We start from the raw sequence: 115343 nt of genomic DNA on the forward strand, positions 1-115343 counted from the left end.
ACGGGTAATTAAGTATTCATTATTCTGGTTGATGAAATTCTGAATGGCAGCAATATCATCAACAATAATGTCAGAACCTGTAGCTAAAAAGCGCTCATATCTGCTCTTCATTATATTACCACCTACATAAGCCGAAATGTAAAACTCCGATGACAAGTCTTTATTAAACTGTAGCAAGGCCTGGAAGTTATTTTCCTTAGCCGATACGGTTTGCTCTTCTAGCGCACCAGATTCCCAAGTAGGCGTACTTTCTGAGTAGAAGTTACTGAACCTCATATTATAAAAATCTGTACCGGCTCTCACATTTAGACTCAACCAATCTGTGAAGTCATAATTAGCCTGAACGAAGCCCATCACTCTGTCTCTGGTAGATTCGTTGGTAATTTCATTGATAGACCAATAAGGGTTGATGCGATAAATGTTACCACCGTTCCAATCGTAGTAATTACCGTTTTCGTCTTTGTAATTTTCAGACAGCCATTTCTGGTTAAAGTTAGGAGCCAAGCCTATTAAGGCCAGCCCTACGTTATTGGCATTATCTGATAAAGCAGGTCTGTTGTTTACCTCTTCGTATACATAGTTTACTTTACCATTTACAGTTAACTTTTCACCCAGCTTTACTGAACCATTCAATAAAAAAGTATTTCTAGACATATCGCTATTAGGCACAATGTCTTTATTTCTCATATCGGAGACTGATAACCTCATGTTAGCAACCTCATTTCCACCCGTAAGCGCCACGGTATTGGTGAATGTTGATCCCGTTCTGAAGAAACTCAAAACATTGTCATCCACCGCACCGTAAGGTTTAATTTCTCCGTTATAAATAGGAATGCTTACGTTAGGGTCTAAATGTGCACCCCAAGCCACTTGAGTAGTTAAGCTTGCATCATTCTCATCTGGCAACTGACCATCGTAGCCCTGCCCATACGTAGTTTGGTAATCATCAAACTTAGAAAGCACACGCTCAAAAGTAGCGTTGCTAGTATATTCAACGCCTATTCCTTGCTGAGACTTTCCCTTTTTGGTGGTAATCAAAACCACACCGTTAGAAGCCCTGGAGCCATACAGTGCAGCTGCAGATGCTCCTTTTAATACAGATATGGATTCTACATCGTCAGAGTTTAAACTAGACAATCCATCGCCCAAATCATAACCACCCCATTTTCCTGCTGCACCCAACTGCGTATTCTCCATGGGTACACCATCTATAACATACAAAGGCTGATTATTTCCATCTAACTGCGAGTTACCCCGGATTACAACTCGGGAAGAGCCTGAAGGCCCTGAAGAAGGTAAAGAAACATCTACACCGGCTACTTTTCCAGAAAGTGAATTTATAACATTCACTTCCTTGGCCTGAGCCAACCTATCTCCATCAACCTGAGCCACAGCATAGCCCAGCGCCTTGGTCTCTCTCTTTATTCCTAATGCTGTAACTACTACTTCATCAAGCTCATGAATGTCTTGCTGTAGTCTTACTACAATTTTTGATTTCACCCCTACCGGCACTTCCTGAGTAGCAAAACCAATATATGAAAATACTAAAATATCATCAGGACCAGCTTCAATGCTATATTCACCATTACTATTAGTGCCGGTACCTGTGTTGGTGCCTTTTAATTGTACTGTTACTCCTGGTAAAGGAAAGTCATCTACTGCATCCATAACCACACCCGTAACTACAGTGGTTTGGGCACGAAGTTGCGTAATGGCAATTAAACACATGGCAGTGAAAATTAATACGCTTTTTATATTGAAAAATTTAGGGTAAAGCCAGGGAAATAATAAAGTACTGACTTTAACAGGGAGTAAATCCCTTAAGAGGTTAGGTTTTAACATGATTGTTTAAAGGTTGATTAAAATGTATAAGTATTAGTAAAATTTTGTACTTCTGAAGATTTTTTGAAAATCAATTTTTAAATGTAAACAAAACACTTAAAAACCAAATACAATTGTCAGCAAATCAGAAGGTTATCTTACCCTTTACTATAGAGGTCAATGTAGTGACGTAAGGTGAAAAATAAAAATATTTTTTACACTTGTGCGCGACAACGGAACTAATGTGTTCGCAACACATAAGTAAATTTTCCGGCTAAATCGTTTTCATAAAAATGTTTAAACACGAAATAATATTTTATGTTTTACTTTAACTGTGATTGATTATTTTTGATAGATAACCGATAACAAATGAGTAACAAAGGCAACATAAGAATTAAAGATATTGCAAAAATGGCGGGTGTTTCTGTCGGTACTGTAGATCGTGTATTACACAAGCGAGGTAGAGTATCAGAAGAAGCACGTAAACGCATAGAATCAGTATTAAAAAAAACCAACTACAAACCCAACTTAATAGCCCGAACACTTGGATCTAACAGGTCATTACAAATAGCTGTAATACTTCCTAATGCTTCTCAGGATGAATACTGGGCGCTATCACAATCGGGCATAACACAAGGCATAGAAGAATGGGCTCATTATGGAGTGGAAATTACCACTTTTGCATTCGACCTGTATGATGAAAACTCCTTCAAGTCAATAGGCATGGAAGCCCTAACGCAGCCCTTTGATGGTGTTTTAATGGCGCCTATATTTTACAGAGAGTCACAAGATGCCTTTAAAATATTAAAGAAAAAGGAAATACCTTTTCTGCTTTTCAACACCAACATTCCTGAAGCCAATCCTGTGAGTTTCATTGGTCAGGATTTATACCAAAGTGGGCGCGTAGCTGGTGAATTACTACACCTAGGACAAAAGAAAGACACCGAAAATATAGCTGTAATGCATATTTACGAAGATATTGACAACTCTGCTCACTTAAAAGCAAAAGAAAAAGGGCTTCGTGATTATTATGAAAACTCTAACAACACTATAGAAAGTCATCACCTTAATACTCCTGACCTGCTTAATTTAGAAAAGGAGTTAATAAGCATAGTAAAAAGGTCTTCAATTGATGCTATTTTTGTGTCTACATCTCAAAGCACGCACATTGTAGCCTCCATTTTAGAGTCTCATAATTTAGGGCATATACGTTTGGTTGGGTTTGACTTATTAGAGAAAAACGTAGAATATCTTAAAAACGGCAGCATTAATTTCTTACTTAACCAAAACCCAAAACGAATGGTAAAACTCGGCATTAGCCACCTTACCAACCATCTATTGTTTCATAAGGAGCTACCTCAGGAAGATTTATTTCCTTTGGAGGTAATTACCAAAGAGAATGTAGATTCGTATATAGACTCAAGAATACATTAATAAAACAGGGGCAACTACATGAATTGGGTACCGTCTAAAAATACGGTATACACTCGGGCATCAGCAGCGTAGGGTACTTTTTGCCCCTCTATTTTTATTTCTTTAACCTCTGCGTATGAACAGCAGTCTTTGGTTACTTTGTTGATACTAAGCACTAAATCATATGACTGATGCCCCACAAATAACTTCACACTACGGCTGGTTTCTTCATAATCTATACCATCGATAGTAATCTGATTGTTATTGATTTTATACTTACAGTTAACCGGAAGCGTATTTTTGTCTAAGCTAACCGTAGCCGCCTTTATAACACCTGAAGCCATTAGGTTATCTCCACTGTTAACATCCTTTAATTGAATAACTACTGGGTCAGCAGGTAGCGAGCAATCATTACACACATTATCATTAATACAACTTATCGAAATAAGTGGAAGTACAATGACAATATGTAAAAAGAGTCTCTTCATGAAGACAGGTTGCTATCTAATTTATAAGATAGCAAATCAAAAAATTAAAGAGAAATATTTTATGTTAATTAATGATGATCAAATACATGATTGTTGGTATAACCTCCTGCACTTAACTCCAAAATGTTAATTTTTAATCACCAGTACTTCTATTCTTCTATTGAGCGCTCTACCACCTTCATTGTCACTGCCATCGGGATTAGTATTTAGTGCCAAGGGTTTATTTTCTCCATAGCCTACAGCCTTAACTCTCATCGCATTAATGCCATGCTCTTCTAGATATCGTTTTACCTCATCAGCCCTATCTTGAGATAGTTTCTGATTAAAGCTCTCTTCCCCCTTACTGTCCGTATGCCCTGCAATTTCCACTTGCATATCAGGTGCAGCATTCATTATTTTCACTAGCATGTCTAATTGTTTGGCTGACATTTTACTGATGCTAGTTTTTCCAAATTCAAAGAAAACATTAGGAAGCCTAATTAAATCACCAGCTTTAGGTGCAGGAGTTAATCGTCCCAGTCGATCTATTTTAAACTGGTCAATGGCCATATTTTCTTCCTTATATTTTATCTCTGCCTCCTTTTCATCAATACTTACGGGCAGTTGGGTAGTAGTCTTAGAGGCTATCGGCTGCATGTCTTCTATAGCTTTATGTAACACAATAATTACACTATCTTTAAAATCATTGTTTTCATCAACAGCAGACACTATTTCAGCATTATACCCCTTCTTTTTGGCTATAATATTAAAAGGTTTATCTGCTCTATATTTTAGCTTAAACTGCCCATCTTCTGTAGGCTCTGGCATCCAGCTAACAGAATCTGGCACAAGCGACACACCTATTTCAGCATAAGGAATAGCCACCGAGTCAGTATTTACCACTATGCCTGGCAAGTTATAAATCAGTTTTTGATTAAAGTAATAAATATCATCACAACAATTTTGACCAAATGCAGAGGCAGCTCCATCTCTGTTAGACACGAGGGTTCCATTAGCACCACTTACCCTGTAAGAAAAATAAGTATCATCATAGCCAGAGTTAATAGCTGCACCTAAATTGGAAGGTCTTCTCCAGCTTTTTAAGCCTCCCGTAGAAGAAAACACATCGTACCCTCCCAAACCAGAATGCCCGTCTGAACTAAAAAACATAGTCTCATTATCAAAATCATAAAAAGGTGTAATCTCATTGCCTGCGGTATTAATACCACTACCACAATTTACCGGAGGTGCCCACCGCCCTACTCTGTCTTTTGCCGAATACCAAATATCTAGCCCTCCTTTTCCTCCTACTCTATCAGACACAAAATAGAGCACTTCTGCGGTGCTTCGCCTTCTTCTATACTCACCAAAAGTGGGCTGCGTACTAGTACTAGCTGCTTCATTTATTCCACTCTTTAATTTCTCTGGCTTAGACCAAGCATTATGTTTTTTATAACTGATATAAATAGCACATTTAATCTCATGGTTAGCATTTTCTTGACAGACACTAAATGCAAAACTCTTTTTGTCTTTAGAAAAATTGCCATTAGCCGTGTGCAAAAAATCATGATTATAATTAGCATCATGCTCAGGGGTGTTCCATCCTGCGGAAGACTTCCTGGCCCTATAAATATTATTTACGGGCATGAAATCACTATTTCTATCTACTACAAGGAGCGTATCTTCGTGCAGTGTAGTATAGAGTAGTTCGTTATCATTAACCCAAACGGGGCCAAAATCAGAGTAAGGAGTATTAACGCCTTCCTCCATTCTCTGTACTTCAAACTCCTTAAGGTACTGCTCACTCAATAAAAGCTCAGCATCTGTACATGACTTAATTTTAGCATTAGCTAACCTCTTCACCTGCCTAAAATTCTTATCCTGAGGGTGCATCCTCATTAATTCTAAGTAAACAATCTGCGCCTCTTTATACCGCTGTGTGGCCATAAGAGCATTGCCTCTATGGAGGTAGGTAATGTAATACTGATTTTTTAACTCTTTATCTTTAACTATTATGGAGTGAAAATGATCATACGCTTTTACCGCTTTTTTTAAATCTCTGGCCGCGTACAATGACTCTGCATATTTAAAGCTGGCTTCTATATTTTTAGGCGCAACTTTTAATATTTCTTCGTAGAGAACAATAGCTTGATAATAATTGGCCTTCTTAAAACTATCATTAGCCAACTTTAAGCTTACATCTTTTTGGGCATGGGCTGATAAAACCAAGCCATAACTAAGAATAAAAAATAATACTCGCTTCATTGACTTTAAAATATTCGGCACGGCACAGTATAGGTGCTAGCCTTGCTTTTCCTGATTCCTTTATAAATAAATGATAATTCAAAAACTCCCGGACGCGACAAATCCACGTTGGTTACTTCTGCAATCTCTTTTAAGCCCGATATTGAAAAATCGTAACTAACATGCACTTCAAAACCTTTATAATCTCCGCCTGCATATAAACTCACGTACTCGCTAAATTGAGTTAAAATACCTCCATCTAATTTAAAATTAACTTGCGGAGACACTAAATAATCTGCGACAACGCCTCCACTCAACTCTGTATCTTTTTGTTGAATATTCACCATCCACTTAGGCGAAAGCCCCAACTTGTCCGTTAGCTGATACCTTACACTGCCTGTTACCACTTTGTGATTCATATGGCTTGTATTCACACTGTCTGCAAAAAAGCCATTTGCAGGCTTAATCATGTTCAACCAACTTGCCCCTACAGAGGTACTCCACCGTTTGTTGATCAGAAACTTATAATTTAAGCCAAGCGTAGCATCATAATTAGAGAATTGATCATTAGAAAAAGACTCTCCATTAGGAATTTCAACATTGGAAGAAAAACCATCGAACTGACTTTCAAAAAGTAATTTACTGATATCTAAACTGTTATTAGAATAGTTAAACCCTGCTCCGGCTGAAAGTATATGCCTGCCCTGAAAATCTAAGCTATGATGGTAAGCTATAGTGGCTGCTACCTCCTGATGTTGAAGGATGTTTTGACCTAAATGATCGTCAAGCATATAAACGCCAATGCCCCAGCTATCTCCTGCACTAAAACCTCTATCGAACTTCCACTCTCCGGAGGCTCCAAAAGTGACAAACTCCGAATTAATAGCATTCCACTGCTTTCGATAAATACCAGATATCCTGTAATCTTCTTTCATGTTGGCAGTTACTGCAGCATTATAATAAACAGGAAAATTAAAAAACTGGGTAAACTTTACCTCTTGTATTTGCCCTTGTGCTGATAATGCAAATACTAATAAGCCAACTAATACAACAAACCTCATCTTAATAGTACCAGATTCTTTTTCATATTATATTTCTCTCCATATGCATCTTCAGCTTGCACATGGACTACATATGCACCCGCAGGCTGTGGTTTGCCATTGTACTTTCCATCCCAAATAGATTTAGGATTTCCGTTGCCATCAAATACAACCTGACCATGTCTGTTATAAATTTTATAAACCGGCACATCAGTTATACCTTGCTGAATCAACTTAAACTCATCGTTTTTATCATCTCCATTAGGGCTAAACGCGGTAGGAAAATCAATATATACATTTAAGTCAAGCTTCACTACTGCGGTATCTTTACAGCCATATTCGTTAGTCACAATATGAGTTAAAGGATATTTTTCAATCTGCGAATAGGTGTGAACAGGGTCCCGGTCATTTGATTGGTGACCATCTCCAAACTCCCAGTAATAATCTATTATATTACCTTCAGAAGCATCGTAAAACTGCATGGGTAAATAGGCCTGCACAAACTGCTCTGGAAGCTCTATTCTGGCATAAGGTGATGGTTGCACATAAACATATTGGGTAAGAGTATCTGTACAGCCTATTGTAGATGTAGCAACCAAACTCACAGGAAAATAACCAGAATTTTTATAGAAGAAAGCAGCATCTTTTGTAGTTTGACTACTGCCATCATGAAACAGCCATTGATATCCAGCGATTTCAGCATCACCTTTGGTGGTTTTATTCTCGAAAATCATTACAGATTTAGCGCAGATGGTATCGAAACTGAAGTCAATATGTGGTGGATACAATATATTAACGGTTTTCTCTTTTGTTTTTTCGCAACCACTAAATCTATTGATTACTGTAAACCTAACATTGTATGAGCCTCCTGTTTGAAAGGTATGAGTGGTCAAAGGCATAGGCATTGTACCTTCTATCAAGGCAGAGCCATCACCAAAATCCCAACGATAATCAGTAACATTCTCGAATGTATCAATAAAATCCTCTCTAAAAGCTAGTGGCTCTTTTGCGCATCCTTCCTCTGCTACAAAGTCTGGTATTACCACTTGATCAGACGTACCCACCAATGTTCTTGTGCTCACACAACCTAAATCGCTAGTAGCAGCCAAATCTATTTTGTAGGTAGATCTTAAAGGAAAACTGTAAGTGAAAGTATCATTTGTACTCTGAAAGGGAGGAGTGCTATTACGAACGTCAGTAATGGTCCACAGTACAGATGAAATAACGTCAGCTGAAGCGTAGCTAAATTCTGTAGGATCACCCTGACAGTATCTGTCAGGACCTTTCAATGTTAAATCTGGCAATGGTTTTACTAAAACATTGGTATCAAAATTAGCTTTACAATACTGCCCATCTCTAGTTAGGTCATTATTATTATATTCAATATTAAAGCCGATAGTATTATTGCCTTCCTTTTTAAATCTTTTATGTAATAGCTCATCGTTCCATGTAGTGTCTAGTTCATTGTAAACCCAGTACATAAAGTCTTGTTCACCTTTAAACTCGGGCATGATAAATGTTGCGGTATCATTTAAGCAAAATTCATTTAAAGCAGGGTTTATAGTTATATCTCCATGCAATGAAAATGCTTCTACAATCACACCGCTATAGTGGGTCATTGTATCAGTACACCCTATATCATCCTTAACTATAAATTCAATCTCAAACTCGTCCTCTTTAGAGAATTCATGTGACGGACTCTCTTCTGTAGAAGTATTATCACTAGACTCTGGATCTCCAAAATTCCAGCTATAGCTTGTGATCTCGCTATTCATAGAATACGACTTATTATAAAATTGTACAATATCTCCCTCTTCACAATAAGGGTCATATTCCATCCGTGCATTAAGTGGAAATCTAACAGAGATAGCATCTGAGGTGCGACACCCCAGTTCATCAGTAGCAAAGACCGTGTAATTTCCATCCTTATCAATGAACAAATCTTCGGTTTCTTCAAACCCAGGGTACCAGAAGTATTCAATTTCTCCCGTACCTCCTGACAAAATGTTGGTTTCGAGTAAGGTATCGGGATCATTGCAGACAAAATAATAGTCTTCTTGAAGAATTTGCACTAATGGAGAATCGTTGATATGGTGCATCCTTTTAACAGTATTGACACAACCATTTCGAGATACTGCCGTCACCTTAATTTCATAATCACCACCACTTTGGTACACATGTCTTGCCGTATAAAAAATAGAATCTGGTTCAGTAGTTACACCAAAACCATCTCCAAAACTGTAAGTAATCCTTATTAAATCATTACATAAGCCAACATCTTCAAAAACTGTAATGTCAAAGGCCATTAACGAGCAAATACCATTTAAATTAAAGTCAAATACTGGCGGCTCACAAATGGTGATTTTTCTTGTGGTTGTATTAGTACATGTAGGAGAACCATTATCAGTAACTGTAAACTTTACTACATAGGCTCCTGCCTGTGTATAAGTGTGAGTAGGATTTTCCAAGGTTGAAGTGGCTCCATCTCCAAAATCCCAATAATATTTTACTATCTCCTTATCGGAGTTCAACAACAGTGATTTATTAGTAAAGTCAACTTGCTCATTAATACAAAATGGTTTTAGAGGCACAAAATCGGCCATCAATTCATTATAAATAAGTGTAGAATCTAATGTGCTGCAGCCATTGCCATCTGTTACCTTAAGAAGATATTGTCCAATACCCGCATATAATGTTGGCGAAGTATCTCCTGAGTTCCATAAATATTGATAATTTCCGTCACCACCTTTTACTTTTGGGTCAAGCGTAAAGGCTTCATAACAAGCAGCAGACCTATCTTCTGGCAAGCTGTAAATGGGTGCTTGAAGTACATTAATTATAAATGTTTTTAATGTTACCCCCGGCTTAGGACAAGATAAATCTTTGGCCTCCATAATAATATAATGCACGCCAGCTTCTGAGTTATCAGGCACCCAAAAGATATTACCGCTTGGGTTAGTAGTACCATTTTGATTTATGCCTACCACGCTAGGACCATTCAACTGACGGAGTACTACATTCTCATTATCAGGGTCTGTAACCTCAAATGAAAGCCTTATTGTATCTCTGGCACAGAAAGCCAGTGAATCGGTGTTTTCTTTAATAAAATCAGTAAATACTGGCGCTTCGGTATTACATTCTTCGGCAGTGAATTGCATGGCACGCTTTACCCACCCTAGGCTCTGCTCCTCATCAAATTGCTCCACTTTAATATCAACAATACCATCTACTCCTAATGTGGGGGTAAAAGTAAGGTCGCCATTATTCTTATTTAGTTCGGCCTTACCTTGCATAGGCATAAAGTGCTCTTTATTATACCCAGAACTATATACCACGTTACTATTATAATTGACTTTAGGACTTTCAATAGTAAAATTGAGCTGATCTCCCTCTGGGTCATTAGCTGCTACGTTATAAACCTGCTCAATACCTGAACAAACATTTGCAGCAGCATAACTATTAAACACCGGAGAGGAATTACATTTACCATCTAAGTTATTAATGGAAGCTTCAATGAAGAAATCTTGCTGATCAGGAGCTACTATGGTTCCGATTCCTGAACTTCGAGAAGCCCTCCTCCAAAATAACCGCCAATCTTCACTTTCACCGTATTTACCTAGGTCTACTTGTCCCTGATAAATCACCTTTTTTACCCCACGTTCAGTGCCTCCATTACAGTTAGTAATAGCAGAGCTACAGTAAAGCTGTATTTCTGTAACAGACTTTTTGTAAATATTGACATTTAAGGGTTTAGATGCGTGAATATCCAGATCATTAGCATAAAACTGCAACGGATAATAATCTTCTAAGACTGCATACGAACTGCACTCTCTATAAATAACTAATGTAATATTGTACTTACCTCCTCCAATACAATCGTATGTAAGTTCACCGCCTATAATATGAGACGCTTTTACTTGAATTGAAGAAATAAATAGAAATAAAAAAAATACCGAAAAAAATAAATTCTTAGCCACTACATACAATTTTGAAACTGCAAATTAATAAAATTTAAATTGTATGTAAACCTGAAATTATTACTTTTAACTAATGTAGTAAGCTTAATTTAAAGCCTATGACCGCACAAAGTTTGTATAACCCGCACATAAAAAATTTAATATCAAGCATTTATATGCCAAAAAAGCAATCAACATGAGTTAATTACTTTTTGATCAATTTTTTACCCTACCGCCATATCGGAGGTCTAAAACCACCATTCTGATTTAAGAGCGAAATAATGTCCAAACCGTTTATGCCCAGAATCCACCAAATAAGGTGAATATTGATGCTGATATGCATATTTATTATACCATACAAATGAATACACAAACCTGAGGTGAGGCCTTGCATAAATTCCTTTTTCTCCTGAAGGAACCAATGTAGGGGCAATACTAAACTTAATGGCTTCGGCTTTAGGCTGAGTACCGTCTTTACGAACCTGATAACTCAACTCATTCATTAACATAAATCTAGGTTTTATAAACCAAGAAGTTCTAGCTCCAGTCACAAAGCTTTTCTTTTGATTATAAACAGAGTCTCCTGCTGCGTTCACACTTTTATTATCAAAAGATGACGCACCTCTACTCACTACTCCTATGGCATAAGTTTGCAAAAACAAGTTGGACCTCAACTTTGTCATAAACTCATTGGCACTATTCCATGAGTAAGCACCATTGAAAGTGGTATCTTTTTCATTATATGCTCCATAGGTGAGCCAAGTTCTTGAACTCGCCCCATCACCTCCATTGGCTATGCCTGTGCCGTACCTTACCGAAAAAGACAATTGAGAATCATCGTAATCTTTCTGAACTTTTGTGGTATACTTTGCCCCCAATACCCATCCATCATTAGACGGAAAAAGCAATTTATTGTCTTCCACTTGCTCAGCCTTTCCTATTCTATGAAACTCTCCTAATAACCTAACATTTGAGTTATCCGATAGCGCTACTTGATGTTGTAATGCAAGGATAAAACGCTGCCTCAGCGATGGTGCCAAAGATCCATCGACTAAATTATTATAAACATATGGAGGTAGATTTAATGTACTATCAGGGCTAGTAGCCAATAAAAATGAAGCCTCGGTATTTTTATATTTAACACCTACTCCCTGACCACTCAAGTCGTTAAAATAATAATAATCTGCTATATGAATATCATCCCCCCTGTTAAACTTGGCTCCCGCCCAAATATCCAGATCAGGCATAAATATATTAGTAGCTTCTACATAAACTTCAGGCAACACTAAAACCAAGTCGCTGATTGAATTGGTAGCGTTAAAACCTATAAATGTATTACTGCGCGAAAACATAGCCAACCTAGTTTGAACATAGATTTCGGGCTTTCTATCTGCAATTGAATCTAAATCAAATGGTAAATTATAACGCGTAGTTAATTCTACATAATCACCTTCTTCTAACCTTCCCCCTCTGCTACCCATACCATTCAGGTTAAAACTCCGACCGGGAGATCCGCCTTTTTCTGTAAAAAAGTCTACTCCCACCCTGCCGTACATGCCAAAAGTAAGGTTATCTCCTGTTAATACTTTTTGACTCTGCCCGGGTAGACTAACAAACAAAAGAGAAATACATAGAATTACCTGCAATGCCTTATAACGCTTCATCATATAGGTCCACTCAATCTTTAAAATCCTTAATTGAAATTAATGTAATAGGGTAAAAACTACATATTCCTCCTATTGTTTTGACCAATTGCGGTACTAGGCAAACCAACAAGTGCTAAGTATCTACTAGTAAATGTATTAGTGAGTAAAAAATTATAACTAAAAGAAATTTAAGATATAATTAAAAAAAATAGAGGTATTCAGATGCCAATTGAAAAAAATTATATATTTTACCAATGATTCAATGGTTACTTAAATTAGGACCATAGTATCTAGCTTTATTAATAATTAAACTTTTTTAACTTATGGAGTATTATGTATCTGTACTGAAAAACTATGCTAAATTTAATGGAAGAGCTCGCAGAAAAGAATATTGGATGTTTATTTTAATCAATTTTATTATAAGCCTGATTCTAAATTCACTAATTTATGTATCTAGCAGCCTTTCTTTTCTTAGCTCAATTTATTCTTTCATAATAATTGTGCCTTCTCTAGCAGTTGCCGTTAGAAGGATGCACGATGTGGGTAAAAGTGGTTGGTTCCTTCTTATCCCCATTTACAACCTAATATTAGCTTGTACAGAAGGTGATAGAGGTGACAATGATTATGGAAGTGATCCCAAGCAAGAAGACAATGAATTTGGCGATTCTAGTTTAGATGGCCATTTAGCAAAATAATAATAGAATTAGAAAAAAAAGCGAGCCGAGAGCTCGCTTTTTTTTTGCTTTAATAAGACTGATAATTATCACACCCCTCATAGTCAACCTGGTCTTGTTCCTCTAAATATTTAATAATTATTTCAGCAGTGGTAGACCCTATTAAATTAGCTCTGGCGTATGGGAAATAAGAATCAAATTGTGCAGGAATATAATCATTTACTGCCAAGGTTAATGAGTCTGCTTCAGGAAAAACATTGCCTTCATCATCAAGCAAGGCCAGCCCCCCATCAGCTGTACCAAAATGAGCCCCACTAATATAGTAACCTTCACCTGAGTTCATAAAAAATGTTTCCAATTCGCTAACTGCCATTTTAAAAATGGCGCATTGGTTACCAAATGGATCCATAGTAAACACTTCTCCATTAGTAATATCTCCTGCATTAAAGTTAGAGCGGATTCCTCCTACATTCTGAATGGCCAAATCGGTATTTAGATATGTTTTTAACGCATCAGTAAAAAAGCACCCCATTGCTCTGCTATTCATTGGTTCTTCAGTGTACCCTACCTTTTCACTAAAATCCATTTCCTTTTTATAAGCATCAACTTTAGCCTGAACAGTGGCATCATAACTTTCATATGCATTCAGGTCTATTTTTGTATCCGTGCTTTGAACTATTTCACCGTCTTTTATGAGCAGATCAAGCCTACCCAAATACACCAGATTACTAAGCGCTTGCACTACCGGAATATCATTAATAACTGTATCTACTTTAGCATGGGTGTGCCCTCCCACAATAAGATCGAAGAAATCTACATTTTGTGCTATGGCAAAATCAGAATAAGCACCTAAGTGACTCAGTAATATTGACAAATCAGCCTGAGTAGAGCCTTTAATATTGGTGAAATTATATATTCCCTGTTGAAATCGTGTAAATGAGATATCTGCAACTCGCCAAGGGTGAGTGGCCGGAATAATATCATCTTGCTTGCCATTGGTTTCTACAAACCCTGTTACAACCACCTTCAAGCCGTTTAATTCTTTAACTACATATGCTGACGGCTGAGGCAGTACCGAACCATTAGCATTAACATTTGCACAAATCCAATCAAACTTGCACTGTTGATATCGCTCTGCGAGTACGTCAAGGCCATAGTCAAATTCATGGTTGCCCAAAACTGCAACATCTACACCTATATCATTCATCAAATCAACTATAGGATAGCCTTTATCAGCATATTGATCTATCACAGGATTACCAGAAAAGATATCTCCTGCACAAAGGACCAAAGTATTTGTATTTTTCTTGATATGGTCAATGACATGTTTAACCTTTCCGAAATTATCGATTTTGCCATGAATATCATTCATGTAAATGATAGTTAAGGAATCAAAAGCCACGCTATCTGGCTGTTCTCCTGTAGGCACTTCTGGCAATGGTTCGGTAGGTGTATCCACTACTATTATGGAGGTATCATCCGAAGCACAGCGTTGATTAAGGAAAATACAAATCCCCACCAACCAAGCAATTTTAATATTCATTATCAAAAATATTTAATCTAACCACCCTTAATATAAATTAAATATTTTTGATAAAAAATTATCCTCTTTTATTCTGAGTAGATCCTTTAGGTGGATATTCAATAGAACTTTTTAATTGTTCGATGGCCTCAGGGCTAAAATTAGGAATTTCCATTTGGTCATGCTCTCTCCACTCAGCCACCTTTTGCTTTATTTCTTCCGCCTTTTCTGAAGAAACACCTTCATCTTTAGCCATATAAATTGTTTGAGAAGGAAAAGCAAACCCAGCACCACTCTCTTCCACAACATCCATTATTCTTAATAGTAAGTCTTCTTTTACTTCTAGAAACTCATTATAATCCACAGCATTTACATACGCAAAAATTTCTAAGGGGAGTGAATCGGCTCCTAAACCCGTAAACCTTACTCTGGCAGGATCAGGACTAACTTTAGGGTGCGCGTACAACACCTTCCTTATCTCTACCAGCAAATATCTCATTTGGTCGGGCGTAGTTTCATAACGCATACTCAGTACTGGGTGAAACCAAAATTGATCTCTATGCGCATAGTTCTCAATTTTAAGGCTAGAAAATTCACCATTAGGAATAGTTACAATAGTCCTTTCCAATGTTCTAATTTTAGTAGAGCGCATACCTATTTGCTCTACAGTGCCTGTGGTGTCTCCCACTTTACAAAAATCTCCTACTCTTATAGGACGATCTAGAACCAAAGTAACACTACCTACAAAATTTTCAACTGTTTTCTGAGCTCCCAATGCTATAGCTATACCACCTATACCTAATGCTGCTAACCAAGTAGTAATATCAAACCCCAAAGTATTGAGCCCCATTATAACTCCAAAGATCACAATGGAGATATATACGGCTCTTCTCAAAAACATGATGGCGCTGACACCTGCCAAATTGCCTCTTAGGCTCATTTTTCTTTCAGTAAAGCCAGCTATAAAATCGGTAATTCGCCAAAATAAAAGCAACAACGCGGCCCAAAATGCTATTACGGTAATGTAGCTAAACTGCTGTCTTACAATAGCCGATACTCCGATATACTGCGCCACCTTCAGGTAAATAAAAATCATGAAATACAAGCGCGCAGGCAAACTAAATGCTTCGATAATACCTGCTGTAGGCTCAGTATTAGCTTTTTTCCATACTTTTTTCAACCCATATTTTATTCCTTTGATCAACCAAATACATAGGAAATAAGCCATAGCTACTATGCCAAAAATAGCTAACCAATGCCCTATGGGCACTCCCATACGGTTGTTACGCAATAAGATTTGGGGTAATACTCTGTTAATTATTGGTTCTTTGAAATCTTCTTTAACAGCGGATATTCTCTGCAAAGTTTCAGTACTGAACAACCAGATAGGATATCCGCTTGCATCTGTCTTTTTCTGCAATAATATGTTAATGTTTTTACCGTTGGCACTGACTGTTCCCACCCTGTCAAAATCAGGCTTTAGCCCATCGTCTGCACTTCCCCCTTCTTCATTACTTATCCATGCGTTAGGGAATAACGTACCTCCCTGGTCTAGCATTAAAATAAGCGTTTTAACTAATTCAGCGGCCTCAGTAGCATCTGCCTGAAACCCCTCATTTAAGTCAAAATATTCCGTTGCATGCTTATATCTGTTTTTAGATACAGCGTCTATAAACCCATTTACTGTTCCTTGTGGCGTGCGCCTACCTAAAGAATCAGCAGGTATTTCTTGTTCGTTTTTTTCTTCTACCGTACCTGTATTTAGAAATTGAGCCATGATAGGCTGATTTCCTAGTATTATTACTATAGCGGTTATAGAGACTTTTAGCAAAGCCTGCTTAAAAATTGATGCCATGTGATACATTTTATTTCTTAAACAAAACTACGTATTTCGATTTTTCATAAAATGAAATGGCAAGAAATGTATTTCAAATAATTGCTTATATGAAATTTACTTTGAACAACACTCACTTACTAACCTTGGCAAAAAACACTTTAATAATGAGCATAAACAGATTTGAAAAGAGTCCCCCAACAAATAGATACCATAAAATCAATGTGGTCCACATGCCTATAGCTCCATTATAGAAAGTAGGATAAAAAACTGGCCAGTGTACAAAAATGAAATAATTATGTATGGTGCCCCACCCTACATTTGATATAGCCATATAATATGTGGACACTAACAAAAGAATGGAAAGTGCTACACTTATTGGAAATTGATATTTTGACAGTCCGCACATAAGCTGAGACAACCTACCTCAGGTTATTCTTCTTTATGAATTTATACAAATGACTTTCGTCAACAAACCCAAACTCTGCTGCTATTTGCTTCAGCGCCACATTACCATGTGCAAGCCTCTGCCTTATTAGCTGTTGTCTAAAAGCACTAACATAATCTCTAAGGCTACTACCCACTTTTTCTTTAAAAAGCATGCCTATATAATTAGTAGAATAGTTGAAATGAGCTGCCATAGCTTTCAACGTAAGTTTTGATGGGTTATAGATGTTCAGTTCTATGTATTCGATTAACTCTTGAGCCGTACCTGGCTGCACTGCATGATGCAAAGCCATAGGGCTAGATTCACTACTATTCCTTTTCAGCACCAGCATAATAATACTGAATATCTGAAAAATAATCTTATGGTTCAGCAACCTGGAACTGTAGTATTCATTCACCACCATTTCCATTAATCCATGTACCAATATTTTATCTTCTTTTAGCTTTAATAGGCTCCCGGTTTTTCTTTCGGGGTTATACAGCAAATGATCTACATCACGATTCCAATCTCCTGGCTGCGGTAATTCACCATGAGCATTAAAATACAGCTTAGTAAATTTAAAATATATAAAACGAGTAGTTTTCTTTACCACAAACTCGTGAGCATCATCTGGCCCAAGTAAAAATAAATCTCCTTTCTTATAACAAAAATCTATATCATTAAGGTAGTGCCTGCCACATCCTTTGGCTATAAATACTATTTCAAAATGATTATGAGTATGCCTGGGGTGTGGCCAAACATCTGCCTCAAAATCATCAATCAGTAAAGTTTCAAACTGCTTATACCTCTTCATCTTAATTAAGAATTAACTACCTTCACACTTCCTATCATGTAAATTTACATAAATGCCATAGATATTTACCTAAACGGAATTACTATATCAGCGTTTTAACAATGATATAAAGTTAACTACTTATGGCAAGCCTTACTTGTATGTATAAAATGGTGAAGTAGTGAGATCAATTGCGTAATCTTTAATAATAAATATATAGAATGAATAAAGCCTTATTTGCTTTGGCTATCGGAGGATTTGGCATAGGCATGACCGAATTCGTAATTATGGGCATATTGCCAGATGTAGCCAGCGCCTTACATATTACTATACCTCAGGCAGGACACTTTATTTCTGCTTATGCCCTTGGTGTAGTTGTAGGAGCGCCCACATTAACTACATTAGGCACCAAATGGCCTTCACACATTATGCTTATAGCACTCATGCTATGGTTTACAGTATTTAACACTTTATCAGCACTTGCTAATAGCTACGAAAGTCTAATGTTATTCAGGTTTTTATCCGGTCTTCCACATGGTGCTTTCTTTGGCATTGGTGCTGTAGTGGCAGGTAAAGTGGCCAAGCCTGGAAAAGAAGCCAGAGCCATAGCCACCATGTTTACAGGGTTAACGGTGGCCAATGTATTAGGTGTACCTTTTGGTACGTATATCGGCCATCACTTTTCTTGGAACATTTCATTTTATATGGTAGGTATAGTAGGTGTATTAGCCGTGCTATCCGTTAAATTTTGGATGCCCGAATTACCCAAGAACCCTGATCAAAACGTAAAAAGTGAATTAAAAATACTAAAAAGCGGACAGCTATGGATGGTATTTTTCCTTACTACCATAGGTACAGGAGGCTTTTTTGCATGGTATAGCTACATAGCCCCACTAATAACCGAAGTAGCTGGCCACCCAGAATACGTGGTAAGCTACGGAATGATCATAGCAGGCATAGGCATGGTGGTGGGCAACTTAATAGGAGCTAAAATGGCAGAGAAATTTTCGCCATTAAGGGCGGTAATCATTGCGCTAGCGCTAATGGTGATAGCACTTGTTGCCAACACTTACCTTTCTCATGATAAAACCATGGTTTTGATTACCACGTTTGCCATCGGGGCAATAGCTTTTGGACTCTCCACTCCTATTCAAATGGTAATGATCAAAACCTCAAAAGGATCTGAAATGCTAGGATCTTCATTGAACCAAAGCGCCTTCAACATGGGGAATGCCTCGGGAGCTTATTTAGCAGGTTTACCAATAGCTATGGGCTATGGCTTCACCTCCGCACAACTTGTGGGGGCTTCTATGGCCACTGTAGGTATAGGCATTGCCATAAGCATAGTTATCCAAAGGAGGAAAAATCAAAAATTAAGAGTTTCACCAGCAAACAATTAAAATTATGAAAAGCAGAAAATTAGGAAATACAGATTTATATACAGCTCCAATAGTATTTGGTGGCAATGTTTTTGGATGGACTTTAAATGAAAAAGAGTCATTTAAGATGTTGGATAATATCTTAAACTCTGGCTTTAACACCATTGATACGGCCGATGTTTATTCTCGCTGGGCCGATGGCAATACCGGAGGTGAATCCGAAACTATTATAGGAAAATGGCTGAAAGATAGAGGCATTAGAAATGAAGTAAATATCATTACAAAAGTGGGCGCAGACATGGGGCAGGGACACAAAGACTTGACCGAAAATTATATCATAAAAGCGGCAGAAGATTCATTAAAAAGACTCCAAATAGACCATATTGACTTATATCTAACACACTGGGATGATGACAGAACCCCTGTAGAAGAAACTTTGGGGGCTTATGAAAAACTAATAAAAGCTGGTAAAGTAAGGCACATTGGTGCTTCTAATTTAACTCCCGAAAGGTTAAAAGAATCATTAGAAGTCAGTAAAAAGCATGATTTACCTAGATACGAAGTTTTCCAACCAGAATATAACCTGTATGACCGCCAAGGTTTTGAAGAAGGCGTTGCTAATTTATGTAAAAGTGAAGGCTTAGGCGTTATCACATACTTTTCTTTAGCTAGTGGTTTTTTAAGTGGAAAATATCGTTCAAAAGAAGATTTTGAGGGCAAGGCTAGAGCTGGTTTTGCTGAGAAATACCTCAACCAAAGAGGGTTGGAGATACTTAATGCTTTAGACGATATAGCCGCAAAGCATAATATTTCTCAAGCCAGTGCTTCGCTGGCATGGCTACTCAGCAAGCCTACAGTAACAGCTCCTATTGCCAGTGCCACTAAAAGCAGTCATCTACAAGCTTTTGCTGAAGCTGCCAACACAGAGCTGACCAAAGAAGACATACAGCAACTGGATAATGCCAGCAGCTACAAAGAAACTGCCTAGTAGGTAAGTTATTTAAACATGTATTATTGACAATTGCCGGTTCTATTACCGGCAATTGTGCTTTCACAGCCTATAGAAACAATAAAACTGCAGGTAATATATACCTGATGAAAGAATCAATAGGAAAATAAATACACTTAATGATAGCAAGCAAAACCGTTACCAGTGCCAATAAATGTATAGCTACTTTACTGGCCTTTTTAATAGTGCCTTTATCAGGTTTAGTCACTGATATATATTTACCTTCTATGCCACACATGGCAGAAGACCTAGGTCTGGCTGAAAGCAAGATACAACTAACCATATCGTGCTTTTTAATTAGTTATGGCCTCACTCAATTTATTGCAGGTAGCGTAGTGGATGCCTTTGGCAGGTATAAAATTACCATGGCCTCGCTCCTTCTATTTGCCGGATCTAGCTTTGTAATAGCTACATCTGACAGCATTATAGTAATACTAGCCATGAGAATAGTACAAGGCATCTGTGCGGGGTTTGCCATAGTGAGCAAAAGGGTATTCTTCATTGATGTATACGAGGGAGAAAAGCAAAAGAGCTTACTCAGCACTATGACTATTGTATGGGCTGCAGCTCCTATAATAGCTCCTTTTGTAGGTGGCTACCTAGAGAATTACTTTGGCTGGCGCAGTAACTTCTACTTGCTCACGGCTTATGGCCTAATTATGTTTTTACTTGAATTTTTGTTTTCAGGAGAAACCATTCAGCAATACCACGATCTGAATTTAAAGGCTACATTAACTAAGTATAAAGAAATGTTCCAAGCGGCTGACTTCACCCTGGGAGTTGCCCTTACAGGCATCAGCTACGGCTTGGTAATGATGTACAGCATGTCAGGGCCTTTTATTATAGAGCATGAAATGCATTATTCACCTGTAATCACTGGGTATATATCTTTACTACTGGGGATAGGCTGGATGTGCGGTGGCTTTTTATCCAAAGCTATTATTAAAATAAAAGTAAGTAGAAAATCACCTACAGCCATCATCATCCAAGGATTAACCGCCTCTGTTATGATGGTCACAGCCTATTGGTATGGGCAAAGCTTATATAGCCTTTCAGCCACAGCTTTCATTATTCATGCGGCAGCAGGTTTTACATTCAATATATTTTTCACTCATGCACTAGCCCGTTTCCCTCAATATGCAGGCATAGCAAACGGTATAACAGGAGGAGGAACATTTTTCATCACTTCATTTCTCAGTTACTCCGCCATTGCTTTATTCAACCCGTTTTCTCAAAGTCAACTGGGAATGGGCTACTTAGCATTTGCTGCTTTAGCTTTAACTGCTCTATTTTGCTGGCTAGCATCATTAAAACATGGATAACACATAACATAACCACCTAAATCAAATTTATAGTTACAGATAATATCATTTTACACTAGTTAATATTTAAAAGAAATGGAATATAGAAAATTAGGAGAATCAGATTTAGATGTTTCAGTAATTACATTCGGTGCTTGGGCTGCCGGGGGCTGGATGTGGGGAAAAACTGAACGCAAAGATGCCATAGATGCCATAAAAGCTTCTTACAACGAGGGGGTAACTTCAATAGACACCGCTCCTATTTACGGGCAAGGTACTAGCGAAGAGATAGTGGGTGAAGCCATAAAAGGATACAGCAGAGACAAGGTGCAAATCTTAACCAAATTTGGTATGCGCTGGGATTTGGCTAAAGGCGATTTTGCTTTTCACAGTAAAGACAACAGTGGCAAAGAAATAGATATATATAAGTATGCTGGTAAAGAAAGCATCATTAAAGAATGTGAAGATAGCTTAAAGCGACTTGGCACAGACTATATTGACCTATATCAAATCCATTGGCCTGAAAGCACCACGCCTATCAGTGAAACTTTTGAAGCTGTAGAAAAGCTATTGAAAGATGGAAAAATAAGGTATGCTGGCGTATGTAATTACAATGCAGAACAAATGGCTGAAGCCGAAAAAACAGTAAAACTAGCTTCTAACCAAATACCATTTAGCATGGTAAACCGTGGCGTAGAAGATGAAACCGTTCCCTACTGTATAGAAAACAATAAATCGGTATTAGCGTATAGTCCATTAGAGAGAGGTTTACTAACGGGTAAAATAACTGCTGATTACAAATTTCCGGAAGGCGATCACAGAGCTAATCACCCGCACTTCCAAGCTGATTTCATCAAGAAAACCAATGCATTTTTAGATAAAATTAAACCTTTGGCTAATGAAAAAAATGCCACACTAGCACAGCTAGTACTTAGATGGACAGTAGAAAGACCAGGAATAACGATAGCCCTTGCGGGTGCTCGTAATGCCAACCAGGCCGTACAAAATGCGAAAGCAATGGATGTGAAACTTTCACAAGAAGAAATAAACTTTATTAGTAACGAAGTAGAAAAACTATAAAAGCCATATAAACACCCTTTTGAAAGAGCTGCCTTTTTAATGGGGTAGCTCTTACTTTTTATCAGGCCATAAGTTTTCTTTTCGTTTTCACTTATTTTATTAGAATAAATTTGACAAACAACACACTTTCAAAGCCATTACTTGTTTTAATGTCTGCAGGAACAGGACTAGTAGTGGCGAACAATTATTACAATCAGCCACTTTTGGGAGAAATAGCCCGCTCTTTTAATATAGCAGAGTCAGAGGTGAGTTTAATCCCCATGTTAACACAAATAGGATATGCAGTAGGTTTGTTTCTTATAGTGCCATTGGGCGATAAATTTGAACGTAAAAAACTTATTTTATTCGATTTCATATTTATTATCATGGCATTACTTTCTGCTGCTATAGCACCAAGTATCCAGGTTTTAATGGTAGCCAGCTTTTTAATAGGACTTACCTCTGTTATACCACAATTATTTGTGCCTATGGCTGCACAGTTGGCTTCTGATGAAAAAAGAGGTGCTGCCATTGGCTCAGTAATGACAGGCATGCTCATAGGTATACTCGGCTCCAGAACCATTAGCGGTTTTGTGGGCGCTCATTTAGGGTGGAGAGCCATGTTTTACATTGCAGCGGGCATTATGGTACTCTTATGGGTACTGCTAAAATTTAAACTTCCAGAACTACATCCTGAATTTAAAGGTAACTACAATCAACTTTTAAAATCAATTGTAGTACAGTTTAAAACCAGGCCAAAACTAAGGCTAGCAGCCTTACGCGGTTCTTTGGCCTTTGCCTGTTTCAGTATTTTCTGGACCACACTGGTCTTTTTACTAGAAGAAGAACCATTTAACATGGGCAGCGATGCCGCTGGTTCTTTTGGTTTTGTGGGTATGGCAGGTGCTATTGCAGCTTCTTATGTGGGTAGGCTGGCAGATAAATACAATAAAAACTTAATTACCATTATTTCTGTTTTGGTTATATTAATTTCATGGGCCATTCTGGGTTTTTCTCACGCCAGTATTATTGGTTTAATCATTGGTGCATTGCTGCTGGATCTTGGCATACAAGCTGTGCACATTGTTAACCAAACCATCATATTTGAAGGCAACCCACCAGAAAGAAATAGGATCAACACGGTGTATATGGTGCTGTACTTTGTAGGTGGTGCTACTGGCACATTTGTAGGAGGCTTGGCTTGGACGCATTTTAAATGGCAAGGTGTAGCCATTGCAGGAGCTGCTTTTGGCGCTTTAGTTTTAATTTTTCATTTACTTTTAAATAAAAAACAAAAACAGCCGGCTAGTTAAGCCGGCTCATACTAAAAAAGCTCTAAAATCCCCTTTTTGTTGGTGCCACTTTTTGATAAAAACTACCCCATGTCAAAATCAAAGATTCCCAGATTTCCATTAGAAACTTTTGCTGAAGAAAACTTCAAAATTCCTTTAATGGAAGTAGAGCATTACCCTTTAAATGCACAATACTTCAGTGTTCAAAACAGGGAAAACTACCCTGTTAAAGATTATATATCACCCAACAGAAGAGATTTTTACAAAATTTTTCATATTACCTCTGGCACAGGAGTATTGACCATTGGCTTACACCAATACGATCTAAAACCCGGAGATATTGCTTTCTTGCACCCCGATGAACTAATGTCATGGCAAATAACCTCCAAAGAAACAGGAGGACATTTTTGCCTTATACATCCGAATTATTTTACCCAGGCAGATCATGTTTTACAAACGTTTCGCCATTACCCCCTTTTCCAAGCCAATAGAGCTGTAGTTTCGTTACACCCAGAAGATTCTGAGAGGGTTGATTCCTATTTTCAACATATATTAAAAGAATATGAAAGTGAGCGAGAAGACAAGAAAGATGCTATATTGCTCCATCTTCAAATGATACTGTTACTGGCTAAAAGATCTGGCAAAAGTCTGCAAAATATAGCCGTATCAGAAAATTATAGCTATATCTATAACTTTCTCAACCTTTTAGAAAAAGCATTTCAGATACAGGACCAACAAACTACTTTGTCTATTAAAACCGCAACAGAATTTGCTGACCAACTGAACGTGCACCCTAATTATTTAAATACTCTTGTTAAAAAACAAACAGGAAAAACACTAAGAGATCATATTCAAGACAGAATGTTATATGAGGCAAAGTCATTATTATTACAAACCAATTGGGATATTCAGGCCATTGCCTACGTTTTAGGCTTTTCGGATCAGGCTGCATTTTCTTCGTTTTTCAGAAAAAAAGCCTCTATACCTCCTTCTCAATTCAGAAAAAACACATTCGCGCAAGATCATCTTTGAAAGTCACAAATTTGCCTACTGTTTAAACAAACACAACCCCATAGATTAACTGCTCTTTTGCACCATAAACAATTAGTATTATGGATAGCAAAAAGAAAACTTGGTTTATTACGGGCTGCTCACAAGGTTTAGGTTTAAGCCTAACTCAAACGTTATTAGAAAAAGGTTATCAGGTAGCAGCCACGGCCAGAAATTTGGATAAATTAAAATCAGCAGTAGGCAGTTCTTTAGAAAACTTCTTACCCTTAGAGGTAGATATTTTGAATGAAAACAGCGTTAAAACTGCTATTGAAACTACTATATCTACATTTAAAACTATAGATGTATTAGTAAACAACGCTGGCTATGGCCTTATTGGTGGAATAGAAGAATCATCTCATGCAGAAGTAAAGGCCAGTTTTGATGTCAATGTTTTTGGACTTTTGAATGTAACAAGAGCTATACTTCCCCACATGAGAGCTCAAAAAAGTGGCTATATACTGAACATATCTTCCGTTTTTGGTCTGATCGCTGGTGCTGGCTGGGGCATCTATTGCGGTACTAAATTCGCTGTAGAGGGTATTTCTGAGGCTTTGGCTCAGGAAGTAGCTCCTTTCGGCATCGATGTAACGGTAATAGAGCCAGGATACATAAGAACGAATTTCTTAAGCAGCAACTCTGCCATGACTCCCACAACACCTATAGCGGCCTATGAAGCTGTGCAAGAAGAAAAGCGCAAACACACCGAAGATATACCGGGTAACCAAATAGGTGATCCTCAAAAAATGGCCGAAGTAATGGTTAAACTTTTTGAAGGAGATGAAAAACCGTTACGTATTTTGTTAGGCTCTGATGCACTTCAGTTTGCCAATTACAAATTGCAAATGCTACAAGATGGAATAGAAACCAATAAAGACGTTACGTTATCTACTGATTTTTAAAAATAATGAACAGCTAAAAATCTGCTTGTAAGGCAGATTTTTAGCTGTTTTAGTAAAAGTTTATATAGTTTTACAACCGAAAAAAGCTATTCTTTAATAAATTTCACTTCTCCTTTTGCTGTCTTAATGTAGTATAATCCAGCCTTTAGATTCTCTACACTAATGCGGCTCAATTGAGCATCTTTAATTCTCTGCTTCAACACCAAATTACCGGTATAATCAAATACCTGCACCTCCATACCTGCTGCTAATCCTATAATCGTTAATTCCGTACTCACAGGGTTAGGGTAATATATTAATGGTTCAGAACTCATAGAATTTTCCTCAACAATAGCATGAGACATGCTATTTCCAATACCTGCATTCATAATGAAGGTAGCATCTCTCCTATCAAGATCCGAACTGATCTCCTCAGAGTAAAGCAACCCCTCTCTATGCCTAATAAACCTGCCTGAGTAGTTAAATGATTCGAAAGATACCCGTGAGGCATCTGCCAATCCATCTCTCATAAAAAAGGTAGCATCTTCTTTAAACAGCCTACCGCCATCATTAGCATCGAGATAAACAGCACCGTCTCTATGCCTTAAATATTTACCCGGAAAATTTACAGATTCAAACGAAACACCAGTTCCTGCTAAGCCCAAAACCATTCGCCAGTTACCATCATCTACCGGAGACACTGCACTACTTATTTTAGCTCTACTTTCTTGGTGTCTAATGACCTGTCCGGCCATATTGAAACTCTCCCATGACACCATCTGGCTGTTAGAAACAGGGATAAACGTAGCATCTTGTCTATCCAAATCGGAGTTAATTGCCGTGGTATATAACACAGATTCTCTATGCCTAATAAACCTTTCAGGAAAATTAAAACTCCTGAATGACACCTTCGAAGCATCAGCTAGTCCTGGTTCAACTATAAATGTTGCATCAGCAGCAAAGAGGCCACTACCATCATTATTATCTTGGTAAACTTGACCATCTCTGTGTCTTAAATAAGTATTGGGGTAGTTGTGAGATTGGAAAGAAACTCCCTGACCTGCTAGGCCTGGCACCATTTTCCAATAGAAATCTTGTATGGGTTCAGCTTGGAAATCAATTCGTGACAAACCTTGCTTATGCCTAATAAAATTACCTACGATATTGGAACTTTCCCATGCTACATACCCCATTGGAGGGTTCATTCTTATGGTCTCGCTTTCATAAGTGGATTTTAATGCAGCTTTAAGCCTGGCTTTATCTCCTTTAAAAACCTTTCTATCATAGGTATAATTTCCATTGATCTCACCTTCTACATCTGTCCATTGAGTATACACCGCGGCACTCATACCTCTCGAATCTCGTAGCGAGATATTCAAATTACAGTATTGAACAAATAAATCTGTAAACTCGCCATCACTGGCTACCACCTTAGCCCAATCAGACCAATAGTTAGGGTTCCACAGATGTCCTTTATTGAGCACTATTCCTCCGTATTCACCATTAACAATGGCCCTGTCGGGGTCTGGTCCTGGGGCATTTGGTGGAGAATAAAAATGATAATCTTTAATATGCCCACCTTCTGATCCACCGCCACAACATGCACTGTTTCCATTCACCATTCTGGAGGGGTCTAGTGCCATAGTGTTATTGGTCAATCTCACCTGATCATAAATACCCCATTGCTCATTCCAAACGACCCACATGATGATAGCAGGTGAATTCCATAGACTCTTCACCATTCGTTCTAATTCCAGCTCGTGCTGCGCTCGCTGAGCACTTGAGTTAATATTCCAACCATTGGGCATATCCTGCCATACTAAAAGCCCCAAACGATCTGCATGATAATACCATCGGGCAGGTTCAACCTTAATATGTTTCCTAACCATATTATAACCCAAGTCTTTTATGCCCTCTAAGTCAAAGACTATAGCTTCCTCTGATGGCGGTGTATACAATCCATCAGGCCAAAAGCCTTGATCCAGTGGCCCCATTTGGAAGACAAACTCATTGTTAAGAAACATTTTACGCACGCCATCTTCAACTCCCAATGAAATCTTCCTCATTCCAAAATAACTCTCTACTACGTCTAATATGGCATTTCCATCATATAGAGTAAGCTTCACATCGTATAAAAATGGATTTGATGGCGACCATAATTGTGGACTAGGTACTGATATCGAAAATGGAGCATTAACAGCCGAACGAACACTGTTTACCACATTTCCTCCAGCAGATATTTCTGCCAAAACAGACACCCCGGATTGCTCTCCTGCAGTATTTACAGTAAGCTGAACAGTACCATTATCAATATTGGGTACTGTTTTTATACTTTCAACATACGTTTGAGGTACAGCTTCCAACCAAACGGTTTGCCATATACCGCTAGAAGGCGTATACCAAATACCATCAGTAGTGTTAAAAGCACTATTTCTTTGTTTTCCTACCGGTTGAGAGCCGGCATCTGTAGGGTCGTAAACTCTTACTATTAACTCGTTGGCTCCGCCTTGGAGGTAATTAGTAAGATCCATAGTAAAAGGATCATAACCTCCCTTGTGAGTGCCTATGCTAGTTCCGTTGATAAAAACTTCTGCCTCCCAATCTACTGCTCCAAAATGAAGCAATACCTTTTCGTTGTGCCAATCTGATGGCAGTGCAAAAGTCTTTCGGTACCAAATACGTGACCATCTTTTTTTAATACCAGACAGCGCAGACTCTACAGGAAATGGAACTAATATATCATTGGTTAGCTTTTGACCAAAAGGTGCTCCTTCTCCTTGAAAACCTTCTTTACAACTCCATACGCCATTTAAATTGATCCAATTATTATTCCTGATCAACTGAGGTCTAGGGTATTCTTGCAAAATACCGTCAGTGGAATTAATTCCTTCTCCAAAAACAGTCATAATTCCGTTGGATGCTTTTGACCAACCGTGCCCATGGATATCTCCACTATAAGCTTCAAAAGTGGCACCTTCCTTATCGGCATCTGTTGTTATTGCAGCAATAAATAAAAGATCATCTGTGTGCTTAATAAATGCGCCCGGCATCTGATATGACTCAAATGACACTTTAGAATTATCTGCCAAGCCACGCCTTACATAAAACGTAGCAGAAGCATTAAATGAAGCATCTCCATTATTAGACTCTATCCATATTTCATCATTTACAGCATGTAAATACCTATCAGGATAATTTGACGCCCTGAAAGAAACCCCTGATGCATCGGCTAAGCCTGGCACCATTTGCCAATAGCCATCTTCAATAGGGCTAATGCCTGGCCCTGTATCCATGCGCACGCGACTATCTCGGTGCCTAATAAAATAACGATCGCTATCATGACTCTCCCAAGCTACTGTCACCTGAGCCAACAGTCCATTACTAAGAAGTAAAAAGCAGAGTAAAAGCAGCAGCCAATAATTGACGCCACTATTACTATCCACACATAGTTCACTACTATGCTTGCTGTTATATTTTGTGTTTAAATTCATTGATAATGTTTTATATACCCTGTGCATGAAGCACATTTATTCTATTAAATTTTAAGCATAGAAATACTATTCAACCCTTGAATAAAGGTTGGCAATGTTAATTTCTACTTAATTGACCGGCTCCTTTTTATAACTAAAAATAAAGCGGCTACTAAGAAGTTATAGGGTTCTAAGAATCAATGAGAGCGGGATAATAAAGTGAATTTTTCATTTTAGGTTTAGGTTTATGTTTGTGTAAAATATAATAAACGTAAAAATAACGATTGCGCGCAAGCGTATATACAGATATTATTCTAAATAAATGAACTAGCAATGTCGCATTGATGAGTAATTAGCTATGAAAAACGTGTATTATTAACAGGCAAGTAAGGGGGCTACATTTATCTTACGCATTTTCAGAAGTAGTGCCATCACTCTTTCGGCCTTCTCAGGATCAGCTAATAATTTACCCAGTACAAGTGGCACTATTTGCCATGACACTCCATATTTATCTTTGCACCACCCAGAAAATCCTTCTTCTCCACCATCTGCAGTAAGCTTACGCCAGTAGTAATCAATCTGCGCTTGAGTATCGCAAGAAATTACCATTGATACAGTATCGTTAAAATGACTTGCCTTTTCTCTACCATTAATGGTGAGCATTCGGTGGCCATCCAATCTAAAACTTACTGCATGGTGATTCAACCTGGTAATTCTAGAATTAGGAAATATAGAGCAATAAAATACTGCTGCTTCCTGAGCTTGATTTTCAAACCAAAGGCAAGGGTATAATCTAAGTGCCATGCAATAAACAGTAATATTTATAAATAGAGAACAGGTTAGTTCACACCAACCTGTTCTCAATAATTCTTTATAAAATAGTATTTTAATGATTTTGCGCCTGTCCTGCACCACGAGGAAAACGGATATCATCTACTATATCTTGAATTTCTGGAGGAGGTGGTGGCGTTAGCTGACATACTACAAAAGATATCACAAAATTGACAATCATCCCAATGGTGCCAAAACCTTCGGGAGAGATACCAAACCACCAGTGCTCCGATGATGTTTCACCACCAAGCCACTCCAGCTTATATTTCATCATATAAAAGAGCGTTAAGCCAAGGCCAGTTATCATACCGGCCACAGCTCCTTCTTTATTCATTCTTTTATAGAATATACCAAGAATTATTGCAGGAAAAAAACTAGCAGCTGCTAAACCAAAAGCTAAAGCCACTACTGCGGCTACAAAGCCCGGAGGGTGTATACCAAAATAGCCAGCTACTAATACGGCCAAAACTGCTGCTCCGCGAGCTATCCATAGCTCGGCTTTATCACTAATATCTGGAGCCAGCTGCTTTTTCACTAAATCATGAGATACGGAAGTAGATATTACTAGAAGAAGGCCCGCTGCGGTGGACAATGCAGCTGCTAAACCGCCTGCCGCCACTAATGCTATAACCCAGTCTGGAAGTTTAGCTATTTCAGGATTAGCAAGTACTATTATATCTCTATCTATAGTCAATTCATTTTTATCAGGATCAGCGACATATTGAATTTTACCATCTTCATTTTTGTCATCAAATGTAAGTAAACCTGTATTTTCCCAATTACTGAACCACGAAGGCATGCTCGAATACTCCTTATCGCTTACCGTTTCTATTAAATTAGTTCTGGCAAAAGCTGCTACTGCAGGGGCTGTAGTATATAAAATAGCGATAAAAACCAATGCATAGCCAGCCGACAAGCGGGCATCTTTTACTTTGGGTACTGTAAAAAACCTCACGATCACATGCGGAAGACCAGCGGTACCAATCATAAGTGCTGCCGTAATAAAAAACACATCAATAGTACTTTTGCTTCCACTGGTATATTCTGCAAAACCTAACTCTTGGTGTAAACCATTAAGTTTATCTAAAAGATAGGTATCAGTACCTGTCATGGTGCTACCAAATCCTATTTGAGGTAAAACATTATCAGTAAGCTGTATAGATATGAAAATGGCCGGCACCATAAAGGCAAATATTAAAATTACATACTGAGCCACCTGAGTGTATGTGATCCCTTTCATGCCACCTAACACAGCATAAATAAAAACGATAAACATTCCTATATAAACACCTGAGTTAATATCTACCTCCAAAAAGCGGCTAAACACCACTCCTACTCCTCGCATTTGACCTGCTACATAGGTAAAAGAAACAAACAAGGCACATATTACCGCCACAGTTCTGGCGGCATTAGAATAATACCTATCTCCTATAAAATCGGGCACAGTAAATTTTCCGAATTTTCGTAAATAAGGAGCCAGTAAAAGGGCCAATAGCACATAACCTCCCGTCCAGCCCATAAGGTACACCGCACCATCATACCCGGCAAAGGAAATAATGCCTGCCATAGATATAAATGATGCCGCGGACATCCAATCGGCAGCCGTAGCCATGCCATTAGCCAATGGAGGAACTCCTCCTCCTGCTACATAAAACTCTTTTGTAGACCCCACCCTAGACCAAAGGGCTATTCCAATATAAATTACGAAGGTTACCCCTACTATTACATAAGTCCATACTTGTACATCCATGATTAATCTTCTTTTTCGTCTACATCAAATTTTTTATCAAGCTTATTCATGAGTACCACATATATGAAAATCAAAACCACAAATACATATATTGAACCCTGCTGAGCGAACCAAAAGCCTAAAGGAAACCCTCCTAATTGAATGGTATTCATAGTGTCTACCATTAAAATGCCTGCCAAGTATGAGACCAAAAACCAGACAATGAGTAGAATAGTGAGGTAGCGCAGATTTGTACGCCAGTATTGTTTCATTTTTTGTTTATCCATAGTATTAAAGGTTGATTATAAGAAGATTTGGGTTTGTAATATGAGTCCATTCACTCTATCGGGCTTATCCCCCGAATAATTATAAAGTGTAGAGTTATATTCTAGGGTAATTTTAGCGTTATGCCCATTGAGGAAACTATTAAGTCCTATTTGCAAGGTATTTCCAGCATTCTCATAAGCCTCAAAGTCTCTAGTGCTATAAGCCAAGTATGGCATAAAACGTACTTTTTCGGAGAATTTAGGTAGTAAATAGCCGCCTTGAGCATAAATGGAAGAGCCGGTGCCATAGGTATAGCCAAGGGTGTAATTGTCTCCATAATTAAAGTTATAATATGCCGCATAGCCATTTAAAGCTCCTTGCCCTAATGGAGCATCATAATATGCATCAATTGCAAAATGGTTCACATCATTACCCGAAATATTGCCCGCATTGTCTACACTAACGGTGCCATTAGCATGACTATAAAAACCTGCTCCTATATTGAACACACGCTTGGTACCCATATAAGTACCTACTCTATACGGCAATTTATTTGACTCCTGATCAAAAAATTGATAATCAAAATACCCCTCTATAACCGTGGCAGCATCATTTCCTAATAACCGTCTTCCTGAATAGGTAATGGTATTGGGTTCAGGTGTGTCGCTAGAGCCTAATGCATTAGATATAGGGTCATTGATGGCCACTGTATAATTTAATTTTCCTAATCGACCTTTAGCATAAATACCTAAATGCCTAGCAAATTGATCGGTCAGCCCTAAAGATGCCCAGGCCTGACGGTAGTTATCGAGAGTCATAAAATTAAGGGTGCTGGCGCTGGTAAGCCTGCTGAGCCCATTCCAGTAATGTAATCCTCCACCCATATATAAGCTTTCATCAGATGTTACTTTAAATTCTGTCCAAGCTGCATGTAAAAATATCTGAGCACTATTGATGGTATTATCATTGGTAGCTCTATTACCAATGGGATCAGCCGTAGCACTGGTAAGAGAGTTGAGACCAAAATGTGTTAATATTAAAAATCGTGGTGAGATTTGCGCATAGGCCAACAATCGAGATCTTCTGATTCGCATAGAAAATCCTTGATCATCATTACTAAGATCTCCATCTTCGCCCCATATCTGATGCCAAGTGATAAAACGAATGTACTTTCTCCCAGAGGGGTCTAATTCTACTATTAGAGGTTTATAAGAATGGTCTATTTCATCTTTTTTCTCTTCTTGCCCATAGGCATCAATCATAACAAATGAGGCCCATAGGAAGATAATCGAGCATACCTTCTTCATTACTTAAGGGTTAGGTTAATATTAGTTATAAAGAAGACGCGTCAGACTTAATTGCAATCGATTGAAATATGATAAATTAATCCATGATAGGATAATTCTATGTATAGTTTTGGTAAGTGTATAGTTAAGAGGATTTAATACGCTGCCATTTGATGAGCATATATTTATCTCCAAGCTGTGTGAGTAATATTCCTGTAGACTTAAGGTCTCCCATATTACTTATATAATCTTGCAGTTCTTTAAAAGAGAGAATACTATAGGTAGGTTTGTAACCATATCTGTCGGGGGCCTTAATTCTATATTTTTTGACCCAGTTCATCACTGAAACATGGCTTACGCCTATCAACCTTTCTATTTCACGATAACTCACTCCTTCTAAGTAAAGTTGTAGGGCTTTAATCACATAATAATCATCGATTTGTTTGCCTAGTTTACTTACAGTGAAGTAATAATTGCATTTTTTACAAAAGTATCTTTGCCGGTTTTTAACAACACCGCTCTTAATCACCTGCGAGGCGCTACAACGTGGACATAGAGGTAAAGGCATAACTATAATAATTTAGCATAAATATATCTATTTAGCAAATTGTATAGTCAGTGCTGTGAAAATTTGATATAATGAATCATGTAGCTGAACATATCAGCTAAAGGCTTATATAAATTAAAGATGAAATATTAACTAGTGGGAAGTAAAAATAACCAGGGAGGATTGGCTAACAAGAGATCAAAAGTGTTTTCCCCCCTGGCAGACTGAAGTATATTAATTGTGATAGGCTTCTGAAAGATTCAACTCTTTCATTACATCAGCCAAAATTGAATAAGACTTTAACCTATCATTATGGTCATAAATGTGTGAAGCCACCATAAGCTCATCCACACCTGTATCTTTTAAAAATTGTTCCGTTTTAGTTTTCACAGAGTCATGGCTTCCAATAAATGCATATTTAAGCATTCTTTGAAATGCAGGAGCAGCCATCATTTCTCTAATTTCAGCAGAAGGATCTGTTGGTGGTTGTAAATAATCCAAATTATTGGTCATTACCCCTAGCATCATTCTTACCAGTGAGGTAGCTAATCTTTCTGCTTCAAAATCAGTATCTGCAGCTATAACATTAACACAAGCTATTGTATATGGAGCATCTAAATAGGCCGATGGCTTAAAGTTATTATAATATATATTAAGGGCATCAAACAAATGAGTAGGTGCAAAATGACTTGCAAAAGCATAAGGAAGACCTTTTTCTGCAGCCAAATAAGCGCTATCCGTACTTGATCCAAGAATGTAAATTGGAACATGAATACCCTCTGCCATAGTGGCGCGTACACTTGCTCCAGCATTGTCTGCTGAGAAATAACGTTGAATTTGCTCTACTTCATTAGGAAACTGGTGTACGGCATGCATTCTATCTGGCCTAATGGCATGTGCAGTAACTTGATCTGTCCCTGGAGCTCTCCCTAGCCCCAAATCTATCCTGTTTGGATAAAGCGCTCCTAAGGTTCCAAATTGTTCTGAAACTACCAAAGGAGAATGGTTGGGTAACATAATCCCGCCCGACCCCACTTTTATTTTACTAGTAGCATTGGCCACATGGCCTATCAATACCGATGTTGCTGCACTGGCTATGCTGATCATATTGTGATGCTCGGCTAGCCACATACGCGTAAAACCTAAATTTTCAGCATGCTGTGCTAAGCTCACACTATTGTCAAACGCATCTCTTGGGGTGCTTCCGGCAGAAACCGAAGCTAGCTCCAACACAGAATATTTAATATCTTTCTTATTACCCATGTTCATTTCCTTTATCACTTGTATGCTTCTTATACGAACAAACTCATCAATAGATTTAGATTTATCGATATTTTTAACAGAGCCATAAAAAAAGAGCCATTCGGTTTCCCAAACAGCTCTTTCAAAATATTAATCGGCAATTATTTTCTTATGAATAATTCTTCTTTTGATTTACGCACCTTTGGCAAAGCCGCTAACCAATCATTCTCAGCATCTCTATAACCTAAAGGCAATAAAGACACGCTTCTTAACCCTATTTTATCAAGGCCTAACAGCTGATCAAGACCCGCAGGATTAAAGCCTTCCATTGGAGTTGAGTCTACTTTTAGCTCTGCTGCAGCTGCTAAAGCCATACCCAAGGCTATATAAGTCTGGCGTGCTGCCCACGCAAAATTATTTTCAGGGGTGTCATTCACTAAATTTTTTAAATAACCTGCAACAGTAGCTAATGACTCCTTAGTAACCTTTCTTACATTAACATTCAAATCGATTAATGCATCTGCTCTTTCTTGGGTAATTTCATCCCATGCTGCGAACACTAATAAATGTGAACTGTCTACCATTTGTTGCTGGTTAAATGCAAGCGGTAAAATCTCTTTCTTCAATTCATGATCAGTAATTACAATAACCTTGAAAGGCTGTAATCCCATTGAAGTAGGTGCTAGCCTGATGGCTTCCAGTATTTTTTCTACTTTATCATCAGCTACCTTTTCTCCATTCATTTTTTTAGTAGCATAGCGCCACTCTAAATCTTCTAATAGTGCCATATTGCAATATTAATGTTTAAACTTTAAAGTTGAAATATTTTAGTGATTAACGACTTAACCTCCTAGTCATTATTACGGTTTACTTTAAACAATGGATAACTAAATTGTTTCTTTTTTAATGTTTAGATCAATGGTGAGGGCTACCTCCATTTTACTGTAATAAACCGCTCATTTTTCTTAAACCCGTCAGGTACTCCTGCAAGTATAGATTTTCTCAAATTAGTCAATAATAACTCTTTTGTAAAGCTATTATGCACCACAATACTTACCTCACGTGCCGGCTGCGGCTCAGAAAATCTCCTTACAAAATCAGTATCATATCTGGCATTTACGGCTAACTCGGGCATTAGAGTATAACCTCCATTGCTTTGAATCATATTTTTCAAAGTTTCGATAGACCCACTCTCAAAAGAAATTCTTTCGGCTCCTCCATTATATCTATCTTCATTGCAGATATTCAATACCTGATTTCTGAAACAGTGACCTTTATCAAGTAGCCATAGGCCCTTCTTTTTAATATCGTTAGGGTCTACCTCTGGCTTAGACAAAAGTTTATGATGTGCATGAGCATAAATCAAAAATGGCTCATAAAACAACGGAATTTCGCGAATATGACTTTCCTCTAGTGGGGTGACCATAATACCCAGATCCAATGTATTATTCTGAATGCCGGTAATAATATCTTCACTCTGTATTTCTTTAATTTCCAGAAATACATCAGGATGATCATCACTAAATTGCTTTATAAATAGAGGTAACAGATAAGGAGCAACTGTAGGTATAATACCTATTCTAAATTTCCCCTTCAGTTCGTTCCTTTCTTGATTAACCATTTCTTTAAGCCCATCAATTTCACGTAAAATTTGACGTGCCTTAATGATAAACCGCTCCCCCATTAAGGTTGGAACTATAGGCTGTGATGACCTATCAAAAATAGTTAGTCCTATTTCGTCTTCCAGTTTTTTTACCTGTAAGGTCAAAGTGGGTTGAGCCACAAAACAGCTATCCGCAGCCTTTACGAAATGCCGGTGGTTATCCAGCGCTATTACATATTGTAGTTGTTGCAGTGTCATTAAAATATGAGAGTATTTATCATTATAAAATCAATCCATTGCAAATAACATCATTAGTAAACTATGCCTACAAATTGGTTTAATCTATCCCCTATAGATAAATTCAATAATCTAATTAGACCTCAATCTCATTCAGTAAAAAACTGATAATCAAAAGATTTAAGAGCCCTACCATTATAGACTTACCAGTTATTTATTTTTTAAATAACATCATATAATTTATCAATTTGATAAATAAAACCAAACCTACAACATTTGTAGCATAAGCAAAATGATCAGTACCATTTTTTGCTTTAACACAGCTCCTTAACCACTAGGTAAATATCATATGAGTTAGGACTTTTAAACATTACCTGTTGATATGACAAAATTATTACGATATATAAGTATCTCTCATACTACGGCCAACTTACAGCAACGAGAAAGTTATCACATTTCAGATAATCGGGCTAGTGATCTAACTGAGCTGATAAAGGCTCATTATACTGATGTTTCTGGCTTAATGTTTCTGAGTACTTGCAACAGAATGGAAGTATACGTGGAGTCATCTACTACTAATGCCAGTGAGATTCGTGATTTTGTTATAAAAAATTTAACTCCCAATGTGCCCGTACAAGAAGCCGCGCCATTGTTCCACATCAATAATACAACCACGGACACTGCTCATCACTTATTAAAAGTAGCCAATGGTTTAAAGTCAGCCGTAGTAGGTGATCAGCAAATATTAAATCAAATAAAAAAAGCTTATCAACAAGCGGTACATGCAGGTCAACAAGGCTCCTTATTAGAGCGTACCTTACAAGCAGTATTTAAAAGTCATAAAAGGATATCTAATGAATCTGCATTTAGAAATGGAAGTCGCAGTACCGCTTACAGAGCATTAAAAATTATTGAAAACCAGTTTGGAAAATCGCATTTATCAGAAAAGCGACTACTTATAGTTGGAGCTGGTGACATTGCCACTGAAACTTTAAAATACCTGATCAAATTCAATTTTAAAGAAGTTTATATTAGTAATAGAACTCATGAAAAAGCCAATAACCTGGCTAAAGAATATGGTTTAAAAATTTACCCTTGGCAGCAAGTGGAAGCCAATGATTTAGCTCCATTTGATGCTATTATAACAGCAGTAAGTAATAGAAAACACCTCATCCACCAAGTGGCATCTGATAATAAAAAGGTGATCATAGACCTTAGCTTACCGTCTAATGTGGCGGACTCCGTTGGCAACGATGAAAATATTTCATTATACAACTTGGATCACGTAACCGAGCAGATTGAAATCACGGATAAAAAAAGGAAAAAAGCGATTTGGAAGGCAGAGTTAATCATTCTTGATGAAATGAAACAGCTTAAAGAATGGTTTGATAAAAGTAAAGTAAGGACTTTTTTAAACACCTACAAAGCCCAGACGGCAGCCACTATAGAAGAGGTGCTACAGCTCAACACCAATTTATCTGCTAGCGAAATCCTGAGCCTAACTGATGTAATAGCTCAAAAAATGGTAAAAAAACCAGCGGTAATGATGAATCATCCCCATTATGATGAACTGGCAGACAATCATATGGAATTAATTGAAAAGGCATTTACCTCTAAAACGTATTACTAATGAAGAAGCAAAAGACTGGCATTTTGGTAGTGAACCTTGGCACTCCCGACTCACCAAAAGTTAGAGATGTGAAAAAATACCTCACTGAATTTCTTACCGATGGCAGAGTGATAGATTTACCTGCTGTAAAAAGAAACCTGCTAGTGAGAGGCATAATAGTACCATTTAGAGCAAGGAAAGTAGCCAAAGAATACCAGAAACTATGGCTAAAAGATGGCTCACCACTATTGGTATATGGCAAAGAATTAGTAAGAAAATTGAAGTATAAATTCAATGATGATGTGATCGTGAAACTGGCTATGAGATATCAAAATCCATCCATCAAATTGGCTCTTACTGAACTACAACAGCAAGGAGTAGAAAATATTATTGTATTTCCGCTATTTCCTCAATATGCCTCTGCCACTACTGGCTCAGTGATTGAAGAAGTTATGAGAATCACTTCTCAATGGAATGTAATACCCTCCATTGACTTTATCAATTCATATCATCAAGACGATAGGTATATCAATGCCTTTGCTAATAAATTGAGAAAAGACATGGTTTCTTTTCAGCCCGATCATGTATTATTTAGCTACCATGGCTTACCAGAAAGACATTTGCTTAATATGCAAAAGGAAAATGAAAGCCAATGCGGCTGGCCCAATTGCGGTTGCGGACATAAGGCTGTAAATAAACCCTATTGCTATAGATCGGCATGCTTTAAAACCAGTGAGCTAATTGCCCAAAAAATAGGCATACCATTTACCAAATTCAGCACGTCATTTCAAAGTCGCCTAGGCAAAGATCCGTGGATAAAACCATATACTGATGATACTATTTTGCATTTAACAAAACTTGGCACTAAAAAACTACTTGTGGTATCACCCTCCTTTGTGGCAGACTGCCTTGAAACAACGTTAGAAATAGGCGAAGAATATAAGGACCTATTTTTAGAAAATGGAGGGCAAGAATTTAACTATACCGAAAGCTTGAATGCTGATGAACAGTGGGCTCAGGCTGTTTACGAAATCATTAATGACAAACTCATACACAATGAAAAAATTGGTACTGGCGCTAGCACTTTGCATAACTTCCACACTAACGTTTTCGCAGTCGGGAGTTAATATTTTTGATGCTTGCAGAATAGGGAATATCGATCAGGTGAAAGCACTGATTGCATTGAAAGCTGATACTATCAATTGTTTTGATCATAAAGGCTTTAGCCCTTTGCAACTGGCTATTTATAATCAAAAAATGGAAGTTGTTGATCTTTTAATTGCTAATGGAGTAGACACTAACTTTCAGGATAGTGAAGGAAATACCGCTACTATGGTAGCTACATTTAAGGGCTCTGAGCTGTTAGTAGATAAGTTAATAACCGCGGGCTCTCTATTAGACTTACAAAATAAAAACGGAGCTACGGCACTTACTTTAGCGGTAACTTTTGACCACGAAAAAATAGCTCAATTATTAATAGATAATGGAGCTAACCCGCAGCTTAAAGATATACATGGAAACTCTCCAATTGACTACGCTCAAATTGAGAGAAAATCAAAAATGTTAAGTATTTTATTGCCCCATCAATAAACCAACAATGGGTTGCCTCCTATAGGCAACCTGTTGTTTTCAATACCTTAACATGGAAGTAAAAATCAACGCATTAATTGAACTAATCCAACATAATACCAAATTATAATATCAATTTAAGGATAAGATCAACTATAAGTAGGTAATACCATAATAAAGTCTTAACTTAGTAAAATATCGGGGTAGAAAAAGCATTAATCACGCATATCACAACCACACTTTTTATCCTGATTCATAGTTCTTTATTTTATCAATTACCAGAATACTGTACAGTGTTCTACCATCAAATTATGCCAACTCAGTAACTTGAGTTAATGTGAACATAATATCTCACGTTCATAATTCCTGGCAACAATTCCCAAGTACAGCATTAAATAAATTTATAACTAAACAATAATATATGGGACGATCTCAAAATAGCTTTATTAAAAAACAGAAAGAAAAAAAGAAACAGAAGAAGAAAGAAGAAAAAATGCAGCGCAAAATGGAGCGCAGAGAAAACTCTACCGGTGGCGGGCTAGATGAAATGCTTGCATACGTTGATGAGTTTGGCAATATTGTAACTACTCCTCCATCTGAAATGGATGAAAAAATTGAGGATGAAGTAAAAAGTGAGGCTTAACCTTCAAAACCATCTGCGAAGTTTATCTTCGATGAGTAAATATAGCAGATGACCATTATGATGTATTATAAAATTAACCCGAGGGCATAAAGTATCCTATTTGATACATGTTATGCCCTTATTTATTTTCACACACTTTTTCAAATACAGTCTTACCCGCCTCAAAGCCCTCTGAAGTAGCCACAGCCAAATTGCTACAAGCCCTTTCTTTTTCTCCTATTTTATAATAAGCAACACCTTTTTGGTAATACGCTATAGCATAATCAGATTTGAATAATATGGCCAAATCATAATCGGCAATAGCATTTCTATACTCCCCCATTGCATACCTAACATTGCCCCTGTTTACATACGCCTTTTCATTTCCCGGCTCTAGATTAACAGCCTTTTCTATAGCCATTAGCGCAGCCTCATTTCTTTGTAATTTATAAAGCACAATACCTTTATTTAACCAAACACCAGCATCTAATGAATCATATCGAAGAGCATGATCAAAGTCTGATAACGCTAACTGCCACTGCTTATGTTTTAAATATTCATACCCTCTCTGCTTATATACCTCAAGTAAATCAGGGCTTTCGCCAAGGGCCTTTTCATAATACATTTTACTCTTTAATGTATCTCCTTTATGATGAGCCACGAGCGCCAGCTTAAAAAACACCTCTCCATCATCTCCTCCTTTAGTTATAACCTGATTATACAGCTTTTCGGCTCTTTCCAAACTGTCCATTTCATAGAAAAGATCTCCTTTATGCACCAAATAAGTTGAATTTAGACTGTCGAGCTGAAGGGCTTCATTAAAATACATTAAACTCAAATCAAATTTTGTCTGAGCAAGAGCACATCGACCCAAATAATCATAAATAGCAGCATTTTGATTTTTAGCAACTGTAAAAACCTTATCTACACCAGCACTACCTAGTCGGTAATAAATGGCTTTAGTCTCCTGCACAGGCAAATCCAAAATCCTCCAAAAATCTTTCTGCGCCTCTTCATACATCCCTAATTGAAACTCCAGTATGGCTTTCGAAAAAATAGCTTCACTATAGTTAGCCTTAAGTTTTACAGCCATGCTAAAATCCAACAGAGCAGCATGATTGTTTTTCATCTGATAATAAGACTGTCCTCTATAGTAATAAGCTTCCGATGAATTTCCTTTTTGCTTCAACAAGTCAGAGAAAAATTCTACGGAGCTATGATAATCACGCTGAGTAAATGCATCCATAGCCAAGTCATACACTTCTGCGGCTGTTGTAGGCGACTGCGCTTTCATAACCTTTATAAAAGCTAGTGTCAATAAAAAGATCAATAAGACTCTATTCATAATTAGATAACTCGGCAACAAGAAGAACAAAATGAAAGTTGCATTGAATAGGCACTTTGTCTTGAAAACCCTATTATTTCAATCCTCATTAGCACTCATCGCAAAAACGGCATCATTCATCGCATAGTCAACAGCTCTTATACAAATAGGATACACAAATGCGTATTTTCAGTAAATCCACAAATCAAATGAATTACCATGGAAAGAAAACAGTTTCTTAAAAGTTTAGGCGTAGCAGGTTTAATGATACCTTTTTTTACCAGATGTAGCGATGACGATCCTGTTGCTGGCGGAGACACTGGAGATAATGACTCTGGCTCCGATTCGGATTGTGCTGTTACCCCTAGCGAAACAGAAGGCCCATTCCCCACAAAAGACCCTGACTCACTAACCAGAATTGATATTACTAGTGACAGAACAGGCATAAGCATGGATATGGACATCCAAATTTTAGACGCCAATACTAACTGCGCGGCCTTAGAAGGTGCCATAGTAGATGTTTGGCATTGTGATAAAGACGGAAATTATTCTGAGTATGGAGGTACTCCTATGCAAAGCACTGATTACAGTGGAGTACACTTTCTTAGAGGGCGTCAAGTAACCAATAGCAGTGGCATGGTAGCTTTTAAAACCATATTTCCCGGCTGGTACATGAGCCGAGCCACACATATACACGTACATATTTATGATGCTACGGGAAAATCTCTCTTAGTAACACAAATTGCTTTTCCGGAAGGAGATGACAGCGCAGTTAATCAAGTTAACAATAGCAGCGAAAATGGATACACCAAAGGCATGAATGGTTATACTTATAACGCTAATGACAATGTATTTTCTGATGGCGTAGCACAAGAGCTAAGTAGTATATCGGGCAGTATAAATGATGGGTTTACATTATCTCACTCCATTATTGTAAGCGCATGATAGCTGAGAAAACATCTAGAATATACTTGGCTGCGCAAAGAGGACATTCTATAGAAAAAGGGTATGAAGCTTATCATACCCTCAACTATAAAAATTATGCTCAAGAAGGAAAAGGGCCTTTTTCAAGTTTAATGGCAGTTAACGATGTATTACTTTCTCCTCAGGAAGAATTAAATATCGAATCTCAATATTACAAAATTGTAATTCCACTAGCGGGGCACCTGCGTATAATAGAAAACAACGCCTTTATACTTAATGTTGAAGAGGTATTGCATTCTAACTCTTCAGTGTTGCACCTAAAAAACCCTTTTAATGAACATTACATTAATTTTTTAGTGTTAGAATCAGAAATATTTTGCGATACCACATCAACTTCATTTGACTTTAACATAAAGAATCAACTTCAAAATATCAGTGCCAATGATGAGCAAAAAGATGTGCAAATAGGCATTTATAATGGAAGACACGAAGGCTCATTAACCACTAAGAGCAATAATTTATTTATCTTAATTATAGAAGGAGCATTTGAAGTTGACAATAAGCTTTTAGAAAGAAGAGATTGCCTATCAATAAGTAATACTGAGACTTTAGAATTCGAAGCTTTATCAGATAATGCTATTATTCTTATTATGAATTTGTAGTATTAACCATGACAAAGAGAAATAAGCTCATCCTTATTCATATTTTGGGCAGCCTAGCGTTTTTAATTATTCCGCTACTCATCTACCCTCACCCTCCGGGAAATACGTTTTTATTCGGATCACGACCTCCTATCCGTGATTTCACGGGTAACTTCTTTATTCTTATGTTCTTTTATTTCAATTATTATTATCTCATCCCTCAGTATTTTTTCAATAAACATTATTATCAATATGCGCTTTTTATGCTTGTGGGCCTAGTGGTTATTTCCTTGCTCCCCTCTTGGCTTACGCATCATCTATCTCCTCCCCCGCCAATGCCCGAAAGGTCATTTTTCAGGCCTCACGATGAGCCCAATTTCATTGTAATGATCAACCATCACATTTTTATGTACATTACCGTAATGCTATTTTCTGTACTATTAAAAACCAGCGATAGACTAAGAATCACTGAAAACGCACACCATAATGCCGAATTGAACTCACTTAAAGCTCAAATCAATCCTCATTTTCTTTTTAATACACTGAATAACATCTATGCCTTGGCTCTTAAGGACAAATCTAACTCAACTGCTGACGCTCTACTGAAACTATCAGGCTTGATGAGATATGCCGTTACCGAGACCAAAGAAAAGCTTGTGCCATTACACAAAGAGATAGACAGCATTAATGACTATATTGAACTTCAGAAAATGCGCATAAATGAACACGTAGTAATTAATTATATCATTAGTGGCACCATAGAAAAGCAACAAATTGCTCCTCTTACTCTACTTCCATTTATTGAAAATGCATTTAAACATGGCGTAAACCCAGACGAAAAAAGTGTTATAATTATAGCCATTAGTATAATGCCCAATCAGTTAACTATGAATGTCACCAACAATAAAGTTGTAAAACACTTAGAAGAGTTTGAGAAAAGTAACACTGGCCTTGCAAATACCATTAGCCGATTAGAGTTAATCTATAAAGAAGATCATACTTTAACGATAGAAGATAAAGATGATTCGTTTAAAGTTGATTTAGCAATTAAATATTGATGATATGATGATAAAAGCTATCGCTCTGGACGATGAGCCTCTGCCGTTAGAAATAATACAGAACTACTGCGAAAGATCATCTCAAGTTCAACTGGTTAGGGTATTTAACAAAACACAGGAAGCCTTACAATTCCTTAGCACCGCCACAGACATAGACCTTTTGTTTTTAGACATACACATGCCATCCGTCTCGGGCATAGATTTTTATAAAAACTTAAAGGACAGCATCATGGTGGTTTTCACCACTGCTCATAGCGAGTATGCTATTGAGGGCTTTAACTTAAATGCTATAGATTATCTACTGAAGCCATACAGTTTTTCAAGATTCGAACAGGCCATGCAGAAAGCTAAAGATCAATTGCAGCTATCGAAGTCTAAGGAGAAGTTCATTATGATCAAGGCAGACTATAACCAGCATAAAATCTACCTTAACAACATATTATTTATCGAAAGCTTGGCTGACTACATTCGCATTCACCTTCATGTGGGTGCAGCCATCACTTCTCGCATGACTATGAAAAGTATTGAAGAAATACTAAGTACAGATTTCGTTAGAATTCACCGCTCTTATATAATTAATTTACAATATATAACAAGTACAAGCGTCAAATCAGTGACTATAAATGAACAGCTAATCCCCATCAGCAATTCTTACAAAAAGCTGTTTGAAGAAAGGACAAACAAAACACCCTAAAGAGAAAAGGTTACAAATTAAAAGTATGTAGTAAAGTGGTATTTTCAGCACGCTGATACCAATCATTATACACAAGCTCTATACATTTTACTTTTAACAATCCGAAATCAACATTTCGGTATTGCTCTAGCTTCTTCAATAATAATTGGCTGTTTTGTAAAGGTTTACAAAATCGAATAACTGTAGAATGTGCTGTAGTAATTTCGTAACGTTTATCTATGCTTTGCTGTAACGATAGCGATCTAAAATGTTGCCTTAGCCGATCTCTCAGCATATTCAACGTAGCATCAGGAAACCCCTGCAATAATACGCAAGATGAAGATGCAGTGACTCCATGCAATTCCACATCAAAGCTTTTTATACCTGATAAACATGCCTGCACTTCAGCAATATATTCATGAATATTGACATCATATAATTGAAATCCTTCATACGCTGAAATAATGGACATCACGGTTATATGAAAATCTGAGGAAGGGTAATAATATTGATCAGGCTCACTTTTAGCAATATCTTCCAGAAACGCATTGACCTTAGTCTTTTCTTCGCTTCCAAACCTGGCCAATAGTGTCAGCCCTCTTCTATTATCCTTTTCTGGGTGCGAAAGCAATGTATCCATCCCATACTCACCATTAGCTATTCTGTTTACTGCATTATCATACATGGAATTATAATGACCTGCAATGCTTCTATCCCTATTGTTCATTGTCTTTACTTTTCCAAACCTTTAAACATACTTTAAAAGGCTCGCCCACATACCGACAAAAATGACAATATTATTGTTTTTAACTCCTTACTGGACTTATGTTTTTCGACAAATATTCTAGAAATAAAACTGACAAATACTATATAGTTAATGCAGAGGGTATATTTTTGCTTAAAAAAAATGTTAAAAGCACTTCGACTAATCGCACTTCTGGAAGGACTCTCATTACTTATCTTACTGTTTATAGCCATGCCATTAAAATATTTCATGGATATGCCTATGGCCGTAAAGCATGTAGGAATGGCTCATGGCCTGCTATTCTTAGCCTACATCGGACTACTGCTCTACGTAGGCATCAGCTATAGCTGGAAATTTAAAACTCTTTTAATCGCAGGTATAGCCAGCGTAATACCTTTTGGCACTTTCTATGCCGATAAAAAATACTTTAAAAGCTGACATCAACACCATGATATTCCTTACTCTGAGGAATTAATTACACGGTTTAGCTTTAAAACAATGCATTAGGCGGCAGTAACCGACTAATATGAGGCATGGCAAAGTATTGGCACTTATATCTTATATCAATCAACCCAATAAAATATAAGTCCAATGAAAACATATTTACTCATAATATTCAGTATTATAATATTAAATCATAATACTACTGCACAGCAGCTCGCATATTTAGAAACGCGTGCCACAGGTATCGCTAGCATTCACAACTCAAGTTTTGAAAGTGAAGACGGTTACGAAATACGAGCCAAAGAGGCCAAACTAGAAAAAATAAGAAATTTTGTAGAAAACAATATTGAAAACATTTCTAAAAGCTACCTATATGTAGCCTGTAATGAAAACGACCGTTACTACAGCCGCGATACAATAAAAATGCACCAGATAGAGAGCAAGAACTATACATCGCTTCAATGTTGCAAATTCATAGAGTGGAATATGGTAGCCGATGCCCAATTTGTATGGTCAGACTTGTCACTTTGCAACGCAAAAACGAACAGATCATATTATACTATAACCAATCAGATGGAGGTAGTTGAAGTAAATGGTAGCATATTTATTAAAATCTTGAGAAATGGATTAAAAATAGATGCTTTTAAAGTTGTGGGTATTGATGAAGTACCATCGAGATACAAAAAAGGAAAAACCAATAAGATCTTAATATTAGTGCGAGAAGGAGCTAGAGAATCATAAAAAAAGGGATTCATTATAAATGAATCCCTTTCCTATTTTAAAGGATATAATCCGTACTTACAAAGTTTGATTCCCTGCTCTGCAGTAACTCTCTTAGAATCTCATTGTTGTACTCGTTGTCTTTAGAAGCTACAAAAGTACGTATAGAAAAAGAGCGCAATGCATCGTGCACACTCAAAGTGCTTACAGCAGAATCTTTACGCCCCGTGAAAGGGTAAACATCCGGACCTCTTTGGCATGAACTATTTAAGTTAACTCTACAAACGAGGTTAACAAGAGTATCAATAAGAGGCGCTATGGTTTTTATATCTTTACCAAATAGACTTACTTGCTGGCCATAATTCGAATCTGCCATATCATCTAATGGCTCTTCTATTTCTTTAAAGGTAAGCACAGGTATCACTGGGCCAAATTGCTCTTCTTCATAAACCCTCATATCCTTGCTCACAGGAAACAACACCGCAGGGAAAATATAATTTTCAGTTGTTTCACCACCTTTTTCATTAATCACTTTAGCTCCTTTCGCTATTGCATCATCTATAAGCCCCTGAATATATGCAGGCTTTTCAGGCTCTGGAAGTGGCGTCAGCTTCACTCCCGACTCCCACGGGTTACCAAATTTTAAAGCATCTACCCTTTTAGACAGGCGAGCATTAAATTCCTCAGCAATATCTTCGTGCACATATATGATTTTCAATGCAGTACAACGCTGTCCGTTAAAAGATAAGGTACCCGCCAAGCACTCCTCTATAGTAAGATCTAAATCTGCATCTGGCAATATAATAGCAGGGTTTTTAGCTTCTAAACCAAGCACCAATCTCAACCTATTTTTAAAAGGATGCTGGTCTTGCAAAGCTATAGCAGACTTACTATTACCAATAAGGGCAAGTACATCTACTTTACCCGTTTTCATTATTGGTGCAGCTACTTCTCTACCACGACCAAAAATAACGTTGACAACACCTTCAGGGAAACTATTTCTAAAAGCCTCTAGCAGGGGAGTTATCAAAAGTACTCCGTGCTTAGCAGGTTTAAAAATTGCCGTATTTCCCATAATCAATGCAGGAATTAACAAGGCAAAGGTTTCGTTTAGCGGGTAATTATAAGGTCCCAAACACAATACCACCCCTAAAGGGCCTCTTCTAATATGCGCATGCACGCCTTGGTGCTTATGAAATTTAGCGCTATCACGATCAAGTTGTTTATAGTCTTCAATTGTATCATAGATATAATCAACCGTTCTATCAAATTCTTTTTCTGAATCAGGCAAGCTCTTTCCGATCTCCCACATTAAGAGTTTTACCACCTCTTCACGCTTCTCTTTCATTTGCTCTGCAAACTTCTCCATGCATGCTATTCTGTCTGCCACGCGCATAGTCGGCCATGCTCCTTGTCCTTTATTATAAGCCTTGCATGCGGCCTCCAGAGATTCTAAGGCACTGGCTTCGTCCATATGCGGAATAGTACCCAAAAGCGTACGTGCATATTCTCCTTTTGAATTTACAGAGAATACCGGTGAATATATTTCTGAGGTTTTTCCATTCCAGGGCTTGAGTTCTCCTGCCACCAGATATTCTTTCTGGTGTATAAGTTCTTTTATCTGAAACTGAGAGGGAGTTTCATCTAGTTTGATTTCCATAACTATGTGATTAGGTTAATAATAGTTAATACTGTTGTTATAATGGTTTGGTTACAGTATAAACCCATTTTAGAGTTTACTAAATGAAGATATAAAATATATTCAAGAAATAAACGCTAACACATAATAACCTAACTTGATGCAAGCATTAAAACCAGTTTACATAACCTAGCCAATCTAACCCCACTACCATAGAAACTATTAAAGATAATGCTATTAAAAGCCTCGGAGCCCAAACTAATGCAAAGGGATCATCTATTAAAAAATCTTCTGGATCATTACGACTATAAAGGATAGGTATCTTATCCCCCTTTTTATATAGCGGAGGGTTACTCCCCTGTGACAACTTTTCCAAAAAAACATCATCATCAGAAGTAGTAAAATGCACTATAGGATAATATTTACCATTCTCAAATGTAAAATCGTGCACTATCGCATTAGTCTTTACCCCGTTTTTCAGCAAACGTTGGCTTCTTACTGAAAAGAATAGTCCACAAATAAAAATAAAGGCTCCGGCTGCTATTAAAACAAATACGATGGTCATAGTAATGCGCTTTAAGTGAATAATTTACTGGCTCCGCCCACTCCTCGTCCGTTTATCGTGTAAATACTGTTCTATAAAAACAATGCTTCTCCCCTACTGGTTCATTAAATAAGTAACCACTAAATAATATATGAGTGGTATAAATGTAAAAAATGATAATGACGAGATCAAACCCGCATAGTGAAGTGAGGGATTAGTGTACTAATTCCTTTTTAATATTTCTAGTCTCTAGTCAATTTTTTAATTATCAGTTCATGATCTGGATATTCTTGAACAAGTGCATTGGCTTTAGCCATTTCAAAATCCTGAAAATCGAACCCCGGAGATACAGTACACCCTACTAAAGCAAAATCACCACCATCACTCACCTCCGAAGCAAACCAAGCACCTGCAGGCACTACCAACTGGGGACTCTCTCCATGGCTGATATCCCTACCCAGCTTCAATATTTCTAATTTACCGTCAGTGTGAATAACATAAATATTTAATGCATCTCCATCATAAAAATGCCACATCTCGTCTGATTTTATCCTGTGAAAAGCAGAAAAATTACCCGCAGTAAGCATGAAATAAATCCCCGTGCTGATATTTCTCTCTCCTTCAAAGTCATCAAAACTATGCATTGTAGAAGCTCTGTATGTTTCTTTGTAAAACCCTCCTTCAGGATGGGGCTGCAAATTCAGGCGAGAAACATATTCATCAATAGTATTCTGTTTAGGTGTAGTCACAATATGATTTTTTTGATTAAAAGGTCAATAATTCATCCTTACGATGAATCAGTAACGTAAACATAAAAAGTAATTGTAAATGGATTTATAGATGATGAATGTTTCTCTTATAAATCCTAATTTTGAAATGAACCAACACTAATCACTGTAATTATGCTTGAGGACAATGATGATGCGGCCAGCAACCCTCAAAAGTTAGCAATATACCGAAAGGGTAAAGAGATACTGGAGATTACAGAAAAGATTACTGATCTGATATCGGAAGACAACCCCATGCTCACTAACTATAAAAGGTTTATGATGGAAGATGCTTCCACCTTAACCATACAAGTGGTGAGCGCTGAAATTGCTGACCTTTACGATTTACGCATGGAAAATGCCACTATGATCAGAAAAGCTGCCAGAGACCTAATGGCCCACTGTAGTGGATTAGAAACCTTCGGTTTCAAAGACATTCAATACTTAGCCTTAATACGAGAATCATTAGAAGAATATCGCCTGCTGTTTGTTCAATGGGTGAAAAATTTTGACAAAGACAACTTTATCATTGACCCTTGGGGCCTATTTAACCCTCCGGGCTATACTAATGATGAGTTTGACAACACAGAAGAATAACGATCATATATATGGAAATGCGCACTAACGATAAAACCAACAGCACCGAATATAAGGCAGCGGACCACCGCTATGATTCCATGACTTACAAAAGATGTGGTAATAGTGGAGTACTTTTACCCGCTATCTCATTAGGACTATGGCACAATTTCGGTTTTGTTGACAATATACAAAATGCCAGAAATATGCTTAAAACAGCATTTGACAACGGCATCACTCACTTCGACCTGGCTAACAATTATGGCCCTCCATATGGCTCTGCTGAAGAAAACTTTGGTACTATATTAAAAAAAGATTTCACACAATATAGAGATGAGTTATTTATCTCTTCAAAAGCCGGCTATGACATGTGGCCCGGCCCTTATGGCAACTTTGGCTCAAGAAAGTATTTAATGGCCAGCCTTGACCAAAGCCTAAAAAGAATGAATCTGGATTATGTAGATTTATTTTACCACCATAGACCTGATCCAGAAACGCCTTTGGAAGAAACAATGCTTGCATTAGCAGATATGGTAAGGCAGGGAAAGGCATTATATATTGGAATAAGCAACTATGGCCATGAAGAAACTGCTCAGGCAGCAAAATTATTGAAAGAGTATCAAGTACCTTTCATTATACATCAGGCACGCTACTCTATCCTTGACAGGTGGGTTGAAGAAGGGTTGCTTCACACTTTGGGTGAACACCAACTTGGGTGCATTGCTTTTTCTCCTTTGGCGCAAGGCATGCTAACAGACAAGTATGTAGATGGCATTCCTGAAAATAGCCGTGCGGCAAAAAACTTCACTTATCTGGACAAAGAAAGTGTGCTTAAAAATCAGGATAAAATAAAAGCGTTAGCATCTTTAGCCAAAGAAAGAGGGCAAAAGCTATCGCAAATGTCTATTGCATGGCTGTTAAACAGACCGCAAGTAGCTTCAGTATTAATTGGTGCTAGCTCTCCAGAACAACTATTGGAAAACATTGCATCATTAGAAAACCAAAAATTCACTGAAGATGAAATGAATTTAATAGATCAATATTCTGGATTCTAGAAATAAGCATTAAATTTAAATGAATGGAGGTGTGGTTTAGCTAAAGGATTTCTTACTTTCGCGCCTCCATTTTTTTTCACTCGTCTAACTGCAATGCAACAGTCTCCTATATTTGAAGATCATCCCAGTAACAAAGGGTTAAAAACCACCCTGACAGGCATAGTATTTAGTGGTTTTTTAGCCATTATTAAGGCGCTGGGAGGCATATATGGAAACTCTTACGCGCTAATAGCAGACGCCATAGAATCGGCAGGTGATGTATTTACTAGTACCCTGATGTGGTTTGGCCTAAAATGGTCAGTAAAGCCACCTGATGAAAACCATCCGTATGGCCATGGAAAAGCAGAAGCACTAATATCCATAGGTATATCATTAGCATTGGTTATTGCAGCCTTTATCATTATTAAAGATAGTATTTACCACATCATGGAGCCTCACAAAACACCGGCTCCTTATACTTTGATAATATTGGTAGTAGTAATTGTTACTAAAGAATTATTGTACCGCTACGTACTAAAAACAGGTTTAGAAATAGAAAGTGGTGCCGTTAAAGCAGATGCATTTCACCACAGAAGTGACGCCATCACTTCCGCTGCTGCATTTATCGGTATCTCTATTGCAATTATTGGTGGCAAAGGATACGAAACCGCAGATGATTATGCAGCACTGTTTGCTGCTGGCTTTATTTTAATTAATGCGTATCTTATTTTCAGACCTGCCATTGGCGAGCTGCTTGATGAGTCTCTAGATCCTGAACTTGAAATGGCTGTGCAACAAATAGCTGAGAGTTTTACTACCGTACATAAGGTAGAGAAATGTCATATTCGCAAGATGGGTGTTATGTACCACGCTGATCTACACATATGGGTAAATCCTGACATCTCTGTAGAAGAAGGTCACACTATAGCACACGAAGTAAAAGACAAAATACAATTGAAATTACCACAGGTTCTTGGAGTTATGATACATGTAGAGCCTAATGATACTAGCTCAAAAAAGTGAAAATAAAGTCAAAAAACTAACACAACTTACTCAAGTTAAGTTTATAGGATAGATTATTTCTATCTCCACAAGCCTTACCAACCTATTTTTTTCATATTGGCACAATAATTCGATGTAGCATTTAGAAACTACACCGAACAATGGAAAAATCTAAAGTAATATTATCTATCAACGATTCAGTAATGGCGTGCGAATCGTTAGCCAATAAAAGTGTGAGAAATGGACTATACAAAGATTGCGTTTCTTCAGCTATAGATTGTGCAGATGCAGGCATTATGCTAATTATGAAAATGCCACAAGATCATACACCACGTACTTTAATGAAGCAATATATCCATATCTGCAAAAAATTAGCACAAAAATGGAAAAATCATGAAGACAGAGAAGTACGCTCTATCATAAATAAGTGCGATGAAAGTGCCGAAATATGCTTAGCATACCTTCAGGAAGAAAAGCATAAAGATCATTATTTTCTATCTCCCATCACTAAATTAAGTGCATAGCTTATGAGCCAGCCCACTAACTTTCCTGAACAACAGCAAGCTACTCAGCCTGGTAAAGAAAGGTCTATGTACCCTAAGCCTGAAATCATTAAAAGTACCTATAAAGGAAGTCATAAGTTACAAAATAAACTTGCTTTAATTACCGGTGGCGACAGTGGCATTGGTAGGTCTGTAGCTGTTCATTATGCAAGAGAAGGCGCCATAGTGGCAATCATTTACCTCGAAGAAAATGACGATGCAAAAGAAACAACATCCTTAATAGAACAAGAAGGTGGCATTTGCTACATTTTCAGTGGAGATTTAAAAGACGGAAATTTTAGAAGAGAGGTGTTATCAAAGCTACTAGAAGACTTTAACACCATTGATATCTTAGTTAACAACGCAGCGGTTCAATACCCCGAAGATGAACTTACTGATATCACTGAAGAGCACCTTTTAAACACCTTTCACACCAATATTATATCTTTAATTCAGTTTACAAAAGAAGTATCAATCCATTTAAATAAATGCTCAAACATAATCAATACCACCTCTGTAACCGCATATAGAGGAAGTGCGCATTTAATGGATTATAGCAGCACCAAAGGAGCTATATTATCCTTCACCCGATCTTTGGCTAAAAACCTGGCCCCGAAAGGCATAAGAGTAAACGCTGTAGCTCCAGGCCCCATTTGGACTCCCTTAATACCCTCTACATTTGATGAACTTCACAACTTTGGCAAAAAAACTCCATTAGGAAGAGCCGGACAGCCTTCTGAGGTAGGTCCTGCTTATGTGTTTTTAGGTAGCCAAGATGCCAGTTATATTACTGGTCAGGTAATTCATGTAAATGGTGGTGAGGTAGTTGGAGGGTAACATTAATTTAGAAAGTCCGTTCAGATATATATTACCTAACCGACTTTCCCATGCGAGAACCTACATCAGAACTGACATTTGATCACCTTAACAGCTATGCTGAAAAACTTAAAAACTGCTCAATTAACTTAAGGTCTAAGCTTACTTCATTATTACTATACACTGAACAGGCAGAATTAAAGCAAGAAGAAGTAAGCTGCATACTTAATATCTGTGATATAATCACTAAAAAGAATAATGAGCTCATATTTACAGAGGAAAAATTGCAGCAGGTCATTCAACACTTATCCTCAAAAGAAAACACAAATGATACTGATGGCTACGCGCATTTCTAGTTCTTCTCTGGCAAGTACCTCCAGTACCTTTTAGGCACATGTTGTATGTGAAGCTTCATATTAGTTCTTTCTTTGATATGTGTGGAAGTAAAATAACTCTTCCATAAGGTAGTATAAAGATCTTCATTTTCATCCAACACCGAAGATTTAATCTTATTTCGCGATTGCCACTCTACATCGGCAAATTTCACCATCTGCACTATAGCCATATCATAATAAATACCGTATCCTCTTTTGGTATCATATATCAACCATTTTTGATCTTTATATCGGGCTTCAAAATGATTACCTATTAAAGGCATTACATCAAAATCAGGAGCTATAGTAGATGTAAAAATACTATCTTTTGTTTTTTGAAAACGTACAAAGGCATGCATTCTATGCACCTCTCGACCGATCATTTTCACCACCTGTTTCACTTTTAAAACAAAGGCATTTCTAAAATCAGTTTCTATATTTTGTTTTGCGGCTAAGGCGTATTTGATATACCCGTAAATCACCATTTCTATATCATCTATCTCACTTAAAAGGCATTTGTAAAGGTTGTTTACCCCTACTGAAGAAAGTCTGGCTTTAAGCCCCTTCAAAACCCTGGCAGAATGTGCCCCATCGGTTATTACATTCACCACTTTATCATGAAATAAAAATCCCTGGCTCTGGTTCTCTTTTATTATTTTATCGGGCTCTTCTTTCCGATCATATATTTGAAAAATCACCGATAACAATCCTTCAAACGAACCGTCATACAAATAGATCATATTAGAATAAACTCAATTGATTTTTTCCTTTAGTAAGGATATTATTCTTGATTAAACCTGGGTTTCCTATGGTTTTCAAAAGGGGCCGTCCGGGTACTTCAATGAAATGCTGCGCCCTATTCATGGCTATACCCATTTTACGCAAATGTTCAAACCGGACTAATCCGTGTTTACGACTTTGCAATATCATATGCACAGACTTTACCCCCACTCCGGGTATACGCAATAGCATTTCTTTATCCGCAAAATTGATATTTACAGGAAATAAGTGAATGTTTCTCAGTGCAAAAGCCAATTTAGGGTCGATATTTAAATCAAGATGAGTGTATTGTTCATTGACTATTTCATCTACATTGAAACCATAAAACCTGAGAAGCCAATCTGCTTGATACAATCTATTTTCTCTTTTTAGTGGAGCTGCAGTTAGCGCAGGCAAACGTGCATCATTACTGACAGGGATGTAACCTGAATAATACACCCTTCTAAGTTTTTGATCATTGTAAAGGTTATTGGCTAAATGCAATATGTCAAAATCATTTTCTGGAGAAGCCCCAACCACGAGCTGCGTGCTTTGCCCTCCAGGCACAAACGTCTTAACATTTTTAAAGCGTTTTTTCTCATCTTTATACACAGTAATACGCTCCTGAAGATAGTTCATTGGGCTATAAACCGAAATTAGAGATTTCTCGGGAGCAATTTTCTTCAAAGAACGTTCAGTGGGAATTTCCATATTTACACTCAAACGATCTGCATATAATCCTGCCTCATCTATCACATCCTGGCTGCAGCCCGGAATAATTTTCAGATGTATATACCCATTAAAGTTATGCTCTAACCGCAATGACTTAGCTATTCTGATAAGCCTTTCATTAGTATAATCTGCATTCTTAAAAATGCCTGAGCTTAAGAAAAGACCTTCTATGTAATTTCTTCGATAGAAATTAATAGTAAGATCTACGACCTCATTTACGGTAAAAGCCGCTCTTTGAATATCGTTACTAGACCGACTAACGCAATAGGCACAATCGTATATGCAATAATTAGTAAGTAATATCTTTAGCAAAGAAATACACCGCCCGTCTTCAGAATAGCTGTGACATATACCCATGCCTGTAGCATTACCAAGGCCATTATTCTTATTCTTTCTATTACTACCACTAGAGGCACAGCTTACGTCATATTTAGCAGCGTCTGCCAATATCTCAAGCTTCTCTTGTACTGACATTTTCATGACGCTAAAATACTAATTTTATTAGCAAAAACTATTTTTATTAATAGATTTAAACAAGGCTAATAATAAAGAAACACTTACTTTTGCGTTATGAAATTGGCAAAGCTGAACGGAAACGCTGAAATATTCTACAGCATTCAAGGTGAAGGGAAAAGCTTGGGCAAACCCAGCATATTTGTAAGAACATCATTATGTAACCTACATTGTATTTGGTGTGACACGGATTATACTTGGAACTGGAAAGGCACCCCTTTTGAGCATGTGCACGATCAACAAGAAGGTTATTCAAAATTTACCAAATCAGATTATATAGAGGAGTTAAGCATTGAAGAAGTGAGCGAAAGAATCCTTTCTCACTCCTGTTTAAATGTAATTTTGACTGGTGGTGAGCCTTTTCTTCAACAAACAGACCTTACCAAGTTGATGACCCACCTGAGAGCGATAAATAGCGATTTTTGGTTTGAAACAGAAACCAATGGAACACTGAAGCCTTCATCAAACTTTGATAGCCTTATTAACCAGTACAATGTTTCTGTAAAATTATCTAACTCTAACAATGATGAAAAGCTAAGGATTAAACCAGAGGCCATGACATTCTTTGCTAGCAGCGAAAAGGCTAATTTTAAATTTGTAATCAATGCTGAGGCAGACCTTTCAGAAGTTTTAGATTTAATAGAAACCTACCGAATTGCTTCAGGAAAAATTTATTTAATGCCACAGGGCACCTCGCCTGAAGACCTCAAAAGCAAACAACTGTGGCTAGTTGAAATCTGTAAAGAATACGGCTTCAACTACACCGACAGGCTGCATATTCATATTTATGGCAACAAGCGAGGGGTTTAATTTACATGTATAATTTAGGGATTAAAAAGGTGGCTATGCCCCAAAAAATCAAACATAAAACTCCTCCTACCTTTAAATAATCTACAAATTTATAATTCCCCGGACCATAAATCATGGCATTGGTCTGATAGCCCACGGGCGTGAGAAAGCTTGTATTAGCTCCAAATAAAATAGCAATTACCAATGGCTCCGGAGGCATAGAAAGGCTAGCCGCTACCTTTATAGCTATTGGCACTAATAATACTGCCGTAGCTTGATTAGAAACTATACCCGTAAAAAGAGTGGTAAAGATAAAGAGTACCGAAATGACCATAATAGGAGAATTACCCCAAGTCATATGTACTATAAGATCTGCAAGGTATTCATCAGCTTTAGTTTTAGTCATAGCTGTACCCAAAGGAATAAGTCCGGCTAGTAAAAAGAAGACTTTCCATTCTACATTTTCATAAGCTATTTTTAATGAGATGGAGCGGGTTAAAACCATAGCTACCACCCCTAACCAAGCGCTAATGAGAATAGGTAAAATATTGCTGACCGCTAGCCCTATTACACCTATAAGAATGAAAACCGATATTGCCAGCTTATCCCTTCGATACAGATTAGATTCAAGTTTCTCTTTGGCTATTTTTTGAATAGCCACCCAATCTTTTCTAGAGTACAGCGTATCTTTAGAAACATCTCCTTCCATAAGAAGAATGTCCCCTAACTTTAACTTATGATCCATCATTTTTTGCTGCCCCATAACACCTTTGTTACGAACAGCTAATGGATAGGCATTGTAGTACTTTTCAAAATTCACTGCCTTAATCTTCTGATCTATTAACCCTGAATTTGGAGTAATTAATGCTTCAAACAAGTCATAATTATTCTCCTTCTCCTCATCAAGTTTAATGGTTGGTCGTGATAAGAGTTGTACGTTTTCGTCTTTATTTAACCGAAGAACTTCCTTAATGTTTGTTTTAATTACTAAAACATCATTCTCCTGTAACTTATCTACCTGCAATGGCGGGTGTGTAGCATTCTCCCTTACCACCCTAAGCACCTTAAAATCATCAGATTGCTTAAGCAAAAGAGAATTTTCTAGTTTTTTTCCAATCAACGATGATTTCTCCTTTACTTCTACCTCTAAGATGTAATCTTTAATATCTGTTTCCTGATCATCTATCACGGCATGCCTACCGTTTTTAAGTAAAAACCGACCTATAAACAAAAAGAAAAGCGCTAGAGAAACAAAAAGTATCACTCCCATTAAGCTTAAATCAAATATTCTAAACTTTTCAAGCCCATTGGCTACACTTAGCGAATTAATCAAAAGATTAGTAGAGGTGCCTACCATAGTAGATGCACCGCCTATCATAGCTGAAAAAGACAGAGGCATCAGCAGCATAGAAACATGAATACCCGTAGCTCTGCTAATTCTAAAAACCACCGGAATAAACACTGCCACCACCGCAGTAGTATTAATAAAAGCAGAAGCAATTGCCGATATTAACATCACCACCAAAATGGTGACCCACTCGGTGCGTCCTGCTATTTTAGTCACCTTATCGCCCAGAAGGTCTACAGCTCCCGTAGTTTTGAGGCCTTCGCTAATTATTAATAAAGCCAAAACCGTTAACGTAGCAGGATTACTAAACCCTGAAACACCTTCCTCAGGAGTTAAAATGCCCGTTACCATTAAACCAACCATAACTATTATGGCTGTAACATCTACCGCCACCAGCCCAAATACAAACAGTATCAGAGCAACAACCAGTATTATAAATACCGTCAGTATTTCTATTGACATTATCTCCTCAAAATTTTCTTTTTAAACTTAAAATAACGCTTAGTGCCATACCCTGCCAACACTAAGCCTGCCAGCAAAACCACCACAGACATTACCGTAAACAGAACAGAAACATAGAATTTAAAAATAAAAGCACTAATACCCAGCAGTGCTAAAGATGCTCTGTAATAAGACATCAGCGTTCTTTCATTGGCCATCTGCGTTCTAATGCGCGCAAAGTGGTGTCTTCTATCTCTCATCGTTTCCATCGCTATTCTTTTTTATTTTGAATTATCTGTATATTCAATCCAGATATAGGTACTGAATCATATACTCCCGCTTATTTGATAAACAAATCTTAAGCAATGGAGGTTTACTACTCAAAATCTATAAATTCAAGATATAACTATGCACTAGTTCATTATGTTTACACAAATTACAGATGCATCAAAAATAGTTGTGCACAAACTTGAAGCATGGCTGGATAAGCTCATTATCATGCTTCCAAATATTGTAATTGCCATATTAGTAATGGTGGCGTTCTACCTGCTTTCTAAAATGGCAGTTAAGCTTTTAGGAAATATCATGCACAGGTTTATGCAAAATGAATCTGTGGTAAAGCTCATTCTCTCCATCACATCTTTCATTATTATATTAGTGGGTTTAATGATAGCTCTTGGGGTACTGAAATTAGACAAGACTGTCACTTCTGTACTGGCCGGTGTGGGGGTTGTTGGTTTAGCCCTAGGTTTTGCGTTTCAAGATGCCGCAGCCAACCTAATATCGGGCATTATAATGGCAGTACAAAGCCCCATTAATGTGGGCGATATTGTGGAATCTAACGACATATTCGGAACGGTGAAGAGCATAGGGCTAAGAGCCACTACCATTTACGACCCGCATGGGCAAGATGTGGTTATTCCCAACAGGCTCATATTTCAGAATCTATACCGCCACTACACCATTAATGGAAGGCGCAGAATTGATTTAAAATGTGGGATCTCTTACGGAGATGATTTGGATAAAGTAGAAAAAATAACTGTTGCAGCTATTGAAAGAATCCCTAATTTACTCCCCGATAGAAAAGTAGAATTCTTCTTTCTAGAATTTGGTGACAGCTCCATCAACTTTGTAGTGAGATATTGGGTGGCTTTCAGGCGCCAACCCGACTATCTGCACGCCCAAAGTGAAGGCATCAAAAACCTTAAAAAGGCATTTGATGCTAATGATATTACTATTCCATTCCCAATAAGAACCTTAGATTTTGGAATTAAAGGTGGTGAGAAGCTAAGTGAAGCATTGAGAAATAAGAGAGATTAATCTCTTATTTCTTTACAAATTTGGCGAAGTCTTTAAAGTTAATAGGATTAGAGGCTATGCCAATTTGAAAAACATCCAATGTCTTTTTGAAATGAATGTTATAATAATCCTGACCATGGTAGTATCTTACAAAAAAGGACATTTCGGCTAGCCATTTGGGATAATAAAAATAAGTACATTCGTTTATAAACCGCTTAGAGACATCAGTGGGTGCTATACCTCCCATATCACCCATAATCCAACCGGCATGCACCCTAAGTCTTGATCGTGCAAAAAAACTATCTTCTTGCGGTTTTCCAATGGGCAAACGATATATATTGAAGGTTCCATACAATCGGTAAAAGCCATATTCACCTTCCAACTCAGGAGAATACCATTTAGAAGGGTAAGCCCTGAATAACAGTTTTAGGTTGGTAATGTAGTTCATACCATTTTTATTACGACTCGTAAAAGTCGAAAAACCAGCTTCAAGATATTCTACTGAAAAGCTACCATTCTTTAAGTTAATCTGATTGGTATCATTGCCCGCACTGTCTTGCACATAAAAAGATTCCCCCTGACCATTAGAGTGATGACCTGCCGAAATTTCCCAATAAGCTTCATCATAAAAAAGCTTACTAAAAAAAGTATTCTTCCATGCAGGAAAATACCTATAGTAGGTTATTTCAGGATTATAAGATGGTGTATTGATGGGGAATGAATACTTATTTAACATTCTAAGCGTTAAATTTAAATTCAACTCTAAGGCCCAATTGACAGCACTTTTCTTTATAAAATAACTTCCAGAAAATCGAGCTTCAGTTAATATTGGATCTAGGTTACCCAAACCCTCGGTCACTGTAAAGTATGACAACTTTCTATCAGCATATATCAGCGGTAAAAAATTAGATCCTTGCGGATTATCATTAATAATGGAAGCGGTATCTGCTACTTCCAAAGTATCCTGAGCCTTTACTGAACCAACTATAAACATCAGTAAAAGCAAGGTTATTGCTTTTTGCATTAATTGTTTTGTTTTTTTGAAGTCAAAGAAAGAATTATTAATCCTAGAATAGCGGCTATAAAAGAAACCAACAAAATAGCTATTTTGGCTACATCTATAATTTCACCTTTATCAAATGCCAGGCCTGTAATGAATAATGACATGGTAAACCCTATACCTGCAAGGCAAGCAACTCCGGCCATGTGCGACCAGTTACAGTTTTTAGGTAAATTTCCCAAGCCCAACTTGGTGGCTAAAAAGGTAAAGCCAAATACACCGAGAAATTTACCCACAAGCAGGCCGATCATAATACCTAAGCCAGCACTGGCAGTAAACACTTCGGTCCATTGAGAGCCAAATTCTACGCCTGCATTGGCTAATGCAAATACCGGAATAATAAAAAAGGCATTGAACCCTGAAAGATTATTTTCTAATCTCAGAAGAGGTGAACGAGTTAATATGGTATAATCTCTAATTTCATGGATAATGTCTAACTGTCTCTTATCCTTCAGAGCACTTCTATGATCTAGATCAGTCTCCTCTAATTCTTTAAGCTTATCCTCTGCCTTATGTTTAAATTGTTTAGTACCCATTTTAACCTTAACAGGGATTGCAAAAGCCAAAATCACACCTGCAAGAGTAGAGTGTACACCACTCATAAAAAATGCCACCCATAGGCCAATTCCCAACAATAAATAAATGGGTATATTCCTCACTCCCATCAAGTTAATAAAGATAAGCACTGCCAAAATCCCACCTGCAAAGCCTAGACTTATCCAAGATATTTCAGAACTATAAAAGAAAGCGATTACCAGAATAGCGCCAATGTCATCAACAATAGCCAATGCGGTAAGGAATATTTTCAGCCCCGCAGGCACACGCTTGCCCACCAAAGCCAAAATACCTAATGAATAGGCAATGTCTGTAGCCATAGGCACTCCCCAACCATGAATATTTTCACCTCCCAAATTGAATAGTACATATATCAAGGCCGGGAAAGCCATCCCTCCTATTGCAGCTAATACGGGTACGCTTGAATTTTTTATGCTTGCCAACTCTCCTACCAGAAACTCTCTTTTCAACTCTAATCCTACCACAAAGAAGAATATGACCATTAAACCGTCATTTACCCAATGATGCAATGACCGGTTTATACCAAAGTCTTCATTAGCAATTACATATTTTTCATTCCAAAAATGCTCATAAGCTTCAGCGAAAGGACTATTCATCACCAATACTGCTACAATGGTAGCCAGTATTAATAACAGTCCGCCCACAGTTTCTCTATTGGCAAATTTCCTAGCTGTATCCTTTACATAATCTACAGGAGTATGACCTACGTGTTCTTCCATTAATTAATATAAACTTATTATTAAAACCCAATTCATTAAACATGCTTTTCTCGCCTGGTACGCTTCCAGATCACCCCTATTATCATTAATGCCACTGCCAAAGTCACTAGCACCACTATTAGCATCCCCACCTTAAAAGATCCTCGCATCGTATCATACGTGCTGTCCTGTTGCTTAACTTGCTCTGCTGATTCTGCCTTATGGTCGTCTAAGTATGCTTCATGTTTTTCAATCTCTTTCCCTCCGTTGCTCACCCCACTGGCATTTACTCCGGCTACACTACTTGCTGCCGAAGACTCTTGTTTGATATAAGCCAATATAGAAAGTATATCATCTTCTGATAGGTACTTAAAATCGGGCATCACGGTATTGCTATAACTTTTATATAGGTGCTGAGCATATTCATCACCAGATTGAATAACAGTTTGAGAGCTGGGAATAAAAGCTAATAACCAGCTCAATGGTCTTCTATCTGTTACACTGGATAAAGAAGGCCCGGTCTTTTGCTTACAAAACTCATGGCACTCTGCACACTGATTACTAAACAGCTTTTTCCCTCCTAGTATAGTTTCATTATCTGTGGGAATTTTAGCGTCCGAATGTGTTTTGTAATAATTTATGGGCTGCTTAGTTATATTGTCTTGAGCATTGGCATTAAAAGCACAAAGGATATATATACAAATGAAAATGCTTCCTAATTTTCTCATAACTCTTTCATTATAATTTACTTTTTTAGTAAGTATTATAATAAAAGTTGTGCCATGAGCATATGTGCCATTTATCGCGTAATCCGGCTACATATAAAACAAAATTGATGTGCAATGCCCTACCCTACCCGTGCATAATTATACACACTTAATATTTACCTCCCCATCCATAAGCTACAATGATGTGATGGCTTAAATATTGAAGTCAATTCATCAAACAAAAAAAAGCATGAGCTTAAAAATTAGCAATGAAGAAACCTTTTCTAAGGGTATAAATAGATTAATTAATGAGGAATTAACTGCTGCCTACGATTCCTTAGTTCGCATGCAGCCTCAAAAACATCATGAAGTAATACATGCCGTTAGAAAATCACTAAAAAAGCTAAGGGCCGTATTACGCTTAGTCCGTGAACCAATTGGAGAAGAAAATTACAAATACCACAATCACTTATACAGGAACTTAGGAAGAGAGATATCCACCATACGCGACAGCACTTCCATAATAAATGTAATAGAAGATTTAAAGCATCAATACGCTTCTGAACTAGAGAACGACACATTCAAAACGCCTGTGCAGTCTTTAAAATACTACAGAAAGCAACTCACCAGCAGGCATATTAACAAAGAAAAAAGGCTAGACAATATACATCAAGCTCTGAGTGAAAACCTCAAACAGGACAGATTAGAGCTTCCAAAAAAAATGAAATTTAAAGATATTGCTCCCGGCTTAAGGCGTGTCTACAAAAGAGGAAAAGAAGCCATGGCAAAAGCCGCTGAAAACAATACAACAGAAAACCTTCATGATTGGCGCAAAAGAGTAAAATACCTGAGGTATCAGGTTAGTATTATCTCGAGAATTTGGCCTAATGTTTTAAAAGCGTACAACAAAGAGCTACACACTTTATCTGACCTCCTAGGCACTGACCATGACTTGGCTATCTTAACCTCTACATTAGAAGAGCAGACTATTAAATTTAAAGATGATGCTGAAAAGGTTTTATTATTAGCCTTAATAAACCATCAAAGAAATACACTTCAACAACATGCATTTTTAATTGGAGCTAAGTTATATTTCTACAAAAGTGATGACTTTTTAGAGTGGCTATCAGCCTGCTGGAAAAACAATTACAAAAAGACAAAGCAAGTGAATTTACCCAAGCTCAATTCACTTAAATACTAAAGATTCATACAAGAACGAACATGGTATGGTTTTCGTTGTTATGATAACAAAGACACTCTAACAAAATTTTAAAATTATGATTATTGATATCAGAAGTCACTTCAAAAAAATACCACAACCTAGCAAGTATTTTTCAAGAAAAGAAATAGAGGAAAGAGTAGACAAGGTATTATCTTACATGAAACTAGAAACTACTGCACGTAAAATTGCCTTAAGCAAGGCCAAATAAGAGTTTTACTCTTATTTGGCTTCTAAATTCCTCTTTTCAAGAAAATAACAACACACCTCATCAGTAATATCTCTTTTACCTTTCGCTGATACTATATACCAATTTCACCTCTTCATTTTTGCTTCATTAATCGCTACTAAAGACTATTAGCTTTTGTATCCTCTTTCTTAAAGTCTCCATTTGTATAACATCTCCAGTCTCTATATTGCTATAACCTTCCGAATTTTGGAATTCAATATTGTAATTGATACCACTATAAAAGCAAACGGGCCGAAAAAAATTTCAGCCCGCCTTTCTAATATTGATTTATCAGTTTAAATATCACTCTAAGTTGATTACCCCACAGCCAATGCGCTTGCCTGCTGCACCAAAAGGCTGAGATTCAAAATCATCAGCCATGGCATGGATGATAATGGCTTTGTTTAATATATTAGTACTATCATTTCCCCCTATAGACCACCCCTTAACATTCATCACAAGACTGCCTGTACTATCTTCAGCAACACTTATATTATCAATATCGCCCGCATGAAATACACCTGCACCACTTCCTCTTTTACCATGGTCTACGTTAGTAGGATTCCAATGACTACCTGCCGTTTTAGCATCAGGTGCACTACAGTCTCCATACTGATGTATATTTATGGCATGATCTCCTGGCGCTGCATGTGCTAAAGACATAACAAAAGCCACGTCTCCATTATCAAGAGCAGTAAAAGTAGCTTCTCCACTTATCTTACTTCCGCTAGCACTCCCTATAATAGCCTTTGCCACACATTTATGTACAGCAGAATCTTCATTTTCACTTGACTCGATGTGACCTGTAGCCTTTGCTCTATGTTTGTTACTCTCATTAGCCCCACATGCGACCATAGTTGATAAACCCGCAAAAACAACAGGCCATAATAACATTTTCATGAATGGTATAAACTAGAATTGATATAAAAAAAATAGGTTTTTAAAATAAAAACCTATTGCTTTTGTGTGCATTTCACTACACACTGTTGATGACATTTTAATACTATATTTTAGTGTACCACACCTGCAAATTCAGCATGCTTCTCGATATAATCTTTCACAAAAGGACAAGTAGGGATAACCTCAATATCTCTTTCCTTTGCATAAGTTAAAGCACTTTCTACCAAATGAGCACCTACCCCAGCGCCTCTTGAGGCTTCAGGTACGTGTGTGGATTTAAAATCGAGCTTTTTGTCAGTTATTTGTTCATAACTTAAGACAGCTGTTCCGCCTTTTACTTTAACATAAAAAATATGATTGGTGACATCCTGCTGTACATTAAGATTATTCATAATGGTATTGTTTATTTTGTAACTACGCTTTCACTTCTATAGTGCAAATCGTAGTCCATTTTACTGGCCTTGATTACTTCAAATGCCTTTTCTCTACCATATGTTTCAACAATTTCTGTTTTCTTTTGAGGCTTTTCTCCCGGCATTTGTTTGTAAGTCAGGAAGTAGTGCTTCAATCTGTTTATGAGTGAATCAGGACAGTCTTCTACTGAATGCCAGTCTTGAAAAACTTCATCTCCTTTTAGAATAGCGATAATTTTATCATCAGCTTCACCATCATCAATCATTCTAAAACCACCGATTGGAATAGCGTGTACTAAAATATTGCCTTGTACTATGTTTCTCTCTGTTAAAACACAAATATCCAATGGATCTCCATCACCTTCGATATCTGTTCTCCCAGTGAAATCCTGACATAAGCCAGCTACATTTTCGGCACAGTAGGTTTGAGGAACAAAACCATACAATGCAGGAACTATATTTGAGAATTTTTGTGGTCTGTCTACTTTTAAAAAACCTGATTCTTTATCTATCTCATACTTCACAGAATCAGAAGGTGTCATTTCAATGAATGCATTTACAAATTCAGGTGCATTCTCACCGATAGGTATTCCATGCCAAGGGTGTAGCATGTACGGTCTACTTTTACTATCAGACATATTTAATTATTAATTTATTTGTTTAATTCTACTAACTTATGGAAATTCTATTTGTTTATTAGATACAAGTTATTCTAATAATTTTATATTTCACATTTATCGTTAAAATAAGTGCCTTACCGATAAATATATTTATTAATAACAATAGATCTACTTTTGTTCTAATTTGTTATTTAGTTTAGCAAATATTTATTTTAATACAGTACTGATAACTAATATATACATGAGGAGTAATATAGCATTTTTCTTTTTTTTCCTAATTACTTTCGGAGTTTCTGCCCAAGACAATGATTCTACGCAAACCGTGAATACCATTGATAATCAGTTTCAAGAACTGAAGGGGAAGTCAGGAACTTTTAAAAGTTACAAAGTAATAAAGGAAAATGAACTGGATGCCTTCTGGACTACAGTACTTGATTCCATAGGCAATGTTAAGCAAGATTTAGCGGATTCCAAAAATGAAATTAATTCTCAGCAGGCTGAAATTCAAAATCTGAACAATACCATTAAAAGTAAAGACGAGGTTATAGCTGAAAAAGAATATGGAGTTTCGCACATTGAAGTACTTGGTATTGACATGGATAAAGGTGCTTATAAGGTCACTAACTTCATCATCATTGGCATATTAATCATAGGCTTAGCAGTGCTAATTTTCAAGTTTAAAGACAATAACAGAATTGCTAAGAAGAAAACTCAGGATTACGATCGTTTAAATGATGAATTTGAAGAGTATAAAAGAAATGCTCTTGAGAAGCAAATGAAACTAAGAAGAGACTTACAAACGGAGAGAAATAAACTTGAAAACATTAGGAGCAACTAAAATTAGTTTGAACATAAATAAAAAAGGGAAGCAAATGCTTCCCTTTTTTATTTTATCATCACCGTAACTTAGTTAGCTAAGTAAGGTTTTAATAATTCATTTTTCGGATTTTTTGAGAGTTTTCTTAATGCCTTCTCTTTAATTTGTCTAACCCTTTCTCTGGTCAAACCTAGGTTTTCACCTATATCTTCTAAAGATAAGCTCGTGTTTTCACTAAGTCCAAAGTATTGACTTATTACAATTCTTTCTCTTTCAGTTAAAGTAGAAAGTAATCTTGATACCTCTCTTCTTAAAGAGTCACTGTAAACAATATTATCTACCTCATTGCTATCTTCATCTTCCATTACATCAAGTAAAGAGCTACCCTCATCTTCTGAGAAAGGTTTATCGATAGATACTTGCTTAGTTTGAGAACGAACAGTAGTTCTTACTTCATCTACTGACATATCTAATAACTCAGCTAACTCCTCATCAGTTGGCTCACGCTCAAACTGCTGCTCTAGCAATGAAGACGCCTGATCAATTTTAGATAACGCACCAATTTTATTTGATGGAATACGAACGATCCTTGAGTGCTCAGCTAATGCCTGAATAATTGATTGTCTTATCCACCATACAGCATAAGAAATAAATTTAAATCCTCTCTTCTCATCAAATCTTTTTGCGGCTTTTACAAGCCCCAGGTTACCTTCATTAATAAGGTCATTTAAAGGTATTTTATTAGAGTAATGATATTGTTTTGCTACAGAAACCACGAAACGTAGATTAGCCTTCACTAACTTTTCAAGTGCCGCTTCATCTCCCTCTCTAATCCTTTGTGCCAGATCCACCTCTTCTTCAGGGGTAAGTAATTCATCTTTTGAAATCTCATTAAAGTACTTCTCCAGGGTTCTACTGTCCCTGTTAGTGATAGACTGTGTGATCTTAAGTTGTCTCATTCTCCTTAATCCTAATATGTAATATTTACGTCCTTTTTATATTCAATCATTATTAACAAATTAATTTTAAAATCGTTCCATACTCCAAATTAATCTGTAATTTAAAGGCCATTCAACTATGAATAAACCTTTAAAAAATTATCTTTTCCCTTAGCCCGCGCGCAATTAACCCCGTTTTCTTGGAAATTTTGCATTATACAAAAAAATATCTATTTTGCTTAAATTTTTTAATAAAAAAATAACCACCAACTCTTGACAAAGCTAGTTTTTCCCTTTATACTAGCTGACTAAATAAAGTAACATGCTGAAGATCAAAGCGTGGAGGTGTTTATATGTAGGCTATATAATAATATGTTTAACTTCACATGCAGTAAAAGCACAGCAACTAAACCATGAAATCAATCAAAACTTAAATCTTTGTACATCAGCTACCCGATATAGTAATACTGATCAACCCAACCAACTATCCTCAGCAGACTCTATCAACTTTAACTTCTTTTTAGAAAGAGGGTTGTGTTTATTCAAAAAAAATCAATTTGAATTAGCGCTAAAAGATTTTGAGACCTCTGCACGGCTAAGTAACCAACGTAAAGATTCAATATTATTATATGCAGGTTTTGCTTATTTAAACCTAGGCCAGCAAGAACAAGCCAAGGCTCGATTTGCTCAATATATATCTAAGCATCCGCAAGATACTCTTGGGTACTACTTCATTATTAATAATATAGTTCCTACCAGGCACGGAAACTTTTCTGGACAGCTAACCACGCACAGTTTACAGAACAAGATTCTACCCTTTAAGGAAAAGTATTATTTTTATAGGTACAAAAACCTGAAAGATGCGCAACTATATGAGAAGGCCATATCATCGACCGACTCTTTAATTAGTATTAACCCTAGGTTTTATAAGTACTACTGTTATAAAGCAGAGCTACTCTCCATTCTTAATAAAAATGAAGAAGCTATATATGTTTATAACATAGCCTTGATGAAAAACTATCAGGCAGGCGAAGTATATTTCCTCAGAGGCAAGGCTTTTGAACAGTTAAATATTTACAAAAAAGCTGTTAGGGATTATACCGAAGCAATATCATTAGTACCAGAAAACGCAAACTATTATGCGCGAAGGGCAAGATGTCAATATCAATTAGGAGATATTCAATCGGCTTGCGTAGACTATCAAAAGGCAAAAAACATTGACACTACTATACAACTATCAGAGCAGATTGAGTGTAATTAATACATTATATCACTCAAGATAAAAAATAACATAAAATTAATGTTTAAACATATTTCTTAAAAGAACAACTCTTACAGAGCATTATCGTAATGATAAAAAGAGAAAGGCTAATATTAAAATATAGCTAAACCCTTTGCGCCCACAGTTGTTCCTTAAATTGGAAAAAGGCAAGGTAAATCAATTTTATTTATACCTGTATAATAAAGACGCATTAACATTACACTAGGGGTTAAGCACCTAAGTTTTTATTTAACCTTTTTTTAATTAATTTCACGGTCTATTTTTTTAATACACAGATTACAAACAGAAGATAAATATGTCAAAATCGGCTGAAATAAAAATTGGAAACGATTCATATCAGTTACCGCTAGTTGAAGGAACCGAAAATGAACAAGGCATTGACATTGGCAAATTAAGAAGCGAATCCGGAGTGATTACGCTTGATCCGGGTTTCAAAAACACGGGATCTACGAAAAGTGCCATTACTTTCCTAGACGGGGAAAAAGGAATTTTAAGGTACCGAGGGTACTCGATTGAAGAATTAGCGGAAAAATCAAGTTTTATTGAAGTTGCCTACCTTTTGATATTTGGTGAACTACCAACACAAGATCAACTATCTGTATTCGCTGATGATATCAAAGCTGAGACGCTTGTACATGAAGACATTAAGAAAATATTAGAAGGTTTTCCTTCAAATGCTCACCCTATGGGCGTTTTATCTTCGTTAGTAACTTCACTTACTGCTTTCTACCCTAAATCTTTAGAGCCAAACCGCTCTGATGACGAAGTTTACAAAAGCATTATCAGGTTATTAGCTAAGATACCAACTTTTGCTGCTTGGGCTTATAAAAACGAAGTAGGCCAGCCAGTAAACTACCCTAATCAGAATTTAGACTATTGCTCTAACTTCTTACAAATGATGTTTGCTTTACCAACAGAAGGATACAAAGTAGACCCTGTAGTAGCTAATGCATTAGATAAGCTATTAATCTTACATGCTGATCATGAGCAAAACTGTTCTACCTCTACAGTAAGAATAGTAGGTTCATCTCACGCTAGCTTATATGCTTCAATTTCTGCAGGCATAAACGCTCTTTGGGGACCATTACACGGTGGTGCTAACTCAGCTGTAATTAACATGCTAGAGAAGATAAAAGAAGATGGTGGCGATACTGAGAAGTGGATGGCCAAAGCTAAGGATAAAGATGATCCATTTAGATTAATGGGATTCGGACACAGAGTATATAAAAACTTTGACCCTAGAGCTAAAATCATCAAAAAAGCAGCTGATGATGTATTAGAGAAATTAGGTGTTAACGATCCTGTTCTAGACATTGCTAAAGGGCTAGAAGAAGTAGCGCTTAATGATCCTTACTTCGTGGATAGAAAACTTTACCCTAACGTAGACTTCTACTCAGGCATTATCTACAGAGCTCTTGGAATCCCTGTAGACATGTTCACTGTAATGTTCGCTATTGGAAGACTTCCAGGATGGATTGCTCAGTGGAAAGAAATGAGAGAAAATAAAGAACCTATTGGAAGACCTCGTCAGATTTATGTAGGAGCTAACTTAAGATCTTACACTGACATTTCAGGAAGATAATCTTACCGATTATATCGCATAAAAAAGAGGCTGTTATTTTTAGATTAACAGCCTCTTTTTATTTTTACACATTAATGATTAATAACAACTAACAATCATCCCTTATGACTGAAGCATTTGAAGGTGCAGTAGCAGCATCTAAGCAACTAACACAGCGCCCAGCTAATGACGAACTTTTAAAGCTATACGCTCTTTTTAAACAAGCTACAGAAGGAGATAATACACAAGAAAGACCTGGCGGATTTGACTTTAAAGGAGCTGCTAAACATGATGCTTGGCTAGAACTCAAAGGCAAATCAAGCGAAGATGCCGAGCAAGAATACATTGCCTTCGTTAAAGAATTGCAATCTAAATACGCATAAATGCCTATATTCTATCAGCCTCAAATTGCAGAAAACCGTTTACACCTTGATGAAGAAGAATCAAAACACTGTGTAAAAGTGCTAAGGCATGTACCTGGTGATGTAATTCATATTATAGATGGAAAAGGCAATGCTTACAAAGCCTCCATCACTAACAACCATCATAAGAAATGTGAATTTGCACTAATAGAGACTTCTTTTACTCCTCCTCCTCCTTTTTACATTCACATAGCTATTGCGCCCACTAAAAATATAGATCGCATTGAATGGTTTATTGAAAAAGCTACAGAACTGGGCATTCAGGAGGTAAGCTTTGTGCTCTGCAAAAACTCAGAAAGAAAAGTACTGAAGGAAGATAGAATTATAAAAAAGGCCATCAGCGCCATTAAACAGTCGGGCCAGGCTTACCTGCCCAAGATCAATGCGCTACAAAATTTCAAAAACTTTATTAACCAAGCCGATGAACCGCATAGATACATGGCTTATGTAGATCATGAAAATGATGTGAAGTTATTTCACTCGGCCCCAAAAGGAGACAAGTATTTGGTACTGATAGGCCCTGAGGGAGATTTCGGTGAAGAAGAATTAGAAATGGCGATAAATAAAGATTTTAAGAAAGTAAGTCTAGGACATTCTGTTTTAAGAACCGAGACAGCAGGCATAGCAGCATGCCACATTCTCAACCTCATCAATTCTTAAACTCAGGCCGCAATACCACATCACTAACTGGTATTTGCACGATAATTTAATAGATTAGCACCTTATACTATATTTTATGGTTCTTAATTATATCTGGATTGCATTCTTTTTTATTGCATTTTTTGTAGCTCTCGTTAAACTGATTTTTTTCGGGGACACCGAAATATTTCCTAAAGTGGTGAACTCCACAATAGAAATGTCAAAAACGGGCTTCGAAATAAGTCTTTACATGACTGGTGTTATGTCCCTCTGGCTCGGGCTAATGAAAATTGGTGAACAAGGTGGGATGATACGCATCCTTTCAAAGTTAGTAGGTCCTTTTTTTAACAGGCTATTTCCAGAAATACCAGAAGACCACCCTGCCAGAGGTTCCATTATCATGAACTTTTCTGCTAATATATTAGGACTTGACAACGCTGCAACCCCTATTGGCTTAAGAGCGATGAATCAGATGCAAGAGCTAAACCCTGATAAGGAAACAGCCTCCAATGCTCAAATTATGTTCTTGGTGCTCAATACATCGGGTCTATCCATAATTCCATTAACCATATTAGTAGACAGGTCTGTTTTAGGTGCAGCCAACCCTACTGACGTTTTTCTGCCCATCTTACTAGCTACATTTTGCTCAACCATTATTGGACTAATTACTGTAGCCATTTATCAAAAAATAAATTTACTAGATCGCGTGATCCTTGCTTACCTTGGCGGGTTATCTGTATTGGTTGGTGCTCTTGTTTACTATTTTTCGATAATACCCCAAGATCAACTGAACACCATATCTACAGTAGCCAGTAATGTTATTATATTTACCATTATAATAGCTTTTATCAGCTTAGGGGTATACCGAAAGATCAATATTTACGAAACCTTTATAGAGGGCGCCAAAGAAGGTTTTTCTATAGCAATAAAAATCATTCCTTATTTAATAGCGATACTTGTAGCCATAGGAGTATTTAGAGCAAGTGGCGCTATGGACTATTTGCTTAGCTTTATAGAAAAAATCTTCCTACTCCTTGGGTTTGATGTGGATTTCGTAAAAGCTCTACCTACAGCCATCATGAAACCCCTCAGTGGAGGTGCGGCTCGCGGCATGATGCTAGAGACGATAGACACTTATGGAGTAGATTCGTTTGCCGGAAAAATGGCTAGCATATTAAGGGGGGCAACAGAAACAACCTTCTATATTATAGCGGTTTACTTCGGTTCGGTAAACATAAAAAGAACAAGATACGCTGTTACTGCAGGGCTAATTGCAGACCTTGCTGGCATAATTGCTGCAATTCTTTTCGGTTATATGTTTTTCCATTAAAATGATTTAACTATATTTCAATTCTAATTAAATAAAAAAACAACGGTTCCGAGCATGACGAACGACAAGAGATCAAACATTCAAAAGACAATTTACGATAATGCCAAAAGTCACTTCTTAGGCAATTTCCCTGATTCATTACCAATAGAGCAAGCTTATGTACATATAGGCATGTATTTAGGATGGATAATCGATAACGATTTATATTCTGAATATTTTGAAGATGAAGCCGATGTTCAAATCTTTCGTTTTAAGAGAAGAGAAATTTCTTGTACTATCTTAAGTGAAATTTGGGATGGATATTTAGGCTATGAGCTTTTCAATAAAGATGGCAACATGTTTACTTACTATTACTATGGAGGTGGCCTTTATAAAAATGACTACGATGAGGTATTAGTAAAGAAGCTTCCTTCAATCTACCACGTAAAAGATACATGGGAAAATTACGAAACTATTATAAACAGGATAGACGTAAGATTTCATGATTGGAAAAAATTAGTAGGTAACGCCCGATAAGGAAAGCTATATATAGTTGGCTGACTTATATCTCTGAGGCAATCACTCGTAAACCAACATTAAAATAAAACAAAAAAGACTTCCTAGTAATCAGGAAGTCTTTTTTGTTTATAGTATACAATAGTAATTAACCGTTAAACAAGCCTTTTAACTGACTTAGTTTAGCCTGAAAATCACCCTCTGGCTCTTCTTGTTTTTTTCTTTTTGATTTACCTGCAGGCTGCTTCCCAAATGGATCACTCTTCATTGAAAGCGCTATTCGCTTTCTGTTAATTTCCACTTCTAGAACTGTAACCTTCACTTGTTGCTGAACAGTTACCACTTCTGCCGGACTCTTAACAAACGAATCAGACAAATGACTCACGTGTACTAACCCATCCTGATGCACACCAATATCTACAAAAGCACCGAAGTTAGTGATATTAGTAACAATTCCTGGTAGCTCCATCCCTACCCTCAAGTCTTCCATATGATTTACTCCATCTTGGAAGCTAAACACTTCAAAAGTCTCCCTTGGGTCTCTTCCTGGCTTAGCTAATTCCTGCACTATATCATTAAGAGTGGGTAAACCTACCTGATCTGTTACATACTTTTTAAGATCGATCTTCTCTCTTAAAGTAACATCATCTATCAAGTTCTGCACAGTACAACCTAAATCTTTAGCCATATTCTCTACAATATGATAACTCTCTGGGTGAACTGCCGAAGCATCCAATGGGTTTTCTGCATCTCTAATTCTCAAGAAACCAGCAGCTTGCTCAAAAGCTTTAGCTCCTAAACGAGTAACATTGGTTAACGATTTTCTGTCTTGGAAAGGCCCGTTTTCATTTCTGTAATTAACTATAGACTTAGCCAACTGAGGTCCTAACCCTGACACATAACTTAGAAGCTCTTTACTGGCAGTATTTAGCTCCACACCTACCGAGTTTACACAACTCATCACCACATCATCAAGGCCATGCTTTAACGCATACTGGTCTACATCATGCTGATACTGCCCAACCCCGATAGACTTAGGGTCAATCTTCACTAATTCTGCTAAAGGATCCATTAACCTGCGGCCAATAGAAACCGCCCCTCTAACCGTTACATCATAATCAGGAAACTCTTCTCTGGCTACTTCAGAAGCTGAGTATATAGATGCTCCACTCTCATTAACCATGATCACCATTATGCTCTTAGGCAAACCAAGTCCTTTTACAAAACTCTCAGTCTCCCTACTTGCAGTTCCGTTTCCGATAGCAACAGCTTCTACATCATATTTTTCGCAAAGGTATTTCACTAATGCTCCAGACTCAGCTATTTTTCTTTGAGGCTCGTTAGGGAATATGGCATCGTTATGCAATAACTTACCCTGACGATCCATCACCACCACCTTACAACCTGTTCTAAAACCGGGGTCTAAGGCTAGTACGTTTTTCTGACCAAGCGGTGCCGCTAACAATAACTGTCTCAGGTTATCAGAGAACACTTTAATAGCTTCCTCATCAGCTTTTGTTTTGGAAGTTATTCTTACCTCCGTTTCCATCGATGGCTTAAGTAAACGCTTGTAACAGTCAGCTGCAGCCTCTTTTACTTGCTGTGAGGCAGCACTTTCCCCCTTCACAAACTGTCTATTTAGAATATCTACAGCCATATCGTCATTAGGTGTAACCTCTAATGACAATATCATTTCTTTTTCGCCTCGTCTCATGGCCAATAACCTATGTGAAGGCACCTTAGCCAAAGGCTCGTCCCATTCGAAGTAATCTTTATACTTCTGCCCCTCTTCTTCCTTGCCTTTTATTACTTTAGATACAATTACAGCGTCCTTTTCAAACAGCTCACGAACTTTCTTACGTGTTTCTTGATCTTCATTAATCCACTCAGCAATAATATCTCTAGCTCCTTTTAAAGCCTCGTCCTCATTGGCCACACCTTTTTCTTCACTAATAAATTGCTTAGCCAGTTCCTGAAGATCTATTTTATCTTGTTCAAAGATTTGCGTAGCCAAAGGCTCCAATCCTTTCTCTTTAGCCTTAGTAGCTCTGGTAACTCGCTTAGGCTTATAAGGAAGATAGATGTCTTCCAACTCAGCCAAAGTATCTGCCAAATTGATAGCTTTTTCTAATTCAGGAGTTAATTTTTCTTGTTTCTCTATAGATTTTAAGATAGCCTCTCTCCTCTTATCCAGCTCTCTTAGCTGCGTCACACGGTCTCTTATTGAAGTAATAGCTACTTCATCCAAACTGCCCGTCATTTCCTTCCTATATCGCGAAATAAAAGGAACTGTAGCCCCCTCATCGAGTAAGTTAACTACTGCCAGCGCTTGCGTTTCTTTAAGCCCCAGTTCCTGTGCTACGATTGAGATATTCTTATCCATTTCTATTATTTAAACATGATTTCAATTTGAAGCCAACAAAAATATAAAATTATGACATACCTAGCCGACCTCATCCAGCAAAAGTTATTCACAAGATACCCACCATTCACTACCTAACTCACTTATAATAATTTGCGTATATTAGTTGACATTAACCTTTATAAAGACTTTACTTCAATGCTGAAACGACTTAAAGAGCCTATTATTTTTGTTAGCGTAGCTTTAGTATTATATCTCACAGGGCTTCATACAGAAGTAATTGCTTTTATGCAGCGCACTGTTCTTAGTACAGGGCTTATTACACCGTCTCCTATTGATGAAGCTATAAAGGATGATGCAGATTATTCGCTAGAACTTATTTCTTTAAATGGAGAAAAGCACTCACTAGCTGAATATAAAGGGAAGGTTATTTTCCTTAATTTATGGGCTACATGGTGCCCTCCTTGCAGGGCAGAAATGCCCGATATTCATGATTTATACAATGAGTATAAAGACAATGAAGGCATTGAATTTGTTATATTATCTATAAAAGACCCGGTAAGTAAAGTAATAAGCTTTATCGATAAAAAGGAGTTTAAATTCCCTGTTTACATAGCCGGAAGAGGCATACCAGAAGTTTTTCAAGTACCTTCTATTCCTACTACTTTTTTAATTTCTAAGGAAGGTAAAATAATTGTTAAAAACACCGGCATGGCAAAGTACAACACCAAGTCTTTTAAGAAGTTAATTGAGAAAGAGATAGCCAGAGAAGTGAATTAGCAAACGTATTTGGCAAGAAGTTCTTTTCTCACTTTTTCAACACCAGTAGTAGCTTTCTCTTCTAGCAAATGAAGGTTACTACTATGTTTTACTGATGGCAAATTGGGGTCTATAACATACTTGGGCACCTCGTGAGGTATTAGGTCTATTAATCCGGCTGCCGGGTAAACCAACAATGAAGTTCCCACTACTAAAAACACATCAGCCTCATAAGCCTTTTGAGCTGCCACCTCCATCATAGGAACCATCTCCCCAAACCACACTATATTGGGTCGTAATTGAGAGCCTTTAGCACATACATCACCCTCTTTTAGCTCCCATCCATCAACAGGGTATATCAAAGACTCATCTAATGTACTTCTAGACTCAAACAGCTTACCGTGAAGATGTATAACTTCAGAAGAACCCGCTTTTTCATGCAGATCATCAACATTTTGAGTAATGATTGTTACATCAAAATGCTGTTCCATTTTCACCAAGCTCAAATGCCCATCGTTGGGCTTAGCATTTAAAGCTGCCTTTCTTCTTTCATTATAAAAGTGTAGTACCAACTGTCGATTTTTAGTCCAGCCTTGCGGAGAAGCTACTTCCATAACATCATGACCTTCCCACAGTCCATCAGCATCTCTAAAAGTAGGGATTCCACTTTCAGCGCTAATACCGGCACCAGTTAATACTACAACTTTCAGCATGCCTTTAATTATTTCTTTTTCTTAGCTCTTGTTTTCTTTTCAGGAGTCTTTTCTGCCAACTCCAAACAATCTGCTAAGGTCAATTCCTTTGGTTCTTTATCCTTCGGAATTTTCACATTTTTCTTACCCACTTTGATGTATGGCCCATACCTACCATTCAGCACTTGTACATCGGGATTTTCATCAAAGCTCTTGATGAATTTATTAGCATCAGCCTCACGCTTGGCCTGAATTAACTCAATGGCTCTGTCTGCTTGAATAGTATATGGATCATCTGTTTTAGGAATGGAAACAAACTTACCATCGTGCCTTACATAAGGCCCAAATCTTCCGATAGCCACAGTAATAGCTTTACCTTCAAACTCATCTAAAGTACGAGGTAACTTGAATAGCTCTAGCGCATCTTCAATAGAAATACTTTCAATAAACTGTCCTTTCCTTAAGCTGGCATATTGAGGTTTTTCATCTCCATCCTCTTCAGAGCCTAGCTGCACTAAAGGACCAAATCTCCCTAAACGTGCAATAACTTTCTTACCTGTTTTAGGATCAACGCCAAGTTCACGAGAACTAGGCACCGATGAGCGCTCTATATTTTCTGTAGTCTCTACCTTGGAATGAAATTCACCATAAAACTCTTCGATCATTTTATCCCACTCCTTCTGGCCATGAGCAATCTCATCAAAAAGTTTTTCAACCTGAGCTGTAAAACTATAATTAGTAACATTTGGAAAATGTTCAACCAAAAAATCAGTCACCACCATAGCCGTGTTAGTAGGGAAAAGCTTATTCTTCTCCGCTCCTGTTATTTCTGTATGTGTAGCACTAGTGATATCATTATCTTTGAGCGTTACTACATTGTAATTCCTTTCTTTACCTTCCCTCATTTCCTTCACCACATAATTTCTCTTTTGAACCGTAGAAATAGTTGGCGCATAGGTAGAAGGTCTACCAATACCCATCTCTTCAAGTTTCTTTACCAAACTTGCTTCAGTGTATCTGGCGGGATGCCTTGTAAAGCCTTCTTTAGCTTTCATTTCATTGAGCTTAAGAATTTGCCCAATATTTAGGGGAGGCAACATACCTTTTTGATCTTCAGATTCGTCCTCGTCATCCGTAGATTCTAGGTATACCGATAAAAATCCTTCAAAAGTAACCACTTCTCCTGTAGCTGTTAACTGTTCAGGCACAGTGGAAATACCAATAGTTGCAGTAGTTTTCTCAATTTGTGCATCGGCCATTTGAGAAGCAATAGCACGTTTCCATATCAACTCATACAACCTTAAACCATTACGGTCTACCGAAGGCGATTTTACCGCAAAATTAGTAGGCCTGATGGCTTCGTGAGCCTCTTGTGCTCCTGATGATTTGGTTTTGTACTTACGCACCATTACATGGTCTGCACTAAACTCTTTCTTTATTTCATCTACAGCACCATTAATAGCCTCTTCAGAAAGATTAACCGAGTCCGTTCTCATATATGAAATAATACCGGCTTCGTACAATTTCTGAGCTATAGTCATGGTTTGCGATACCGAAAAACCTAATTTCCTACTCGCCTCTTGCTGTAAAGTAGAAGTTGTAAATGGTGGCGCAGGTGATTTTTTAGATGGTTTTTTCTGTAAATCTACTATAGAAAATTCAGCACCTTTACAAGCCTCTAAAAACTTGATCGCCTCCTCTTCGGTATCAAACTTATGCGGCAGTTCCGCTTTTAATACTTTCTTATCTCCCAAGTCAAATAAAGCACTCACCTTAAATGATGATTTGGCTTTAAATTTTTCTATCTCCCTCTCTCTTTCAACCACCAAGCGTACAGCCACAGACTGTACTCGTCCTGCAGATAAGCCTGTTTTTATCTTCTTCCATAAAATAGGCGATAATTCAAAACCCACCAATCGATCAAGCACCCTTCTGGCCTGTTGGGCATTCACCAAATCAATATCAATTCCTCTCGGTGTTTTTATAGCATTTTCAATGGCGTTTTTTGTAATTTCTCTAAAAACTATCCTTCGAGTACGAGCTTCATCTAACGACAAGGCTTCTTTTAAGTGCCAAGAAATAGCTTCTCCTTCACGGTCATCATCACTCGCTAGATATATAGTCTCTGAATCCTTAACTAATTTTTTCAACTCTTTAATTACTGCCTTTTTATCTGCGGTAATCTCATATGTGGGTTTGAAACCATTCTCTTTATCAATAGCTTTGTCACCCTTAGGAAGATCTCGAACATGACCGTAACTCGAAGTAACTTTGTAATCTTTTCCAAGGTATCCTTCAATGGTTTTGGCCTTTGCTGGTGACTCAACTATAACTAAATTTTTCGCCATATAATTAGAAATGCTATGATTGGTGATTTTTCAAATATCACTATTTTTTTTAAAAATAAAATTTTTGCCTCAATTAAATAATTGAAACCACACTTGATCGTTTTGATAATGAGTGGCAAATTAACAACTCTATTTTAACAAAAGTTATGAGTAAGACCTTATTTCTTGTCAGGCATGCCATGGCAAGTGACCGCCTTAATGGCCAAAATGACATTGACAGAGAGCTTAATTCTATTGGGCTTCAGAATTCTACCCGAATGGGAATTAACCTCCAAAACAAGAATTTAAACTTTGATATCATTGTTTCTAGCCCCGCTAAAAGAGCCTTTGCCACTGCAGCACTAATAGCAGAGCAACTTAAATACGATACCGCTAAGATCCACTCTCATCATGAAATTTACGAAGCTTCTACGAGAACGTTGCTTCAAGTGATCAATCAATTTAAAAATGAGTGGAAAAATGTGATGCTTGTGGGACACAACCCGGCCATTAGCTACCTAGCAGAATATATCACAAAAAAGGAAATTGGCAATATGACTACCTGTGGAGTCTGTCAAATAGAGTTTGATTTTGATGAGTGGGAACTAGTATCAGAAGGTAATGGTAATTTAATGACATACGAATACCCATCACTATTAAATTTTTAAGCTGATTAACCCTATCAAATCATATAATTTGGTTTCTTTTGCAGCTTATGTTGACTAAGAAGCAGATAATTAACGAATTTGACCCTAATGGTCCGGGTACTCCGGGAAGCTTGTTTGGCCTTCCTTTTAATGAAGAAGACGCGGACCTAATAATCATACCAGTGCCTTGGGAAGTAACTGTATCGTACAATGCAGGTACCGCTGATGGTCCCAAGGCCATTTTGGATGCCTCTACTCAGGTAGATTTATTTGTAAAAGACATTCCTGACGCTTGGAAGATGGGCATAAAAATGCTCCCCACTCCGCTCGGTTTTGAAGAAGAAAACAGAAAATATAGAGACTTAGCCGTTAAGTACATTCAATGGTACGAAACCACTGATGAGTATGCAGCTACACAAGAAATAAAGGTAATACCTGCTGCCATTAATGAGATCTGCGAAAAGCTTAATATTTTCGTTAAAAACCAAGCGTTAAAATATTTGCATCAGGGAAAGATGGTAGCACTTCTGGGCGGAGACCACAGTACCCCTCTGGGTCTGATCAATGCTTTAACCGAAGTTTATAATGATTTTGGTATTTTACAAATAGATGCTCACGCAGATTTAAGAAATGCTTATGAAGATTTCAAATACTCTCATGCTTCTATCATGTACAATGCTTTACAAAATCCAAAAGTAAGCAAGCTGGTGCAGGTTGGCATCCGTGATTTTTGTGAAGAAGAAGCCCTTTATATTAAAAACTCTAACGGCAGAGTAGTCACATTCTTTGATGAAGACTTAAAAGAAGGGTTATACGAAGGCAAACCGTGGGCAACCATATGCGAGGAAATAGTAGAGCAATTGCCAAAACTAGTATATGTTAGTTTTGATATAGATGGTCTTAATCCTAAGCTTTGTCCCAATACTGGTACTCCCGTGCCCGGTGGTTTGGAATATGAACAAGTCGTGTACCTTCTAAAAGCTGTGGTTAAATCAGGAAGAAGCATTATCAGCTTTGATCTTAATGAAGTTTCTCCAGGCCCTGACGAATGGGATGCTAACGTAGGAGCTCGATTACTTTACATGCTTAGCAATCTCACTGGAGTATCTTACGGTAAGCTTCAATTCGCCTAAATACAACCATTAGGCTTCTCTGTTAAAATATGGTATTAATAGCATATCATGTATATTAGTACTTTCACGAAACACCTTAGCTTTGACTACAATAGAAGAGTACACAGTAAGTTTTGCTAATTGGATATGGGGCACTCCCCTTCTCATTCTTTTAATGGGTGGTGGTCTATATTTCTTAATATACTCCCGTTTTTTACCCTTCAAGCACTTTTTTCATGCTATTAATATTCTAAGGGGTAAATACGATGATCCTAATGACCCTGGACAAATCAGCCATTATGAAGCTCTTTCAACTGCTCTGGCAGCTACAGTGGGCATGGGCAACATTAGTGGTGTAGCAGTGGCTATAACCATTGGAGGTCCTGGCGCCATATTTTGGATGTGGGTAAGTGCTTTTGTTGGCATGGCTACCAAATTCTTCACTTGTACCTTAGCTATCTTATACCGAGGTAAAGATACCAATGGAGAAATTCAAGGCGGACCGATGTATTTTATTACCGAAGGACTTGGTAAAAAATGGACTCCGCTGGCTGTAATGTTTTCTTTTTTTGGTCTTATAGGTTGTTTACCCATATTTCAGGCCAACCAACTGACACAAGCTATTCAAGACATTCTACTTAAACCCAATAACATTACAGGGTCTATCATAGACCTTAATTTTATAGAGTTTAGAGATACTGATTTATATATTGGTCTTATTATTTTAGTTTTTGTTTCACTTGTAATTTTTGGTGGCATAAAAAGAATAGGTAAGGTAGCCGGAAAAATGGTTCCTGCCATGGTAGTAGTTTACTTCCTTTGTGTGTTAGGTATATTATTAGTAAACATTAATGAAGTACCACACTACTTACAACTAATTATCTCCAATGCTTTCTCGGCAGAGAACTACAACTTTGTAGCTGATAACTATGAACCCAACCCTATGCTAGGCGGGTTATTAGGCGGCCTGATAATATTAGGAGCAAGAAGAGCTGCATTTTCCAATGAAGCCGGTATAGGTACTGCACCTATGGCTCATGGTGCCGCTAAAACAGCAGAACCTGTAAGAGAAGGCTTAGTTGCTATGCTAGGCCCATTTATTGATACCATTGTAGTATGTACATTAACGGCCTTGGCTATTTTGGTAACAGGCGTTTGGCAAACTACCGACAGCAATGGAGTTACTCTTACTGCCACAGCATTTGACGCAGCCATTCCTAATATAGGCAGCTATATACTACTTTTGTGTATTTCAATTTTCTCAATTACCTCACTTTTTTCATACTCTTATTATGGAAGCAAGTGTATGAGCTTTTTAATTGGAGCAAAGAATCAGCACTACTATAACTACTTTTATGTTTTCACAATCGTATTTGGAGCCATCAGCTCTTTAAATACCATAATAAGCATTATAGATTCTGCGTTTGCACTAATGAGTATCCCTACGATGATATCAGCATTGATACTATCACCAAAGGTAAAAGCTGTTGCAAATGATTATTTCAAAAGACTAAAGCCTCAATCTTAAATAGATAGAGGCTTTAAATCCCATTTTTTTGAGTGGGAGTACTTTATAGCACCATTATAGATTTCTAATGGCGATTCAATATTATTATGATATAGCTGTCCGGTTCCTAATCCTTGATATGCATCCGTATTTAAAGTGTAGGTATATTGGCAGATTGCATTGAGCCCAATATTAGACTCTAAAGCTGATGTAAGCCACCAGCCTATATTCAATTCATCAGCTATAGAAATCCATTCATTGCAAGAGGCAAATCCCCCGACTAAAGTAGGCTTGAGTATAATATATTGTGGTTTAACCATCTCTAGCAAGGCTCGCTTAGCCTCTAAGCCATTAATCCCTATTAGCTCTTCATCTAAAGCTATTGGCACTGGAGAATGCTCACATAACTCTTTCATAGCCTCTAGATTTCCCGCTTTTATTGGTTGTTCTATAGAATGAATATTAAACTGACTTATGGTCTTCAATTTCTCCATAGCCTCATCTACACCAAACGCTCCGTTGGCGTCCACACGTAATGTTATAGCATCTCGGTAATACTTCCGCCTGATATAGTACAAGATATCGCACTCTTTTTTGAAATCTATGGCACCAATCTTCATTTTAATACAATCATAGCCAGAAGCCACTTTTTGGGTAATTTGCCCAAGCATAGACTCCATGTGCCCCATCCATATCAAACCATTGATAGGTATGCTTTCTTCCGATGATGAGAATTCATTCTGAAATATCACTCTATTTCCACCGTGAAGTAAATCTAGAAGAGCCGTTTCTACTCCAAACCTTACCGATGGTAATGAATAAGGAACTATTTTAGCAGCAAGATCAAAAGCTTCCTCTTGCGAAGCCGGCAAATTAAATTGTTCAAGATCGCGTAGTACCGCTGTTAAATCATCTTCAAATCCTTCTACATCATCAATACTCAAGCCTTTTAACGGACCACATTCGCCCAAACCAAATACATCTGAATCTGTCGAAGATACTTTAATAAAATAAGTCTGCTTTTCATTCAAAACACCACGAGAAGTGCCTGCTTCGAATTTAAAATTAAGGGTATATTTTTGATAGCTGGTTTGCAGGGACATATAAATTAAACCAATTATGATGTTTAGTTTTACAATTTGCCTGATTTATCCCATTTAATCAACCCCAGCGCTCTATATTTGCAACATGAGAGAAAATAATTTAAAGGACATCAGGCTTTCAGATTACAATTATAACCTTCCAAAGGAGAAAATTGCAAAGTTCCCCTTAGAAGAGCGTAAACGCTCCAAATTATTAATATATAATGAAGGAAAAATTCAACACTCTCAATTTTATAATATTAAAGATCACTTACCTGAAAAGCCCAACTTATTTTTCAACGATACACGAGTAATTCCTGCTCGTTTGCATTTTAAAAAAGACACCGGAGCTCTAATTGAAATATTCTTATTAGAGCCCTATGCACCTACCACCGATGTAGCAGAAGCCATGTGGATTAAAGGCTCTTGCTCATGGAAATGTATGGTAGGCAATTATAAAAAATGGAAAGATGGCCAATCGCTATCGCAAGCACTGAATATTAATGGCAAGGAGGTATTACTCTCTGCGTCAATAGAAGATAGAGGCAATCAAATTATACAATTCAACTGGGAGTCTGATGACTGCTTTGTAGATGTAGTAGAGGCTTTAGGAAAAATACCCTTGCCTCCATATATTGATAGGGAGGTTTTAGAATCGGACAAAGAAAGGTACCAGACTGTTTATTCACATAACGAAGGCGCTGTAGCAGCGCCCACTGCCGGGCTTCATTTTAGTGATGACATACTCAAAGAGCTATCTTCGCAAGGCGCCCAATTAAACTATTTGACACTCCATGTTAGTGCAGGTACATTCCAACCTATAAAAGAAGAAAATGTATTGGAGCACCCCATGCATTCTGAACAGGTCGTAGTTACTTTAGAGAACGTGAGGTCGATTATTAACAATAGTAACGTTATACCAGTAGGTACTACTTCAATGCGCACGTTAGAAAGCCTCTACTGGTTTGGAGTAATGTTAAAGAACGACAACCAAGCAGCCTTCAAAATAGAAAAATTATATCCTTACCAGCATATTGAAACAGAATTACCCTCTACAGTGGAGGCATTCAAAAATATTGAAGAATATATGCTGAACAACCAACTGGAAAAAATTAGCGGCACTACCGAGATTTTCATTTTTCCTGGTTATACATTCCGGGTTTGCAAAGGAATAGTAACTAATTTTCACCTGCCTGGCTCAACGCTTATTTTATTAATTGCAGCCTTAATTGGAGAAGATTGGAGAAAAGTGTATCAGCAAGCACTAGACGAAAATTATCGTTTCCTAAGTTATGGAGATTCCTCTCTATTAATTCCATAAAAAAAGGTCTGCATAAATTGCAGACCTTTTTTTATGGAATTAAGTGATATCGCTTAATTGATAGTTCTACCGTGTTCATTTAAATCCACTAAAGTTAGCTCCACCCTTCTACTCTCTTCTTTAGATGAATGCTCATCTTTTGTTTCTCCGTAACCTTTAGCAATTATCCGTCTTCTTACCACCCCTTTTTGATTAATATAATCAAGAACAGTTATTGCTCTTTTATTTGACAGCTCTCTATTAAAATCAGTGTTACCCTCAGACGAAGCGTATCCAGCTATTTGCACTCCTAACTCGGGGTGCGCCTTGAGCAACTCTAATACGCCATTTAACTCATTATTATATTCCGGCTTCAAATTACTTTTGGCAGCATCAAAATATATCTTCACCACCTTTTTCAGTAATGATGGGTCATAACCGCCAGCCCTCTTATAATTCCTATTCTTTTGTTTTTCTGCTTCTTCAGTCACGTAAAAAGTAGGTAAGGAGAATATGGTTTTACCATCCACTTTCTTTTGTTCAAATTTACTTTCATCACTTTCGTCATAATAGTAAACTCTACTTGCCTTTTCAGTAATACCCTTACCTTCAAAATCCACATCCTCAATAGGGTTTTTCATATTGATAAGACTCACCAAATAATCTATCCCTTCTTGGTCATCGGCTGCAATTAAATCATTCATGAGATCGTACATGTCAATACTATCATTTTTAACAAGTGTAGCCTCATGGGTTTTTCTTATATCAGTCACCGCATCTTCATGAGTATCGTAAAAGGCATTTTTAACTTCTACCTCTTGTCCCACTACTACATCAAATTGTTTAATAGTATTTAACAAAATCTTTTGATACAACTCATAAAAATAAGTTTGCCCAGGTATATTGATATTTAATGTATAAGGTAAAAAACCTTGTGATTCAATGATCATATCATAGTTTTTCGCTGGGGGAAGAATAATTAGATAGTTACCTGTTTTAGGATCTGGCTGATACACAAAATCTAGTTTCTTCCCAGACTCTACATCAATAATGTAAATTGAAGTAGGCATAGGTTTACCGGTTTCCCCATCAAGGATTTTCCCCTTGATCATGGTTAAAGGAATATTGGCTTCTTCCTCAGGCATATCTATAGCATAAATATCCTGACCACCCTGGCCACCTTTTCTATCTGAAGAAAAATACCCTTTTCTTCCGTCTGCTGTTAGGGTAAAGTAATTATCATTAGCAGTTGTATTAATAGGGTAGCCCATATTTTCAGGCTCTGTCCAGTCATCATTAAAAAGTCTGGTTACAAAAATATCTCTGCCTCCCATGGTATTATGACCATCGGAAGTAAAAAACAACGTCCATTGATCAGGATGAATGAAAGGTGCATCTTCATTGTACTTAGTATTCACCTTAGGCCCCAAATTCACTGGGTATCCCCATTCTCCATTTGCCTCTTTGGTGGCTTTATATATATCTAGTCCACCATAACCTCCCGGCCTGTCACTAGCAAAGTAGATCGTTTTTCCATCTGGGGTAATACTTGCAGTAGTCTCTAAAGAGCGACTGTTGATTTTTGCCCCTAGGGTTGTGGGCTTAGACCATTCTTTGCCGGCTTTATCTATAGCGTATAAGTTACCAGTATTATTAGCACCCCCTATAAAAATGAGCATACGCTGACCATCCGCAGAAAGTCCCGCAGTACCTACGTTATAATCAGAAACTATAGAAATGGGCTCTGGCTGTGACCATACCCCTGAGTTATTATATGAAATATAAATTTCTTCAATGAATTTATCTCCAGAACGAGTTTTGCCTGTATTGGGTCGTAATGCCGTGAACGCCATTACACTTTCATCTGCAGAAACCACAGGGTTATACTCTGTATACTTTGAGTTAACCACAGAACCAAAGTTATAGATATGTATATTCTTGGGGCTGCTAATCATGATTAGCGCGTTATTGGCCACCTCTAAAGCATGATCAACCTCCGCTGAATTACCTCCTTTTAATGTTTTTTTATACTTCGAATACGATTCAATTGATTTTTCTACCTGCTCATTTTTTAAATAAGCGTTTCCTAAGTCAAAATATATCCTAGGAGGCAATTGGTCTACGCCCAATTTCACCGCTTTTTCAAAATAAGGTATCGCTTTTACTTGTTCTCCTATCTCAAAGTTATTTTCATAACTAACCGCTGTTCGATAATATACCAAAGGATCTTTAGTACCGGCTTCGATAACTTCAAGGTATAATGGCAGTGCCTGTTCGTAGTTTCTTATCTTAAAATACCTATCTGCATCAGATATTTTCTTGCTCACACTTTGAGCATTGGCTAGCTGACTGACACCGATTAAGGTTAAGCAAAAAATGGAAAAACAAATCAGTACAATTTTTCTTTTCATACTAAAAGAGTTATTAGATTATAGAGTTTCGGCTTGTTGAAAAGTGATTATTATAATTTACTGCAAATTTACAATAATTAACATGCATCTAGCCTTTATTACGTTGTAATAACAAATGGTAAACAGCACAGAACTTACGTATGCCAATTTAAAGTAAAGATTAAACTCAAAAAAACCTATATTAGTCAGAGCTTTAACTTAATATATTTGTAGTTTAATAGTAAGTAGTATTTTTTCTGCACTAATTATTTTTTAAGAATCCATGTTGGTGCCATGAGCAATACGCACTTCACAAAGTACCTTAAAAGCTCATAAACTGACGGATCTATTATTTATGACGCAAGATATAGATATTTTAATTGTTTATGCTTCCGCAGATAACCAAAAAACACTCTCTGGAAAAAACTGGGCAGAGGCGTTTAGCTTTATCCTTGAAAAATCTCTGTTTAAAATATTAGGCTACGCACCTACCATATTATTGCAATCCGAATATATTTATTACGCTGAAAAAATACAAAAATCTCCTAAAACCTTACTTACTATCATTTCAAAAGGATTTGCTAAATCGGTTGAATCTATGGAAATGATGCATCAAGTATTAAATTATAATAGCGCTAACCTTTCGGTGTTTAAAGTACTAAAAGAAGAGGTTAGCTTAGATGAACAACCACATGAACTTCACCACCTGCTCAGCTTCAATTTTTATAATGTAGATGCTGAAACTGGTGAAGCAGAAAGTTATAATGATTTTGACTCTCCAGAGAATCATGATGACATGTGGCTCAAGGCCACAAACCTCGCGTTTGAACTTGCCAAGCACTTAAGCTCAGTAGAGGAAAAGCAAAAAAAAGAACAAAAAACTATATACTTGGCAGAAACAAGCCATGAACTGACAATACAGCGCAACTTTATAAAAAGAGAATTAGAAAAAGGTGGTTTTAAAATACTCCCTAACCAGTCACTTCCTGAAGACATTAATGCCCTAAAGGAAATGGTTAAGGCAGATATAGAAAGTGCAGACCTTTCTATTCATCTCATTGGCAATAGTTATGGACATACGGTGCTGGGCTCTGATCGGTCTATTACTGACATTCAGCACCAACTAGCCACCGAAAAAAGCAACAAATTAGTTGAACGTAATAGTTACTCAAGGTTGATTTGGATTACTCCAAACATTGACACATCGCATGAAAAACAACTGGCTTTTGTTGAAAATATTAAAAGAGACCTTTCTAGTACCGAAGGTGCTGAAATTATAGAAGTCCCTCTAGAGGATTTTAGAAATATTATTAGAGAAGAGCTGATTAAAAAGCAGCCTTATTCAACATCAAAAGGTTTACATTTTCCTGATAAAACAAATGAAGTGAAGGCGATTTATTTCATTTCGGACCTTGCAGACCACATACAGGCTGATGCATTTAAAAACCATTTGAGTAAAGCCGGATACGAAATTTTATCATCTCCACTAACAGAAGACCTTTATACCAACAGAAAAAAGCATATTCAAAATCTGGTAAAATGCGATATCGCCATTATTTATAAAGGTACAGCCAGTAAAGAATGGGTTAAAATGAAATTGCTAGATATACTGAAAGCACCTGGCTTTGGTCGTAAATCCATCATACAACAAAAGATAATTCTATCGCACAGTAGCTACGAAGTGGATATTTTGCATTTACTCAATAGCCCTGTGCCTGTAATTCAAATTGATGCTGTAGAGGAAGCAATCGCTGAATTGCTAAAACTGCTGAAGCAATAGTTTATATATTATTGTATTCAATAGCTACGGAGTAAATTACCTCTCCATTATCACCTACATATTTAATCCTGAACTGGGTTCCGTCCTTCACCTCATCTACTGCTATACTATAAGCCTGATCGCCTAAACTTTGAGCTGCTATGATTTGGCTAACTTTCGTCCATCTATGAGAGTCTAACATTTGTTTTTCCACCACAAATACTCCCCTTCCTTCTCCGTTAGTAGTCCATGAAATACTATTATGGTCAGCATTAGTGGCAATAAATTTCAAGCGTGCTGCTGGTCTTATGGCATCAGGGTTAACTACCCTGGGTGTACATCCATCATAATAGGTGATTTTCACTACTACTGCTTCCCCTTGCTCCAGGTGCGAAAGATCAATCTTAAATGCTGATAACTTAGGATGATCCAACACTTTTTTATCATTAACAAATACTTCTTGGGTACAGAAACTCCCTACAGCCTGATGGTATGGGTTTTGAATATAAAGTGGTTTACCTTGATAAACACCGGAAACAACCAACTGTCCTGCAAAAAGACTTGCAGGAAACAAACAGAATAACAAAACAAATATTCTTAACATGAAAATAGCCTAAAACAATAATATTACAGTGTTCAGGCTATTTTTTTAAGGTCTACTCAAAGCGTAAAGACTCTATCGGATCAAGCTTAGCAGCTTTATTTGCCGGATAATAACCTGATATTAAACCAACTACCACACAAATAATAAGGCCTAAGATAATCCATAACCACGGCATTACAAACCCTTCTATACCTAATATGCCTGCAAAAAGATTTCCTATAGCTATTCCAAGTATTACACCAGCCACTCCCCCTAGCAGGCATACAACAATAGCCTCGATAATAAATTGCTGCCTTATGCGCAAAGGAGTTGCTCCTAACGCCTTTCTAACACCTACTTCTCTAGTGCGCTCCGTTACCGATACAAGCATGATATTCATAAGGGCAATGCATGCTCCTAGTAGAGTAATAAATCCTATTGAAAAACCAGCAATCCTAAGTATGCCGGTTATCTCTCCCATTTTTTCTGCCAAAGAGTCACTCCTATTAAGTTCAAATGAATTCTCGTCTCCTAATTTATCTTGGCGAATTTGCCTCATAAGACCAGTGGCCTCTCCCATTGCAAAATCCATCTCTGCGGTGTTACTAATACCAACTGTAAGGGTGTATTCTAATATACGATCAGAACCCAACCTATTGGCACTTATTAATGGCAATATCACCGAATTATCTGGGCCGTCTCCTCCTCCCATTTGCCCTTCTTCTTCCAATACCCCAACAATCTGAAATTTTCCACCTAGCATGCTAATTTCAGCATTTAAAGGGTCTGCATTATTCTTAAATAGTGTTTTAACTACATCAGGACCTACTATGGCCACATTGGTACCATATTGTAATTCAACAGTAGAAAACCCCCTACCTTTCTCAATATTAAGTCCCTTGAGGGTAATGTATTCAGCATTGGCACCTACTACCCACACATTAGGGTTGGTCTTCTCAGAGTTATGTTTGAGCTCAGCCGTACTGGTTACATCCGTTGATAAACTAATAGAAGAAGAATACTTATAGTTATCAATGAAGCGCAAGGCATCATCCAACTTCAACGATTCTGCTACTTTGTCTGCCTTTCCTTGTCTTCTACCTCCCCTATTCCTCTTACTATAAATATCAAAAGTATTCACCCCCAAGTCTGCCAGGCTATCTTTTACCGAAGCCTCGATACCATCAACAGCCGTAAGAATACCGACTAAACTCATAATACCAATAGCCACAATTAGAGCGGTAAGTATGGTTCTCAAAATATTTGAATTTACTGAGCGAAGTCCTTCTCGTATATTTTCTGACAGATCCATGAATAATAATTATTTGTGAAACTAATCTAATTAATAATATCGTTCTTAGAATTATAATTTACCTGATTAGTCGATAACCGTTTTTAATGGTTAAATAAAACGCTGAAATATTAAACTTAAAGTTGATATCTCTACCAGAGGCACATATTATAGTTTAATTTTGAAAATATACTTTGATACTTACAAAAAGTAAAACTAAAAATGAAGAGAATATTCTTTACACTTTTGGCCCTCTTCTTATTTTACCAAGCCCGTGCTAGTTATATATTCGTGCCTATGGATAATAACCAGTCGAACCATTTAAAGGCTTATGGTATAGCATACTGGGTACTTCAAAATGAAATAGATGTAGACTGGCTACTCAATTACAAAGGAGGTAGCTTTATGTTTAAATACTACCAGAAATTTGAAAATGAGCTGATCATACGTGGCGTAAGCTATGAAGTGATTTCCGATGCTCAATCTAACAATATCATTTCTGATATAGCCAGCCCATCTTCCAATATGGATGTGATGAAGCTCAATAAGTTTCCGAAAATTGCGGTATACAGCCCTAAAAGCAAACAGCCTTGGGATGATGCCGTAACTCTAGTACTCACTTATGCTGAAATACCCTATGATGTCATTTTTGATGACGAGGTATTAGAAGAGAAACTACCTGAATACGACTGGCTACACTTGCACCACGAAGATTTCACCGGTCAGTATGGTAAGTTTTATCGCTCCTTTAAAAATATGCCTTGGTACATAGAGCAACAAAAAGAGTTTGAAGAATCGGCCCGAAAACATGGGTTCAGCAAAGTGTCCAATTTAAAATTAGCTGTAGCAGAAAAAATCAGAGGCTTTGTTAGTGGTGGCGGATTTCTTTTCGCCATGTGCTCAGCTACAGATACTTATGATATAGCCTTAGCAGCTGCAGGCGTTGATATTGTAGACCGAATGTTTGATGGCGATGCGCCTGACCCTAATGCACAGAGCAAACTCAACTATGATAACACATTTGCATTTAAAGATTTTAAGATTTCGAGAAATCCTTATGAATATGAATTTTCTAACATTGATAATCAGCTCTCTGAAAGAGGACTAACTGAAGAAAATGATTATTTCAATCTTTTTGAGTTTAGTGCTAAATGGGATCCAATCCCTACCATGTTAACACAAGACCACACGAGGGTTATCAAAGGTTTTTACGGACAAACCACAGGCTACAAAAAGAAACTGGTAAAATCTGATGTAGTAATTATGGGTGAAAACAAAACCATTGGCGAAGTGAAATACATGCATGGCGTATATGGCAAAGGTTTCTGGACTTTCTATGGTGGGCATGATCCTGAAGATTACCAACATTTAGTAAATGAAGAACCTACCGATTTGAACTTACACCCTAATTCACCCGGCTATAGGTTAATACTTAATAACATACTGTTTCCTGCGGCTAAAAAGAAGAAACAAAAAACATAAAAAAAGCCCCGATAGTGAGTCTATCGGGGCTTTTTTAACTAATCATATTTTTAATGCATTCTATCACCTCTTACTTCCAGGTTTTTTACAATTTCAGCCTCAGCCTCTAATATCTCTCTCCACCTTTTCATTACTACCTCTTCAGGTAAGTAGCTTTTGGCTAGCTGAAGGAAATTCTTATAATGACCTGCCTCTGACACCATAAGTTCGTAATAGAATTTCTGCAATTCTTCATCTTCTATATATCTCCACAATAGCCTGAAACGCTCACAACTTCTGGCCTCAATCAAAGCATTAATCAATAACTTTTCTACCAACTGCTCTTCTCTACTTCCTCCTCGTTTTTCTATTTTTAGAAGTTGAGCTACATACTCATCTTTTCGCTGGGCCCCTAATTTAAACCCTCTCTTCTTCATCTCTAACAGCACACGCTCAAAGTGACTCCACTCTTCAGCAACCACAGGCGTAAGCATTTCAACTAACTCTTCCTTCTCGGGGTATTTCACTATTAGCGAAATACAAGAACTTGCAGCTTTTTGCTCACAAAAAGCATGATCTGTTAATATATCTCCTATGTTTTTTTCTGCAATATTCACCCACCTTGGGTCAGTAGGTAACTCCAGGCCCAAGACCTGTTTATCATCTTCATTAATCATAAAAAGACCAGTTAAAACCGAAATCTAATACCGTAGTTTGACCAGGGTAATATGGCGTAGCAAAGTACCCCGTACCGCGGATAATTTCAACAATATTATTATACTTCAAAAAGAATCTTCCCCTATTGATTTTGGCATTTAAAAATACATCTATTACAGGGTAAGCTGGCACCATGTATGTATCCTGAACATAGTACTGCATTATAGCCGGGTCATATCCCATGGCATAAAAATCAGATTTTATATGGCCATCAATACCCGTTTGCAATTCTAAGTTGCCATCAAAAAATATGTTGTGGTAAGAAAACTGTGCATTGCCAAGCCATTCTGGTACGCTTACAGCATCTGATGAACTACCCGTTACCTTTGCATAGATCACTTCTCCATTTATATTGAAATGCTTACCAAAGTCATAGCTCAATTTCAAATTTCCTTTATTAACGCTAATATCACCCGAGGCTTGGGTAGGAAGCACCGTTTGTTGCCCTTCTTCTACGTCATTATACTGCCTAAAATAGACATAATTGGTAAGCAAGTTATACTCTGCAGATGGTTGCAATCTAAATGGACCTAATTTAAAGTTTAGACCTGCTTTGGCCATTGTAGAAATAGGAGAATCAAAATCTTCATTCCAAATATCATGAGTACCTCGGTAAGCTCTGGTAATATAACCAGGTAAATACTTTACACTTTTGGCCTCAGCAAAAAACCATTTATTTCTAATTTCTCCTCCCAGCTTATATTCACCCCCTATTTTATATTCTCCATAAGCTTTTACATAACTGACCGAATCATTTCCAAAGCGTAAATCAAACCCCACGTAGTTTTCCAAATAGTCAGTATCAAATCCTAAGGAATCCTCTTCAATATATTTGTAATCGAGCTTAACATCTCTTGCCTTATAGTAAAAACTATAAAATCCTTTGCCTATATCTCCTTTTACGCCCAACTGATGCTGATTATAAATTAACTTAGTTCTATCCTTAACATTGAGCGTATCAATATCATAATCATCTCCTTCATAATCTCTACCTAAGGTAAAATCAAAAGGATGTAAAGAGGCTGACTCCTCTGAGAAGTCATCAAGGAATGTATTCTGCTGCTTGTATCTATCATACACATAAAATAACTCTAAGGCTTTATTTAGTTGATACTGCTGATAGATATGATAGTTTGTGCGAAGCTCATCTGTTTGCGCCTCAGACAAGCTAGTTCTCCTTGCATTTTCATCAAAATATAATTCCAAACTATCTCCTAAAGTGGTGTCGAACATCCCCCCATACTCATCAACTATATGGCGGTTTCTAATGAAATTAGCCAGCACCCTATATTTACCATTCTTAGTTTTATAGTGCGCATAGCCCGTGTAATATGTACCCTCCACGTTTCTATCTCCCCTTCTAGTTCTTAAAATTTGTTTGTCTATATACAACCCTCTAAAATCAAAACCAATACCAGAACGCGCATCTATATTTCTTGCATATGTAGCTTCAGTAATTGCTCTACCCTGACCTCCCCAAATTACGCCAAACTTGGAATATGGTGATTTGGTATCATAATACCTGATCTGATCTGGACCACGATAATATAAATCATAAACATTATAACCGGAAGAGGCTCCTATAGTATTAGGCAGCAACGGGTAGATAGGGTTAGCCGCTGTTCCAATATTACCTAGGTTTTGGTAAAGGTTATTCGCCTTTACCGTAAACTGATATTTATGCATATCAGTCACCAATGTATCTATAGTCCAATATTGAGGATTATTAAAACGAATATTTTCTTCAAAGGTATAACGAGTAGTAGTTGGCCCATAAACTTGTTTGGTGGTGTCATCCAGTATTTTAGAACCAATTCTATCTGTTGTTTCCTCCTCCTGAGGTATTTCTATTTGCGCATATGCTGAATACGACAAAACAGACAGTGTTAATAAAAAAAATATCTTTTTAAAGTGCACGCTCGATTTCAATGATAGCTTATGAATAAATACTCCAAATATACTAAAGCCATGGTTTTAATATATTGACTGCAAATAACGTAAAATTATCTGTCCTAGTACGACTAAATTTGAGCTAATTCGCTTCACCATGGCTTAATAGAAGATTACGAATACCTTGAAACAAAAGCCAAGCCAATTTTTTTCTACCATATAGAGTTATGCACGCCAACGTGGTCTGTTTATAACATAAATCAAGGAGTAAATCAATAAACACATCAGGCTGCTCTTAGGGCGTATAATGCCCACAGTTTTTTCATCACTTCATCCCTTACTGTAAAGTGCCTAAAATAGCGCTGTTAAACTCTTCTTCTCCTTTCAAAAATAATGTTTTGATTGGAATATAGAAAAATGGAATATCGATTCCCGACTCATCGATTAAAGGCTTTAGCTTAACCATATCTTTTTCTGTGGTTATAATGCACTTGTCGTTACCTTCTGCTACGCTGAACCGCTCTTTAATTAATTCAATATCCTTAAGAGAGTAGTCATGATGGTCTTTAAACTGATACTGCCCCACTAAATTATATCCTTTTTTTACTTGCTCCACCAACGAAGCCGGATTAGCTATACCTGTCACTAAAAACACATCAGGCTTCATGTTAGCATCTGTATTAATGCCTGTAGGCTTTTCGTAGCCTATGGCAGTAAAAGCAATAATGGCTTCACTATTATATTTACGAATGTTATCAATATAGTACTGATAATCTATTGACGCTGAAGGGCATTTGGTGATTACTATAATATCAGCCCTAGCGGCACCATTCCTATTTTCTCTCAATCGGCCTGCAGGCAATACATAATCATTAAAAAATGGTCGTGAATAATCCGTTAACAAAATATTTAAATTGGGTTTCACTGGCCTATGCTGGTAAGCATCATCAAGAATAATGGTGCTCAACTGAGGATGTTCCGCTAATATAAAAGGAATAGCCACCGCTCTCTCCTCTCCTACTGTTACAGGAATTTCCGGAAATTTCTGATGAATTTGATAAGGCTCATCACCAATAGTTTTGGGAGAATCATCATTATTGGCAATTCTAAAACCCTTAGTTTTACGACCATACCCCCTACTTAAAGTGGCTATACTTGTTTCGGGTGCCAAAAGCCTAATGATATACTCCACCATGGGTGTCTTACCTGTACCACCTACAGAAAGATTGCCCACAGAAATAACGTTAACATCAAACTCAAAAGAAGTTTTCCGCCCTGTATCATACATGAAATTTCTAAACTGGGTAACACCATCATACAAAACAGAAAAAGGATACAGAGCTAAAGTCGAGATTTTCATTAAATAACTTAGTAGAAGTACTATTATTGATTAAGTAATGTATCGTTTAACTTTGTTCATCAACATAAAACAAGCATCTCCAACTCATTTAGTAAGAGTTAATGGGCACGATACAATTACACAAATTTGAGTATTTATGACTAAAATAAAAGACATAGTAAAATATTTAGAAACTATTGCTCCACCAGCATATCAAGAAAGTTATGATAATTCGAGGCTGATTACCGGAGACATGGATATGGAAGTTACTGATACACTCATAACTCTTGATACTACAGAAGAAGTGGTAGAAGAGGCTATAGCCAAAAATTGTAACCTTATCATATCGCATCATCCCATTGTTTTTAAAGGACTAAAGTCTTTTACCGGTAAAAACTATGTAGAGCGCACAGTCATAAAAGCCATCAAAAACGACATTGCCATTTATGCTATACACACTAATTTAGACAGTGTACATAATGGCGTAAATAAAAAAATCGCAGACAAAATAGGCTTGAAGGAGACTAAAATTTTATCCCCAAAGGCAGCGCAACTGACCAAGCTTACCGCATTTATACCCAAAGAAAGCACAAATACTGTACTTGATGCATTGCATGCTGCCGGAGCAGGTAACATAGGTAACTACAGCAATTGCAGCTTTAAGGTAGAAGGCACAGGTACTTTTAAACCTAATGAATCGGCAGACCCACATATAGGAAGTGTAGGCAAGCAAGAAGAAGTGAAAGAAGATAGAATAGAAGTGATTTTCCCTTCTTATTTAGAAAGATCCATTCTCTCTGCTTTAAACCAGTCTCATCCATACGAAGAAGTAGCCTATTACTTGAGCCCACTCAATAATTACAATCAAGAAGTAGGTGCTGGCATGGTAGGGAAATTAAACGCGCCCATGGAATCTTTTGAGTTCTTAAAGTATTTAAAAGAATGTATGAACTTAAACTGTATCAGACATACTGCACCCACTGGCAAAATGATTGAAAAAGTGGGTATATGCGGTGGATCAGGTAGTTTCTTATTGCAGGCTGCTATTGGTGCCCGTGCCGATATTTATATAACGGCAGACTTCAAATATCATGAGTTTTTTGATGCGGAAGATAAAATAATGATAGCAGACATCGGACACTATGAAAGCGAGGTTTATACAAAAGATTTGATTAGTGAGTTTTTAAGTAAAAAATTTACTAGCTTTGGGCACAATTTATCAGAAATTGTAACAAATCCAATCAGTTACTTATAGATTACATGGAAAATACAAGTGTTGCACAAAAACTAGAGGCTCTCGTAAAATTACAATCCATTGACTCAAAACTTGACGAATTAAAGAAATTAAGAGGAGATTTACCTGACGAAGTTCAGGATTTGGAAGATGAGATAGAAGGTTATAAAACAAGATCTAAGCGTTTTAATGCTGAACTTGAAGATTTAGAACAGTCTATCAAAGACAATAAAAACGGAATTAAAGAAGCTGAAAAGTTAATCGCAAAGTACTCTGAGCAACAAAACAATGTTCGCAACAACAGAGAGTATGATGCCATCACGAAAGAAATAGAACTTCAGGAGTTAGAAATTCAAATTCTTGAAAAGAAAACAAAAGAAGCTCACGTAAGTATAGACAGAAAGAAAGAGGATATTCAAAACATTGAAGAAACGATTTCTGAGCGTACTGCAGACCTTGAGAATAAGCAACAAGAACTAAAAGAAATTTTAGAAGACAGTCAGGACGAGGAGCAAAAGTTATTAAATGATAGAGAAAAAGCTGAGAAGAAAATAGAGCCTAAGCTTTTCAAATATTATGAAAAACTAAGAGCCAACCTATCTAACGGATTAGCTGTAGTAACTGTACGTAGAGGAGCAGCAGAAGGATGTAACATTGTTATACCTCCACAAAAAATTGCTGAAATTCGTGAGAAAAAGAAAATTGTTATCGATGAGCATTCTGGAAGAATTCTTGCCGATGTAGACATGGAATCTTTGGAAGAAGAAAAACCAAAGAGAACAACAAGAAGAAAGAAAAAAGCATAATTTTGGCTTTAATCACATACATTTTTTTAAGAAAAAAGGTAAGCTTTACAGCTTACCTTTTTTTATTTTTCATCCCTTCGGCTTCTTACGCTCAATGGCAGTTTACACCCCAGCACCTTACTGCTTACAAAGAAATTACATCTCTTAGACTCGGCAGAGCTGAAGTAGCCATCAATGAATTATCAGACTCTCCGGCTACACTTTACCTCACTAATTTAAAAGAAGCGTTAGAAGTAATTATTACAGACGACCCTTCCTTAAATGACAGTTACTTAGAAGCCTCCGAAAACGCCTACAACAGCATCAGTAACTATGAGGGCGATAGTCCATACAAAAACTATTACTTAGCTGAAATAAAACTTAGAACAGCCTTCATCCATTTGAAATCAGGAAACGAAACTAGTGCAGGGTGGAGCTTTAGAAAAGCCTATAAGCTACTAGAGGCAAACAAAAAAAATTATCCTGACTTTATCCCCACCTATAAAACACTGGGAGCTCTGCACATAATTCTAGGTGCCGTGCCCGAAAAACATCAATGGCTAATACATTTATTCGGTATGGATGGGGATATTGCCAAGGGGCTTAATGAACTAGAGAAGGTTGCTGAATCAGAAAATTTATTCCGTAAAGAAAGCATCATCATTACGGCCTTGCTCAACGGGTATTTACTTAACAAAGACCTAGCTGCCATTACCAGTTTTGAGAAAATCTTTAACCAAAATAAAAATGACATGCTTATAAGCTACCTATACATGTCACTATACTTAAAAGCTGCTATGGGCCAAGAAGCCTTAAAAATTTATGATCATATAAAAGGGCTAATGGCTCAGGAATATACCACTATCCCATTTACACACTATTTTGCAGGAGAAGTATATCTTCAAAAAGGGGCTTACGAGTCCGCCATTACAGAATATGAAAACTTTATAGATAATTACAAAGGAAGCAATTTTGTTAAAGATGCTTATTACAAAATTTTTCTCGCTTATTGGCTAGACAGCAACACTACCAAGGCTGAGCAAATACATGACAAAGCAAAGACAAAGGGCTCTATAATAGTTGAAGCGGATAAAAATGCAGACAAAATGCTTCAGCTAGCAGATTACCCTAATGCGCACATAATGAAGATTAGGCTAGCAACTGACGGTGGTTTTTATGACGAGGCCAATCATCTGCTACATGAAGAATTCACCCCAAAAAACACAGAAGAAAAGGCTGAATATAGCTACAGAAAAGCCAGACTTTTTCATAAAACAGGAAAAATCAATTCCGCTATAATTTTTTACCTTTCTACAATAGAAAAGGCCAAAGATAGCAATTGGTATTTTGCTCCTAACTCATGCCTGCAACTTGGATACATTTATGAAGCCCTGGGAGATAAGTCCAAAGCTATCAAATACTACAACAAAGTCTTGAAGTATAAAAACCATCAATACAAAAACAGCCTTGACAACAAAGCAGAGGCTGCACTCAATAGGCTCAATTAAAATTGATATCCCTTAAAGTGATCCGTGTCATTGAAATTTTCAATGGTAAACATGCTGCCTGTGTAGTTCAATTTATACAAACAAAGGTTAGAGTGCTCAAACTGATCCATACATTTCAAATGATAGTTGAGCATCAGACAAAGAAAAACACGCATAGCACGCCCATGCATACAGATTAAAATCGTTTCCTCGTCTTCCTGCTTCAATATGTGCTCCAAGGCCACTTTTTGTCTATCACACACATCTTGCGGGCTCTCCCCTCCTTCTATTTTTAAAGTAACATCACCTTGTTGCCACGCTTCTATCACCGAGTAATAGTAGGCATCTTCCTCAGGTGTTATCTTCATCCCCTCTCTAGTACCCCAATTGATTTCGTTCAATCCACTGAGTTTTTCATGAGGATAACCTAAATCTAAAAATCTTTGCACTGACTGTATGCTTCTTTGCAATGTAGAGGTATATACCTTATCGAAATGAAGCCCCTTATAAGCCTCAAAAAAAAGCTCTGCTTGTTTCTCCCCCGTATTGTTAAGTGGTGCATCTATACCACTTCCCTGCACTATTCCATTAAGGTTATAATCTGTTTGACCGTGACGGACTAAATATATTTTTTTGCTTTTCAATTTGTCTGTATTTTTGGAATCAAAATTAACCCTTTTTTATCGATTCATATGATTAATCCTAAAATAACCGTAGCGGACCTTAATAACTCTAATAAGAATACGCTCATGGAACATTTAGGAATCGAGTACGTAGAAATAGGCAGTAATTACGTAAAAGCCAGAATGCCAGTAGATCACAGACACCATCAACCCCTAGGTTTATTACATGGCGGGGCAAGTGTAGTGTTAGCTGAAACATTGGGCAGTGTAGCGGCCAATTTGGTAGTTGATTCATCTAAATATTACTGTGTGGGGCTAGATATAAATGCCAACCACATAAAGAGTGTTAGAAGCGGAAGTGTATTTGGTGTAACCTCTCCTATTCATATAGGGAAGAAAACACAAGTTTGGGAAATAAAGATATCTACCGAACACGATGAAATAGTTTGTGTTAGTAGATTAACAGTGGCGGTTATAGAGAAGAAAAGTTAGTATTTTGATAATAAACGAAAAGATAAAAAAACAATCGGCAGCCGAAGTCATTACAGCTGCCATAAAATATTGTAAAAACGAAGGGGCTTCTATCGCCATATGGAAGCACCCCGAACAAAAGGCCATACAGCTGTTAGTAGATTTTGATTCTCCTACAGAAATAGGCACCGATGTAAGTCAAGGTAAAGTCTCAGGGTTTATTTTTTCTCCTTTCGATAGTGACAACCGCTCTTTACTGATCAAAAATGACTTACACATTAACCTGAGCAGTTATCAAATAACTCAGAAAGACGGACTTGCTAACAGCGAACGAACTGATCACTTTTTAAATGCGCTTAGTAGCGCTGCAGAAGCTACTGTAGATGCAAAAAAACACGAGGAGATAGAAATAATCAAAGATCAGGAGCAAGATCAAAAGTTTAAAAACTTAGTTGAACTTTCAGTAAAAGCCATTAAAAATGGTGAATTTCTTAAAGTTGTTCCTTCTCGAAATAAAAAGATTAAACTACCCGCTCATTTCAACATAGGGTTAAACTTTGTGAAGCTATTCAATGCATATCCTGCAGCGTTTACTTCGCTGGTATTTACTCCTGAAACTGATGTGTGGATGGGTGTAACACCTGAACTACTGATTAGTGAAGAAGGCAATATATTTAAAACGGTAGCCTTGGCAGGCACTCAAAAATATAACCCCGAAGTACCACTTTCAGATGTAGCCTGGACACAAAAAGAGATAGAAGAACAAGCACTGGTGTGCCGCTATATTGTTAATTGTTTCAAAAAGATAAGACTCAGAGATTATACAGAAGTAGGCCCTAAAACAATTATTGCAGGTAATCTGCTTCATTTAAAAAATGAATATACTGTAGACATGGAAGCTACAGGTTTTCCTATGTTAGGAGAAACCATGCTAAAATTACTTCATCCTACCTCTGCTATCTGTGGTATGCCTTTGGAGAAAGCCACAGCCTTCTTGAAAGAAAATGAGCATTACGACAGAAAGTATTTTGCCGGTTATTTAGGCCCTGTTAACTTATTTAATAACACCTCTTTATTTGTTAACTTAAGGTGCATGAACATAAAAGATAATGAGGCGAAGCTCTTCGCAGGAGCAGGAGTTACTGCAGATTCTATACCTCAAAGAGAGTGGGAAGAAACTGAGATAAAAATGAACACACTATTAAATATTATTAAGTGAACCTCCAGCCCATTTACGATATAGCAGAGCTATGTAGTCAAAAAGGGATTACAAATGCCATACTCTCCCCAGGTTCGCGCTGCGCACCCATTACAGTAGGCTTTGCCAGGCACCCTAAAATGAAATGCAGATCTATTCCTGATGAAAGATCGGCTGCGTTTATAGGGTTAGGTTTAGCTCAGAAATCAAAGCAAGCCACAGCGCTGGTATGCACTTCTGGCTCAGCAGCCTACAACTATGCCCCCGCAGTAGCAGAGGCATTTTTTCAAAATATTCCGTTATTAATTATTACTGCAGACAGGCCTCCTGAATGGATTGACCAACTAGATGGCCAAACGATAAGACAGCAAAGCATTTACGGAAAACACGTAAAACATAGCTTTGACTTACCCGTTGATATGTCTCATAAAGATGCCGAGTGGCATGCTTACAGGACCATCAACGAAGCCATCAATATGGCACAGGCACAACCGCAAGGCCCTGTTCACCTCAACATACCTATCCGTGAGCCCTTCTACCTACAGGAAGGTGAGGAAATAAACTATACTGAAGGTATAAAAAACATCACAACGCAAGCAGGGACTCCTCAGGTAACACTTGGTATGCTTGAAGACATCAGTACCTCATTTAAAAATTTCAGAAGAATTCTTATTGTTGGTGGCCAACAAGACAATAGTCCTGAATATCACCAACCTCTTCAAAAGCTCATCAATAGAAAAATACCTGTAGTGGGTGATATCATTTCCAATTTGCATCCTGTAGATGAAGTGATAAAACATGCAGATGTGTTTTTAGGTCAGGATAAAGGCGGACTTCATGAAAGCATGCAGCCAGATTTACTAATTACCTTCGGTAAATCTACCATTTCCAAAAACCTAAAACTATTGCTAAGAAAGCTTAAACCTCAAGAGCATTGGCATATACAGCCTAATGGTTACGTGGCAGATACATATCAAAGCTTAACAAAAGTAATAAAAGCAGAGCCCGCTAGCTTTTTAAACAAGCTGGCAAACATTGACTTTGAACCTGCCTTTGACAATCAGAAGCAAGAGAACTTTTATTACATATGGCAAATTGAAGAACGTAAAAGTGCTCGTTTATTAGATAGCTTTTTCCCAAATACAACATGGGGAGAATTTGAAAGTATAAAGGAAGCGATAACTGCTTTGCCATCTGGTAGTGCCCTCCACTTAGCCAATAGTATGGCCGTTCGTTATGCTAATTTCATAGGCATTTCAGACCCGTCTATCGAAGTATTCGCTAATAGAGGCACTAGTGGAATAGACGGTAGCAATAGCACTGCCGTAGGTCACGCTATGGCCAACCCTAATCAATTAAACACACTTATAACAGGAGACTTGGCTTTCTTCTACGATAGAAATGCCTTTTGGCATAACTACCCCCTTCCCAACCTAAGAATAGTACTACTAAACAATCATGCGGGTGGGATTTTTAGAATAATCAATGGACCAAGTAAGCTGCCAGAGCTAGAAAATTATTTCGAAACTAAACAAAGTTTAAATGCTCAAAGTCTGGCAAAAGAGTTTGATTTTGAATATTTATTGTGTGACAAAAAAAGTAAGCTTCACAATTATTTAAAAGACTTTTACGAGCCTTCTACCACAGCAAAAATACTAGAGATAGAAAGCGATAGCGCTACTAATGCGCAAATTTTAAAAGAATTTAAGAATACATACAGAGATATAAAATAGAATACAATGGCTGAAAAAAGAAATTGGGAAACCATAAAAAGCTTTAAAGACATTAAGTTCGAGTTCTTTGAAGGCATAGCAAAAATAACCATTAATCGTCCTGAAGTATATAATGCTTTCCGTCCGGAAACCAATATGGAGATGATTGAAGCAATGGACATTTGCCGAGAAAGACAAGACATTGGTGTTGTTCTACTTACTGGTGAAGGAGACAAAGCATTTTGTTCTGGTGGAGATCAAAATGTAAAAGGTGTAGGTGGTTATGTAGGTGAAGATGGAGTGCCTCGTTTGAACGTGTTAGACCTTCATAAAAGAATTAGAGAACTGCCTAAGCCTGTAATAGCATGTGTAAATGGATATGCCATTGGAGGTGGACACGTATTACACGTGGTTTGTGACTTAACTATAGCATCAGACAATGCACGCTTTGGCCAAACAGGACCTAAAGTAGGTAGTTTTGATGCAGGTTTCGGTTCTTCTTACTTGGCTCGCCACGTAGGTCAAAAGAAAGCCAGAGAAATTTGGTTCTTATGCAAGCAATACACTGCAAAAGAAGCTGAAGACATGGGCATGGTAAACACTGTAGTGCCATTAGAGGACCTAGAAGATACTGCCGTAGAGTGGAGTAAAATGATATTAAAGCGCAGTCCTATGGCTATAAGAATGCTAAAAAGAGGGCTTAATGCAGAGCTTGATGGCCAGAGAGGATTGATGGAATTCGCAGGTGATGCTACCATGATGTTCTATCTCATGGAAGAAGCACAAGAAGGTAAAAACGCATTTTTAGAAAAAAGAGATCCGGACTTCCAGCAGTTTCCTAAGTTCCCTTGATAAAAGATAACTACCTCTTGAAACATTTTTCTATGAGGTATTGGAGGTGGTAATTAATTTAAAGCATGAAAAAATTTGTGCTCACATTAATTATCACCTCTTCTATTTTTGGTTGCAAAGTATTTGAAAAAGGAAAAAAAAAGAAGCGGAAGATTCTATAAAAGATAAGCCTACTCAATACCAAAAAATCATTAAAGAAGCCTCCTCTTTTGATGAAGGCTTATTTAAAATATACAGAAAGGAAGAAAAGCTTTACTTCGAAATTCCAGACAGCTTACTTAACAGAGATATGCTGTTAGTAAGCCGAATATCCAAAACCAGCCCTAATATTAGAAACGGCTATTATAATGCCGGTACCAAAGTAGCTGAGCAAGTCATCAAATGGCAAAAGCATTATAATAAAATACTCATCAAATCATATGCATATGATGCTGTGGCTAATGACTCTCTCCCTATAAGTCAATCTGTAGTATCTAATAACTATGCTCCTACCCTTCACAGTTTTGAGATAAAAGCGTATAACGCAGACAGTTCTTCATTAATCATCGATGCCTCAACCTTATTTTCAAAAGATATCATTAGTATAAGTGGGCTAGATATAAGTTTACGCAAACAATATAGTATCAGTAGACTAGACAGAGACCGTAGTTTCATTGAATCAGCCCACAGCTACCCATTCAACATTGAGGTAAAGCACGAAATGACCTACGAGGCTAAAAATGCGCCCTCTAATCAGTCTTCAGGCACTATCAGCTTAGTAATGAGTCAGTCAATGGTATTACTCCCCAAAAAACCTATGCAACCCCGCTATTATGATGAGCGTGTAGGCTGGATTACTACCAGCACCATAGATTATGGTAGTGAAGCCCTCAAGTCTGACAAAAAAACGTTTATTAAGCGCTGGAGGTTAGTACCCAAAGACCCCGAAGCATATGCAAAAGGCGAACTTGTAGAACCCGTAAAACCAATTGTATATTACCTAGACCCAGCCACCCCTGAAAAGTGGAGAAAGTATTTTATAGAGGGAATAGAAAGCTGGCAAAAATGCTTTGAGACAGCAGGTTTCAAAAACGCCATCATAGCAAAAATGCCCCCTTCAAAAGAAGAAGACCCTGATTTCAGCCCTGAAGACATCAGATATAATATAGTAAGGTATGTGGCCAGCACTACTAGAAATGCAATAGGCCCTAGCACCTCAGACCCCAGATCTGGTGAAATTATAGAAAGCGACATCATCTGGTATCATAACCACCTGAGGTCATACAGAAACAGGTATTTAATAGAAACTGGTGCTGCTAACGAAAACGCTCGCAGTCTTGATACACCAGAAGAAGAGATTGGAGAAATGATGAGAATGGTAATAGCCCATGAAATTGGTCATGCTTTAGGTCTACCTCATAATATGAAAGCCAGCTCAGCTTACCCAGTAGATTCTCTGCGATCTGCTAAATTCACTAATAAATACGGTATAGCAGCTACTATCATGGATTATGCCCGATACAACTATGTAGCTCAGCCCGGTGACGAAGGAGTCCGTTTCATAAGAAAAATTGGGCCTTATGATCATTATGCCATCAACTGGGGCTATAGAGTTATTAATAACGCTAAGACCCCGGAAGAGGAAAAACCCACACTCAATGAATGGATAATTGAAAAAGCAGATAACCCCATCTACCAATTTGGAGATGGTTATGGACGGTTTGACCCTAATTCTCAAACTGAAAATATAGGTAATGACCCTGTAAAAGCTAGCCAATATGGGCTATCAAACTTAAAAATTGTAGCTAAGCATCTACCCGAATGGACATTGGCTCCACACGAAAATTACGATGACCTTAAAGAAATATATGGCGAACTGTTAGGTGTATGGAGCCGGTATATGGGGCATGTAGAAAGAAATATTGGTGGTGTTTACGAAACTCTAAAAAACACTGATCAGAAAGGTGCTATCTACCAACCCGTGTCAAAGGAAGATCAAAAAAGGGCTATGAATTTCATGATTAATGAGGGCTTTACTACACCTGAATGGCTATTAAACAAAGCCATTTTAGATAAGATAGAGCCTGCAGGCAGCATAGAAAGAATCAAAAACTTACAGGGGGCTCAGTTGAAAAACCTCATGAATCCGAAAGTGATCATGAGACTGTTAGAGCACGAGGCTTTTAACAAAAAAAATGCATATTCTGCTATCGAAATGTTCAATGACTTAGAAAAAGGAATATGGAAAGAGCTGTATAATAATCAATCTATAGATGTGTATAGAAGAGCTTTGCAAAAGGTATACGTAGTAAGACTTGAATATTTATATAACGGAGGGAATAATGGCAGTTCAGACAAATATAAATATACCTCAATTAGCGCAACAGAAACAGATATTCGTTCAATAGCTCGCGGAAAATTATTAGATTTAAAAAGTAAAATCCAAAGAAGTAATATATCAGACAGGCTGACCACATACCACCTGAACGACATACTTGCGAGGATCGACCTTATACTAAATCCTAAATAACAAGTGATGTTTGAAGAAAGAGAAATTTATAGAGCCATAGGTGAACTGGCCTACATAATAGCAAAAGCAGGTGATGGCTTAAAACTTGAAGAAAAAAAAGCCTTTTTTAAAATAGCAGAAGAAGAACTGAATTATAACGCTTGGGCTGCTGAAAGCCGATTTGAGATATTAGATGAGAAAATTCATCCTACTCTAGAGCATGGTTATAATGATGCCATTCATGAGTTTAAAGCATATAAACAACATTTAACACCAGAGCTCAAAGAAAAAACTATTAAAATACTAACTATTGTATCTGAGGTATTTGGAAAATCAGAAATTAAAGAGTTTATAATAGACAGACTTAAAAAGGATTTGAAAAATCTGTAATTACAACATAAAAGATAAAGCCAAAGGCCACAAATTGTGGCCTTTTTTATTATTAAACGCACACAGTCAGTAATTTTGACACATGACTAAAATTTCAGTATTCACCTCCTCTGCCACTTTTGACATTCACCACCTCCCTGAAAAACTAGCCTCCTTTAACAATTTTGAAAGGACTAGCATTGAGTTCATAAAATCCTGGCTGAATGGGCAAGAATCATTTACTATACAAACCTCTGGTTCCACGGGTACTCCAAAAAATATAGTCAATACGCGGGCTCAAATGCTAGCAAGCGCCAACTTCACCATGGAAGCCCTTCAATTACCTTCTAATGCCAAGGCTCTTGTATGCCTAGACACTCAATATGTAGCAGGAAAAATGATGCTGGTAAGAGCCTTAGAACATGGTTTGGATATTATCCTAAAAACACCACAAAGCAACCCTCTACTCCACTTACCTCACCAACCAGACTTTGCTGCACTGGTGCCATTGCAGGTAGAAGAAGGCCTTAATAACCCTGAGTCAGCCGAGGTTATGAACAAACTAAAGGCACTTATTATTGGTGGAGCTCCTGCTAACCATAGTATTATTGAAAGACTACAGGCAATGGATGTAAATGCCTATAGCACCTATGGAATGACCGAAACAGTATCTCATATTGCTTTGAAAAAATTAAACGGCCGTAATAAAAGTGAATACTACAAAGCGTTTCCTGAGGTAAAACTGGGGCAAGATGCTCGTGGCTGCCTAACCATACAATCTATATTGTGTAAAAATGAATTAATAACTACTAATGATCTTGTGCGCTTAGTAGGTGATCATACTTTTGAATGGCAAGGAAGAATTGATAATGTTATCAACTCTGGTGGCATAAAAGTGCAAAGTGAAAAAGTAGAAAAGGTGATAGAACAATTATTTTTTAAACACAATATTAATAGTCGGTTTTTCGTGGCAGGCATACCTGATTCAAAGTTAGGACATAAGGTGTCACTCTTGGTTGAAAGCACTGAACCTGTAATAAAACAAGAAGACCTGAAAAGACATTTATCATCTTTTCTAACAAAGTACGAAATACCTAAATCAGTATATTACCTCCCAGAATTTATAGAAACTGCCACAGGTAAAGTGAATAGACCTAAAAACGTTGATTCAATCATCAAAAAATAAAATGTTTGATTTTCGCAATCATTGGTTTGCAATTCGCACGCAAAACCAATAGCTCTCCCAATAGCTTTGTCATGGATTAAAAACTTAAAAAATGACAAAAAACAAAACATGGTTGGTCACAGGGGCTTCGAAAGGCTTAGGATTAGCACTTGTGGAGAAACTAATTAAAGAAGGTTATAATGTAGCTGCTACCAGTAGAGACATTAGCTCGTTCAACGAGAATTTATTAAGTGCTGAAAGCTTCCTACCAGTATCCATGGATTTAGGAAGTGACGAAAGTGTGAAAAATGCAATTACTACCACTATCAATCATTTTGGCAGTATAGATGCCTTAGTCAATAATGCTGGATATGGACTAACTGGTGCAGTAGAAGAACTAGGCGAGCAAGAGGTTTTTCAAAACTTTAATGTAAATGTATTTGGAGTTTATCGCGTGCTAAAATATGCGTTACCCTTTTTGAGAGCTCAAAAAAGTGGGCATATCTTTAATATAGGATCAGTGGTAAGTACTGTTGGAGATTTTCCAGGCTGGTCTTCATATGTAGCTACCAAATTTGCAGTAAATGGACTTACCGAAAGCTTAGCTATAGAAACCGAAGAATTTGGCATAAAGACCACCATCATTTGCCCAGGGTATTTCAGAACTAATTTTCTCACCTCTGACTCTTGGGTTACTGCCAATGAATCAATAGGAACGTATACCTCTGTAGCAGAATCAAAAGCAGTACATGCTAATGACATTGACCAGAATCAGCCAGGAGACCCGCAAAAGGCAGCCAGAGTTATCATAGACTTATACAATTCTGATGAATGCCCATTACACTTATACTTAGGCAGTGATGCCTATAACTTGGCAAGTAAAAAATTTAAAACACTACAAGATGAATTGGAGAAGTGGAAAACCACAACTCTATCTACTGATTTTGACTAAAAAAAATCCCGGTATAAACCGGGATTTTATCAAAATAGTTTCTTTAAAAACACCACCTTAATTCTCTGTTGGAAATTCTCTATTACTTTAAAAATCTCTTTTAGAGTCACTATTTCTATTTTAGTTAAGGAATCAGGGCTCACAAAATTATCAGGAGCGGCTTTATCGTATATAATTTGATGCGCCTGATATTTTAGCCGCATACCCATTAAATAATAGTATGACTGCATCAGTTCATGATAATCTCTATCCGAAATTATTTTTCGATCCAATAAAGTCTGTAAGCGCTCGCCTGTATTAGTTTTTATGATTTTATAACGAAGGGCATATACCCTCACCAAATCCACTATAGGGGTCATGGCTCTTTTGATATTGAACACCTTTTGTTCTCCTTTACTAATAGTTCTAATACCTCTAAAAAAGCCCAAAGGAGGTTCATACTGCAAGGCATTATCTGCCAACCGAGCAAAAAACAAATCACCTGGATCTTCGAGTTTTTCGATAATATGTTCTTGCAATTCGGTTATCAGCTGCTCATCTCCATAGATATACCTACAGTCGAAAAAAGTAGAGAAGTTCATTACCGCTTGCGGGTCTGGCCGCTCTATCCATTGATCGTAGTTCCTTTTCCAATGAGATAGCGAATGTGTCCATTTCGGATTTTTTGCCATCAACCCACCAGTACAATAGGTAAAACCAATATGATCTAACCTTTCTGATACTAATTCCGCAAATTTCAAAAAATATGCCCTAGTCTTCTCCCTAAACTCATTAGCCTTATCTTCATAAATAATGGCGTTATCTTGATCGGTCTTTAAGGTCTGCTCTTTTCTACCTTCACTGCCAAGGCACATAAATACAAAGCGTGCTGGCGGAGGACCTATTTCACTTATCACCCCCTCTATCACCTTTTGATCTATAGTATCAGAAATATTACTGATCAATTGATTCACCATTTCTGATTTCACCCCTCTGGTAAGTAAGCTGTAGATCATTTCTGGTACTTCTGCCCATTTGGACTGAAGTTCTTTGGTAGACATAGCCTCTCTCACGGCCTGCATAAATATAAATGGCGACTGCGCTTGGTCTGCCAATAATTTAGACCTGCTTATCATGCCTATAATACGGCCTTCTTCCTCTACCAAGAGGTAACGAATTTTGTATTTAAACATCATGAGGATAGCCTCGTATATAAATGCATTACGCGAAATGGTATATATTCCTGTATCCATGATATCGGCTACAGGTATGTCTGCTCCTCGCTGTGCCGCAACAATCCTATTTCGCAATATGATATCAGTTACATAACCTGTATACGATGTGCCTTCTTGAATAAAAAGACAACTGATACGATTTTCTTCCATGATAGCTGCAGCTTTATAAACAGGCGTATCTTTAGTACAGCTAATTACAGACCTTAAGCTCACAGCATTTAAGCTGCCTGAAAAATATCGTTCAAAATTTAATGCATCTTCAACGTCTGGCTCTTGCCTCACAACAAAATTGGCATACCGTTCATCAAGCATCTCTTTACCAAACACTGACAAAAAGTATTGGTAAAACTCTTCATAAGCATTACACAACTCTTTAAACTTAGCTGATGGAAGCTTGTATATTTTAGTATCAGACTTAACTTCTACTGTATTGATAGACTTACCCTTATTGAGTAAAATACTAAAAGCTCCATAGGTATTGTGCGTTACTAAACGCTGCACATGATCCCGTGCTCCTTTACTATTATAAAAAAAAGCTTCATATCCACCTTTACAAATAAGGTCTAGACCAGTGATTTTGGTTTTATGCTGCTGATATAAAACAGTTTTTTCTTTATAAACTTCTTTTGAAAGTTCTGTAGCCACAGACTCAAGAACCTCTTCTGGCAAAACATTAAAAGGCTTAGTATTCTTTAAAAATTCAAGCTTCTTTTTCATGCAAAAAATATAATTACAAACATTAATATGGCAAGAATTACTGGCAATCCACAGCCAAACTTCTTTTTATTTTCCATACCCTCCTCTTCAAAAAGCAACTGACTATCAACTACATGATCGGTAATCTCCCCCTCCTCTACCAACTTAAAGAAACACTGAGCGGTGGCCTTAGCATCTACAGCAGCATTGTGCTGCCGCTCGAGCTTCCTATCAAATAACTTCATGTACAATTCACCAAGCCTGGGGTAGTCTCTATTTACATAGCGTGCATACTTCATGGTACTGCGCATAGTGCAGAAATGAGGATATTCTCTTATGATGTTTTTTAAACCACACCTACTAAAGGCTACTTGAATCATTTTGCTATCAAATTCTACAAAATGCCCTACTATTAGTGGTTTATAATGACGCAAGTCATTTGCAAACGTCTTAACAACATCTTTTCGTGGCTCGCCTTTATCAATTAAGAGGTTAATGTCAATTCCATGAATTTTGGTCGAAGGCTTCTGTATAATAATGTCTTCTTCATAGATGTAATGATTTTCCTTTTTCACCAATACACCATCAGCACCATATATACGCCAAGCCAACTGCAAAACATAAGGCCAGCGGTCAGTATAAGTGGTATTTAAATTAAGATCTTCGGGAATACCAGAAGTTTCTGTGTCTACAAAAAGAAGATAGTCTCTCATATAGTGAGATCGAAGTTATCTACTTATTTCTACAATTTGCAACGCCTTTTGTTATTTAATAAAGATAAGACTACTTAATATCTGCAAAAATATTTCTATCAGAAGCCGATTGGCAGTATCTACCCTTGTTATTTCCCCAAACATAATTGGTAGTAAAGGTACTTTTCACTTCAAATAGTATATTTCATAATTCACATTTTTCTCGTAAGCCTCTTTGCATTTTGCCTGCAAAAAACTGATGTTACGTATTGAGGTTATCTGCTAATGCCCAAGTATTGGGGCAACCCAAATTATCATCAAAATGGTTACTAAAGTAAAGTACAGTGAAACAATGCCGGATTGAAGTAACTCTCTAACCTCCGTACCGTTATATTTTAGATGAACAACTGCGGGAGACACATAATACGTGCAACGCAACAAAACCTTTTACTATTTATGAAAATCTTAAAACTAACCACTTTATTTTTTCTTTTAATTAATACATGCCAAGTTCTAGCTCAAAATGTAAAGCCTTTGGGCATTGCCTTGGAAGGCTATGAATATCCTTACCCTGTATCGTACCTTGACCTGACAATTCAGGGAGAAGAACTTAAAATGGCATATATGGATGTAAAACCTGACAAGCCTAATGGAAAAGTAATAATGCTACTGCATGGCAAAAACTTTTGTGGCGCATATTGGGGGCAAACAGCCAAAGACTTAAGCGAAAATGGATACCGTGTGATTATTCCAGACCAAATTGGGTTTGGAAAATCGTCAAAACCTAAGGATTTACAATACACGTTTCAATTACTGGCTCAAAATACAAAAGCAGTACTTGATCATTTAGACATTCACAAAATCAATGTTTTGGGGCATTCTATGGGGGGTATGGTAGCTACACGCTTCACACTAATGTACCCTGAAATAGTGGACAAATTCATTTTGGTGAACCCTATTGGACTTGAAGATTGGAAAACAAAAGTACCGTATGTGGGTGTTGACAAATGGTATGAACAAGAGCTGAATAAAAACTACGAAGGCATTAAAAATTATATGCTTAAAAGCTACTATGATGGCAAATGGAAACCCGAATATGATGAATGGGTAAATATACTTGCCGGCTGGACTCTAAGCCCAGAATACAGACAAATAGCTTGGAATAGTGCTCTTACTTATGATATGATATTTACTCAACCAGTGGTATATGAGTTTCCCCAGATTAAGGCTGAAACTTTACTCATCATAGGCCAGCGAGACAGGACCGCTTTGGGCAAAAATTTAGTAAGTGATGAAGTTAAAGCTACCATGGGACTTTACCCTGAGCTTGGTAAGAAAACAAAAGAAGCAATACCTAATGCTAAATTAGTAGAGCTACCAGGCATTGGCCATTTACCACATATTGAAGCTTACAATCAATTCATTACACCTCTGTTAAAATTTTTGAAAAAATAATATAACAAAGGCATTATTTTCATTCAATAAATGTTGGCTTCTTGTACAAGAAATGCAAGACAGCTATCTTTAAACTCAAGGAATGGAAGTAATGCCTTTTTATTTTTGTATTATTTTCGAAAAAGATAATGATTTATAGTCTTTCATTTCTTTCTGAGAATAAATAATTTGCATGCTTATCTTCCTATGTATAAGCAAAAACAGCACTAAACTGCTATAAATTTATTTTTTTGCATGATAAAGAGAAATGTAAGATTCATACTTACTATACAACTCGCGTTTATATTTTCGGTAGCCTTAGG

The 115343-nt window shown here is 37.2% G+C and carries 103 protein-coding genes (2 of these 103 only partly in view); 56 read left to right on the forward strand and 47 right to left on the reverse strand.

Annotated features, from left to right (window positions below):
- Positions 1-1842 carry the 5' portion of a SusC/RagA family TonB-linked outer membrane protein gene (locus ACXACQ_RS19625; protein ID WP_474977690.1) on the reverse strand. 1407 nt of this gene lie to the left of the window's left edge, so the window shows 1842 of its 3249 coding nt (coding positions 1-1842); it begins with the start codon at positions 1840-1842; its stop codon lies off the left edge, out of view.
- A 348-nt stretch (positions 1843-2190) separates the two neighbouring features.
- On the opposite strand from ACXACQ_RS19625, the gene ACXACQ_RS19630 reads away from it, so the two are divergent.
- A complete protein-coding gene (locus ACXACQ_RS19630) occupies positions 2191-3255 on the forward strand; it encodes a LacI family DNA-binding transcriptional regulator (protein WP_474977691.1) in 1065 nt (354 codons plus the stop codon).
- A 14-nt stretch (positions 3256-3269) separates the two neighbouring features.
- Here ACXACQ_RS19630 and ACXACQ_RS19635 read toward each other — a convergent pair whose 3' ends face one another.
- The 5 genes from ACXACQ_RS19635 to ACXACQ_RS19655 all read right to left on the reverse strand — a co-directional run bounded on the left by ACXACQ_RS19635 (position 3270) and on the right by ACXACQ_RS19655 (position 12608).
- A complete protein-coding gene (locus tag ACXACQ_RS19635; RefSeq protein ID WP_474977692.1) occupies positions 3270-3722 on the reverse strand; it encodes a hypothetical protein in 453 nt (150 codons plus the stop codon).
- 126 nt (positions 3723-3848) lie between these two features.
- Positions 3849-5966, reverse strand: a complete 2118-nt coding sequence (locus ACXACQ_RS19640; protein ID WP_474977694.1) for an OmpA family protein — start codon at positions 5964-5966, stop codon at positions 3849-3851.
- A 5-nt stretch (positions 5967-5971) separates the two neighbouring features.
- Positions 5972-7006, reverse strand: coding sequence for a PorP/SprF family type IX secretion system membrane protein (locus tag ACXACQ_RS19645; RefSeq protein WP_474977695.1), 1035 nt, complete (start codon positions 7004-7006; stop codon positions 5972-5974).
- Positions 7003-10962 carry a PKD domain-containing protein gene (locus ACXACQ_RS19650; protein ID WP_474977696.1) on the reverse strand — a complete coding sequence of 1320 codons (3960 nt, stop codon included), beginning with the start codon at positions 10960-10962 and terminating at the stop codon, positions 7003-7005. The genes ACXACQ_RS19645 and ACXACQ_RS19650 overlap by 4 nt, the downstream gene beginning before the upstream one ends.
- Positions 10963-11189: 227 nt before the next feature.
- The gene (locus ACXACQ_RS19655; protein ID WP_474977697.1) at positions 11190-12608 is read right to left on the reverse strand and encodes a carbohydrate porin; all 1419 of its coding nucleotides are present in this window, start codon (positions 12606-12608) and stop codon (positions 11190-11192) included.
- A gap of 302 nt (positions 12609-12910) precedes the next feature.
- On the opposite strand from ACXACQ_RS19655, the gene ACXACQ_RS19660 reads away from it, so the two are divergent.
- Entirely contained in the window at positions 12911-13282 is a 372-nt protein-coding gene (locus tag ACXACQ_RS19660; RefSeq protein ID WP_474977698.1) for a DUF805 domain-containing protein, read from the forward strand.
- Positions 13283-13331: 49 nt separating this feature from the next.
- Here the strand turns inward: ACXACQ_RS19660 and ACXACQ_RS19665 are convergent, their stop codons facing one another.
- The 3 genes from ACXACQ_RS19665 to ACXACQ_RS19675 all read right to left on the reverse strand — a co-directional run bounded on the left by ACXACQ_RS19665 (position 13332) and on the right by ACXACQ_RS19675 (position 17858).
- Entirely contained in the window at positions 13332-14804 is a 1473-nt protein-coding gene (locus tag ACXACQ_RS19665; RefSeq protein ID WP_474977699.1) for a bifunctional metallophosphatase/5'-nucleotidase, read from the reverse strand.
- A gap of 58 nt (positions 14805-14862) precedes the next feature.
- On the reverse strand, positions 14863-16638 hold the full coding sequence (locus tag ACXACQ_RS19670; protein WP_474977700.1) for a mechanosensitive ion channel family protein: 1776 nt from the start codon (positions 16636-16638) through the stop codon (positions 14863-14865).
- Between the two features lie 401 nt (positions 16639-17039).
- Entirely contained in the window at positions 17040-17858 is an 819-nt protein-coding gene (locus ACXACQ_RS19675; RefSeq protein WP_474977701.1) for an AraC family transcriptional regulator, read from the reverse strand.
- A gap of 200 nt (positions 17859-18058) precedes the next feature.
- Here ACXACQ_RS19675 and ACXACQ_RS19680 point away from each other — a divergent pair, with 200 nt between their 5' ends.
- The 7 genes from ACXACQ_RS19680 (at position 18059) to ACXACQ_RS19710 (ending at position 25829) form a co-directional block, all read left to right on the forward strand.
- The gene (locus ACXACQ_RS19680) at positions 18059-19237 is read left to right on the forward strand and encodes an MFS transporter (RefSeq protein WP_474977702.1); all 1179 of its coding nucleotides are present in this window, start codon (positions 18059-18061) and stop codon (positions 19235-19237) included.
- 4 nt (positions 19238-19241) lie between these two features.
- Positions 19242-20204 (forward strand): aldo/keto reductase, encoded by a 963-nt coding sequence (locus tag ACXACQ_RS19685; protein WP_474977703.1) that lies wholly within the window; start codon positions 19242-19244, stop codon positions 20202-20204.
- Between the two features lie 140 nt (positions 20205-20344).
- Positions 20345-21547 (forward strand): MFS transporter, encoded by a 1203-nt coding sequence (locus tag ACXACQ_RS19690; protein ID WP_474977704.1) that lies wholly within the window; start codon positions 20345-20347, stop codon positions 21545-21547.
- Between the two features lie 75 nt (positions 21548-21622).
- Positions 21623-22606 (forward strand): aldo/keto reductase, encoded by a 984-nt coding sequence (locus ACXACQ_RS19695; RefSeq protein ID WP_474977705.1) that lies wholly within the window; start codon positions 21623-21625, stop codon positions 22604-22606.
- Positions 22607-22755: 149 nt separating this feature from the next.
- Complete coding sequence (locus ACXACQ_RS19700) at positions 22756-23898, forward strand: MFS transporter (protein WP_474977706.1); 1143 nt, start codon at positions 22756-22758, stop codon at positions 23896-23898.
- Positions 23899-23967: 69 nt separating this feature from the next.
- The gene (locus ACXACQ_RS19705; protein ID WP_474977707.1) at positions 23968-24909 is read left to right on the forward strand and encodes an AraC family transcriptional regulator; all 942 of its coding nucleotides are present in this window, start codon (positions 23968-23970) and stop codon (positions 24907-24909) included.
- Between the two features lie 80 nt (positions 24910-24989).
- Positions 24990-25829 carry an oxidoreductase gene (locus ACXACQ_RS19710; protein WP_474977708.1) on the forward strand — a complete coding sequence of 280 codons (840 nt, stop codon included), beginning with the start codon at positions 24990-24992 and terminating at the stop codon, positions 25827-25829.
- An 86-nt stretch (positions 25830-25915) separates the two neighbouring features.
- On the opposite strand, the gene ACXACQ_RS19715 is transcribed toward ACXACQ_RS19710, so the two are convergent.
- The 9 genes from ACXACQ_RS19715 to ACXACQ_RS19755 all read right to left on the reverse strand — a co-directional run bounded on the left by ACXACQ_RS19715 (position 25916) and on the right by ACXACQ_RS19755 (position 37041).
- A complete protein-coding gene (locus ACXACQ_RS19715; RefSeq protein WP_474977709.1) occupies positions 25916-29299 on the reverse strand; it encodes an AbfB domain-containing protein in 3384 nt (1127 codons plus the stop codon).
- 354 nt (positions 29300-29653) lie between these two features.
- Positions 29654-30082 (reverse strand): VOC family protein, encoded by a 429-nt coding sequence (locus ACXACQ_RS19720; protein WP_474977710.1) that lies wholly within the window; start codon positions 30080-30082, stop codon positions 29654-29656.
- 82 nt (positions 30083-30164) lie between these two features.
- Positions 30165-31859: a sodium:solute symporter family protein gene (locus tag ACXACQ_RS19725; protein ID WP_474977711.1), complete on the reverse strand. Its 1695-nt coding sequence runs from the start codon at positions 31857-31859 to the stop codon at positions 30165-30167.
- 2 nt (positions 31860-31861) lie between these two features.
- The gene (locus ACXACQ_RS19730) at positions 31862-32125 is read right to left on the reverse strand and encodes a DUF4212 domain-containing protein (protein ID WP_474977712.1); all 264 of its coding nucleotides are present in this window, start codon (positions 32123-32125) and stop codon (positions 31862-31864) included.
- Positions 32126-32140: 15 nt separating this feature from the next.
- On the reverse strand, positions 32141-33412 hold the full coding sequence (locus ACXACQ_RS19735; RefSeq protein WP_474977713.1) for a porin: 1272 nt from the start codon (positions 33410-33412) through the stop codon (positions 32141-32143).
- Positions 33413-33536: 124 nt separating this feature from the next.
- Positions 33537-33959 carry a transposase gene (locus ACXACQ_RS19740; protein ID WP_474977714.1) on the reverse strand — a complete coding sequence of 141 codons (423 nt, stop codon included), beginning with the start codon at positions 33957-33959 and terminating at the stop codon, positions 33537-33539.
- Positions 33960-34172: 213 nt separating this feature from the next.
- Positions 34173-35201: an LLM class flavin-dependent oxidoreductase gene (locus tag ACXACQ_RS19745; protein ID WP_474977715.1), complete on the reverse strand. Its 1029-nt coding sequence runs from the start codon at positions 35199-35201 to the stop codon at positions 34173-34175.
- Positions 35202-35341: 140 nt separating this feature from the next.
- The gene (locus ACXACQ_RS19750) at positions 35342-35968 is read right to left on the reverse strand and encodes an NAD(P)H-dependent oxidoreductase (RefSeq protein WP_474977716.1); all 627 of its coding nucleotides are present in this window, start codon (positions 35966-35968) and stop codon (positions 35342-35344) included.
- 140 nt (positions 35969-36108) lie between these two features.
- A complete protein-coding gene (locus ACXACQ_RS19755) occupies positions 36109-37041 on the reverse strand; it encodes a LysR substrate-binding domain-containing protein (protein ID WP_474977717.1) in 933 nt (310 codons plus the stop codon).
- Between the two features lie 361 nt (positions 37042-37402).
- On the opposite strand from ACXACQ_RS19755, the gene hemA reads away from it, so the two are divergent.
- The 4 genes from hemA to ACXACQ_RS19775 all read left to right on the forward strand — a co-directional run bounded on the left by hemA (position 37403) and on the right by ACXACQ_RS19775 (position 40841).
- Complete coding sequence (gene hemA, locus ACXACQ_RS19760) at positions 37403-38650, forward strand: glutamyl-tRNA reductase (RefSeq protein ID WP_474977718.1); 1248 nt, start codon at positions 37403-37405, stop codon at positions 38648-38650.
- A complete protein-coding gene (gene hemH / locus ACXACQ_RS19765; protein WP_474977719.1) occupies positions 38650-39756 on the forward strand; it encodes a ferrochelatase in 1107 nt (368 codons plus the stop codon). The genes hemA and hemH overlap by 1 nt, the downstream gene beginning before the upstream one ends.
- Positions 39686-40219, forward strand: coding sequence for an ankyrin repeat domain-containing protein (locus ACXACQ_RS19770; protein WP_474977720.1), 534 nt, complete (start codon positions 39686-39688; stop codon positions 40217-40219). Before hemH ends, ACXACQ_RS19770 begins: the two co-directional genes overlap by 71 nt.
- Before the next feature lie 400 nt (positions 40220-40619).
- Positions 40620-40841 (forward strand): cold-shock protein, encoded by a 222-nt coding sequence (locus ACXACQ_RS19775; RefSeq protein ID WP_474977721.1) that lies wholly within the window; start codon positions 40620-40622, stop codon positions 40839-40841.
- 118 nt (positions 40842-40959) lie between these two features.
- On the opposite strand, the gene ACXACQ_RS19780 is transcribed toward ACXACQ_RS19775, so the two are convergent.
- Entirely contained in the window at positions 40960-42114 is a 1155-nt protein-coding gene (locus ACXACQ_RS19780; RefSeq protein ID WP_474977722.1) for a tetratricopeptide repeat protein, read from the reverse strand.
- Between the two features lie 249 nt (positions 42115-42363).
- Between ACXACQ_RS19780 and ACXACQ_RS19785 the strand changes: the two genes are divergently transcribed.
- From ACXACQ_RS19785 to ACXACQ_RS19800, 4 genes are read left to right on the forward strand one after another with little or no spacing between them, the layout of a single operon-like run.
- The gene (locus ACXACQ_RS19785; RefSeq protein WP_474977723.1) at positions 42364-43089 is read left to right on the forward strand and encodes a dioxygenase family protein; all 726 of its coding nucleotides are present in this window, start codon (positions 42364-42366) and stop codon (positions 43087-43089) included.
- A complete protein-coding gene (locus ACXACQ_RS19790) occupies positions 43086-43730 on the forward strand; it encodes a pirin family protein (protein WP_474977724.1) in 645 nt (214 codons plus the stop codon). Before ACXACQ_RS19785 ends, ACXACQ_RS19790 begins: the two co-directional genes overlap by 4 nt.
- An 8-nt stretch (positions 43731-43738) precedes the next feature.
- Positions 43739-44767 (forward strand): sensor histidine kinase, encoded by a 1029-nt coding sequence (locus ACXACQ_RS19795; RefSeq protein WP_474977725.1) that lies wholly within the window; start codon positions 43739-43741, stop codon positions 44765-44767.
- 4 nt (positions 44768-44771) lie between these two features.
- On the forward strand, positions 44772-45461 hold the full coding sequence (locus ACXACQ_RS19800; RefSeq protein WP_474977726.1) for a LytR/AlgR family response regulator transcription factor: 690 nt from the start codon (positions 44772-44774) through the stop codon (positions 45459-45461).
- A gap of 10 nt (positions 45462-45471) precedes the next feature.
- Here the strand turns inward: ACXACQ_RS19800 and ACXACQ_RS19805 are convergent, their stop codons facing one another.
- The gene (locus ACXACQ_RS19805) at positions 45472-46167 is read right to left on the reverse strand and encodes a 2'-5' RNA ligase family protein (RefSeq protein ID WP_474977727.1); all 696 of its coding nucleotides are present in this window, start codon (positions 46165-46167) and stop codon (positions 45472-45474) included.
- A 180-nt stretch (positions 46168-46347) separates the two neighbouring features.
- Here ACXACQ_RS19805 and ACXACQ_RS19810 point away from each other — a divergent pair, with 180 nt between their 5' ends.
- Both ACXACQ_RS19810 and ACXACQ_RS19815 read left to right on the forward strand, forming a co-directional pair.
- Positions 46348-46623: a DUF3817 domain-containing protein gene (locus tag ACXACQ_RS19810; RefSeq protein ID WP_474977728.1), complete on the forward strand. Its 276-nt coding sequence runs from the start codon at positions 46348-46350 to the stop codon at positions 46621-46623.
- Between the two features lie 153 nt (positions 46624-46776).
- Positions 46777-47370 (forward strand): hypothetical protein, encoded by a 594-nt coding sequence (locus ACXACQ_RS19815; protein WP_474977729.1) that lies wholly within the window; start codon positions 46777-46779, stop codon positions 47368-47370.
- A gap of 37 nt (positions 47371-47407) precedes the next feature.
- Here the strand turns inward: ACXACQ_RS19815 and ACXACQ_RS19820 are convergent, their stop codons facing one another.
- From ACXACQ_RS19820 to ACXACQ_RS19830, 3 genes are all read right to left on the reverse strand, one after another.
- On the reverse strand, positions 47408-49009 hold the full coding sequence (locus ACXACQ_RS19820) for an NADP-dependent glyceraldehyde-3-phosphate dehydrogenase (RefSeq protein WP_474977730.1): 1602 nt from the start codon (positions 49007-49009) through the stop codon (positions 47408-47410).
- 148 nt (positions 49010-49157) lie between these two features.
- Positions 49158-49553 carry a DUF3592 domain-containing protein gene (locus tag ACXACQ_RS19825; RefSeq protein WP_474977731.1) on the reverse strand — a complete coding sequence of 132 codons (396 nt, stop codon included), beginning with the start codon at positions 49551-49553 and terminating at the stop codon, positions 49158-49160.
- Between the two features lie 221 nt (positions 49554-49774).
- A complete protein-coding gene (locus ACXACQ_RS19830; protein ID WP_474977732.1) occupies positions 49775-50281 on the reverse strand; it encodes a cupin domain-containing protein in 507 nt (168 codons plus the stop codon).
- A 153-nt stretch (positions 50282-50434) separates the two neighbouring features.
- Here ACXACQ_RS19830 and ACXACQ_RS19835 point away from each other — a divergent pair, with 153 nt between their 5' ends.
- From ACXACQ_RS19835 to ACXACQ_RS19860, 6 genes are all read left to right on the forward strand, one after another.
- A complete protein-coding gene (locus tag ACXACQ_RS19835) occupies positions 50435-50896 on the forward strand; it encodes a hypothetical protein (RefSeq protein WP_474977733.1) in 462 nt (153 codons plus the stop codon).
- Positions 50897-50913: 17 nt separating this feature from the next.
- Complete coding sequence (locus ACXACQ_RS19840; RefSeq protein WP_474978492.1) at positions 50914-51930, forward strand: aldo/keto reductase; 1017 nt, start codon at positions 50914-50916, stop codon at positions 51928-51930.
- Positions 51931-52023: 93 nt separating this feature from the next.
- Positions 52024-52932: a cation diffusion facilitator family transporter gene (locus ACXACQ_RS19845; RefSeq protein ID WP_474977734.1), complete on the forward strand. Its 909-nt coding sequence runs from the start codon at positions 52024-52026 to the stop codon at positions 52930-52932.
- A gap of 140 nt (positions 52933-53072) precedes the next feature.
- Positions 53073-53435 (forward strand): four-helix bundle copper-binding protein, encoded by a 363-nt coding sequence (locus ACXACQ_RS19850; RefSeq protein WP_474977735.1) that lies wholly within the window; start codon positions 53073-53075, stop codon positions 53433-53435.
- 3 nt (positions 53436-53438) lie between these two features.
- Positions 53439-54290 carry an SDR family oxidoreductase gene (locus ACXACQ_RS19855; protein ID WP_474977736.1) on the forward strand — a complete coding sequence of 284 codons (852 nt, stop codon included), beginning with the start codon at positions 53439-53441 and terminating at the stop codon, positions 54288-54290.
- Positions 54291-54340: 50 nt separating this feature from the next.
- The gene (locus ACXACQ_RS19860; protein WP_474977737.1) at positions 54341-54625 is read left to right on the forward strand and encodes a hypothetical protein; all 285 of its coding nucleotides are present in this window, start codon (positions 54341-54343) and stop codon (positions 54623-54625) included.
- Here ACXACQ_RS19860 and ACXACQ_RS19865 read toward each other — a convergent pair.
- On the reverse strand, positions 54622-55383 hold the full coding sequence (locus ACXACQ_RS19865; RefSeq protein ID WP_474977738.1) for a TIGR03915 family putative DNA repair protein: 762 nt from the start codon (positions 55381-55383) through the stop codon (positions 54622-54624). The two genes, ACXACQ_RS19860 and ACXACQ_RS19865, sit on opposite strands and share 4 nt — an antisense overlap.
- Position 55384: 1 nt before the next feature.
- Complete coding sequence (locus ACXACQ_RS19870) at positions 55385-56614, reverse strand: putative DNA modification/repair radical SAM protein (RefSeq protein WP_474977739.1); 1230 nt, start codon at positions 56612-56614, stop codon at positions 55385-55387.
- A 90-nt stretch (positions 56615-56704) separates the two neighbouring features.
- On the opposite strand from ACXACQ_RS19870, the gene ACXACQ_RS19875 reads away from it, so the two are divergent.
- Positions 56705-57457 carry a 7-carboxy-7-deazaguanine synthase QueE gene (locus tag ACXACQ_RS19875; RefSeq protein ID WP_474977740.1) on the forward strand — a complete coding sequence of 251 codons (753 nt, stop codon included), beginning with the start codon at positions 56705-56707 and terminating at the stop codon, positions 57455-57457.
- A gap of 1 nt (position 57458) precedes the next feature.
- Here the strand turns inward: ACXACQ_RS19875 and ACXACQ_RS19880 are convergent, their stop codons facing one another.
- Together ACXACQ_RS19880 and ACXACQ_RS19885 are read right to left on the reverse strand one after the other, a co-directional pair.
- The gene (locus ACXACQ_RS19880; protein WP_474977741.1) at positions 57459-59246 is read right to left on the reverse strand and encodes an SLC13 family permease; all 1788 of its coding nucleotides are present in this window, start codon (positions 59244-59246) and stop codon (positions 57459-57461) included.
- The gene (locus ACXACQ_RS19885) at positions 59246-59494 is read right to left on the reverse strand and encodes a DUF202 domain-containing protein (RefSeq protein WP_474977742.1); all 249 of its coding nucleotides are present in this window, start codon (positions 59492-59494) and stop codon (positions 59246-59248) included. Before ACXACQ_RS19885 ends, ACXACQ_RS19880 begins: the two co-directional genes overlap by 1 nt.
- A gap of 154 nt (positions 59495-59648) precedes the next feature.
- Between ACXACQ_RS19885 and ACXACQ_RS19890 the strand changes: the two genes are divergently transcribed.
- Positions 59649-60545: a mechanosensitive ion channel family protein gene (locus tag ACXACQ_RS19890; protein ID WP_474977743.1), complete on the forward strand. Its 897-nt coding sequence runs from the start codon at positions 59649-59651 to the stop codon at positions 60543-60545.
- Positions 60546-60549: 4 nt separating this feature from the next.
- On the opposite strand, the gene ACXACQ_RS19895 is transcribed toward ACXACQ_RS19890, so the two are convergent.
- From ACXACQ_RS19895 to ACXACQ_RS19905, 3 genes are read right to left on the reverse strand one after another with little or no spacing between them, the layout of a single operon-like run.
- Positions 60550-61548, reverse strand: coding sequence for a hypothetical protein (locus ACXACQ_RS19895; protein ID WP_474977744.1), 999 nt, complete (start codon positions 61546-61548; stop codon positions 60550-60552).
- The gene (gene nhaA / locus ACXACQ_RS19900; protein WP_474977745.1) at positions 61548-62879 is read right to left on the reverse strand and encodes a Na+/H+ antiporter NhaA; all 1332 of its coding nucleotides are present in this window, start codon (positions 62877-62879) and stop codon (positions 61548-61550) included. The genes ACXACQ_RS19895 and nhaA overlap by 1 nt, the downstream gene beginning before the upstream one ends.
- Positions 62880-62914: 35 nt before the next feature.
- The gene (locus ACXACQ_RS19905) at positions 62915-63586 is read right to left on the reverse strand and encodes a c-type cytochrome (RefSeq protein WP_474977746.1); all 672 of its coding nucleotides are present in this window, start codon (positions 63584-63586) and stop codon (positions 62915-62917) included.
- Between the two features lie 229 nt (positions 63587-63815).
- Between ACXACQ_RS19905 and ACXACQ_RS19910 the strand changes: the two genes are divergently transcribed.
- The gene (locus tag ACXACQ_RS19910) at positions 63816-64766 is read left to right on the forward strand and encodes a CHAD domain-containing protein (RefSeq protein WP_474977747.1); all 951 of its coding nucleotides are present in this window, start codon (positions 63816-63818) and stop codon (positions 64764-64766) included.
- A gap of 76 nt (positions 64767-64842) precedes the next feature.
- Positions 64843-64995: a hypothetical protein gene (locus ACXACQ_RS19915; protein ID WP_474977748.1), complete on the forward strand. Its 153-nt coding sequence runs from the start codon at positions 64843-64845 to the stop codon at positions 64993-64995.
- A gap of 321 nt (positions 64996-65316) precedes the next feature.
- On the opposite strand, the gene ACXACQ_RS19920 is transcribed toward ACXACQ_RS19915, so the two are convergent.
- The 3 genes from ACXACQ_RS19920 to ACXACQ_RS19930 all read right to left on the reverse strand — a co-directional run bounded on the left by ACXACQ_RS19920 (position 65317) and on the right by ACXACQ_RS19930 (position 66964).
- Positions 65317-65913, reverse strand: coding sequence for a superoxide dismutase family protein (locus tag ACXACQ_RS19920; RefSeq protein WP_474977749.1), 597 nt, complete (start codon positions 65911-65913; stop codon positions 65317-65319).
- Positions 65914-66023: 110 nt separating this feature from the next.
- Positions 66024-66305: a GNAT family N-acetyltransferase gene (locus ACXACQ_RS19925; RefSeq protein WP_474977750.1), complete on the reverse strand. Its 282-nt coding sequence runs from the start codon at positions 66303-66305 to the stop codon at positions 66024-66026.
- Positions 66306-66316: 11 nt separating this feature from the next.
- Entirely contained in the window at positions 66317-66964 is a 648-nt protein-coding gene (locus tag ACXACQ_RS19930) for an inorganic pyrophosphatase (protein ID WP_474977751.1), read from the reverse strand.
- A gap of 223 nt (positions 66965-67187) precedes the next feature.
- Here ACXACQ_RS19930 and ACXACQ_RS19935 point away from each other — a divergent pair, with 223 nt between their 5' ends.
- Positions 67188-67784, forward strand: a complete 597-nt coding sequence (locus tag ACXACQ_RS19935; protein ID WP_474977752.1) for a hypothetical protein — start codon at positions 67188-67190, stop codon at positions 67782-67784.
- 68 nt (positions 67785-67852) lie between these two features.
- On the opposite strand, the gene ACXACQ_RS19940 is transcribed toward ACXACQ_RS19935, so the two are convergent.
- Positions 67853-68722: a sigma-70 family RNA polymerase sigma factor gene (locus ACXACQ_RS19940; RefSeq protein WP_474977753.1), complete on the reverse strand. Its 870-nt coding sequence runs from the start codon at positions 68720-68722 to the stop codon at positions 67853-67855.
- Positions 68723-69023: 301 nt separating this feature from the next.
- Here ACXACQ_RS19940 and ACXACQ_RS19945 point away from each other — a divergent pair, with 301 nt between their 5' ends.
- The 6 genes from ACXACQ_RS19945 to ACXACQ_RS19970 all read left to right on the forward strand — a co-directional run bounded on the left by ACXACQ_RS19945 (position 69024) and on the right by ACXACQ_RS19970 (position 74451).
- Entirely contained in the window at positions 69024-69962 is a 939-nt protein-coding gene (locus ACXACQ_RS19945; RefSeq protein ID WP_474977754.1) for a tetratricopeptide repeat protein, read from the forward strand.
- A 316-nt stretch (positions 69963-70278) separates the two neighbouring features.
- Complete coding sequence (locus ACXACQ_RS19950) at positions 70279-71565, forward strand: citrate synthase (RefSeq protein WP_474977755.1); 1287 nt, start codon at positions 70279-70281, stop codon at positions 71563-71565.
- A 104-nt stretch (positions 71566-71669) separates the two neighbouring features.
- Positions 71670-71927 (forward strand): acyl-CoA-binding protein, encoded by a 258-nt coding sequence (locus tag ACXACQ_RS19955; RefSeq protein WP_474977756.1) that lies wholly within the window; start codon positions 71670-71672, stop codon positions 71925-71927.
- Positions 71928-72626, forward strand: coding sequence for a 16S rRNA (uracil(1498)-N(3))-methyltransferase (locus ACXACQ_RS19960; protein ID WP_474977757.1), 699 nt, complete (start codon positions 71928-71930; stop codon positions 72624-72626). It abuts the gene before it with no gap.
- A gap of 76 nt (positions 72627-72702) precedes the next feature.
- Complete coding sequence (locus ACXACQ_RS19965) at positions 72703-73935, forward strand: nucleoside recognition domain-containing protein (protein ID WP_474977758.1); 1233 nt, start codon at positions 72703-72705, stop codon at positions 73933-73935.
- 54 nt (positions 73936-73989) lie between these two features.
- Positions 73990-74451: a DUF7832 domain-containing protein gene (locus ACXACQ_RS19970; protein ID WP_474977759.1), complete on the forward strand. Its 462-nt coding sequence runs from the start codon at positions 73990-73992 to the stop codon at positions 74449-74451.
- 127 nt (positions 74452-74578) lie between these two features.
- Here ACXACQ_RS19970 and ACXACQ_RS19975 read toward each other — a convergent pair whose 3' ends face one another.
- Positions 74579-76813: a Tex family protein gene (locus tag ACXACQ_RS19975; RefSeq protein WP_474977760.1), complete on the reverse strand. Its 2235-nt coding sequence runs from the start codon at positions 76811-76813 to the stop codon at positions 74579-74581.
- Positions 76814-76990: 177 nt separating this feature from the next.
- Between ACXACQ_RS19975 and ACXACQ_RS19980 the strand changes: the two genes are divergently transcribed.
- Positions 76991-77572, forward strand: a complete 582-nt coding sequence (locus ACXACQ_RS19980; RefSeq protein ID WP_474977761.1) for a TlpA family protein disulfide reductase — start codon at positions 76991-76993, stop codon at positions 77570-77572.
- On the opposite strand, the gene ACXACQ_RS19985 is transcribed toward ACXACQ_RS19980, so the two are convergent.
- Entirely contained in the window at positions 77569-78264 is a 696-nt protein-coding gene (locus ACXACQ_RS19985) for an SIR2 family NAD-dependent protein deacylase (RefSeq protein ID WP_474977762.1), read from the reverse strand. The genes ACXACQ_RS19980 and ACXACQ_RS19985 overlap by 4 nt on opposite strands.
- Before the next feature lie 8 nt (positions 78265-78272).
- Positions 78273-80591 (reverse strand): type I DNA topoisomerase, encoded by a 2319-nt coding sequence (gene topA / locus ACXACQ_RS19990; protein WP_474977763.1) that lies wholly within the window; start codon positions 80589-80591, stop codon positions 78273-78275.
- Between the two features lie 146 nt (positions 80592-80737).
- Here topA and ACXACQ_RS19995 point away from each other — a divergent pair, with 146 nt between their 5' ends.
- The 3 genes from ACXACQ_RS19995 to ACXACQ_RS20005 all read left to right on the forward strand — a co-directional run bounded on the left by ACXACQ_RS19995 (position 80738) and on the right by ACXACQ_RS20005 (position 83857).
- On the forward strand, positions 80738-81238 hold the full coding sequence (locus tag ACXACQ_RS19995; protein WP_474977764.1) for a SixA phosphatase family protein: 501 nt from the start codon (positions 80738-80740) through the stop codon (positions 81236-81238).
- A gap of 47 nt (positions 81239-81285) precedes the next feature.
- On the forward strand, positions 81286-82350 hold the full coding sequence (locus ACXACQ_RS20000) for an agmatinase family protein (RefSeq protein ID WP_474977765.1): 1065 nt from the start codon (positions 81286-81288) through the stop codon (positions 82348-82350).
- 91 nt (positions 82351-82441) lie between these two features.
- Complete coding sequence (locus ACXACQ_RS20005; RefSeq protein WP_474978493.1) at positions 82442-83857, forward strand: alanine/glycine:cation symporter family protein; 1416 nt, start codon at positions 82442-82444, stop codon at positions 83855-83857.
- On the opposite strand, the gene ACXACQ_RS20010 is transcribed toward ACXACQ_RS20005, so the two are convergent.
- Positions 83854-84939, reverse strand: a complete 1086-nt coding sequence (locus ACXACQ_RS20010; protein WP_474977766.1) for an o-succinylbenzoate synthase — start codon at positions 84937-84939, stop codon at positions 83854-83856. The two genes, ACXACQ_RS20005 and ACXACQ_RS20010, sit on opposite strands and share 4 nt — an antisense overlap.
- 85 nt (positions 84940-85024) lie before the next feature.
- On the opposite strand from ACXACQ_RS20010, the gene ACXACQ_RS20015 reads away from it, so the two are divergent.
- Positions 85025-86239 carry an S-adenosylmethionine:tRNA ribosyltransferase-isomerase gene (locus ACXACQ_RS20015; RefSeq protein ID WP_474977767.1) on the forward strand — a complete coding sequence of 405 codons (1215 nt, stop codon included), beginning with the start codon at positions 85025-85027 and terminating at the stop codon, positions 86237-86239.
- Between the two features lie 53 nt (positions 86240-86292).
- Here the strand turns inward: ACXACQ_RS20015 and ACXACQ_RS20020 are convergent, their stop codons facing one another.
- The gene (locus ACXACQ_RS20020) at positions 86293-88629 is read right to left on the reverse strand and encodes an OmpA family protein (protein WP_474977768.1); all 2337 of its coding nucleotides are present in this window, start codon (positions 88627-88629) and stop codon (positions 86293-86295) included.
- Between the two features lie 334 nt (positions 88630-88963).
- On the opposite strand from ACXACQ_RS20020, the gene ACXACQ_RS20025 reads away from it, so the two are divergent.
- Positions 88964-90388: a hypothetical protein gene (locus ACXACQ_RS20025; RefSeq protein WP_474977769.1), complete on the forward strand. Its 1425-nt coding sequence runs from the start codon at positions 88964-88966 to the stop codon at positions 90386-90388.
- 1 nt (position 90389) lies between these two features.
- Here the strand turns inward: ACXACQ_RS20025 and ACXACQ_RS20030 are convergent, their stop codons facing one another.
- Complete coding sequence (locus ACXACQ_RS20030) at positions 90390-90971, reverse strand: hypothetical protein (RefSeq protein WP_474977770.1); 582 nt, start codon at positions 90969-90971, stop codon at positions 90390-90392.
- 52 nt (positions 90972-91023) lie between these two features.
- Positions 91024-92262, reverse strand: a complete 1239-nt coding sequence (locus ACXACQ_RS20035; protein WP_474977771.1) for an ABC transporter permease — start codon at positions 92260-92262, stop codon at positions 91024-91026.
- 201 nt (positions 92263-92463) lie between these two features.
- Here ACXACQ_RS20035 and ACXACQ_RS20040 point away from each other — a divergent pair, with 201 nt between their 5' ends.
- A complete protein-coding gene (locus ACXACQ_RS20040) occupies positions 92464-93723 on the forward strand; it encodes an asparagine synthetase B (RefSeq protein ID WP_474977772.1) in 1260 nt (419 codons plus the stop codon).
- A 50-nt stretch (positions 93724-93773) separates the two neighbouring features.
- On the opposite strand, the gene ACXACQ_RS20045 is transcribed toward ACXACQ_RS20040, so the two are convergent.
- The 3 genes from ACXACQ_RS20045 to lpxK form a co-directional block, all read right to left on the reverse strand.
- Positions 93774-94379, reverse strand: a complete 606-nt coding sequence (locus ACXACQ_RS20045; protein WP_474977773.1) for a MiaE family protein — start codon at positions 94377-94379, stop codon at positions 93774-93776.
- Entirely contained in the window at positions 94372-96294 is a 1923-nt protein-coding gene (locus ACXACQ_RS20050; RefSeq protein ID WP_474977774.1) for a putative porin, read from the reverse strand. The genes ACXACQ_RS20045 and ACXACQ_RS20050 overlap by 8 nt, the downstream gene beginning before the upstream one ends.
- Before the next feature lie 352 nt (positions 96295-96646).
- Entirely contained in the window at positions 96647-97669 is a 1023-nt protein-coding gene (gene lpxK / locus ACXACQ_RS20055) for a tetraacyldisaccharide 4'-kinase (RefSeq protein WP_474977775.1), read from the reverse strand.
- A 136-nt stretch (positions 97670-97805) separates the two neighbouring features.
- Between lpxK and ACXACQ_RS20060 the strand changes: the two genes are divergently transcribed.
- Genes ACXACQ_RS20060 through ACXACQ_RS20070 form a run of 3 tightly spaced genes read left to right on the forward strand, consistent with a single transcriptional unit; the run spans position 97806 to position 101175 of the window.
- The gene (locus ACXACQ_RS20060) at positions 97806-98903 is read left to right on the forward strand and encodes a Nif3-like dinuclear metal center hexameric protein (protein WP_474977776.1); all 1098 of its coding nucleotides are present in this window, start codon (positions 97806-97808) and stop codon (positions 98901-98903) included.
- Between the two features lie 5 nt (positions 98904-98908).
- The gene (locus ACXACQ_RS20065; protein WP_474977777.1) at positions 98909-99688 is read left to right on the forward strand and encodes a zinc ribbon domain-containing protein; all 780 of its coding nucleotides are present in this window, start codon (positions 98909-98911) and stop codon (positions 99686-99688) included.
- Between the two features lie 2 nt (positions 99689-99690).
- Positions 99691-101175, forward strand: coding sequence for a tetratricopeptide repeat protein (locus ACXACQ_RS20070; protein ID WP_474977778.1), 1485 nt, complete (start codon positions 99691-99693; stop codon positions 101173-101175).
- Here the strand turns inward: ACXACQ_RS20070 and ACXACQ_RS20075 are convergent.
- Positions 101172-101798, reverse strand: a complete 627-nt coding sequence (locus tag ACXACQ_RS20075; protein WP_474977779.1) for a histidine phosphatase family protein — start codon at positions 101796-101798, stop codon at positions 101172-101174. The genes ACXACQ_RS20070 and ACXACQ_RS20075 overlap by 4 nt on opposite strands.
- 48 nt (positions 101799-101846) lie before the next feature.
- On the opposite strand from ACXACQ_RS20075, the gene ACXACQ_RS20080 reads away from it, so the two are divergent.
- The 8 genes from ACXACQ_RS20080 to ACXACQ_RS20115 all read left to right on the forward strand — a co-directional run bounded on the left by ACXACQ_RS20080 (position 101847) and on the right by ACXACQ_RS20115 (position 110984).
- Positions 101847-102269, forward strand: coding sequence for a hotdog fold thioesterase (locus ACXACQ_RS20080; RefSeq protein WP_474977780.1), 423 nt, complete (start codon positions 101847-101849; stop codon positions 102267-102269).
- Positions 102270-102273: 4 nt separating this feature from the next.
- On the forward strand, positions 102274-103467 hold the full coding sequence (locus tag ACXACQ_RS20085; protein WP_474977781.1) for a chorismate-binding protein: 1194 nt from the start codon (positions 102274-102276) through the stop codon (positions 103465-103467).
- Complete coding sequence (gene menD / locus ACXACQ_RS20090; RefSeq protein ID WP_474977782.1) at positions 103464-105179, forward strand: 2-succinyl-5-enolpyruvyl-6-hydroxy-3-cyclohexene-1-carboxylic-acid synthase; 1716 nt, start codon at positions 103464-103466, stop codon at positions 105177-105179. Before ACXACQ_RS20085 ends, menD begins: the two co-directional genes overlap by 4 nt.
- Before the next feature lie 6 nt (positions 105180-105185).
- A complete protein-coding gene (menB, locus tag ACXACQ_RS20095) occupies positions 105186-106010 on the forward strand; it encodes a 1,4-dihydroxy-2-naphthoyl-CoA synthase (RefSeq protein WP_474977783.1) in 825 nt (274 codons plus the stop codon).
- A gap of 157 nt (positions 106011-106167) precedes the next feature.
- Entirely contained in the window at positions 106168-108519 is a 2352-nt protein-coding gene (locus ACXACQ_RS20100) for a zinc-dependent metalloprotease (RefSeq protein WP_474978494.1), read from the forward strand.
- Positions 108520-108525: 6 nt separating this feature from the next.
- On the forward strand, positions 108526-108888 hold the full coding sequence (locus tag ACXACQ_RS20105; protein ID WP_474977784.1) for a hypothetical protein: 363 nt from the start codon (positions 108526-108528) through the stop codon (positions 108886-108888).
- An 82-nt stretch (positions 108889-108970) separates the two neighbouring features.
- Positions 108971-110053, forward strand: a complete 1083-nt coding sequence (locus ACXACQ_RS20110; protein ID WP_474977785.1) for an AMP-binding protein — start codon at positions 108971-108973, stop codon at positions 110051-110053.
- A gap of 91 nt (positions 110054-110144) precedes the next feature.
- Positions 110145-110984 (forward strand): SDR family NAD(P)-dependent oxidoreductase, encoded by an 840-nt coding sequence (locus ACXACQ_RS20115; RefSeq protein ID WP_474977786.1) that lies wholly within the window; start codon positions 110145-110147, stop codon positions 110982-110984.
- A 29-nt stretch (positions 110985-111013) separates the two neighbouring features.
- Here the strand turns inward: ACXACQ_RS20115 and ACXACQ_RS20120 are convergent, their stop codons facing one another.
- Positions 111014-112915 (reverse strand): DUF294 nucleotidyltransferase-like domain-containing protein, encoded by a 1902-nt coding sequence (locus ACXACQ_RS20120; RefSeq protein ID WP_474977787.1) that lies wholly within the window; start codon positions 112913-112915, stop codon positions 111014-111016.
- Entirely contained in the window at positions 112912-113607 is a 696-nt protein-coding gene (locus ACXACQ_RS20125; RefSeq protein WP_474977788.1) for a 3'-5' exonuclease, read from the reverse strand. Before ACXACQ_RS20125 ends, ACXACQ_RS20120 begins: the two co-directional genes overlap by 4 nt.
- A 435-nt stretch (positions 113608-114042) precedes the next feature.
- On the opposite strand from ACXACQ_RS20125, the gene ACXACQ_RS20130 reads away from it, so the two are divergent.
- Positions 114043-115041, forward strand: a complete 999-nt coding sequence (locus ACXACQ_RS20130) for an alpha/beta fold hydrolase (protein WP_474977789.1) — start codon at positions 114043-114045, stop codon at positions 115039-115041.
- 234 nt (positions 115042-115275) lie between these two features.
- Positions 115276-115343 carry the 5' end (the start) of an OmpA family protein gene (locus tag ACXACQ_RS20135; protein ID WP_474977790.1) on the forward strand. Its footprint extends 2224 nt past the window's final position, so 68 of the gene's 2292 nt are visible here — the first part of the coding sequence; it begins with the start codon at positions 115276-115278; the stop codon falls past the right edge of the window.

Source organism: Fulvivirga sp. AWR4_260, assembly GCF_056158185.1.

Bases quoted from the DNA above. Each gene is read 5' to 3' on its own strand.
- ACXACQ_RS19630 (WP_474977691.1), top strand. From the start codon at position 2,191: ATGAGTAACAAAGGCAACATAAGAATTAAAGATATTGCAAAAATGGCG.
- ACXACQ_RS19635 (WP_474977692.1), bottom strand. From the start codon at position 3,722: ATGAAGAGACTCTTTTTACATATTGTCATTGTACTTCCACTTATTTCG.
- ACXACQ_RS19640 (WP_474977694.1), bottom strand. From the start codon at position 5,966: ATGAAGCGAGTATTATTTTTTATTCTTAGTTATGGCTTGGTTTTATCA.
- ACXACQ_RS19645 (WP_474977695.1), bottom strand. From the start codon at position 7,006: ATGAGGTTTGTTGTATTAGTTGGCTTATTAGTATTTGCATTATCAGCA.
- ACXACQ_RS19655 (WP_474977697.1), bottom strand. From the start codon at position 12,608: ATGATGAAGCGTTATAAGGCATTGCAGGTAATTCTATGTATTTCTCTT.
- ACXACQ_RS19660 (WP_474977698.1), top strand. From the start codon at position 12,911: ATGGAGTATTATGTATCTGTACTGAAAAACTATGCTAAATTTAATGGA.
- ACXACQ_RS19665 (WP_474977699.1), bottom strand. From the start codon at position 14,804: ATGAATATTAAAATTGCTTGGTTGGTGGGGATTTGTATTTTCCTTAAT.
- ACXACQ_RS19670 (WP_474977700.1), bottom strand. From the start codon at position 16,638: ATGGCATCAATTTTTAAGCAGGCTTTGCTAAAAGTCTCTATAACCGCT.
- ACXACQ_RS19675 (WP_474977701.1), bottom strand. From the start codon at position 17,858: ATGAAGAGGTATAAGCAGTTTGAAACTTTACTGATTGATGATTTTGAG.
- ACXACQ_RS19680 (WP_474977702.1), top strand. From the start codon at position 18,059: ATGAATAAAGCCTTATTTGCTTTGGCTATCGGAGGATTTGGCATAGGC.
- ACXACQ_RS19685 (WP_474977703.1), top strand. From the start codon at position 19,242: ATGAAAAGCAGAAAATTAGGAAATACAGATTTATATACAGCTCCAATA.
- ACXACQ_RS19690 (WP_474977704.1), top strand. From the start codon at position 20,345: ATGATAGCAAGCAAAACCGTTACCAGTGCCAATAAATGTATAGCTACT.
- ACXACQ_RS19695 (WP_474977705.1), top strand. From the start codon at position 21,623: ATGGAATATAGAAAATTAGGAGAATCAGATTTAGATGTTTCAGTAATT.
- ACXACQ_RS19700 (WP_474977706.1), top strand. From the start codon at position 22,756: ATGTCTGCAGGAACAGGACTAGTAGTGGCGAACAATTATTACAATCAG.
- ACXACQ_RS19705 (WP_474977707.1), top strand. From the start codon at position 23,968: ATGTCAAAATCAAAGATTCCCAGATTTCCATTAGAAACTTTTGCTGAA.
- ACXACQ_RS19710 (WP_474977708.1), top strand. From the start codon at position 24,990: ATGGATAGCAAAAAGAAAACTTGGTTTATTACGGGCTGCTCACAAGGT.
- ACXACQ_RS19715 (WP_474977709.1), bottom strand. From the start codon at position 29,299: ATGAATTTAAACACAAAATATAACAGCAAGCATAGTAGTGAACTATGT.
- ACXACQ_RS19720 (WP_474977710.1), bottom strand. From the start codon at position 30,082: ATGGCACTTAGATTATACCCTTGCCTTTGGTTTGAAAATCAAGCTCAG.
- ACXACQ_RS19725 (WP_474977711.1), bottom strand. From the start codon at position 31,859: ATGGATGTACAAGTATGGACTTATGTAATAGTAGGGGTAACCTTCGTA.
- ACXACQ_RS19730 (WP_474977712.1), bottom strand. From the start codon at position 32,125: ATGGATAAACAAAAAATGAAACAATACTGGCGTACAAATCTGCGCTAC.
- ACXACQ_RS19735 (WP_474977713.1), bottom strand. From the start codon at position 33,412: ATGAAGAAGGTATGCTCGATTATCTTCCTATGGGCCTCATTTGTTATG.
- ACXACQ_RS19740 (WP_474977714.1), bottom strand. From the start codon at position 33,959: ATGCCTTTACCTCTATGTCCACGTTGTAGCGCCTCGCAGGTGATTAAG.
- ACXACQ_RS19745 (WP_474977715.1), bottom strand. From the start codon at position 35,201: ATGGGTAATAAGAAAGATATTAAATATTCTGTGTTGGAGCTAGCTTCG.
- ACXACQ_RS19750 (WP_474977716.1), bottom strand. From the start codon at position 35,968: ATGGCACTATTAGAAGATTTAGAGTGGCGCTATGCTACTAAAAAAATG.
- ACXACQ_RS19755 (WP_474977717.1), bottom strand. From the start codon at position 37,041: ATGACACTGCAACAACTACAATATGTAATAGCGCTGGATAACCACCGG.
- hemA (WP_474977718.1), top strand. From the start codon at position 37,403: ATGACAAAATTATTACGATATATAAGTATCTCTCATACTACGGCCAAC.
- hemH (WP_474977719.1), top strand. From the start codon at position 38,650: ATGAAGAAGCAAAAGACTGGCATTTTGGTAGTGAACCTTGGCACTCCC.
- ACXACQ_RS19770 (WP_474977720.1), top strand. From the start codon at position 39,686: ATGAAAAAATTGGTACTGGCGCTAGCACTTTGCATAACTTCCACACTA.
- ACXACQ_RS19775 (WP_474977721.1), top strand. From the start codon at position 40,620: ATGGGACGATCTCAAAATAGCTTTATTAAAAAACAGAAAGAAAAAAAG.
- ACXACQ_RS19780 (WP_474977722.1), bottom strand. From the start codon at position 42,114: ATGAAAGCGCAGTCGCCTACAACAGCCGCAGAAGTGTATGACTTGGCT.
- ACXACQ_RS19785 (WP_474977723.1), top strand. From the start codon at position 42,364: ATGGAAAGAAAACAGTTTCTTAAAAGTTTAGGCGTAGCAGGTTTAATG.
- ACXACQ_RS19790 (WP_474977724.1), top strand. From the start codon at position 43,086: ATGATAGCTGAGAAAACATCTAGAATATACTTGGCTGCGCAAAGAGGA.
- ACXACQ_RS19795 (WP_474977725.1), top strand. From the start codon at position 43,739: ATGACAAAGAGAAATAAGCTCATCCTTATTCATATTTTGGGCAGCCTA.
- ACXACQ_RS19800 (WP_474977726.1), top strand. From the start codon at position 44,772: ATGATGATAAAAGCTATCGCTCTGGACGATGAGCCTCTGCCGTTAGAA.
- ACXACQ_RS19805 (WP_474977727.1), bottom strand. From the start codon at position 46,167: ATGAACAATAGGGATAGAAGCATTGCAGGTCATTATAATTCCATGTAT.
- ACXACQ_RS19810 (WP_474977728.1), top strand. From the start codon at position 46,348: ATGTTAAAAGCACTTCGACTAATCGCACTTCTGGAAGGACTCTCATTA.
- ACXACQ_RS19815 (WP_474977729.1), top strand. From the start codon at position 46,777: ATGAAAACATATTTACTCATAATATTCAGTATTATAATATTAAATCAT.
- ACXACQ_RS19820 (WP_474977730.1), bottom strand. From the start codon at position 49,009: ATGGAAATCAAACTAGATGAAACTCCCTCTCAGTTTCAGATAAAAGAA.
- ACXACQ_RS19825 (WP_474977731.1), bottom strand. From the start codon at position 49,553: ATGACCATCGTATTTGTTTTAATAGCAGCCGGAGCCTTTATTTTTATT.
- ACXACQ_RS19835 (WP_474977733.1), top strand. From the start codon at position 50,435: ATGCTTGAGGACAATGATGATGCGGCCAGCAACCCTCAAAAGTTAGCA.
- ACXACQ_RS19840 (WP_474978492.1), top strand. From the start codon at position 50,914: ATGCGCACTAACGATAAAACCAACAGCACCGAATATAAGGCAGCGGAC.
- ACXACQ_RS19845 (WP_474977734.1), top strand. From the start codon at position 52,024: ATGCAACAGTCTCCTATATTTGAAGATCATCCCAGTAACAAAGGGTTA.
- ACXACQ_RS19850 (WP_474977735.1), top strand. From the start codon at position 53,073: ATGGAAAAATCTAAAGTAATATTATCTATCAACGATTCAGTAATGGCG.
- ACXACQ_RS19855 (WP_474977736.1), top strand. From the start codon at position 53,439: ATGAGCCAGCCCACTAACTTTCCTGAACAACAGCAAGCTACTCAGCCT.
- ACXACQ_RS19860 (WP_474977737.1), top strand. From the start codon at position 54,341: ATGCGAGAACCTACATCAGAACTGACATTTGATCACCTTAACAGCTAT.
- ACXACQ_RS19865 (WP_474977738.1), bottom strand. From the start codon at position 55,383: ATGATCTATTTGTATGACGGTTCGTTTGAAGGATTGTTATCGGTGATT.
- ACXACQ_RS19870 (WP_474977739.1), bottom strand. From the start codon at position 56,614: ATGAAAATGTCAGTACAAGAGAAGCTTGAGATATTGGCAGACGCTGCT.
- ACXACQ_RS19875 (WP_474977740.1), top strand. From the start codon at position 56,705: ATGAAATTGGCAAAGCTGAACGGAAACGCTGAAATATTCTACAGCATT.
- ACXACQ_RS19880 (WP_474977741.1), bottom strand. From the start codon at position 59,246: ATGTCAATAGAAATACTGACGGTATTTATAATACTGGTTGTTGCTCTG.
- ACXACQ_RS19885 (WP_474977742.1), bottom strand. From the start codon at position 59,494: ATGGAAACGATGAGAGATAGAAGACACCACTTTGCGCGCATTAGAACG.
- ACXACQ_RS19890 (WP_474977743.1), top strand. From the start codon at position 59,649: ATGTTTACACAAATTACAGATGCATCAAAAATAGTTGTGCACAAACTT.
- ACXACQ_RS19895 (WP_474977744.1), bottom strand. From the start codon at position 61,548: ATGCAAAAAGCAATAACCTTGCTTTTACTGATGTTTATAGTTGGTTCA.
- nhaA (WP_474977745.1), bottom strand. From the start codon at position 62,879: ATGGAAGAACACGTAGGTCATACTCCTGTAGATTATGTAAAGGATACA.
- ACXACQ_RS19905 (WP_474977746.1), bottom strand. From the start codon at position 63,586: ATGAGAAAATTAGGAAGCATTTTCATTTGTATATATATCCTTTGTGCT.
- ACXACQ_RS19910 (WP_474977747.1), top strand. From the start codon at position 63,816: ATGAGCTTAAAAATTAGCAATGAAGAAACCTTTTCTAAGGGTATAAAT.
- ACXACQ_RS19915 (WP_474977748.1), top strand. From the start codon at position 64,843: ATGATTATTGATATCAGAAGTCACTTCAAAAAAATACCACAACCTAGC.
- ACXACQ_RS19920 (WP_474977749.1), bottom strand. From the start codon at position 65,913: ATGAAAATGTTATTATGGCCTGTTGTTTTTGCGGGTTTATCAACTATG.
- ACXACQ_RS19925 (WP_474977750.1), bottom strand. From the start codon at position 66,305: ATGAATAATCTTAATGTACAGCAGGATGTCACCAATCATATTTTTTAT.
- ACXACQ_RS19930 (WP_474977751.1), bottom strand. From the start codon at position 66,964: ATGTCTGATAGTAAAAGTAGACCGTACATGCTACACCCTTGGCATGGA.
- ACXACQ_RS19935 (WP_474977752.1), top strand. From the start codon at position 67,188: ATGAGGAGTAATATAGCATTTTTCTTTTTTTTCCTAATTACTTTCGGA.
- ACXACQ_RS19940 (WP_474977753.1), bottom strand. From the start codon at position 68,722: ATGAGACAACTTAAGATCACACAGTCTATCACTAACAGGGACAGTAGA.
- ACXACQ_RS19945 (WP_474977754.1), top strand. From the start codon at position 69,024: ATGCTGAAGATCAAAGCGTGGAGGTGTTTATATGTAGGCTATATAATA.
- ACXACQ_RS19950 (WP_474977755.1), top strand. From the start codon at position 70,279: ATGTCAAAATCGGCTGAAATAAAAATTGGAAACGATTCATATCAGTTA.
- ACXACQ_RS19955 (WP_474977756.1), top strand. From the start codon at position 71,670: ATGACTGAAGCATTTGAAGGTGCAGTAGCAGCATCTAAGCAACTAACA.
- ACXACQ_RS19960 (WP_474977757.1), top strand. From the start codon at position 71,928: ATGCCTATATTCTATCAGCCTCAAATTGCAGAAAACCGTTTACACCTT.
- ACXACQ_RS19965 (WP_474977758.1), top strand. From the start codon at position 72,703: ATGGTTCTTAATTATATCTGGATTGCATTCTTTTTTATTGCATTTTTT.
- ACXACQ_RS19970 (WP_474977759.1), top strand. From the start codon at position 73,990: ATGACGAACGACAAGAGATCAAACATTCAAAAGACAATTTACGATAAT.
- ACXACQ_RS19975 (WP_474977760.1), bottom strand. From the start codon at position 76,813: ATGGATAAGAATATCTCAATCGTAGCACAGGAACTGGGGCTTAAAGAA.
- ACXACQ_RS19980 (WP_474977761.1), top strand. From the start codon at position 76,991: ATGCTGAAACGACTTAAAGAGCCTATTATTTTTGTTAGCGTAGCTTTA.
- ACXACQ_RS19985 (WP_474977762.1), bottom strand. From the start codon at position 78,264: ATGCTGAAAGTTGTAGTATTAACTGGTGCCGGTATTAGCGCTGAAAGT.
- topA (WP_474977763.1), bottom strand. From the start codon at position 80,591: ATGGCGAAAAATTTAGTTATAGTTGAGTCACCAGCAAAGGCCAAAACC.
- ACXACQ_RS19995 (WP_474977764.1), top strand. From the start codon at position 80,738: ATGAGTAAGACCTTATTTCTTGTCAGGCATGCCATGGCAAGTGACCGC.
- ACXACQ_RS20000 (WP_474977765.1), top strand. From the start codon at position 81,286: ATGTTGACTAAGAAGCAGATAATTAACGAATTTGACCCTAATGGTCCG.
- ACXACQ_RS20010 (WP_474977766.1), bottom strand. From the start codon at position 84,939: ATGTCCCTGCAAACCAGCTATCAAAAATATACCCTTAATTTTAAATTC.
- ACXACQ_RS20015 (WP_474977767.1), top strand. From the start codon at position 85,025: ATGAGAGAAAATAATTTAAAGGACATCAGGCTTTCAGATTACAATTAT.
- ACXACQ_RS20020 (WP_474977768.1), bottom strand. From the start codon at position 88,629: ATGAAAAGAAAAATTGTACTGATTTGTTTTTCCATTTTTTGCTTAACC.
- ACXACQ_RS20025 (WP_474977769.1), top strand. From the start codon at position 88,964: ATGACGCAAGATATAGATATTTTAATTGTTTATGCTTCCGCAGATAAC.
- ACXACQ_RS20030 (WP_474977770.1), bottom strand. From the start codon at position 90,971: ATGTTAAGAATATTTGTTTTGTTATTCTGTTTGTTTCCTGCAAGTCTT.
- ACXACQ_RS20035 (WP_474977771.1), bottom strand. From the start codon at position 92,262: ATGGATCTGTCAGAAAATATACGAGAAGGACTTCGCTCAGTAAATTCA.
- ACXACQ_RS20040 (WP_474977772.1), top strand. From the start codon at position 92,464: ATGAAGAGAATATTCTTTACACTTTTGGCCCTCTTCTTATTTTACCAA.
- ACXACQ_RS20045 (WP_474977773.1), bottom strand. From the start codon at position 94,379: ATGATTAATGAAGATGATAAACAGGTCTTGGGCCTGGAGTTACCTACT.
- lpxK (WP_474977775.1), bottom strand. From the start codon at position 97,669: ATGAAAATCTCGACTTTAGCTCTGTATCCTTTTTCTGTTTTGTATGAT.
- ACXACQ_RS20060 (WP_474977776.1), top strand. From the start codon at position 97,806: ATGACTAAAATAAAAGACATAGTAAAATATTTAGAAACTATTGCTCCA.
- ACXACQ_RS20065 (WP_474977777.1), top strand. From the start codon at position 98,909: ATGGAAAATACAAGTGTTGCACAAAAACTAGAGGCTCTCGTAAAATTA.
- ACXACQ_RS20080 (WP_474977780.1), top strand. From the start codon at position 101,847: ATGATTAATCCTAAAATAACCGTAGCGGACCTTAATAACTCTAATAAG.
- menB (WP_474977783.1), top strand. From the start codon at position 105,186: ATGGCTGAAAAAAGAAATTGGGAAACCATAAAAAGCTTTAAAGACATT.
- ACXACQ_RS20105 (WP_474977784.1), top strand. From the start codon at position 108,526: ATGTTTGAAGAAAGAGAAATTTATAGAGCCATAGGTGAACTGGCCTAC.
- ACXACQ_RS20110 (WP_474977785.1), top strand. From the start codon at position 108,971: ATGACTAAAATTTCAGTATTCACCTCCTCTGCCACTTTTGACATTCAC.
- ACXACQ_RS20115 (WP_474977786.1), top strand. From the start codon at position 110,145: ATGACAAAAAACAAAACATGGTTGGTCACAGGGGCTTCGAAAGGCTTA.
- ACXACQ_RS20120 (WP_474977787.1), bottom strand. From the start codon at position 112,915: ATGAAAAAGAAGCTTGAATTTTTAAAGAATACTAAGCCTTTTAATGTT.
- ACXACQ_RS20125 (WP_474977788.1), bottom strand. From the start codon at position 113,607: ATGAGAGACTATCTTCTTTTTGTAGACACAGAAACTTCTGGTATTCCC.
- ACXACQ_RS20130 (WP_474977789.1), top strand. From the start codon at position 114,043: ATGAAAATCTTAAAACTAACCACTTTATTTTTTCTTTTAATTAATACA.